This window comes from Neorhizobium sp. P12A, from assembly GCF_008365395.1.
GTDB lineage: Bacteria > Pseudomonadota > Alphaproteobacteria > Rhizobiales > Rhizobiaceae > Rhizobium.
The window spans coordinates 56,776-172,118 of record NZ_QOVX01000005.1 but is presented as its reverse complement, the minus strand read 5'-3'; the positions used below and the strand labels follow the sequence as shown (position 1 = coordinate 172,118).

Here is a 115,343-nt window from a genome sequence, read left to right as displayed (position 1 = left end):
CAGGTCGCGCAGCATGACATGATCGAAGGAGATCATGACGAGGTGGTCGGCGCCGCCGGTTTCAGAAAGCACCGCACCGAGACGCCGGACGAACCGGTCCATCTGGCGCGCCCCCTTGATCTCGACGACGAGGCCGAAATCATATGTCTTTGCAAATTCGATTGCCTCGGCAAGCGTCGGCACGCGCTCTCCGACAAATCGGCCGTCAAACCAGCTGCCGGCGTCCAGCTTGCGGATGTCGGCGAGGCTTTGAGACGAGACGAGGCCGGTGCCATTAGTGGTCCGGTCCAATGTCTGGTCGTGCATAAGGACGATCTCGTCGTCCTCAGTCAACACGCAGTCGATCTCAGCTGAATTGCCGCCATGTTCCCGGGTCGCGACCAAGGCGGCAATAGTGTTTTCGGGTGCGCCGATCGAATGGCCGCGGTGGCCGCAGACATGAACTCCGGCAGCGTTCTCAGCGAGAAGTTTGAGCATTGAAGTCTCCTTGGGAATGGTGGGATCGGAGCTCGGACGCAATTCCCTGAAATGGGTGAGGACGGGAACCATGCAGGGTCGTTGTGGCCTACGTGGTCGCGTCGGCTTCTGTGATGGTGTCTGGTAAAGGCGGGGCTCGCAATCCTTGGTGGTCACCGAGAGGGATAGCGTTTTCGAGGAAGCCGTCGCCGTGGTGGTGCGTTGCTGGCAAGCGGAATGGAGCGGATGGGTAAAGTGCTCAGACGAATTGCCGTTGACGGTTTGGTGACAATTTCGCGAACAACGAAAATCCATCTTCAGCATGGACATACCGGCGTTTCGACCTGGATATCGATGGACAATCTTGCGTCCACTTGCTCGAATTGTCCTCACGCGCGCCCAGAAACCCCTACCTTTGTTTGCGGCGAACCTGCGCGCAACTGCGGTAAGGGCGCTGGAAATGCGGAATATATGAACGCTTCCGAATGCCTCCGGGCAGACCTGCTTTCCATCCGCTTGGAGCACGCTTACGTGCGTTTACGTGTAGCAAATCAAATAGTCTTGACTAATTGATTAGTGTCCGCTATTTATTGTCCCATGATCGAAGCTGAAACCATAACCACTGTCATGCGCGCCCTCGCCGACCCAACGCGGCGGGCCGTGTTCGAGCGCATCGTCAATTCCGACGAGATCACCGTTGTCGAGTTGACGCGCGGCAGTAATGTCACGCAGGGCGCCATATCCCAGCATCTCAAGTCGCTGAAACAGGCTGGCCTTGTCAGTGAACGACCTGAGGGCCGCAATGTCTACTATCGTGCCCAGCCGGGCGGTCTGGAGCCGCTGGCCGACTGGATGAGCCATTATGGTGTCTTCTGGCCCGAACGCTTCGCCAATCTGAGAAACCTGCTGAAGGAAATAGACCCATGAACCAAGCTGTGAACCCGGACATGCGGGCCATCGTGGTCGACGAAGTCTTCCCGCATGCGCCCGACATCATCTGGAAAACCCTGACCAGCGGCGAGCTGATGAGCCGCTGGTTGATGCCGCCGACGGGCTTCGAGCCGGTGGCTGGCTGCCATTTCACCTTTCAGACGGTGGCGGCGGGCGAATGGGACGGCACCATTCATTGCCAGGTGCTGGAGGTCCTGCCAAATGAGAAATTGTCCTACGCATGGAAAGGCGGCCATGAGGCCAATGAGGGCTACGGCTCAAAACTGGAGACGGTGGTCACCTTTACCCTCTCCATGACCGAGGCAGGCACGCGCCTGCGCCTGGTCCATTCCGGCTTCGTGCTTCCAAAGAACGAGGCTGCCTACCGCAATATGGGCGAAGGCTGGAAGACGGTGGTCAAGAGGCTCGACACATTGGTCGCCGAAGAGGCGTCTCCGCAAACACAGCATTGAAGTAAGAGGGGAGCGACATGAACAAATCCTATACCGGCGGCTGCGCTTGCGGCGCGGTCCGCTACGAGATCTCAGCCGAACCGGCCGTCATGGTCGACTGTCAGTGCCGGCAATGTCAGCGTGACAGCGGCACCGGACACCAATCACACCTGACTTTCGTGGCGGCCGAGGTGAAACTTGAGGGAGAAGCATCGCATTGGCAGACCGTCGGCGATGGCGGAACCATCAAGCGGCGCGGCTTCTGCCCGACATGCGGTTCGTCCGTCTACATGACATTTCCCGATATGCCGGATGTTTTCATCGTAACGCCGGCAAGCCTTGATGACCCCAGTCGCTATAAGCCACAGCTGGTGTCCTGGACCGCAGCCGGACATGCCTGGGATCATCTCGATCCGGCAATCCCGAAATTCGACAGGATGCCAACGGCGACGTGAAAGAAATGTCCTGGTTTGGCGTGATGGATGGGGACGGAACAGCAACTGTTCCGTCCCCTGTTTTGCTGGACCCCAAAGAAAGTTGGCACTCTCGCGTCATTTTTTTGGTCGGTCTCAGATCCCAGGGAGTTCAGTTCGGCCTCAGTCCTGCTTTGCGAAGTCCGTCGATCCAGTGGTATCGTTCGGACGCACTGCCATAGGGATAGGCTGCCGACTTTGCCAATGTCCACTCTGGCTCAATGGCGCTGAAATCCTTCATGATCGTTTTCGCCTCGTCCAACAACGCCGTGTCCGGGTTCGCATCGTCCAGGGTCGCGAGCTGGGCTTTGCTTGCAGCCAATATCAGACGGACATCGTTAGGCTTTTTTTCGCTGGCGATTTGTTCGATCTCGTCTATTGCCTCCTGGTAGCGCGCCGCCTGGTAATAGGCCCTGGCCAAGATCCAGTGAAACCACCAGGCGTGCCCGGGAAAGCGCTTCTTGGCATCGAGAACAAGCTGAATTGCCCGCTTTGGATCGCCGTAATAGATCAAGGCTTCCGCCATATCTGCGTCCAGTTCGGCGGTGTTTTTGTCGAGAAATTCAGGATTGCTGATAAGGGCCCTGGCGGCCTCGTATTCCTGAAAAGCCTTGGGGAAGTCGTTCTGATGCCAAGTCACCATCGCGCGATACCATAGGGCCCTGAAGTCGTTGAACCAGCTTTTGTTTGCATCCTTGCTGAGTTCGACGGCCTTATCGGCCAGTCGGGCGGCCTCTTCAAGTGAATCGGAGTATCGGTCCCAGTCGTTCTCGCAGTCTCGCAGCAAGGCGTAGGCCTGTTCGGCGTAAGCGAGCATGAAATCGGAATCCTCATCGATTGCTGCCCGGAAGAGTCGTTTTGCCTCTCTGTTTCCTTCCAGAGTGAGCGGTTGTCGCCTCGCGAGGCGGTTAGTTACCCTGGCTTGTTCGGTAGTCATTTTTACCCCCTTTGTTTGTACTCCTGGTCAATTGTGAAGCGACCCACTCTCCCCCGGGGCGATCGAATTTTCCGCCAACATGACAGAGCTTTCGGGTGCGTTCGGCTCTACTCCTCCTTCAACCCGGCTTTCCGTAAACCATCCAGCCAGTGCTGCCTGTCACTGTCCTTTACATAGAAATAAGCGGCTGACTTCGCGATCGACCAGTCTGGATCAACCTTGCTGAACTCGGCCATGATTGCCCGAGCCGCCGGTATATCCCCGAGCTGCGCCTTGCTGGCGGCGGTGATCAAGCGAACATCGTTCGGTGGGGAGTTTATCCTGGCTATGGCGTCGATAGCCGCCTGATATTGGCCAGCCATATACCTGGCCTTGCCTTCGTTCCAATCGTACCAGAAAGGATAAAACGGGTTGCGGTTCTTGGCGGCTTCGATCTGTTCTATCGCCCTTTTGGGCTCGCCACCGTAGATCAGCGCCTCCGCCATGTCGGCAGCGAGGTCCGGATCATTGGGGTTTATTCGACGGGCGGTTTCGTATTCCCGGAAACTCTTGTCGAAATCGCCCTTGTTCCAGGCGACAATTGCCAGGTACCAGTGGCTGCTAAAATCATCGCTCAATTCCAGGGCTTTGTTCGCAAGCTCTTCGGCCTTTTGGAGGGCGGCTGCGCCATCGCCCCAGCCGCTCTGATAGGCCCGGACTTCCACGTAAGACAGTTCGGCATAGGCGGACGAATAGTTCGGGTCGAGCGCGATCGCCTTTTCAAAGAGCTGGCGGGCCTCTTCATTTCCCTCGGGCGTGACTTTGGTGGGATCGGCCCAAATCGCCTTGCCCTTCAGATAATAGTCATAGGCGCTCATGTTCTCGGTCGGCTTCTGGTTTGAGCGCTTCTCTTCGGCCGCCGTCACCTTTACCGCGAGCGCAGTCACGATGTTGCTGGTGATATCCTCTTGTACTGTGAACGTGTCTCCAAGCATCTCGTCGTAGCGGTTTGCCCATACGTGATAACCGGTCTCGGCATCGATAAGCTGGGCATTGATCCGCAACCGCTGGGGGGTCTTTTGAACCGTGCCTTCGAGCAGATAGCGGACGCTCAGCGCTTTCCCGATGTCCTGAACCTTTGTCGGCTTGTCCTTGAATGTTGACGCCGAGTTATAGGCGATGACCAAGAGACCGGAGAATTTGGAAAGATCACTGGTGATATCGTTGGTGATGCCATCGCTGAAATAATCTTGCCGCGGGTCATCACTGACATTGTCAAGCGGCAACACGGCTATCGAAGGCTGCGCAGCGACGAGGGGCTGCGGTGTGTTTTCTCCTTTGCCCACTATCTCGGGCTTGTATTTCCACCAGAGAGGTGCAGCAATCGATGCCAGAAGAACCATTGCTGCTGCAGCGAGTCCCCAGGCGGCAACGCGCCTGCGAGAGTGGCCCGGACTTATGCCTTTGAGCGAGTAAACATGGACCGGAACGGGGATATTCTTCAGTCTCTTTGAGCCAAGGTCCTGAAAGCCTAAGTCGGGTAAGTGTTTCACCTGCTCGTAAAGACTGCTCGAGACGCAAATTCCGCCCGGCTCGGACAATCCCTCCAGCCGTGCTGCTACATTCACCGCGTCGCCGAGCAGATTGTCCTGTTCGACAACAACATCCCCCAGATTGAGGCCTACGCGGAAAAGCATCCGCCAGTCTTCGGAAAATTTCTCATCCAGTCGCATAATATGGTGTTGAATTTCCACGGCGCAGCGCATGGCCTCGACAGGGCTGTGAAATGCTGCGATCACGCTATCGCCAGCGCCGCCAAACACGCGGCCGTTATGTGCCTGAACGCGTTCCTGGATAATTGTGGCGCAATCCTTGAACAGCGCGAGTGCGGCCTCCTCATCCTTCGCGACGAGGCGGCTGTACCCGACAGCGTCAGCTGCTAAAATCGTTACAAGGGTGCGCTGCAGCATCGTATCTTCCCCTATGCTAATATACCATAAATTTGAGGGGCGTGACCAACTGACGGCTCTAAAAAATGAGGTCCAAATCTCCGATATGCCGTGCATCTTGGAAATAAAGGAGAGCCGTTCAAAAACTATCTAGCTGCACGTGCCGATGCAGAAACTACAACCTCTTCGATCAGCGAGTGGTAAGACAGACCGACCATTCGGGCGATGAGCGGGAGATCTGAATCCTTGGGATGCATGCCGGCGAGTGGATTGGCTTCGATGAAATTGACGTCACCGGCATTGTCACAGCGCACATCGACACGACCTCCATCGCGCCCGCCGAGACACTTCCATGCCCTAAGCGCCAGTTCCTCGGCAGATTTGCTCACCGTGTCGTTCACCAGCCGCGGAGCAACCCTGTCATCGAAATATTTCTTGTTGTCGTAAGAGTATATTTCAGGCTCAGGCCCGTCCTTGAGGAGTATTTCCATTGTCCCAAGCACCCGGGCGGCCATTCCCGTTCCCAAAATGCCCACCGTGAATTCACGGCCGGGCAAATAGACCTCTGCAAGCACCGGCTGTCTGTATCGGGCAAGCAACCGCTCGCATCCCACTTCCAATTCTCCGCAATCGTGGATTTTCGATGCCCCGGAGATGCCCTTGCTGGTGCCCTCGGCAATGGGTTTTATGAACAAAGGAAACGGCAGAGCGACATTTGCAACATCGGCAAGGATCTCTACGACAGCAAAATCGGTCGTCCGGATACCGTTGTCGCGAACAACCCGTTTTGCGGTCGCCTTGTGCAAGGTGACGGCAAGGGTGAGCGGATCGGAAAACATGTAGGGAATCTCATAGGCATCCAGCAGGGCTGGTGCCAGCGCCTGGCGGCCGAAACCGTACATTCCCTCGGCGCTGTTAAAAACGAGGTCCCATCGATCGCCTTTACTCAGGCGCATTGCCAGCGCTTTCGCCGTACCGATGCGTTCCGTCGAGTGACCAAGTGTGTGTAACGCCGATTCAATTGCCTCGATCGTCTCCAGCCTGTCAAATTCGGCAATCTCTTCCTCGGTGTAGCCTTCCCTTGCGTAGTCTTCCCGGAGATCGAATGTAATGCCAATTTTCATCGCTTGGACCGCCTTCGCAATCTCACAATCTTCAGCGCGTCTTTCAGTCTACCATCTAACGGTCTTTCGAACATAAGAGTGTATGAAGTTACCACGTAGATGCGCTGCTACTCTCGCGCGATCCTGCTCCTGGCAGATGCCTGCCAAGCACCGGATGCGGCCATGGATGTTCGGGCACGCCGTTATGAAGCTTGCTAGGAGTACGTCAGGGTTGTATATAAATAATCGCTTTATTAGCTCTGCGAGCCGGTTTTCTTGGTTATTTTTGGGAGGGATTCTGACCACAAGCCTTTGGTCAGAATTATATTCGCGCTGGCAGCTCTCTCAACGGATAGGACGACTTCGACAGCATTTATCCTTCGCTAATGCGCTTCAATAGCTTCGACGAGATAGGCCCTGGCATCTACCAGGCTCCACGCGTCGGTATGAGATTGTGAAAGCCAATCAAGAGAGGGGAATAAGTCATGAAAAGACGCGAATTCCTTACCTGCGGAGCGACAGGTGTAGCAGCCTTGTCTGCCCAAACAGTGTTTGCTCAATCGCCGCCGGCGCCGGGTCAGCCGCTCGCGCCAACCGATATCGCCTCAGCCGCGGCGCGATATCGGGCCCAGTTCGCGAAGGAGTTTGAGCCGGACTATATCGAGAATGTCATTGTTCCCTACTTCCTTGTGAGCGTCTACCACGGTGAGCAACCAATGCTTCCGATGATCGGCGTCGAACTCACAAAAGAGAATGCCTTGCCAAACGACCTGTGGGGGCTTCTGAGCGAAAATTGGCGGCCCGCCCCTGAGGATGGAGTAACCGTATTTCTCCAGGGTCTTGAAAAGCGCGGTCCCGATAACCGCCGCAAGCGCATATACATGAGCGCAGTAACCCCCGATCTCTATGACGCCAACTACCGTGAAAAGGTTGAGCATTTTTTTGACGAGCTGATGTCCGAGGCCAATATGGGCAAGCCGCTAATGCGGCCCTATCTCAGTGGATACTGGGATATTTATTGGGATCTCCATCTCGGCGTGAAAGGCGACGACATTCCCGACCGCGTCCGCGAGATTGGTGAAAGCTTCAACACCGTTCTGGCCTATCGTGACCCGACGCAGAGGATCGTCCACGACAACTACATGATCGTCCGCTCTCATCTGGACTTTCTCAAATCCTGGATCGATGAAAAAATCACGGTGATCAAGGAAGGAAAAATGCCGGGCGGCGAAAAAACCTTCGTCTGGTTCTGGATCAAGAATGCCGGGGATGGCGAGTACTTTAGCCCGAAGGACGTTGTATTCGAGTGCTTCCATAACTTCGTTGCATTCAGCCAGTGGGGCAACACGCTCTACAACATCATGCAGACACTCGGCCGGGATACCGGCGACCCGGTTGCCAAGGACTGGTTCCGGAAGACGATGCAGGGTGATTTCGACAATGCCGACGGCGCTCCATTCACACCATTAGAGCGGTTTACGATGGAGCTGTTCCGTACGATATCCCCGAACGGGGGAAGCATATCCGCGTTGACCGAGACGCAAACGCCGCCCTTCGAGCGGTTCGGCTACATTGTCAGCCCACACACCTCTACAAGCCACAACCCTGTCCTTTGGAAAAACCCGAAGGTTTTTGATCCCTCGCGCTACGAAAAGGCACCCACCAGCCACGATGCGGACGAGGCCAAGGCGCTGTCGATGGGCTTTGCCAAGTGTCCATTCGACCCGACATCCTTCGACCTTCAGGACGGGCGCAAGGGCGCGATGCACAACAGTGCCTTCGGCACCGTCTTCGGCGTTGTCGATGGCAAGCCCCTTCCCGTTTGCGACTACGCAGGTTTTGCGCCATTCGGGTTCGGGTATCGTCGCTGTCCGGGGGAGCAGCTGACCATTCAAGTCTTCGAAACCTTCCTGCGCAAAACATGGAAGGATAAGTTAGAGTTCGTGAAACTCGATATCGTCAATCCGGTGCCATTGCCCATTGGGCCAACCACGGTAATTGGCGACGATATGGGCTTTGTGCGCGCATGAGCCGGGATTGTCGCCGAGCCGGTGCTTTTGCACAAAGCTGAGGCCTGGTCGGCGCCGATCTTGGGCGTAGCATCCCTAATGCGGAGAGCAATCGGCGTTAGTCATCGGCTGCACCGGGCGGCGAAGATATCCATCGCTGAAGGTTCTGCAGACTCCATAGGGGCCGGGGCATTTGCTGATCTCGTTGGTCGCCGATACAACGCGCGAGAACCATTACTCTGCTGCGATAGTTCCTCTAAGCTGCCACGATGCAAAGTTCGGGCCTCTGGCCTGCAACGAGTCAAGATATCTCACGTCATACAGCGAGGCGACGAATAACACCGCACAGCCACCGGCTATCAAAGTGCTCCTCGCGACTTCCCGAAATTTCGACATGTCGATTACTCTATGTTTCGAAAGGCGCGTGTAATTTCACCACCGCTCATGGATCGGTTTCGTTCCCGCGCAATCATAAGGGCCAATGTACAGGTCGAATGGCTACAAATTCATAAATAAGTCTGATCGGCAGGCATCGGCGGTTCACATCCTTTCAATCCGATTACCGCCAAGCAAACGGATTGATTGCGTTGAGCCTGCATGTTTCGATGAGCGAAGTAACGGACGCCCAGTTTGCGGCTTCGCCGTTGTGCCCGGCAAAAAGAGAAACTCCCAGCACCCTCTTAGGTGGAGGGGTTGAAAGAGTATTCTTGCAAATATTGTGGGCATTATGATGCCATAGGTTGTCGTCACCGATGATGGTTTAAAGTTCCTAAAGACCGCGGAATCGCCGACGGCCTTTCACCGCAAATTGGCACGCGGTTGCGCGAATTCGATACAACTTCGACCATATCAACGCTGGCATCCCTAGTTGCGTTCGTCCAAGGAGATATAGTCATGAGGTAGATGCTTCTTGTGCTGATCATTTTGACCGCGGTCCCAACCGTGGTTTCCGCGGAGGTTCCGTGCAACCCTGCACGGACCGGTTGTCGATAGACCCCAGCGATCTGGGGCAAAAGATGGAAGACGTCGCGGCCTTGTTCTTCGGGGCAATCATAATCATGTTCTTCTCATACGAGCGCTTCAATCGCGTGACATATGATGGCGGCCCGCAGTTGAAACGGCCACCATACTGTCACCCGACAGGCTACGAGCGCGCCGCGTCGTGGTGAATGCCTATCTGTTCTATGCGCTGGCACTTGAGGTCATTTATTTCTTCCTGTGTATTTATGCGAAGCCGCTGCCCGCCCTCGGGGGGGCCAAATCTGTTGTCCGCGGAGGTCGGCGCTAGCAAGCTCCCGACCGACTCCTCCGAGACGGCGAACAGTCTTGTCAACGGTTTCGACCAGGCGACGGAACTTTGGGTCCGTACATTATCGACCTCTGACGCCGCCTTGGCGGCCAATCCCGGGGCGGCACCGCACTGGACAAGTCGTCCCGCCAACAGGATCTTGCGCTGGAAAAATTAGAGGAAGTTCTCGGCCACCACGCGATGCCCGGGCAAATTCGTTCTTACACATTGGTGAGCGTAGGGTGGACAGGCAGGTGTGACGGTGTTGGTCCTGCTCCTCTGGAGCCTGTTCCTTGGCGGTTATCAATACGAATTGCAGTTCAACGCGGCGGGCGACGTATACTGGAGGTCGCTGAACTATATATTTGATGGGTCCATCAGTCTCTTCATCCCTGTCCTGTTGGCTCTTGCGCTGCGCGCTGCGGGCCTCCAATCACGAAGCTGGTACGGCAAAAAAGCGCATTGGACCATGCGCCTGCCGCAGATGGTTCTTGTTTTTCTTGTCTCCTGGGGGGGTGGCGTCGCTTTTTCGAATTGGGATTGCTGGTCATAGGAGTGCTGGATGCCAAGCTCGCCGCGGGCTCGAGGCCCGGTGCAGCGCGTGCGAGCTGGGGTCAAATGCCCGGCGGATCTCTCCAGTACCGGCAACGGGGATTATGAGCCATACGCGTTCGTTCTGTCGTCAAAGCACATTCCTGCTTTTCCGGAGAGGTTTACTCTGGCCCTTTATGGGATGTTCGAAGACGGCACTATAGAGAGACTTTTCAAAGGGCATTTTCCCGACGAGACGCAGAAATCGCAATATCTCACGATCCTCTTTGCCATCAATAGCATTCCGGCCGGCGTTCTACCTCCTATCAAAAGTCCCTCGGATGGCTCGAACTAACCGGGCTTTGTGCACAAGCCGCAAAAGGCGCCAAGCCTCAATCTCAGTTTCCACGTTACGAAAGAACAATTCAACGAAATAGATTCGCCGTTCAAGGACCGCTTGCTGAAATATCCTCGCTTCAAAGTCGGACTAGAGACCAAGAGACGCTACCACTCGAAAGCGAAAGCAATCGTCAGTGTCTGTTATTGAATAGAGCGTTGATTGACGATGTCCTCGGATAACAAAATGGTTCTGCAAAGACGTCGGTCGCCTTTTGACAGTTTTGCGGTGCCGTCAATTTTCGCCGCGGCGTCGGCCGTCTGAACTGGTGGTCTGATGACAGATTCGCCGAAAGTGCTTTCTGGATACACGCGTAAGGCTGTTCCGGTCCAAGGGTCGAACAAATCCTTTCGGAGCTTCGAACGCACCGCACGTCGCGTGACCCGTCGATCCCGGAGCCCCAAGCTATCTCCGGCAGCGCCCAATAACGCGCGGCCGGAGATCTAAACTGCGACCTGCTTTTAATTGCCGCCGAGATTGACCGTCCCCTTGCGGATGATCACGTTGCCGTAGAAGAGCGTTTCACCCGTGGAGATCACCGCAAAGGCTTCCTTGGTGCGTTCGTAAAAGGCGAAGCGTTCGATGCGCGTCAGTCTGACCGGTTGCCCGGGCAAGGCATCGAGCGCCTCCTGGATTGCGACATGTGCCGGAACAATCGTGTCCGGCTCGCCGATCACTTCCATGCCAATCACCGGATCAGGCTCCGATTCATCGACCGGCATGACGGAAAGGACGGCCTTCAGCATGCGGGGCAGATCCGCGGCCTCCATGCGGATGAGGCGTTTTGCGACAGTCTGGGCTGGAAAGCTGCCGTCGGCGATGACGATTTCGTCGCCATGGCCCATTGCGCGCAGTGCGTAGAGAATGTCGGCATTCAGGATCGGGTCGATACCTATCAGCATTATTCGTCCTCAGGTCAGGTCGTGAAGGTCTTTGGTGATCGCAGGGCCGATCTCGAATTCCGAGAAATGGACGGTCAGTCCACTGCGCTCCGGTGTGCAGGCGGTCGGGCCTACATCGTAACGATCAGCGACGGGGAAGGGTGCAAGCCGCAGCAGTGGCCAGAAGCTGCCGTTGCGCGAAGCCTGGATGCGCATCGCGCCCTTGGCAAGCGTGATGCGAATATAGAAATCCTCAAGCTCCTTGAAGGGCTGCGAGACGGACCAGTCGGAGGTGCCATCGGTAATGACGGTGCTGAGGAACAACTCGCCATCGGTAAATTCAACGCCTGTCTTGACCCAGCGCTTCTCGTCGATGCGCACCATGAGCCCGGCCTGGTCGTAAAGCGTGCGGAACTCGCCCCTGATGCGAATTTTCGCAGTGAAGCCGTCGGCGGTGGGAAATCCGAGGAAATGGCCCGTGTCACGCGTAAAGCCATAATAGGTTTGCCGCCAGAAATCGGTCTTCTCGTCGGTCGTCATCGTAAGACCAGAAGTAGAAGCGTCCCAGTTCGTCGGGGTATTCAGCCATTTGCCGTCTTTGAAATTGATGCTCATTTCGAAATTCCGTCCGTTGAAAGATGATAGGCGTCGATTGCATTGCGTTCGAAGAAACGGTCACTGATATCCGGCGCGACGGTATTCAAGCGCGAGGCGATCGCCTTGACGTCAGAATAGGAGGCCGCAAGCGTCGAGACCGGCCAGTCGGAACCGAAGATCAGCCTGTTGGGGCCAAAGCATTCGAAGGCAATCTTGATGTATGGGTCGAAATCGGTTGGTACTGCGCCGTTCCAGTCGGCTTCGGTGACGAGGCCCGAGACCTTGCACCAGACGTTGCCGCATCCTGCAAGTTCCCTGAACGCACTCTCCCAGGCGGCTAAGAAGCCGGCTGCAATTGGCGGCTTGGCCATGTGATCCAGTACGAAGCGTCCAGTCGGAAAGCGGCGCACGAGGTCGGTCGCGGCGGGCAGCTCACGCGTTCGCACCAGCAGATCGAAGCTCAGTCCCGCCTGCAAAACGGCGCTGACGCCATGATGGACAGCGGGCCGCCGGAGCCAATCGGCATCCGGTTCGTCGTGGACATTGTGGCGGATGCCCACGAGGCGCGGTCCACCGGGAAGCGTCCGCAGTGCCGCGATTTGCGCAGCGACATCATCAGCCTGGAGATCAACCCAGCCGACGACGCCGGCAACGAAGCTATGTGCATGGGCTATCGCCAGGAAGTCGCGCGTTTCGTCGAGATCGTGGCGACATTGCACGAGAATGGTCGCATCCACGCCTGATCCGGCCATGAGCGGCAGGAGGTCGGCGGGACCGAAATTGCGCCGCAACGGTAGCATCCCGTCGCCTTCCATCCAGGGATACGTTCCGGAGGTCAAATCCCAGAAATGCTGATGCGCGTCGATCACCCGGTTCACCATCTCGCGGCTCATGCGGTCGGCGCATCGGCAGCAATCAGGCCCTCTGCCTTCAACTCCTGCCAGAGAGCCGCTGGGATGGGCTGACGGAACCGGGCGACGTTCTCCCGTATCTCTTCGGGGCCGCGGGCGCCGGTGAGGATGCTGGAAACGGCCGGATGGGCCAGCGGAAACTGGATGGCAGCGGCTTTCAGCGGCACGTCGTGGCGAAGGCAGACCGTCTCCAGCCGGTGTGCGCGCTCGATCAAGGCCTGGTCGGCATCCTGATAGTTGAATTTCGCGCCGGCCCGCGGGTCGGCGAGAAGACCGCTATTATAGACCCCGCCGATGATAACGGAGATGTTCTTTTCGACGCAGAGCGGCAGGAAATCCGAAAGCGCTCCCTGTTCCAGCAGTGTGTAGCGGCCGGCAAGCAAAAAGCAGTCGAAATTTCCGTTGCGGGCAAATTCGGCGAGCATTTCGCTCTGGTTCATACCCGCGCCTACCGCGCCGATGGTCCCGTCGCTCCGAAGCCGGTCGAGCGCTTTGTAAGCGCCGTCGATCGCTTCGGCATAATGGTTGTCCGGATCGTGGATATGCAGCACGTCGATGCGATCGGTATTGAGGCGCTTTAGGCTTTCCTCGACGGAGGTCATCACACCATCATAGCTGAAATCAAAGACAGGCCGCTCGGGCGGAGTTCCCTTGTAGTACGCGTCTTCCCCTTCGGGTGTCTCCGGCAGACGGAGCAGGCGTCCGACCTTGGTGCAGAGAACATAGTCCTGACGAGGCTTGGTTTTCAGGAAGGCGCCGAGCCGCTGCTCGGCCATGCCGTTGCCATATTGCGGGGCGGTGTCGAAGAAACGTACGCCGAGTTCCCAGGCTGTCTCCATCGTCTTTTCGGCGACCGTTTCGCTGGTTGCCAAATAGAGACCACCAATTGCGGTCGTGCCAAAGCCCAGTATCGTCGCCGACAGGTCTGTAGCGCCAAGGCGGCGTTTCTCAAATTTTTCTTCCATGAAAATTCCATCCCGAAAAGTGCCGAAAACCAGGCTGCTTTTTAATTTTCATTCTCTTTCCGTTCTGTCAATAAATTTCTTTTGAGAAAATTTGCTTGCGTATCTGCAAAATTTTTGTCAGCTTCCGAATATCGGTTTCGAACATAGAAGTTCTCAAGCATGACCACCGACTTTTCCAAGGGCGCCGCATTTTGTGAGGGGAAATTCGTCCCGATCGCTGAAGCGGCAATTTCCGTTCTGGATTGGGGATTCACCCGGTCGGACGTGACCTATGATGTTGTCCATGTTCGCGATGGCGGGTTCTTTCGGCTGCAGGATCATCTGGACCGGTTCGAGCGCTCGCTGACCAGCCTGCGTCTCTCACCTCAGCATTTGATGGTCGAAATTGGCGAGATTGCCATGCGCTGTGTGGCTCTATCCGGCCTCCGTGATTCCTATGTCGCCATGATCTGCACCCGGGGGAAGCCCCGCATTTTCGGTTCGCGGCGGCCGCAGGACTGTGACAATAAATTGATCGTCTACGCGATCCCATGGATCGACGTGATCCCGCTCGACGTGCAGGAGAGGGGCGCGCATCTCCATATTGCGTCTATCCCCCGCATCGCTCCGGCTTCGATCGATCCGACGATCAAGAACTATCATTGGGGCGATCTCACCCGCGGCCTCTTCGAAGCCCATGATGCGGGCGCGGATACCGCGGTTCTGCTGGACGCCGAGGGCTTCGTAACAGAGGGGCCTGGATTCAACGTTTTCATCGTCAAGGACGGCGAGGCCCTGACGCCGGACCGTGGTGCCCTGGAAGGCATCACCCGTCGCTCCGTGCTCGAACTTTGCGGATTGCTGGGCATTCCTGCCCGCATCGCGCCTCTAAGGAGAGAGGATCTGGAATCGGCAGACGAAATGTTCTGCACGACGACAGCGGGCGGCGTCATGCCCGTATCGAGGATCGGCGACCATATCATGGGCAACGACAGGCCAGGTGCGGTCAGTCTCAGGCTCAAGTCGTCTTACTGGGAAAAACATAAGGCCGGCTGGCACCGCACGCCGGTCGACTATTCAATTTAAACAACCACGTTCTAAGGGGAACGACAATGAAAAGACGTGAATTTCTGACCGCTTCAGCAGCGGTTGCTGTCGGTACGCTTGCGGCTCCGGCGCTCGTGCGTCCGGCGCGCGCGGCCGGCAAGGAGCTGCGTATGTTGACCTGGGAGGGTTATGCCGACGATCAGTGGGTGAAGGCTTTCGAGGAAAAGACGGGCGCAACCGTCAGCGTCAGCTATACGGGCAGCGTCGATGAAATCTTTGCAAAAATGACAGCCTCCGAAGGCGCGGATTTCGACGTGATCGCGATAGAGACGTCATCCTACAAGCGCCTGACAGAGGAGAAGCTGATCCAGCCGCTGGATAGCGCCAAGCTGCCCAACATCAAGAACCTCGCCGGCGCCTTCAAGCGTGTTTCGGCCATCGTTTTCGACGGCAAGACCTATGCCACGCCCTTCGCATGGGGCTCGATCCCACTGATCTATAGTGCCGACACTTTCCAGACGCCTCCAGATAGCTGGGAAGTGCTTTGGGATGAGAAATACAAGGGCCGCATCATCGTCATGGACGACGCCAACAATGCGATCGTGACGGCGGCGCTGACACTTGGCATCCGCAATCCTTTCAATCTCACCGATGAGCAGTTCGATCAGGTGAAGAAGAAGCTCCTGGCGCAGAAGGCGAACGTTGCCAGCTACTATGCCGGTTTCGATGACGGCGTCAGTATCTTCGCCCAGGGCGGCATCGACCTGATGATGTCGATGGGCGAGCCGCAGGCACCGATGCTCAAGAAGCAGGGCGCCAATGTCGGCCTCGTCATTCCGAAGGAAGGCGCAATCGGCTGGATCGACTGCTGGGCAATCAGCGCCAAGGCGCGTGATCTCGACCTCGCGCACGCCTGGATCGACGCTATGCTTGAGCCCGCCGTCGGGACCTATATCAGCACGAAGACAGGTTACGGCAACACGACGAACCAGGCAGTCAATATCGACGCCGGCCTAACCTATGCCGACAAGCTGGTCTTCTTGCAGGCGCCCGAAGACTTTGCCAAGCGCATCGAGCTTTGGAACGAGATTAAGGCTACTCCGGTACAATAATGGTTGCGTTGGTTTCAGATAGTTCGGATTTGGCCGCCGGGAGACAGAACGTCATCCAGCTCGTTCGGGTGACCAAATCCTATAAGGCCGTCGACGTGCTGAAGCCCGTCGATCTCGATATCCGGGATGGTGAGTTTCTCACCATCCTCGGTCCTTCCGGCTCGGGCAAGACGACGATCCTGCGCATGATCGGCGGTTTCACACCGCCGACGTCAGGCAGGATATTGCTGCGCGGCGCTGACATCGCGCAGGTCCCGATCTATAAGCGGCCGTTCAATACCGTCTTCCAGGACTATGCGTTGTTTCCTCATATGACGGTTGCCCGGAATGTCGGCTACGGCTTGCGCATCCGAAAGACGCCGCCCGGCGAAATCAAGCGGCGGGTAGAGGCGGTTTTGGAAACGGTCAATCTCGCCGACAAGCCGGGTCGCTATCCGGCGGAGCTGTCCGGCGGTCAGCGGCAGAGGGTGGCGCTTGCACGCGCCATCGTCTGCGAGCCACAGGTGATCCTGCTGGACGAGCCGCTTGCGGCGCTCGATGCGGAACTTCGCCGCTCGATGCAGGAGTTCCTCAAGGATCTGCAGCGGCGCATCCGCACGACCTTCGTGTTCATCACGCACGATCAGGAAGAAGCCATCTCGATGTCGGACCGCATTGCGGTCATGGACCATGGCAACCTGGTGCAGGTCGGCACGCCCCAGGAGATCTATTACCAGCCGAAGAGTGAGTTCGTTGCGAAATTCTTCGGCGAGAACAATATCCTGCCGGCATCCGCCGGCCGCCACGTCCCCATGATCGAGAGCCCGCTCGGCAAGCATACGGCCTCTTCCGGTCAGCAGGGCGACCTGCTTCTGGCGATCCGTCCCGAGAGCTTTCGCCTTCATGACGGCAACAATTTGCGTGACGACGAACGCATGGCGAAAGCGCGGCTGGACTCCGTCACCTTCCTTGGCGCGACCACGCAGCTCTCGCTGTCTGTGGGCGCCGGCAGCGAACATCGGATCAAGGTGCGGATACCGACGGCGCTGTCGGTCCGCAATCTCGTGGCGGGAAGCGATGTTATGCTCAGATGGTCTGAGACCGATGTCAGCTTCCTATCGAAAGGGTGACGCCATGAGCATCGCGACAGCCCCCTCCGATATCGCAATCGAGCAGGCAGCCTCAAAGCCATCCCGCAGCCTCGGCAAACTCGTCGCGAGTGTGCTGGTTTACGGCCTGCCGACCGTGATGATCCTGTTGCCGCTCGTGTCCTTCCTTGCCTCCAGTTTTCTCGAGCAGGACAATGGCAAGCTGACGGGCGCACTGACTTTCGCCAACTATGCCGCCTTCTTCACGAGCGGGAGCTATCTCTACGTCTTCTTCAGCACGCTGAAGCTCGCCTTCGTCGTGGCGCTGATATCGCTCGTCTTCGGCTATATACTTTCGTACCTGATCTGGCGTCTGGACGGCTCCGTTCGCTACTTGCTTTTGCTCTTGAGCGCGCTTCCGCTGGTCATGAACTATGTCGTCAAGATCTATGCGATGCGCAGCATCCTCGGCTTCAATGGCTTCCTGAACTCCATACTGCTGTCCCTCGGCATTATCGACGTGCCCAGCAAGCTCTTCATATTCAACCAGACAGCGGTGATGATGACGATGGCAGTGATCTATCTGCCCTTCGGCATCCTGCCGATCTTTTTGGCGTTGGAGCGAATTCCGCAATCTCTGATCGCCGCGGCCGCGGATCTCGGTGCAAAGCCCGGGCAGATATTCCTGACGGTCGTCCTGCCGCTCAGCCTGCCCGGCTCGATTGCCGCGGCGCTCTTTGTCATGGTGATTGCTCTCGGCGATTATCTCACGCCTCAGATGGTCGGCGGCAGCGAAGGATTCACCTTCGGTCGCGCCGTCTGGAGCCAGTTCGGCATGGCCTTCAACTGGCCCTTCGGCGCGGCTCTCGCCGTTATGCTGCTGATTGCCGTCGTCGCGCTGATTGCGCTTGCATCTCTCATTTCACGCACCGCGAGGATCAAATGACCTTGCTCGAACGAATCACCATCACCCTGCTCTGGATAATAGGTGGCATCACCTTTGCGGTGCTCTATGCACCGGCGGCTATCGTCATCCTGCTTTCTTTCGTGGGCATCAAAGACCGCAAGCTGGACTGGTCGGACTTCAGCCTGCAATGGTACGGCAAATTCGCAAGCAATAGTCAGTTGATCGACGCTCTGTCCAATTCGCTGATCGTCGGCGTCTGCGCCGTTTTGATTGCCAGCGCGATTTCGCTCGGTCTCGCATACTACATGAAGACCGGCGCGCGCAGTGGTCGTTCCTATGTCGAATTCGTGATCTTCCTGCCTTTCGTCCTGCCTGCGATCATCACCGGCATCTCGCTGCTGGTTGCCTTCCGCGAGATCGGCATCGAACGCAGCCTGGTCACTGTCACCGCCGGCCACGTCGTTCTGATTCTGGCGGTGATCTACAGGATGGTCACGATCAGGCTCGACGCGATGGAAAATTCGCAGATCGAAGCCTCCCTCGATCTTGGGGCGAACGGCTGGGAAACCTTTGTATATGTTGTGTTTCCGCAGTTGCGCTCAGCCCTGGTCACCAGTTCCCTACTTGCTTTTGCCCTCTCCTTCGACGAAACATTGGTAACGTTTTTTCTCGTCGGAGGGGAAACAACACTCCCCATGCGGCTTTGGGCAATGATGCGAACTGGCTTCACCCCGGAAATCAATGCGCTTGTTTCCGTTGTGCTTTGTGTGACGTTTCTGTTTGCGGCTCTAGGCGCTATGTCTCTGCGCAAGAGCATCGAGCGGAAATCATGACTTCTGCAAGAGGCACCGGCAAGATTGGAAAACACGGCAAGACATGAATGAAAAAGTAAAAAACCTCGGAAAGCTACTGAAGGATCGTCGAGCCTACCATGGTTGGACGCTTGCTGAAGTCAGCTCTATGACGGGCATAGCCACCTCCACCCTGTCCAAAGTCGAGAACGGACATATCTCACCGAATTTCGATACGATCCTCAAGCTGTCGCATGGGCTTGGTGTCGAAATCGGCGATCTGCTGAACTCGTCGCCGAATGAGCCGACGCCGCCCCTTGTCGTCGCGCGCCGCAGCATCAATCGCAATCTCGAAGGACAGCAGCTCGACCGGGAGTACTATCGTTACAGTTACCTGTCTTCCGACGTCGCCCATAAACGCATTATCCCGATTCATATCGAGGTGCGCGCGCTGACGCCGGAGCAGATGGGGCCGCTGACTGCCCATGTCGGCGAGGAGTTCATTCTCGTCCTCAGCGGCAGAATCCGCCTCTTCAGCGAGTATTATGAGCCGACCGATCTCGAACAGGGCGACAGCGTCTATCTCGATAGCACCATGAAGCACGGCTACATGTCGCTTGAGGCGCCGAGCAGTTCTATCATGGTCTGCTGCTCCAGCGCCACGCCGAACCTTGCGCAGACGCTTCGAGAGGTGATCAAGGAGCAGATCATCTCCGAGCAGCAGGCGAAAGGGAAGGGCAGCTAAACGGTCCGATTCAGTCGAGCACATAGGATATCGGTGTAATATCTGACATGGCGAGATAGGCCTGTAGGCGTTCCTTGGCCTTGATGCTGGATTGTTCGAGGTGGGATGTCAGGGCCTGTTGGGCGAGCGGGTAGTTGTACGCGGCGACCGCGTCCATGATCGCCAGGTGTTCGTCCATAAAGGCATCGATCGGCAAAGTGCCCCGGACAGCGCGTTGGATGTGTTTTCCGGCAACAAGCACGCATCGCGTGCGCTTTAGGGCTTCGAGAATCTCGGGGTTGGCGCTGTATTGCAGCGTGGCGACGTGAAGGTCCTCTTCAAGCGTGTCGAGTTCGGCGCTCGCTACCGCCGGAAAATGTTCCGATGCCGCAACCAGACGCTTTCGCATCGTGCTTAAGGCTTCCGCAGGAATGCGTAGCATGGCGGTTCTGAGCGCTGCCGGCTCGAGGAGCATGCGGACCTCGTAGAGATCGTGAAAACGATCCTCGCTGAGGGGATTGATCCACCAGCGGGACTTCTCGTCGCGCGTAACGATGCCGTTTTTTACGGCGTGATTGAGGATGTCGCCGGCAACGGTGCGACCGACATTGTAATGGCGGGCCAAAGCGAGTTCGTTGATGCGAAAGCTGCCGAAGACGGCGCGCAGGATGACGGTATTTTCGAAGTCGTAGTAGAAATTCTGCCAGGCGAACGTCTTGGGGCTCGTTATGGTTTCGTCTTCCAGCTTCAGCATGTCAGGCGTTATCTTGAGGCGCTGCGGCTCGCCCGTCTTGCCCGCGAGCACGCCACGTCCGTCGAAACGGCGCACGAGGCCCTCGGCTTCCAGCGTCGCCAGCGCTTGCTTCACGGGCGAGCGGCTCGAATCGAAGAGCGCCGCGATCGGTCCCTCGAGAAGGACCGTGCCTTCCGGAAGGCTCCGCGACGTCACAGCCTTGCGCAGCGTGTCGGCGATGGCTTCGTAGGCGAGTGTTCGGTGCGCCATTTCGTCCTTTCCCGTCTCAGGTGACCGCACCTATTTGCCAAGGAACAAATTCGAGGTCACCATAATTGTATCCCTCGCTCAGCGTCCGCTCCCCGGAGGCGACGGCAATGATTCTCTCGAAAATGCGCTCGCCCGCCAGCTGGATGCTGTCGCTGCCGTCGACGATACCGCCACAATTGATATCCATGTCCTCGCTCATGTGCTCGTACATCTCGTTGTTTGTCGCAACCTTGATGCAGGGCGCAGGCTTAAAGCCGGAGACGGAACCGCGGCCGGTGGTGAAGACGACGAGGTTGCAGCCGCCGGCGACTTGCCCTGTGACGGCGACGGGATCGTAGCCTGGCGTATCCATGAAGACGAAACCGGGTTCGGTGATGGGTTCTGCATATTCGTAGACTTCCATCAGCGGCATTGAACCGCCCTTGGCAACCGCGCCAAGCGACTTTTCGAGGATGGTCGTGAGGCCGCCTTCCTTGTTGCCGTGCGAGGGATTGTTATTCAGCTCAGCACCATTTTTTGCCGTGTAATCGCGCCACCAATCGATGCGCGTCATCAGCTTTTCGGCGATGGCAGGCGTGGCGGCGCGCCGTGTCAGAAGGTGCTCGGCGCCATAGATTTCAGGGGTCTCACTGAGAACGGCCGTACCGCCGCTCTTCACCACGAGATCGGCGGCATAGCCGAGCGCCGGGTTGGCGGTAATTCCGGAATAGCCATCAGAGCCGCCACATTGCAGCGCGACCTTGAGACCGGACAATGGCTGCTCGGTCCGCTTCACGGCATCGATTTCCGGCAGAAGCTCCTGGATGATCGAAACGGCTTCCTCGATCGTCTTTCTCGTCCCGCCCATGCGCTGGATGGTCATCGTGCGCAAGAGAGGGCCTTCCTCCAGTTCGAAGGCCTTGACCAGATGACTGATCTGGTTCGTCTCGCATCCGAGCCCGATCATCAGGATGGCCGCGAAATTCGGGTTGCGGGCATAGCCGTTCAGCGTGCGCCGCAGATAGGCGTAGCCTTCGGTGTTGGTCGGGATGGCGCAACCGGTGCCATGCGTCAGCGCGACGACGCCGTCGACATTGGCATAGTTGCCGAAGCCGTTGATCTTGAAGTAGTCGGCAACCGCCCTGGCGACGGTGGCAGAGCAGTTCACCGAAGTGATGATGCCGACGTAATTGCGGGTGCCCACGAGGCCCGAGGGGCGCAGATAGCCTTTGAAGCTTCGTCTTTCGCTCTCGGGAAGAAGCGGCGTCGGCCGACCGTCGGCGGCGAATTCGTGCGAGACGGCGCTGTCGAGCATCGCAAGATTCTGCAGATGAACATGCTCACCGGGAGCGATGTCGCGGCTGGCGCGACCGATGACCTGCCCGTACTTAAGGACGACCTCACCTTGAGGGATCGTGCGCACGGCGATCTTGTGGCCGCTCGGGATCGCACTCAGCGCCGAGACCTCCCCGATCGCCTCGCCTGCCACGATAGGGCGCGTGGCGACGACCACGTTGTCCATGTCATGCAGGCGGATGACGGCGGGGCCGGATTGATGCTCGGGCATCGATATCTCCTGAAATTGACCATTGCGTGCAAAAATCATTCGTGATACCGGTTCAGAAGTCAAGTGCAGACTTGAGTTACACGAAAATTTGCGGGGCATTTTTAAAGATGGCGAGTGATCGACCCTATTCCGGACTCTACCCAGTGGCGCCGACACCTTTCACTGAAACGGGAGATGTCGATTTCGACGGCCAGCGCCGCGTGCTTGATTGCATGATCGACCAGGGTGTCGACGGTATCTGCATTCTGGCGAACTATTCCGAGCAGTTTCTTTTGTCCGACGAAGAACGCCTGCAGCTGACCGAGCTCAGCCTCGCTCATGTCGCAGGCCGCGTACCTGTCATGGTGACCTGCAGCCATTTCAGCACACAGATCGCCGCTGCCCGCGCCGAGCACGCCTCGAAGCACGGCGCCAAGCTCATCATGCTGATGCCGCCTTATCATGGCGCAGGCATCAAGCTCGATGAGACATCAATCCGCGAGCATTTCGCCCGGGTCGCCGATGCTGCCGGCGTTCCGATCGTGATCCAGGACGCCCCCTTGAGCGGCGTTACCCTTTCAGCCGATTTCATGGCGCGCATCGCGCGCGACCTGCCGCTCGTGCGCTACTTCAAGATCGAGGTCGCGGGGACGGCCGCTAAGCTCCGCAAGCTCATCGAACTCGGCGGCGAGGCGGTCGAGGGACCGTTCGATGGCGAAGAGGCAATCACCCTGATGGCGGATCTCGATGCTGGTGCGACCGGCGTCATGTCGAGCGCCATGCTGCCCGATCTGATCCGCCCTGTGATCCAATATCATCGCGCCGGCGACCGCCAGCAGGCCGCGAAGGCCTACGAGCGCATCCTGCCGCTGATCAATTATGAAAACCGGCAGTGCGGTCTTCGGGCTGCCAAGACTGTCATGATGGAGGGGGGCGTCATCAAGTCCGATCACGTCCGCCATCCGCTCGAGCCGCTTCATCCAGCAACGCGGGCTGGCCTCCTGGAACTCGCAGGCGGCGTCAATCCCCTGGCACTCTCCTGGGGCAAGTGAGGGCAGGGCAGCATGTCGATCATTGAAGAGCCCAAGATCGCTGAAATCCCCAAGGTCGTTGAAATCAGCGGCCGCACGCGCGTCCTCGGCATCCTTGCGCATCCGACCGAACACGTGAAGGCGCCTCCCGGCATCAATCGCATCGCGATGATGCGCGGCAAGGACGCGGTCATGGTGCCGCTCAATGTTGCGCCGGCCGATCTCGACGGTTTCGTCGCCAGCCTGCGTGTGCTGAAAAGCTTCGATGGCGCCATCGTCACCGTGCCGCACAAGCAGTCCATCATCCGGCTTTGCGACGAGGTGAGCCCGCAGGCGCTGGCTGTCGGCGCCGCAAATGTCGTGCGACGCGAAGCGGACGGCCGGCTCGTCGGCGACCAGCTCGATGGCATAGGTTTCGTCGAGGGCCTGCGCGGTCAGGGCATCGAGGTGCGCGGACGCTCCGTCTATCTCGTCGGGGCAGGCGGGGCGGCCAACGCCGTCGCCTTCGCGCTCGCCGAGGCTGGGATCACGAAGCTGACGCTGGCCAACCGCACGGTCGACAAGATCGAGACGCTGGCCGCCAAGCTGCGCACCGCCTATCCGGAAATCGACGTCGCAATCGGCTCTGTCGATCCGCGCGGGCACGATCTCGTCGTCAACGGTACCACTCTCGGCATGAACGTCACCGATCCCCTGCCGCTCGATGCTTCGCTGCTCGAACCGAACATGATTGTTGCCGAAGTCATCATGGAACCGGAAATCACGCCGCTGCTTCAGGCCGCCCGCGACGTCGGATGCCGCATACATCTCGGTCGCCACATGCTCGACCACCAGCTTCAGCTGATGGCCAATTTTCTCGGACTCTGAGCCTTTTTAGCCGGCTACGGCCTCACTTTTAGTTTTGGGAGACATCGGAATGCAGGATTTGGCAATCAACGGCGGCCCGCGCGCGATCGACGGCACCTTGCCGAGTTTTCGTGACGCCTCTGGCCGCACCTTCGGGCAGGAAGAACTCGATGCGCTGGCGGAGGTCATAAAGTCGGGGCGCCTGTCCTTCCTGACGGGGAAGAAGACCGCGGAATTCGAGCAGGCATTTGCCGAGAAATACGGTGTCAAACATGCGGTCGCCGTCGCAAACGGCACTGCGGCGCTTCACACCGCGGTGATCTATCTCAATCCCGAGCCGGGCGATGAGATCATCCTCTCGCCAGTCACTGACGTGGGCACCGTCATTCCCGTTGTCGCCCAGCTCGCAATTCCCGTCTTCGCCGACGTCGATCCGATTACCCAGAACATCGATCCGGCCTCAATCGAGCGCAACATCACGCCACGGACCCGCGCAATCATGGTGACGCATGTTTATGGCCACCCAGCCGACATGGACGCGATCATGGCGATTGCCCGCAAGCACGACCTCTTCGTCATCGAGGACTGCGCCCAGGCGCATCTCGCCTATTACAAGGGCAAGCTCTGCGGCACTTTCGGAGACGTCGCCTGCTTCAGCTTCCAGCAATCGAAGCACATGACGACCGGCGATGGCGGTATGGTCATCAGCAACAAGGACGAACAATTCGGTCGAGGCTTGCGTCATTGCAGCGACAAGGGCTGGCCGCGCGAGCGAGGCGGGCGCGATCACCTGTTTCTCGCGCCGAACTACCACATGACCGAACTTCAGGCTGCCGTCGGCCTCGAACAGCTGAAGAAGCTGGAACAGTTTGTCGACGCCCGCGTCGCGTCCGCGGACCGGCTGACGCAGCTTCTTGCCGGCGTCGATGTGCAGCCTGTGCTGCCGCTTGAAGGCACGACCGGCGTCTATTTCTTCTATTCGTTCCGGCTCGATCCGGCAAAGCTCGCCGTCCCCGTCACCGAGGTGATGAAGGCACTGACTGCCGAGGGCATCGACGGCTTCATCGGCTATCCCGGCCAGATCCCGCTCTACGCCTATCCGCTCATCCGTGAGCACAAGACCTTCGGCGCATCAGGATGGCCGTTCACGCTCGAGGGCGTGCGCAAGATCGACTATGCCGACGGACTTTGCCCGGAGGCGGAACGCGCCTGCAAGGAAACGATCTGCATGTGGTGGACGGACCGCCTGGAAGAACGCCATCTGCAGCAGATTGGCGCCGCGATCCGCAAGGTGGTCGCGGCCTACGCCAAGCCCGCCGTTGCAGCGTGAGGGAGCAGATATGTTTCAGAACCTGATTGCCGGCGAGTGGACCGGTTCGAACGGCGCGGAGAACATCAACCCGTCGAACACGAATGAAGTGGTCGGGCTTTATGCGAGCGCCGATGCCAAGGATGTGGCCAACGCGATCGCGGCTGCCAAGGCTGCTTTCCCGGCCTGGTCGCGCTCGGGCATCTGGGAACGCCATGTCATCCTGAAGAAGGCCGGCGACGAGATCATGGCGCGCAAGGACGAGCTTGGCGCGCTGCTTGCCCGCGAGGAAGGCAAGACCCTGCCGGAAGCGATCGGCGAGACGATCCGCGCCGCGCAGATCTTCGAATTCTTTGCCGGCGAGGCGCTGCGCTTGGCGGGCGAAGTGCTTCCCTCCGTGCGTCCCAATATCGGCGTCGAGATCACCCGCGAGCCGATCGGCGTCATCGGCATCATCACCCCCTGGAACTTCCCGATCGCCATCCCGACCTGGAAGATCGCCCCGGCGCTCTGCTACGGCAACACCGTCGTCTTCAAGCCGGCCGATCTCGTGCCCGGCTGTTCCTGGGCGATCGTCGATATCCTGCATCGCGCCGGCCTGCCGAAGGGCGTGCTGAACCTCGTCATGGGCAAGGGCTCGGTCGTCGGTCAGGCCATGCTCGACAGCCCGGAGCTGGCGGGCATCACCTTTACCGGCTCTGTCGGCACGGGCAAGCGCGTTGCGGTTTCGTCCGTCGAGCATAACCGCAAGTACCAGCTCGAAATGGGCGGCAAGAACCCGATGGTCATTCTCGACGATGCCGACCTTACCGTCGCCGTCGAGGCTGCCGCCAATTCGGCCTTCTTCTCGACCGGCCAGCGCTGCACGGCATCCTCGCGCCTGATCGTGACCGAAGGAATCCACGACCGCTTCGTCGCTGCCATGACCGAGAAGCTGAAGACGCTCAATGTCGACGACGCGATGAAGCCGGGCACCCATATCGGCCCCGTGGTCGACGAGAAGCAGCTGAAGACCGATACCGACTATATCGAGATCGGCAAACAGGAAGGCGCCAAGCTTGCCTTCGGCGGCGAGCTGATCAAGCGCGACACGCCCGGCTTCTACCTGCAGCCGACGCTGTTTACCGAAGCGACCAACCAGATGCGCATTTCCCGTGAAGAGATTTTCGGGCCGGTCGCATCGGTCATTCGCGTTAGGGATTACGAAGAGGCGCTGGCCGTCGCCAACGACACGCCGTTTGGCCTGTCGTCGGGCATCGCGACGACCAGCCTGAAGCATGCCACGCATTTCAAGCGCAATGCCGAGGCCGGCATGGTGATGGTCAACCTGCCGACGGCGGGCGTCGACTTCCACGTGCCCTTCGGCGGCCGCAAAGGATCGTCCTTCGGCTCGCGCGAGCAGGGCAAGTACGCCGCAGAATTCTTCACAACGGTCAAGACAGCATACACGCTGGCTTGACCACAACAAAATGTCTGACGACCTCCCAGGGAGGTCGTCGCAGTCATTGGGAACTCCAGGGCTAGCGTCGGACCTCCCGGCAGCCGCTCCCCCTTTGCAATCCATCATCGCCGATAGCGCAATGGACGTGTCCCATCCGTCGAGGAAAACATGAAAGTCATCGTACTGGGGGGGCGGCATCATCGACGTGACATTCGCTTATCAGCTTGCAAAAGCCGGTCACGATGTCACCGTGGTTGATAGGCAAAAGGCGCCTGCGCTCGAGACAAGCTATACAAATGCCGGCGAGGTTTCGTTTGGATATTGCTCTCCCTGGGCCGCCCCTGGGATCCCGCAAAAGGCGCTGAAGTGGATATTCATGCGGCACGCGCCGCTGATCCTGAGGCCGAAGCTTGATGCGGCCATGGTCTCATGGCTTTTCAAGATGCTTTCGAACTGTACCTCGGAGCGGTACCCGATAAACAAGAGCCGCATGTTACGGCTGGCCGACTACAGCCGGCAGACGCTAGCGGATGTTCGAAAAGAAACCGGCATTCGCTATGACGAGCGGATGAAGGGTACGCTGCAATTGTTCCGCACGCAGCAGCAACTCGATGCCTGCGCAAAGGATATGAAGGCACTCGCCGCGGACGGAATTCCCTACAGATTGTTGGGACGAGACGACTGCACTCACTTTGAACCGGCTCTCACGCACGTGCGCGAAAAATTCGTCGGAGGGCTGCTGACGCCCATGGACGAGACCGGCGACTGCTTCAAATTCGCCAATGCCTTGGCCGAGAAAGCCGGTAAATTTGGCGTCCGTTTCCTCTTCAACACGGTGATACAAGGCTTGAATGTTGAGGCTGGGCGTGTCCGTGGCATCACGACCGATCGTGGGCGTCTCGATGCGGACATCATCGTCGTCGCGCTTGGGAGCTTTTCACCGCTTTTGCTCAAGCCCATGGGAATCAAACTGCCGGTCTATCCTGTGAAGGGGTATTCGCTGACAATTCCAATCGCGGACGCCTCCAGAGCTCCGGAATCGACGATCATGGACGAGACTTACAAGATTGCGATCACGCGCCTCGGCGATCGTATCCGCGTCGGAGGCATGGCTGAAATCTCAGGCTATACCAACGATCTCGGCGAAGCGCGCCGTCGTACGCTGGAGCATTCGGTAACGGATCTCTTCCCCGGTGGGGACGTCTCAAAGGCACTGTTCTGGTCGGGACTTCGGCCGATGACGCCGGACGGAACCCCGGTCATCGGGGCGACCAGAATTGCAGGCCTGTTTCTCAACACCGGCCACGGAACCCTGGGTTGGACCATGAGCACCGGATCGGCGAAAGTCCTCAGCGACATCGTCAGCGGCAAAGCACCCGAAATCGACGTGCATGGACTTGCAATCAGCCGCTATGCTTGACGTGTGGTCGATTGCGGAAGTCTCGGATGCAGTGAAGAGCAAGGCATCGAAAGCCCGCCCGTAATCCGACGCCATCTTTCGGCGCGTATTTGACGCCGCTAAAAATGAATCTCCGGTGGTCAGAACAAGTTCGCCACAGCAACGCACCTGGAGTTGAGATCCGATGATCGGGTCTGCGAGATCAGCTAATCGAACGGCGATTCTATATAGACGCGGCTGACAAGCCTCAACGTCCGGTCCGGCTGGATGATGTACGTCTCACGAACTCTTTCACCCCACTGATCCGTGAAGATATGTGGCACCTGGCTTCCGATCGGAGACTTGGTAAGTTTCTGTGTCGGTTGGCCACCATAGGTGATACTGCCGGGGATAGGCTCCAGGGAGATGCCACCTGAAGCCTGGGCGCAGGCGGTCAGCAGCGTCGTGACGACGAAAAGGGCTGCAAAGGGCTTCATCTCTATCTCGATCTCCGGTGTTGTCGTTTGCCGAGCAAACCCTAGGCAATGAGGTAGGGTAGGAGCGATCGGTTGCAAGCGCTACTACTGAACTCCGAAGTGTGTGTCGACCGCTGCACGACTTCTGAACGGCGGGTTATTTCGCGCTCGGATAAGGTCATCCGGCTAATATTATTTGAGGTCGACCGAGCGGCGAATTTCAGTCCGGCCGCCGGACGGGATGTAGATTTCTCCACCATAGAAACGCCGTCAGAAGACAAAGCCCGCCGTGGTCTACTATGAGATTCTTATACAGTCTCGCTATTTCCGTAATGGAAATCCTACGTCCCTCGGGCCTACATCCACAAGCGAAAGAGTTCACAACTCACGCACCGTCCGCCGAGCGAAAGAGGGCCGGCGAATGGGCTCATGTCGCCTTGGCGCTCTCCCCTGCTTAAGGAGGCGTCAAAGGTAGTTGTGTCCGACATCCTTCCTGCGAGGAATTCATGAAGCCTGGCGCCAAGCCTTTTATCATCGAGATCAGGCCCTCTCGGCGGCTTGTCAAAATCCGGATGAAGCAGCGATTGCGAGAGCAGTCTGCGGCAGGGCCGATGACGATCTCCGACAACAGCGATGACAAGAACTCGGCCGACGCCGATGCGGAAGTTTCGGCGTCATCTCGCGAGCGAACGACGGTATCTCTTCATGGCGATTGAACTCGACAGCGTCTCACGGGCAACCGTCGGCAGATTTGTCGTCAAGGTCAATTTGTCTCTGTTGATCGCGCTGTTCTCAAAATCCAGCCTTCTTCTTTCCGCGTCGCGGTGTCTGCAACTCTACGCCCTGTTGATGGCCGCGATCGCAGTTCTCACCCGCCAGCGATACTCGCCGGATTCGTTCAATCACTGGAGCGAGGCTCTATGGCTCGCCTTCGTTGCTGCGGGACTTCAACTGCTTCAACGCGCTTCGTTGTAGTCCCGACCATCTCTGAAATTGAATCCCAATTCCATGGTAAGCCGAAACCTGCCTTTCGAGTATTTCATCCTCAGCAACGTCGAGCCGGATGGCCCGGTCGTTGGTTTTGTCGCCGACCGACCGGTCCGTGGCTCCGTTGTCGATGGGCACGGCCGACGATATCGATTTTCCGGCTTGGCGCGCCGGGATGGGAGCGGGCGGCTTGATGTCGAGGATCTGCGGACAGGCGAGTGGATCGTCCTGCCGGATTTGGTGTACACCAGAACGAAGACTTAGAACGAGACGCTTCGGACTATGGTCCCGATGAGCACCGATGCTCGTTCTCGCCACCGTGGGGGTCCCTCATCTGGCGCCCCTGACCATTTCAGAATTGCGAGAGGGACTTGACGAATTAGGCGCTGTCTGATTATTGATACGTATCACTAATACGTATAAGTGAGATTACGTTGACGGGCACGCGGGCGACGCAGAAGGATGTAGCAAAAGCAGCGGGCGTCTCGCAGGCGACCGTTTCGCTGGTCCTCAGCGGTGGCGCACCATCCATTCCGCCGGAGACTTGGGCGCGAATAACCAAGGCGGCAAAGGACCTCGGCTATGTGCCGAACCGCTTCGCTCAGGCATTGAAGACGAGCCGATCGATGACGATCGCCTGCATCGTGCCTGACATAACCAACCCGTTCTATCCGTCGCTGATCCGCGGCATACAGTCGGTCACCGATGGCCTGAGTTATGACGTGATCTCGGTCAACACCGACGGCTCGCCCGAACGCGAGCGGCATTTCCTGGACTGGGCGCGACAAGGGCGTGTGGATGGCGTGATCGGCGTGTTCTTCACGCTGCGTGCCCAGGATTTCAGTCCTCTGATCGAAGCCGGCGTGCCGGTCGTGCGTATCGAATCCTCGAAGAAGCAGGGCGGCGAGATTGCCGTCGATGATATCTTCGTCGACAGCCGTGCCGCGGCCTATGCGGTTACCGAATATCTGATCGCGCAGGGTCATCAACGCATCGCCATGGTGGCCGGTCGGGGTGGCCCGCAATCCACCCGGATCGAGGGATATCGCACCGCGCTCGCCGCGGCCGGCCATAAGGACCATGTCGTTGTCGACGAGGAATTCAGCGAGATCGGCGGCACGCGAGCGGCCGAAGCCATTCTCGCGAATGGCTTCGAGCCCACTGCGATCTTCGCAGCCAACGACTTGATGGCGATCGGAGTCATGCAGGCGCTTCGCGAGCGCGGCATAGAGATCCCCAGGGATATCGCCGTCGTCGGTTTCGACGACATTTCCGCTGCCAAGCTGGTCACGCCGTCGTTGACGACGGTTGCTCAGTTTCAATGGCAGATGGGTGAACGAGCGGCCCAGACGCTGATGGAACGGTTGCGAGGTGAAAAAACCGGTCCCGGAACCGCGGTCGAAATGCCGTTCAATCTAATCCAAAGGGGCTCGACGAAGGCCGCCTGAGGCAAGCTGGAGGAGGAAAACATGCAACGCCGTACTGTATTGAAAGCCGGGCTTGGTCTTGCGACCCTGCCGTTCATGGCCCGCTTCGGGTTCGCAGCCGACCCGAAGCCCGTCAGCTTCTGGTATGAGTCCGCATCGCCGGAAAATCAGGACAATCTCAAGAATATCCTGGTCGATTCGTTCAACGCCGCGCATCCCGAGGATATGCTGAGCATCGATTTCCGCGGTTCCGATCTCGACAAGCAACTGCGCATCGCCATGCTGTCGGGAACCGGTCCGGATGTCGTCTTCACCGCCGGTCCGAGCTATGTGGCTGCAATGGCCCAGGCCGGCCAGCTGCTGCCGCTCGATGACTATGCGAAGAAATACGGCTGGAACGACAACCTGCTGCCGCTCTTCCTTGAGCTCGGCAAGTATGACGGCAAGCTCTATGCGCTGGCCAAGACCTATGAAACGCTGGGGCTTTTCTACAACAAGACCCTGTTCAACACAAACAATTGGAAGGCGCCGACCACTATCGCGGAGTTCGAAAGCCTGGCCGATGAAATGAAAGCCAAGGGGCTTGTGCCTTTCGGTGCCGGCAACGCGGACTGGCGACCGGCCAACGAGCACTATGTCTCCATCGTTCTGAATTCCATTTCAGGACCGGAAAACGTCTACAAGGCGCTGACCGGCGCGATCCCGTGGACGGACCCGGCCTTCGTGGCTGCAATCGACAAGCTGGCGCAGTGGTGGGACAAGGGCTATTTCGGCGACAATTACTTTTCGCTGACGCTGGAACAGGCGTTTGCCCAGATCGCGACCGGCCAAGCCGGCATGGCGCCGACGGGCACCTGGAACTTCACCAATATCCCGACCTATTTCCCGCAAAACAACGCGGAACCCGGCTTCGTCGGCTTCCCGAGCATGAGTGGCGATCCGATCTATCCGCTCGGCATCGGCTCGACACTGTCGGTCAATGCCAAAGCCGGCAATGCCGACGGCGCGGCCGCCGTCCTCGACTACATCTTCAAGGACGATTTCTACAGCAAGATGAACTCGGTCTGGCAGGGCGAATGGAACCTGCCCCTGAAGGACCTCTCCAAGGTCAAGCTCGCCGATAATGTGCAGCCGCTCTACATCGAAGTGATGAAGAATCTGTCGTCCGCGGTCAACGCCGGCAAGTACGGCTACACGACCTGGACTTTCCTGCCCCCGGCGACCGACACCTATCTGGTCAGCGGCATGGAAGAGGTCTGGCTCAAGAAGCAATCTTCGGCCGATTTCCTGAAGAAACTCAATGAAACCTTCAAGCAGGAGAAGGACGCCGGCAAGGCTCCAGCCGTCCCCGCGCGCACCTGATCAACGTTAAGCAGCAGAGGAGCGGTGCCTGCCGCACCGCTCTTTTCCTGGAGAAGAACCCATGCATCGGCTTTATCTCGTCCCAACGATGATCATCAACGTGGTCGTCGTGCTGGTACCGGCACTCCTGACGGTCGTGCTCGCCTTCTATAATTGGGATGGCATTTCCACCCCGACCTTCGCCGGACTCGACAATTTCCGGGCACTGGCGGCCGATGGCGTATTCTGGTCGGCGCTGGGTAACAACATCATCTGGACGGTCATCTTCCTGACTGTCCCAATCGCGATGGGATTGCTCGCCGCCTCCATGCTGCTCGTCGTTCGTCGCGGCAGTAATGTCTTCCAGGTCATCTACTTTCTGCCCGTCGTCATCGCGACGCCGATCACCGCGCGCATCTGGCAGGGCATGATCTACAGCCCGGTCACCGGCATCTTCGGGGTTCTCAAGAAATACGGAATGCCTTTTCCCAATCCTTTGACGCAGCCCTCGATTTCCCTTTTCGGCGTCGCGACCGTCGACCTCTGGCACTGGTGGGGATTTCTCTGCGTCATCTTCTTCGCAGCACTTCGCCAGGTTCCGCAGGAGCAGATTGAGGCCGCTCGCCTCGAGGGCGCCACCTATTTTCAGATGATGCGCTATGTACTTCTGCCGGGGATCAAGCCGACGATTACCCTGCTGATGATCATGACGGTCATCTGGTCGTTCCTGGCTTTCGACTTCGTCTATATCCTGACACAAGGCGGTCCGGCCTATTCCAGCGAGATGCTGTCGACGCTCGCCTATCGTCACGCTTTCTACGACCTGAATGTCGGACAGGCAGCGGCGGCCGCGCTCGTCATCAGCGTCTTCGGTCTGGTCGGCACGTTCTTCTATGTTCGCATCCAGGGCAGGGAGGCCGAGCAATGAGATTGGTCGAAAGCCGTGCAACGCTGACGCTGTCCTATATCCTGCTTGCTCTCTTCGCATTCATCGCACTCTTTCCGATCGCGCTGCTCGTTCTGAATTCGCTGAAGCCGGCCGCCCAGATCGTGCAGAATCCGCTGGGCATGCCCAATCCCATCCGCTGGCAGAATTTTGCCAATGCCTGGAAGCACGCGAAGTTTTCCCAGACCTTCATCAATTCGGTCATGGTCAGCGGCACCACCATCGTCCTGGTGTGCAGCACGTCGTCGCTGACGGCCTATGTGCTCGCCCGCAGGAAGATCAAATCCTGGAAGATCTTCACCTTCTACCTGATGGCGACAACGACAGCGCCGATCCAGCTTTATATCTTCCCACTCTACTTCGGCTTTGCCAAACTCGGACTGATCAACAACGTCTTTGCTGTCGCCCTGATCTACACCGCGCTCTACAGCCCCTTTGCGGTCATGCTGCTGCGGACTTATTTTCTGGCCGTTCCGAAGGAGCTGGAGGAAGCCGCGATCGTCGACGGCGCGACCGCCTGGCAGGTCTTTTCCAAGGTGATGTTGCCGATCGTCTCGCCCGGCATTCTGACGGTCGCGCTGATCATCGGGCTCAATTCGTGGAACGAATTCCTGATTGCCACGACCTTCCTGCAGAAGGCCGAGAACGTCACAGCCGTCATCGCCTTTTATCTTCTTTCCGGCCAGTACAGCTCCGATTGGGGTGAGATCATGGCCGCCGCCCTCATCATCGTCATCCCGGTCGTCGCCCTCTTCGTCTTCATGCAGAGACGCTTCATCGAAGGCATGGCCGGTGGCTCGGTGAAGGGCTGACCTTTTGAAATATATGGAGGAAATTCGCATGCAACTTCCGAACGATTACCTGGAACGCGTCTATGCCGGCGTCATTGGCAAACTGGTTGGTGTCTATCTCGGCCGCCCATTCGAAGGCTGGACCTATCAGAAGATCATGGAGGAGTTGGGCCCGATCGAATATTACGTGCATGAGCGCCTGAACCAGCCGCTTGTGGTCACCGACGATGACGTTGCCGGCACTTTTACCTTCATTCGCGCGCTCGAAGATTATGGCATCAAGCCGGACCTTTCGGCCGAAGAGATCGGCAAGGCCTGGCTGAATTATATCGTCGAGGAGCGTTCCATCCTGTGGTGGGGTGGCAATGGCAATTCCACCGAACATACTGCGTGGCTTAACCTCAAGAAGGGTGTTGCCGCTCCGGCGTCCGGCTCGATTGCCACCAACGGACAGGCCGTTGCCGAGCAGATCGGCGCACAGATATTCATCGACGGCTGGGCGATGGTCGCTCCATGCCAGCCGGAACTTGCCGCCAGGCTTGCGGAGCAGGCCGGCAAGGTCAGCCATGACGGTGAATCCGTTTACGCCGCCATGCTCTGGGCGGCCATGGAAGCCGAGGCTTTCCGGTCCTCCGATATCGATCATCTGATCGACACCGGCCTTGCGCAAATCCCGCGCGACAGTCTCATCGCCAAGCTGATCACCGACATCAGGGGTTGGCACAAGGCCAATCCGGACTGGCGCGATACCCGCCAGAAGATCGAGGACGAGTATGGCTACGACAAATATCCGGGCAATTGCCACGTCGTGCCCAACCATGCGCTGATGGTGATGGCCGCACTCTACGCGCCGCACGACTTCCAGCAGGCGCAGATGATCGTCAATACATCAGGCTGGGATACCGACTGCAACGCCGGCAATGTCGGCTGCCTGCTTGGCATCATGAACGGTCTCGAAGGGCTGGAGGAAGGCCCGGACTGGCGCGGCCCGATCGCCGACCGCATGCTGATCTCGTCTGCAGATGGCGGTAACTCCATCAACGATGCCGTCCGCCAAGCCTATTTCCTGACCAATCTCGGCCTGCAGCTCAGCGGCGGCCAGAAGCTCGATGCGCCGAAGGACGGCGCACAGTTCCATTTCTCTTTGCCCGGCAGCCAGCAGGGTTTCCGCCCGCAGACCGGCCTGGATGTCAGCGATGCCATCCGTGTTCGCAATGCCGAATTTGAAGGTAGCCGGGCGCTCGCGATCGACTACGAGGCACTGGGTCCGGCACAGATCGCCGCAGCCACGACCCCAACCTTCTCGCCGCGCGAAATGCTCAACATGCGCACCTATGACCTTATGGCCACGCCTCTCGTCTATCCCGGCCAGATCGTAAAGGCGCGCGTTCGGGCCGGGGCGGAAAACCGCGGCATCGTGGACGTAAAACTCCGTGTCCGCGTCTATGATGAGCGCGATCAGCTGAGAAATATCGATGCGACCGCTGTCACCATCGAGCCCGGAAAGGAAGCGGTTCTGCAGTGGACGTTGCCGGATACCGGCGGCCAGCCGATCGCCGAGATCGGGATTACGATATCGGCAAAGGGCAAGCGCGCCGACGGTCGGCTGCTGGTCGATTATCTCAGGTGGGACGGCGCTCCGGCGCTTACACTGAAGCGTCCCTCCGGCGATTGCGACTTCTGGCGGATGTCCTGGGTGAACGGTGCCAGCTTCTTCTCGAAGCGCTTTCCGGCCGCATTCCGCATCGCGCAGAACAGCGGTGAAGGCATCATCATCCACGGGACGCGCCAGTGGACTGATTATCAGGCGGCCGGCAATGTCATGCTGCATCTCGGCAATTACGGCGGCCTTGCAATCCGCGCCCAAGGCTTGCGCCGCTATTACGGCGCTCGCGTCACCCGGGACGGCAGGATACAGATCGTGCGGGTTCGCGACGAGGACACAAAGGTGCTCGCCGAGACCGCCTTCAACACCGAGTTTGAGAAGCCGATTTCCATGCGTGTTTCGGCCAAGGGCGATAGCATCGTCTTCGAAGCCGATGGCGTATCGATCTCCGCGCGGGACAACAGTCCAGAAGCCTTTGGCGACGGCGGCGTCGGACTTCTCGTTCACGAGGGCGCACTGTCTTCAAATGAAATCCGCGTTGGAGCGGTTCAGTGACGATGCGTGACTGGAAAGGAAACTAGCAATGGCAACAGTCACGATCGACAAGGCCCGCAAGGTCTATGCCGCTCTGGAGGTGCTGCACGGGGTTTCGGTCGACATATCGGACGGCGAGTTCGTCGTTCTTGTCGGCCCCTCCGGCTGCGGCAAGTCCACGCTTCTGCGGATGATCGCCGGCCTTGAGGATATTTCGGGCGGTACGATCAGCATCGGCGGACGGGTGGTTAACAACCTGCCGCCGAAGGAGCGTGACATCTCCATGGTTTTCCAGAACTACGCGCTCTATCCGCATATGACTGTCGCCGAGAATATGGCCTTCTCGCTCACCCTCGCCGGTGCGCCGAAGGCGGAGAAGCAGAAACGGGTCGGTGAGGCTGCACAGATCCTCGGGCTTACGCCCTTGCTTGAACGCTATCCGCGTCAGCTCTCCGGCGGCCAGCGCCAGCGAGTGGCCATGGGGCGATCGATCGTCCGCAACCCGCAGGTCTTCCTGTTCGATGAGCCGCTGAGCAATCTCGACGCGAAGCTGCGCGTCGCCATGCGGGCGGAGATCAAGAACCTGCACCGGCGCCTTGCGACCACGACGGTCTATGTGACGCACGATCAGGTCGAGGCGATGACCATGGCCGATCGCATCGTCGTCATGAACGAGGGCAAGATAGAGCAGATCGGGGCTCCACTCGAACTCTACGACAATCCCGGCAGCGTCTTCGTCGCCGCCTTCATCGGCTCGCCATCGATGAATTTGCTCAATGGCAAAGTCGAAACGTCCGGTGGCAATCCGATTTTTCGGCTTGGTGCGGAGGCTTCGCTGCTGATGCCCAACGGCCAGGGCTCATCTCTCGACAAGGCCACGGTTTACGGTATACGACCGGAATATCTGCACCTCACCGAGCCCGGCAAGGGCGTTGCCGGCAAGGTCATTGTGGTCGAGCCGCTTGGTTCGGAAACGCAAGTGATGGTGTCGGTCGCCAATCAAACGGTCGTAGCAGTCTTTCGCGAGCGCGTCCGCGTTCAACCGGACGAGACCATCTGGCTCGCGCCGGAGGTCGACCGCGTTTGCCTGTTTGACGAAAGCGGCCATCGAGTCCGGGCTTAGGAAGCCGCTTCCCCGCCTGCTTCCTCGTTTAATATCCGTTTCTGGACGATCGCATTGTTGGTCGCGGCTGCCGCGGCCAGAGCAGCGACGCGCTCGTCATTGGCCACCTGAACGGTCGGCGAGGCAAATTCGATATTATTGGCGTCAAAGACTTCTCGGATCATCGCAAAGGCGCGCCGGCGAATGGTCGACTGCTCCCCTGGCTTCGTGGTCATCGCAAAGCTCAGATTGATGCCGTAGTCGCCGAATTGTTCGACGCCCTTCATCTTCACGGTTTCGATGATCATCGGGCCAAGCTCCGGATCCTCCAGAAGCGCGGCGCCGACGCCTTTCACCAGTTTCCTCACAAGCGCGATATCCGTCTTATAGCTCACCGAGATCAGGAATTTGTCGATCACCCAATCCCGCGACATGTTTTCGACTGCGCCCAGCGAGCCAAAGGGAACGGTGAAGATCGGTCCGCGGTGATGACGAAGTTTCACCGAGCGGATGCTGAAAGACTCGACCGTACCCTTGTAGTTTCCGCTCTGGATATATTCGCCGACGCGAAAAGCATCATCCAGCATGTAGAAGATGCCGCTGATGACATCCTTGACGAGGGTCTGCGATCCGAAGCCGATGGCGACACCGAAAATGCCGGCGCCGGCGATCAGCGGCCCCACCTCCACGCCGAGACCTGACAGCGCCATCATGATGGCGATGGCGGCGATCAATACGGCCAGGAAATTGCGCAGGATCGGCAATAGCGTCAAAAGGCGGCTGCTCCGGGCAGCGTCCGCGGCGCTTCCCTCTCCCAGCCGGGCGCGCTCCAACTGATGGGTAATCAGCGCCTTGACCGCCTGCCAGAGAATATCGGCGGCAAGCAGGATTGCGATACCGCTCAATATGCCTCGGGTGATGCGGCTTGCCGCGGCCTGCTGCATCATCTCGGCCGAGTGGGTTTGCAAAACCGCTGCAAGCCAGAGAACCGCAAGGCCGATGATGGCAGCACGCACACCGCGTTCGACCAGCACCTCATAGACGGCGCTGTCTGAGGACGTGGCCATTTCCTCTCTCCGGCAGGCCGTTCGAATGATGGAACTTGCAAGAGGCAATGCCGCCGGTATCAGGATGACATAGGCAGCGAGCCACATGGCGAACTTCAAGTCTGCCACCCAAAGCAACCAGATGACCGACAGCCAAAAGATCAGCATCCAATCTTTTGCGGTGCGTCGTGTTGGTTGCTCGACGCTGCGAGGCCGGTTCCAGACGGTTTCAACTGTTACGGCCCAAAGCAGGATACCGATTGCATAGCCCACCACGGCTGCGACGGTTGGCTGGAAGGTGAGCCCGCGCATGATGCCATCCGAGGCCCAGCCGATGAAGAAAATCAACGTGAAACGCACGACGCGCCAGAACCAGAAACGCGCGGCCTTGTCCTCGATAGGAACAAGCCGGATGAAGGTTTCACCCGATGCCGCTCGAAACGGCGCCAATATTACGCGGCTGAGCCGGATGACGAGACGGCCAGCGATCAACCCCAGAAGCGTCGGCACGATTAGCTGGCTTAGAAGCGGTGGCCAGCTCATCGTCAGAAACAGGCCGACCGTGGCAACGCCGAAGATGACGAGCGGCGCGAGCTCGATGAACACATGCCGCCCGATCGCGTAGAAACGATCAGTCACGCTTGCTTCAGTTTGGGCGTTGGCCCTTCGTGCCCGGATATGCCGGGCGACATGGCTAAAGGCCCATTCCGCGATAAGACCGATCGCAACCAGGCCGAAGAACAATAGCAACAGGCTGCCCGGGCTGCGGCCATTGAGGCTGGCCATGGTTTTTTGATCGATCCGCGCGAGCTCGCCCGGCACCAGCGGAATCGCTTGTCTTACGTTGAGCAGATGCGCCTGAACGGAATTGAGCCAAACCGTGAGATCGCTCGCGGACATGCCCTGCATGGCCATTTTCGGCAAAGCCTCGGGCTGCTGCTTTGCCTGTTCCTTTGTCTGTGTCGCCAGAAGGGTGCGGATGTCAGGATCGTCGAGCAGCTTGATGAGCTGATCGACCTTCTGCTGGGTGGCCACGTTCGCGTTGTCTGATTGGGCAGCGACGGAGCCAGCCATCCCAAGCAGCAAGGCGAGGAGAAGAAACAGTTTGCGTCCGCAATCAAGCTTTCCGATCGGTCTCATCTCTTTCCCCGAGAAGCGTGGTTGGTTTCCGGTCGTGACGACGGAAAGCCTCTTCAGAGACACGTTTAGGAGAGAAGCCTTTCTCTTGAAAGACCGATATTCCCATGATGCTTTCAAAAGACGCAAGCAGTCGATTTTGCGGAAGTGATCCCGTTGCGCGTCAGCAATCTATCAAGTTGACGGGGCTACTTGTGTCGCAGCCCCGTCAATCCAAGCGGTCAAGCTGGGAGCTGGAATACCCAGTTCGCGATCAGCACGATGGCGAGACCACCAGCGAGCGCGACATAGGGCAGGATACCCGCTTTTTTCACGCCGAGATCCTGTCCAACAAGGCCGAGATCGGCCATGGCACCTTCCGGAAATTTGCCGCCGTCGCGGACATAGTGACGATAGGCAAAGACAGGCAGGATCAGGGCCGCAAAGAAGAAGCCGATCCATAGCGCGTTGGCATAGCCCCACACCTTCGCACCGGCGCCGAGGAAGAGGGCGTTGACGAATGCAAGGATGGTGTTGAGGCCGATCAGCCAGCTCGGCGCCTTCCAGGGGCGCTCGACATGGCCTGAATCCATGCGGTGGATCCAGCCGGAATTCAGGTTGAGGAAATTGAAGATGATGTAACCGACGTTGGAAACCGCGAGCACGAAGAAGTAGCCGCTGACGTCGGAGGCGATTGCAAGCAGGGAGAGATTGAAGGCAAAGTCCGTCCACATGGCGCGGGTCGGGGCGCCGTTCTCGTTGACGTGTTCGAGATATTTCGGCAGCCAGCCGTCTTTGGAGCCCTGATAGAGCGTCCGCGACGAGCCTGCCATTGCCGTCATGATGGCAAGGAAGAGCGCCAGGATCATCAGGATGACGAGGAGCTGGGTGACGATGCGGCCGGCGCCGATCAGGCCGCCGAGTGCTTCGGCGACACCGGTGCCGTCGACGATGCCTGTTGCCAGCATACCCTCATGGCCGAGCACGCCCTGGAAGGCGAAGGGAACGAGGAAGAAGAACAGGCAGCAGACGAGGCCGGAATAGAAGATCGCCTTGAACGTATCCGTCTTCGGGTTCTTGAGTTCACGCGTGTAGCAAACGGCGGTTTCGAAGCCGTATGTCGACCAGGCGGCGATGTAGAGGCCGCCGAGGAACAGTGTCCAGCCGCCATTGCTCCAGCTGCCGTCGGTGACGGCATAGGCTGCCGTCGGCGGCACGAGACCCGTGACATTGGTGGAAACGATCTGGCCGCTGATGATCGGATAGATGCCGATGATCAGAAGCGGGACCAGAACGATGATTGCCAGCCATTTCTGCACGCTTGCCGTCTCGGAGATGCCGCGATGCTGGATCGCGAAGATGATCAGCATCAGGATGCCGCCGATGAAGAAGGTGGCGTTGATGTTGGCGGTCGCGAGAAGGGGAATGTTGAAGGTGAGCAGCGACCAGTTGCGAATGGCCGGCGTCAGGGCGGCAACGCCATCGGCACTCAGCAGCGCCTTTACCGCGTCCGGCGCCGATGTTCCTGCGTGAGCGGCGATGTATTCCGTAACCCGGGGGCTATCGGCCGCAATCGACGTGGCATGCGCGCTGATCCAATCGAGCACAGCATGCGAATCCGCGGCCGGGATGGGGAAAAAGGCATTGAGAATATAGCCGGCCGCAATAGCGCAGCCGAGGGAAAGCACCGGCGACCAGGCAAACCAGTTGCACCAGACGGAGAGCGGAGCGATGAACTTGGAATAACGCAGCCACGCCGTCGCGCCGTAGACCGAGGCGCCGCCCGACTTGTTGCCGAACATGCCGGCAATTTCAGCATAGGTGAAGGACTGCAGAAAGCCCATGACCATCGAGATGATCCAGACCAGGAAGGCGAGCTTGCCGGTGGTCCCTGCGATGCCGCCGATGGAGAAGAGAACAAGCGGCGGCACCCCGGCGGCTACCCAAAAGGCGCCTTTCCAGTCGAGTGCACGTATAAGTTTTCCTTCGCTGCCGGTCGTGACCCCGGCGTCGACTATATCCGTCATCGATGAATTCCCCATAAATTGTTCCGGACGTATCTATCGTACGTCTCCCTGAACGGTGCCTCCCATGGCATTTCGGGGCTGCCCGGTGCTTTGGTGATCCATGTTCCCGCATGGATTCCGGGTCTGAACCCTTGCTGCATAGTGAAGATATTTTCTTTATAGTCAACATGCCTTTACTTTACGGTCGCATTTTGTAACGTGCTTGTGGATGCTTTCGGGCAACTCAATCCGCAACGAGGGTCAAATGCGAGATCTCCATCCGGCGATGGCCATGGCGCGACCAGTTTTGCCAAGCATCGTCCGCTACCCCGGCATGCCGACACTGCCCAAGGACACAGAGCGCTACCGCTGCAAGGGCGGCGGATCGCTGGTCGTGCGCGTCGAGCCCGGCGACCATGTGACAGTGATTGATAGCGAGGGTGGCCAGCCCTGCGAGCTATCCTTTCTCGACGAAACCGGCCGCTTTCAATCCGCCGGTCTTGGTGCGGCCTTCACCAATGGTGCGGAGGGGTTGAAAGCCATCCTCGCGTCGAATGAAGAGAGTGCCGCGCGGGTTCGCACAGCACTCCAGCGCCGCGGCGCCGATCTTTCGAGCGCAGGAGCGCTGCGCATCTTTGGCGAGACATCCGCGCCGGGAGAAAAGGCCGAGTTCACGATTGCGATGAGGGGGCTGTTGATTGCTGTTGCGCCAGGAAGTGCCATGTCGCCGGAGACGCAGGATACCGCAACGCCTGTCGAAATCAGGATCAGGCGCAGCAAACTGATCCGTGACTATAGCTGGGCGTTGCCCGAACCGATCGCGGATCCGATCGAGGACATCAGGATCAAGGCAGCGACGGCATCCGCCTATTTCGTGCGCGCCGGCGAGTTCATCCAGATCATCGATGTCTACGGCCGGCAATGCACCGACTTCCAGGCCTTTGCCGCGCGCAAGGTCGACAAGGGTCTCGACCGCGCGCTGGATTCGACGGTGACGCGGACCCTCTTAAGTCGCAGCTACCCGACGCCCGGCCTGCCTTCCAAGGCGTTCGATCGGGATTTCGAACCGTTGATCGAGATCGTGCAAGACACCGTTGGTCGCCACGATGCTTTCGCGACCGCCTGCAACTCGCGCTATTACGACGACATGGGCTATCCCGGCCATGTGAACTGCACGGACAATTTCAACGGCGCGCTCGCACCCTATGGCATTGCCAGTCGCAAGGGTTGGGAAGCAATCAACTATTTCTACAACACCAATATCGACCACAACAATCAGCTCTATCTTGATGAGCCCTGGTCGCGGCCGGGCGATTATGTGCTGATGCGGGCACTGACCGATCTCGTCTGCGTGTCTTCCTCCTGTCCAGACGATATCGATGCGGCGAACGGCTGGGATCCGACGGATATCCATGTTCGCACCTTTTCCGGCAAAGAGAAATTCTCACGAGCGGTGGCCTATCGCATGACCCCTGAAGCAGACGCTGAACTGACGCGTGAAACCGCCTTCCATCCGCGCTTTTCGGCGCTGACGCGGGACTACACCGAATATCGCGGCTACTGGCTGCCGAACCGCTTTACCGCCGAAGGCCCGGTCGAGGAATATTGGGCCTGCCGGGAAAAGGCGGTCGTGATCGATCTCTCGCCTCTGCGCAAATTCGAGGTGACGGGCCCGGATGCCGAGGAGCTTCTGCAATATTGCCTGACGCGTGACGTCCGCAAGCTATCGACCGGCCAGGTCGTCTATTCCGCAATGTGTTACGAGCACGGCGGCATGATTGATGACGGAACCCTGTTTCGTCTCGGGACCACGAACTTCCGATGGATCGGCGGGGACGACTATAGCGGCATATGGCTGCGGGAGCAGGCGGAAAAGAAGGGGTTCAAGGCCTGGGTGCGCTCATCGACGGACCAGATGCACAATATTGCGCTACAGGGACCGAAGAGCCGCGACATCCTGAAGGAGATCATCTGGACCGCGCCGCGGCAGCCCGAGATCGGCGAGCTCGAATGGTTCCGTTTCGCCGTCGGCCGCATCGGCGGTTTCGAAGGGGCGCCCGTGGTCGTTTCGCGCACCGGCTATACCGGCGAACTCGGCTATGAAATCTTCTGTCACCCGAAGGATGCACTGATCGTCCTCGATGCTGTGTGGGCCGCCGGCGAGCCCCATGGGCTGAAGCCGATGGGGCTCGAAGCGCTGGACATGGTCCGCATCGAGGCCGGTCTCGTTTTCGCCCACCATGAATTTGACGACCAGACCGACCCCTTCGAGGCCGGTATCGGATTTACCGTTCCGCTGAAATCCAAGCAGGACGATTTTATCGGCCGCGAGGCGCTGATCCGCCGCAGGGAAAATCCGCGACACATTATGGTCGGCCTGGATGTCCAGGCAAACGAGGCGGTTGGCCATGGCGATTGCATCCATATCGGCCGCGCCCAGGTCGGCGTGATCACCAGCGCGACACGTTCTCCGATCCTCGGCAAGACGATTGCGCTTGCCCGCGTCGATGTCACCCATGCGGCAGTCGGCACGGCGGTGGAGATCGGCAAGCTCGACGGCCACCAGAAGCGCTTGCCGGCGGTGATCGTGCCGCTATCGCATTACGACCCGCAGAAAACACGGCCGCGATCCTGAGCCCTTTGATGGTCCAGACGCGCTAGGCTGCCTTTAGCTCTGCGGGCAATCTCTCCCAGGCCCTGATCAGCTCGCCGATCGAGCCGGCTTCCATCTTGCGCATGACATTGGCGCGATGCAGCTTGACCGTGACCTCGCTGATGCCGAGGTCGAAAGCGATCTGTTTGTTGAGGCGTCCGCGCGTCACCTCGCGGAGAACTTCACGCTCCCGATGGGTCAGCGTCTCGAGGCGCTCGATATTGCGCTTGACGACAAGCGCGTCTGCCCGCCGCGTTGCGTCGAGCTCGATCCCGGCGATGACAGCGTCGAGTAGCGTCTGGTCCCGTACCGGCTTGGTGAGAAAATCGACTGCGCCGGCCTTCATTGCCTGAACCGTCATCGGAATATCGCCGTGACCGGTCAGAAAGATGATGGGCTTGGCGATGCCGTTCTCAGCCAGATGGTGCTGCAGGTGGAGCCCGCTTGCTCCCGGCATACGCACATCCAGGATCAGGCAGCCCGGGCTGTCCAATAGATCGGCAGCGTCGAGCACTTCCCGCGTGGACGCAAAGCTGACGGGATGAAAACCTGCCGAGAGGATCAACTCCGACAAGGCCTCCCGCACGGCTGCATCATCATCGACAATGATGACGACGGGTTCGTTTGTATCGTTCTTATGCTGCGGTAACAGCTGCGCCGATTTTCGCAACGGCTGATCAACTCTCATGTCACCCTCCATCTCTCGATTTTTGCAAGGCTTCGCCTATGGCGATCAGCAGGGCAGGGGCATCGAACGGCTTGCGGAAAAAGCCGTTGATACCCTGAGCGCGGCCCTGGTCTGCGATTTCATGACGACCGGTAACCAGGAATACCGGCAATCCCGGTCGCGTCTTCTTCACCTCGTCACGAAGTTCGAAGCCATTCATACCGGGCATGCCGATGTCGGTGATGAGTAGGTCCAGATCCAAAAGTCCGTAGTCGAGCAGCCCCCTGGCCGAACCGAAACAGCAAGCCGCATATCCGGCGGATTCCAGAAGCTCTTCCAGCGACTCGAGCAGCCTCGGATCGTCATCAACAATCGCGACCATCGGCCTTGTCTTCTCCATGCTTAATTTCCTCCTGCCCGGCGCGAGTGGGTTATGGGTATTCCCAGTCGCTCCGCTATCCGCACCAGATCGGCGAGCGATGCCGCCGCCATTTTTTGCATCACATTCCTCCGATGGATCTGCAGTGTAACTTCGCTGATCCCCAGCTCGGACGCCGCCTGCTTGTTCAGAAGGCCGCTGATGACGAGTGGCAGCACCTCCCGCTCGCGCCGCGTCAGTTCGAGATATCGCTGTTTCAGCTCGCTCAGTTCGGCCCGCTCCGACCGCTTTTTCCGATCTTCGCAGATGGCCGCATGGACGGCTGCCATGAGATCCGCATCGCTGAACGGCTTCGTGAGGAAATCCACCGCGCCGCGCTTGATGGCACGCACAGAAGAGGGGATGTCACCATGTCCGGTAATGAAGACGATGGGCGGATGATCGCCCTCGGCGATCTGCCGCTGCAACTCGAGGCCGTTGATATCGGGCAACTCGACGTCAAGGATCAGGCAGGCGGGGATGTCCGGCTTCTCAGCGCCCACATACTCGCCTGCCGAGCCGTAGCCGATGGCGCGTATGTCGTGGGCTTCCAGGAGTTCGCCGAGCGCTTCCCGAACACGTCCGTCGTCATCGACAATGAAAACAACACGATCGTCTGTCATCATGGCGCGGCTTTCGCTGTTATTGGCAAGATGAAAATGAACCGAGCGCCGTTCGGTTCATTGTTTTCGGCCCACAGCCGCCCGCCATGTGACTCGACTATCGAGCGGCAGATGGCGAGCCCCATGCCCATTCCGGTTCCCTTGGTCGTGAAGAAAGGCTCGAATATCCTGTCGGGAAATTCGATGCCGCGTCCGTGATCGCTGATTTCCGTCTGAATTTCATTCCCGGCGCGATGCGCGCGCACTTCGAGAATTTTTTCGCCTGTTGTCGGATCCATAGCCTCCATGCCGTTGCGGATGAGATTGATGAGGACCTGCTGAATCTGGATGACATCGAGCGTGACGGGCGGAAGATTGCTCTCGATATAGATATCCATGCGAATGCGGCGGCGAGCGGCCTCTTCGGCCATGAGGCTACCTGCCTCGGCAATAACACCAGCAAGCGTCGTGCTGATCCTTGCCTCCACGGATTGCCTGAACAGCGCACGAACGCGGCCGACGACGTCTGCCGCCGCATTGGCGTCCCGGATGATGCGCTCGGCGACGATTTTAGCGCGCGCGACATTCGGAGGATCGACCGAGAGCCAGCGATGGCAGGCATGCGAATTGGCAACGATCGCAGCCAGCGGCTGGTTCACTTCATGCGCGATCGATGCCGACAGTTCTGCAAGGCTTGCCGCCTGCGAGGCGACAGCCAGCCTCTCCTGCGTGCGCCGCAATTCCTCCTGGGTGCGCACGTCGTCATCGATGTCAAAGCTCACGCCGTACCACTGCAGCACATAGCCGCTCGCGTCGCGCAAGGGTTCGGCGCGGCCGTTGATCCAGCGATAGACACCATCGGCCCGCCGCTGCCGATATTTCATCGCGAAGGTCTCGCCTGTAGCAAACGAGTGAACGAGCGCGTGTCCGACGGACGCCGCATCGTCGGGATGGACGGAATTCTGGATGGCCATCTGCAACCGGCTGGCATCGGGCGAATTGAGATCGGCCAATGTCAGCCCGACATACTCTGCCAGGCGTCTGTTGAGATAGGAGGGCTCTCCGTCAGGCTCGGCCGCCCAGATCAGTGTCGGTAGCGCGTCCACAAGTCTTCTCAGCTGCTTCTCGCTCTCCCTGAGCGTCTCCTCGGCGCGCAGCTGGTCGTCCACATCGTGCGAAAGACCGTACCATTGGACGATGCGCCCGCTTTCATCGCGCAGCGGCTCTGCGCTTCCCTCGACCCAGCGGTAGGCGCCATCGGCTCGCCGCAGGCGGTAGCGTCGCGAAAAGCGCTCACCGGTATTGACACTGTATTTAAGCGCCTCCGCCCATCCGGCCGCATCGTCCGGATGGATTGCTGCCTCGATGATGGCGGCCATCTGGTGCGCGTCGAGCTCGTCTGCCTTCGCCATACCCACGCCGAAAAAATCCATCAGGCGCTTGTTGAAGAAGGTCGGTTCACCGTCCGGACTAAGCCGCCAGAGAAGGCTCGGCACCATGGCCACAAGCTGCGAAAACTCCCGTTCACGGTTGCGCAGCGCCTCCTGCGCATTCATCTCATCCTCGATGTCGATCGAGGCGATGTACCATTGTACGACCGCGCCATTTGCATCACGCAGCGGCTGCGCACGCGCTTCGATCCAGCGATAACCCCCATTCATGAGGCGTCTGCGAAACCGGTTGACGAAGGGTTGGCCGGTCGCAAAGCCATTTTTTGCCTTCGCAAACATTGCCGGAAAGTCTTGCGGATGCGCTACGTCTCGGGCCAGCATGTCGAAGTCCTCGATCTGCGCCATCGGCGTACCAGCTTGCTCCTGATATCGCTTGCTGACATAGGTCATCCTGCCTGAAGGGGCGAAGCTCAGAATACTGAAGGGCACGGCGTCGATCATTTGCTCCAGCTGCTGCTTGCTGTTCCGTAGCGCTTCTTCAGCCTGCACAAGGTCGTCGATATCGTGTGAAAGCCCGTACCATTGGACGATGCGGCCGTCGTCATCCAGCATCGGCTCTGCGCTGCCTTCCACCCAGCGGTAGACACCATCTGCGCGTCGCAGGCGATATTTCATGGAGAAGCGTTCGCCGGTTCCTACGCTGTGAAACAGCGCCTGGGTCATGCGTGTTGAGTCGTCCGGATGTACGGCGGCCTGAATGATAGCCGCCAAGGGATGGACGCCTTCAACATCGACGTCGCCCAAATCCAGACCCAGAAAATCGATGAGTCGTTGGTTGAAGAAGTTAGGCACGCCGTCGGGCGTCAGCCGCCAGAGGTAGCTGGGCACCATGTTCACGAGCTGCGAGAATTCCCGCTCCCGCGTGCGCAATGCCTCCTCGGCCTTCACCTCGTCATCGATGTCGATAGAGATTGCAAACCATTCCACTATGGTGCCGTCATCATCCCGCGATGGTTCCCATCGACCGTCAACCCAGCGATAGACGCCATCTGCTCGAAGCATACGATATTTCATCGCATTGGGTTTGCCGGTCGCAACCGAGTGGCGGACTGCGTCCAGTAGCCTGGTCGAATCCTCGGGGTGCACGTAGGTGTGCATGGCGGTTGCCAAACGACTGCGGTCCGGATTGTCCAGTTGCGTGAGACTGTCGACGCCGAAAAAATCGAGCAGGCGTTTGTTGAAGAAAGTCGGCTGGCCCTCGGGGGTCAGACGCCTGATCTGGGCGGGAACCATGTTGATGAGCTGTGAAAGCTCCCGCTCCCGGTCCCGCAATGCCTCTTGTGCGATCACCAAGTCGTGGATGTCGAAGTTTATACCGTTCCATCGCGTAATCTCGCCATTGGCGCCACGCATGGCGGTGGCATGTGTCTGTACCCACCGATAAGTGCCATCGAACAGCCGTTGGCGATGCCTAACCATATAAGGCTCACCGGTGGCCAAGCTCTTGGCGAACAATGTTCCCGCGACCTCAAGGTCATCCGGGTGAATGGTCGCGGCTAGGATGTTGGAGAGCCGAGCGTGGTCAGCCTGATCCTTTTCGTCCATGTTGAAGCCGTAGAACTCACGCAACTGCTTGCTGAAGTAGAATGGCTCGCCGGTTGGTGTCGTGCACCAGATACGCGCCGGGAGTGTTTCAACAAGCTCACGTAGCGAGCGCTCGCTTTCGCGCAGGGTAGATAACGCCAACTGATGTTGACGGGATATGGCGGCGACGATGAGTGCCGAAAACGCAGAGATCACCAGAAAGAGCTGCAGCATGATCTGCCTATGGCGCTGAGTCTCGGGATCGCCAACAAACTGGCCGGCGCCTGATATCGTGAAGACCGCTGCAAGCAGCGCCAACAAAGCCAGCGTCACAACCGCTCCCTTGAACTCGAAGCGTACTGCTGCCCATAACAGGGGAGGCATGATGATGTAAGCGAAGGGCAGGTAGCCGCTGAGCGAGAGGACGGCAATGCCGAGGAAGATCAGCCCGAGAACCGAGGCTTCCGCCCATCGCGCCGGCGAGAATTCGGTTTTGTCACGCCAGTCCTGAAACACGAGCAATGCCAGCGGCGCGACGATCAGGACACCGGTGGCGTCCCCGATCCAAAAGAGGGGCCAGGCGCCCGTGAAGGTCTGCGAATATATGCCGAACCAGGCCAGCGTCGCACTGCCGATCGTCGCGCTCACAACAGGTGCAATTCCTGCGCACAGCACGATGAAGGTGATGACTTCGTGCAAGGTTTCCAATCGCACGGATCGGTTTAAGGCCCAGTTCACCAGCCATGCGCCAAGCATCGCTTCAAGGGCATTCCCGGCATAGATGAGAACGGCCGCAGGGAATGGACTATGGAACCACAGGACGTTGCTGAGTAGCTCGGCAAAACAGCCCGCCAGCACCCACCATGGCCAGCTCCGCATGGGAGCGAGGATCAGCGTTGCGATAAAAAGCCCGCTCGGAGGCCAGATGGAAATACCCGTTCCGGGAACGATTGCAAGCGCTTGAGCGAAACCGCAACCCAGGACATAAGCGATAAAAAAGAGACCCAGATGCCGAAGGTTGGGACGGTACGGCCAGGCGGGCGTCATCGGCTGCTCCTGCAGGACAAAGAAAGCCTGGGATCGCCAGCGTTTCGAATGGTTTAGTCTCGACATTGACGCTGATGAGCCCACGCTGCAGCCTAGTCTGGCCACCGCGCCGCCGCAACTTATGGAAATCCATGTATTGGCGACCACGTGATCGCTTCGTCGCTTTGATAGAAGGCCGACGAGCCTCCATGATGTCCGACGTCCGCTCGCAGCCTGTCGTGATATCGCCGGCGGGACGAAGAGGTATGCACGTTGATGACCGGCAACGGGGCCGGCGTTCCAATAAGAATGAACTGCATGCTCGGTGTCGGGATCAGCAGAAACATGCTGATCCCGACTGAGGCGTAGCGGAGCAGGAGCACGGGGCGGCGATCCGTTCCGTAGGCGCTAGGCGCTGCTAGCCCTTGATGAAGGCGAGCAGATCGGCGTTGACCTGGTCCTGATGCGTCGCGGTGATGCCATGCGGCGCGCCCGGATAATAAATATCCTTCGCACCCTTGATCAGCCGGGCAGACTTGACGGCGGAATCCTTGACCGGAACGATCTGATCGTCCTCGCCGTGCAGGACGAGCGTCGGCACATCAAATTTCTTGAGGTCTTCCGTGAAGTCGGTTTCCGAGAATGCCTTGACGCTTGCATGGGCGTTCAGGAGCCCGGCCTGCATGCTCCAGAGCCAGAATTGGTCGAGGGTGCCCTGGGAGACAACAGCGCTCGGCCGATTGGCCCCGTAGAATTGCGGAGCCAGATCGCGGTAAAACTGCGAGCGGTCCTTGACCAGGCCGGCGCGTATCGCGTCGAAGACCTCGATCGGCAGGCCTTCTGGATTGGTCGCCGACTTCACCATGATCGGCGGTACCGCGGCGATCAGTACGGCCTTGGCAACGCGGCTCGTGCCGTGCCGGCCGATATAGCGAGCGACTTCGCCGCCGCCGGTCGAATGGCCAACCAGCGTCACGTCGTTGAGATCGAGCGCCTCGATAACGGCCGCCAGATCGTCGGCATAACCGTTCATGTCGTTGCCGGACTTTGCCTGGCTGGAGCGGCCATGGCCGCGTCGGTCATGCGCCACGACGCGAAAGCCCTGCTGGGCAAGGAACAGCATCTGCCCGTCCCATGCATCGGAGTTCAGCGGCCAGCCGTGGGAGAATGTGATGACCGGACCGGTACCCCAGTCCTTGTAGTAAATCTCTGTGCCGTCCGCGGTGATAATGGTGCTCCCGGCTTGCTTTATGGGGCCGCCGGCGGGCGAGGGGGCATTTTGCTTCGACGCGGCCTTGGCTGCTGCCGCAGCGGGCACGCCGATCGCAACACTCGCGGCAATACTGCCCAGCAGGAGCCCTCGGCGGGAAGCGCTTGCGGTCGACAGATCTGAAAAATCTCGCATTCTCTATCCTTTGCTATGGAGATGACTAGGGAAGGAGGATGCCGACCGCGGCTGCGGAAAACTATCGGACCGAAGCATTTCCCGGCTGTGCGAAAGGTTAGGCCACCAGGTCGAATGATTAGGGGGCGTTGCTCTTGGGAATTGGTGTCGGGCGTCACTCCCGGACGGCAAACGCATCGCGCTTAAGCCCAAAACAAAACACTGTCACATAAGCTCCCTATGCCTGCTGTTGACGCTCCCGGCGTCGCGAACAAGCTTTTGAGATCGGGTTGGAGATGGGCGTTAAGAACTATTTGATCGAGGGTGTTTCTGGGACCGGAAAGACATCGGTTGCCACCGAACTGCATCGACGCGGCTACCACGTTATCCATGGCGACCGCGAGCTGGCTTATAAAGGCAATTCAGAAACGGGTGAGCCAATGGACGGTTCGGTGCTTGAGCAGTCCATTCTGGATGTAGGCTTTGGCCATAAGCACCACCTTTGGGATGTCGACAAAGTCAGATCCCTGGTCGCTGACCGAAGCCACGCGATCTCCTTCTTCTGCGGAGGCTCCAGGAATTTCAATCGCTTCATTGATCTGTTCGATGGGGTTTTCGTTCTCGATGTCGATCTGGACACGCTGGACAGACGGCTTGCCAGTAGACCGGAAGACGAATTTGGCGGAAAGCCGGCCGAACGAGAATTCATTCGGCGGCTGCACGCAACGCAGGAGGATGTTCCGAAGAACGCGACGAGGATTGACGCCAATGCTCCGCTCGCCAGCGTTGTCGATGATATTCTCTCTAAATGCTGAGATTAGGTGGGTCTGCTGATCGCACGTTGAGGGAAGCTCTTTCCGGCTGGCCGACATCTCTTCGGCTATCGATAGCCGACCCCGCGATATAGTCGGCCAGCATGCTCCTCGAACTCTTCCTGCTCGAAAAGCGTCGTGGCCGCGCCATTTCAGCTGCGGCCACGCCGAGCAATTACTTTCTCGGTTGGTAGTGGCTGAACCAGCCTTCGAAGCCGATATGGCCGAGCCGAGCATTGCCAATGGGCACAAGCGAACCGTCAAGCAGCTTCGTGCCGAAATAGAGCGTGTTAGGATCGGCCACGACCTTGCGGGTATCGTTGGTCGCCTTCATGAAACGCGCCGCGATCTCGTTCAGGCGAATTTTTTCGGGACCGGCAATCTCGATCGTGCCGTTGATCGGCGCGCTGGTTGCCACGTCGGCCATCGCGTCGGCCACGTCCTCCGAAGAAATCGGCTGCACATAGGCCGACGACAGATGGACCGTGTCGCCGACCGTACCGGACTGGACGATGCCGGGGAGAAATTCGAAGAACTGCGTCGAATGTACGATCGTGTAGGGGATCCGAGAACCCTTGATCAAATCTTCCTGCACCAGCTTGGCGCGCATGTAGCCACTATCCTGCAGCCGCTCCACGCCGACGATGGAAAGGGCGATATGATGTTGAACGCCTGCCGCTGCTTCCGCCTTCAGCAGGTTGTGTCCGGCGGTCTGGAAGAAATCCATCACGGCCTTGTCTTCGAAGGAGGGCGAATTGGCGAGGTCGATCACGACATTTGCGCCAGCCAGCGCTTCGTCCAGCCCCTTGCCGGTCAGCGTATCGACGCCGGAATTCGGGGAGGCGGCGAGAACGTCGTGTCCTTTTTTTCTGAGCCGCTCGACTGTCTTCGAGCCGATGAGCCCAGTGCCACCAATGACGACGATCTTCATGTCCAGTCTCCTTCTCGTGGTTGATTGAAGGCTCGATTGCCCCACGGGAGAATGCGCCGGATCGCGATGCCGGACCATTCTACGGGGGGAGCGGTCATCTAATCCGGAAGTATAGGAATAGCTGTCCCAAACGATGGGAAGCTCGACCGCTCACGAGGATTCCACTCCGTTCAGCATTAGCCGAACGCACCGTCTGGCCAGATGGATGGGCAGGAGCAGCACGTTACTTTCCGTCGCGGGTGAGAGCCCTGTGGCATCAAGCCCGATCAAACCACTTCTCGGAGATTGCAATGATTAAGCGCCTAAACATATTCGCCAGGAAAAACGACGGCATCGAAGGCCTCGCTGCCGTCGAGGGATGGATCGCCAAGAGCTTCGATCCCAAGTTGATGGAACTGATTAAAGTACGGGTGTCCCAGATCAACGGATGTACCCATTGCCTGCACATGCATCGTCAGGACGCACTCAAAATGGGCGGAGGCTGTCGGGCTTGCCGATGGGATGGAATGGGTAGCCCAGACACAAGAGGCCGCGGATCTTTCCGGAATCATAAAGGTCATCGGCGATCATGCTGGCAACGCGCCCGCCCATCGACTTGCCGCCGATGACTAGGGCATGCGACGCCGGGACATCGTCGATCGCTGCCCTGTACTCCTGCTGCAATATTTCCATACGGGGCGGAGGCGCCCGCTTTCCCGAAGAACGCCTTGCGGCCATGTAGCCGAATTCGAAACGCAGAAGTCTGATGCCGTTAGTCGCAAAACTGAGTGCAATCGCCTGCATCCACGGAGTGTCCATCGCGCCGCCAGCTCCGTGCGCAAGCAAGATCGTAACGTCGGCATCGTCCGGGCCTGTCGCGAGAATGTCGAGGGGCATATGCGGCACTCCAAAGCTTCGGATGACGCGTTGTACATGCATTGATGATGCCGTCAAAGGTTGGGAAAGGCGGCTTTGCTCGCCGGACTGTATCGGAGGTCGACGCCGGATCAGGCGAGCGGCGACAGGGACTCTCTGAATGCGACGAGCATTGCTTTCGTCTCCGGTGAACCACCGATATTGAAACCGACTCGGTCCAGTACGGCGGCGGCCCGTTCCACCAGACCGTAGCCGGTCTCCGTTAGCTTGACAATTTTGGCGCGGCGATCGTCGGGAAGAAACTGCTGTTCGATCAGACCTTGGCTCCTCAATCGGCCCGTCAAAGCGCTCAGCGTACTCTTGTTGAGGAAGAGATTCGTGAGCAGATCCGCGTGCCTCACCGTCCCTTGATCAGCGACGGCCAACAGCAGGCGATATTCGGTGAAGGTGATGTCCAGCTCCGCCTGACGCATGGCGTCGTAAAATTGCTCGCGAACAAGCCGCGATGTGTCGACCAGAAGATGCATCAGGTCAAAATGGCCGCTGGGTTCGATAGATCGGGCGTCGTCATTTGCGCTCAGAGGGATGACCACCGGCCGTAATGCCGTCTTCACTCCGCGCTCGGATTCGGTGAAGGTTAGTGACAGTTCGTCGTCAGGCCGCGCACGCTTCAGCATGGCGGCGACCGGTCCGTATGAAGGCGCGAACGGTGTCGTGCCGCCAATAACTCCGGGCGGGCTTGTTCGGTCAGCCGGTCGCGGAGCCCAATCATGCGCCCCTCCCCGCCATCAGAAGGGAAGTGGATTTCCATGAGATTTCGCTATATAAAACTGTCATGATTGACACTCGTTTTACAACGGCCCTTCAAATTGTTGTGAATGTCGCTGTCGACGGGCAGCGCGGAGTGCGCAGCACGAGCCTGACTTTGGCCGAGCGGTTGAACACGAACGCGAGTTTTATTCGGAAGCTTCTATCGCCGATGACCACCAACGGGCTGTTGAACAGCGCAGCCGGAAATGGCGGCGGTATCAAGCTTGCCCGGCAGGCGGCCGATATTCGATTGAGCGAGATCTATCGATCGATCAACGCCGATAGTCCCCTTTGGAACGCAAGGGACGATGTGCCCGGTATTTGTTTCGTTTCCAACAATATTGAGCGTCTTTCTAATTCATTGTCCAAGCAGGCAGAGCACGCCGTTCTGGAGACCCTCGACAATGTAACAGTCGCGGACGCAATCGTTGAGTTGCAGCGTCTGGATGAGGAAAGGGAGGCATCAATCGAGCCTCCGCACCCCTAAATCGCATAAACCGAATTGATGAATGGCAAGGGGAGGCCGGTAGGGAACTCCAGCCTCCCCCCTATCTGATCGGAGGTCAAATCGGATCAGATGGTTACGCTGTCGCCGCGGGATTTGCGGCCAATTGTATTTTGTAAGCGATGCGCTTGAACCGGGCGCTGCTTTCGGCTGATGCACCGACGACGGTATAAAATTCCGTCTCATCAACATCGCGTCCGTCGCACTCATCCTGAAAATCCACGTATGGACGAAGCGCCTTGCAGCGCCCGCCAACTTCGTTTGATGGCGGGACTATATAGATTGCGCTAAATGTATCAATAGTGGGTACGATAAAAAATATGCTTTACTTAGTAATTGGTATGCGGCAAGCGATGGCTGGTACTCGGTAGTGCCTGACCGAGGGTGCGAGACTCGTTACGACATGATCGGAATCGCAAGCGATAGCGACCATGCACCGACGCTTCGGATCGAGTTCCGCGTTCGATGATTTGCGAATGCGGGCCGGCTGCGAGGGACAATCCGATCCTGTTTGGCAGCTGTGATCTTTAGGCAACATCACCGACGCAAGCGGATAATTAGTAAGTCCATAAATGTATTTTTTATTGATACATTTCGACCGCAGTGCGATGACTACGCTGCGGCGCTCGCCGTATCGCCCGTAAGGGCTCGTTAACAAGGAAGGCAAGCTCAAAACGTCGATTCACGGCGCGGATAGCTGTGCCCGCTTGATAGAGGAATAACAATGAATCTCAAAATGCTACTCCTAGGTACCGCGGCGGCTCTCGCGTCCGCTTCAGCGTCCTACGCCGCCGATGCAGTGGTGGCAGCAGAGCCGGAACCCGTGGAATATGTCCGCGTTTGCGATGCCTACGGCGCCGGCTACTTTTTCATTCCAGGCACGGAAACCTGCCTGAAGGTCGGCGGCATGGTCCGCACCGAAGGTTATTGGGGCGACGCGTACCAGCCTGACCACCGGATCGGAACGCTCTGGCATACCCGTTCTGAACTCGACATCGATACGGCGACCGACACCGAATGGGGCCCGCTGAAGACAGATACGGTCTTCCGTTGGGACTTCCAGGAAGGCACAAACAGCACCAAGCTGCTTTGGTCCAACATCAGCCTCGGTGGCTTCCTGGTCGGTAAGGCCGACTCGCAGTTCTCGTCCTTCCTCGGCTACGCCGGCGACATCATCCAGGACGACGTTGTCTCCTACGGCCCTGGCCCGACCAACACTGAACTCAATCAGCTGACCTACACCTACGACGCCGGCAACGGTTTCCAGGCCATGGTCTCGTTGGAAGACACCGATTCAGGATCCGATACCTTCTATGACAGCTCCTTCGTCCAGAAGAACGGCAAGAGCTGGCAGACCGGCAAGGAAAATCACTACGCTCCCGATGCAGTCGTCGGTGTCCTCTACAAGACTGGCATCTGGCAGTTCGGCGTCGTCGGCGGTTATGATTCCATCGTCGAAGAAGGTGCCATCAAGGCACGTGTCGACGCCGATCTCGGTGCTCTCTCCCTCTTCCTCATGGGCGGCTGGAACACGGATGGCGACAAGCTCAACAAGTTTGCATCCGGCTACGTCGTCGACGGCGCTTGCCCGGCTGACCGCGAAGAGCTTTGCGGCTGGGGTGACTGGGCTCTCTGGGGCGGTGGTGCCTACAAGATCAACGACAAGCTGAAGGCCGATTTCCAGGTCGCCTACACCGACTCGAAGATCCTGGCTGCTTCCGCAAACCTGAAGTACAACCCGGTCAAGGGTCTGACCGTGGAGCCTGAAGTCAACTACACGCGCTGGGATTCTACCGACAACGACCAGTGGGCTGGTATTCTCCGCTTCCAGCGCAACTTCTAAGCAGTATCAGGTGCGAATTGCTTCGCCCCTGATGCCAAATCCGGAGCGCCGCCAGTCGTGCGGCGCTCCATGCCATCCGCGACATGCCTCCTAAGACATATCCGCCAAGGCCGCATGGAGGGCATCGATGAAGGTGTCTGCATTCGCCCGCGAAAAGACGAGGGGCGGTCGAATCTTCAGAACATTTGCCTGCGGTCCGCTCGCGCTGATGAGCACGTGGCGTTCGCGAAGCCCATTGACGATCCGCGCTGCTGCCTGTGCGGAAGGCTTGCCGTCTTCGACAATGTCCATTCCGATGAAAAGGCCGGCGCCGCGCACGGAGGCAATCAACGGCGAGCGGTTTACATATTCTGCCAACTTCTCTCTGAGATAAGTCCCGACGGTTCGGGCATTTGCGATCAGCCCTTGTTCTGAGATGACGTCGAGCACGGCCTGGCCCGCTGCCGCCGCGACGGGGTTACCGCCGAATGTGTTGAAATAGCGGGCGTTTCGGCCGAAGTCAGCGATGATCTCAGGCCGCGCGATCAGGCCGGCCATGGGATAGCCGTTGCCCATCGGCTTGCCTATGGTCACCAGGTCCGGAACGATGCCGTGCCGCAAAAAGCCCCACATGGCATCCCCTGTCCGCCCGAACCCGGGCTGGACCTCATCGGCGACAAAGATGCCGCCAGCCTCGCGAATAGCGGCAACGGCGGATTTGAGGAAGCCGGGCGGCTCGGCGATCACGCCATCGCTTGAAAAGATCGTGTCGACGATGAGCATAGCGGGTTTCAAGCCGTGCCTTTTGAGATCGGCAATGGCAGCTTCCACCCCTTGCGCGAAATCCGCTTCGATTGCGTCAGCAGGCAGATTCGGGTTCGCCGCTGCTACCGTTCTGACATGGACGCCGAGATCAACGCTTGGCCCGAGCGACGGGGAAAACTCGGCAACCGTGCTGGTGACGCCGTGATAGGCATGCGACGTGACGATGATGCCGGTTCCACCCGTGTAGGATCGTGCAATACGGACTGCCAGATCGTTTGCCTCGCTCCCGGTGCAGGTGAACATGGCCTGGCTGAGTTCGGCCGGGCAGGTCGCCGTCAACGATTCGGCATAGGTCAGGATGCCGTCGTGAAGATAGCGGGTGTGGGTGTTGAGGGTCGCCGCCTGACGGCTTATAGCGTCGAGGACCTTCGGGTTGCCATGGCCGACGGATGCAACATTATTATAGGCGTCGAGATAGGCCTGGCCGTGGCTGTCATAGAGCCAGACTCCCTCGCCACGGACGAAATGCACCGGTCTCTCGTAAAACAGGCGGTAGGCAGGCCCGAGCACCCGTTCCCGCCGCGCGATCATCGCCTGCTCCTCCTCGCTCAGCCTGGCAAAATCCGCGGCGCCGAATGCATTGGCCATCGTCATGACAAGTCTCCAATTTTTTGCTGAAACAAGGTGCCAAGATCCTTATCGGAATAATCGGCAAGCCGCGTCAGCCCTGAAAGAGCGATCGGGTGGTTCCGAAGAATATAGTCTCGATTCTCCGGATAGAGGCTGGCTCGCCATTCGGTGATGACGACGGTCATGGCAAGCCTCGTACGCAAGAGAGTCGGCAGGCAGGCGATCTCGAATTGATCGAGCCGTCTTATGCGATGATACGCGGAAAGCATGGCAATGGCGTCCTCAAAGCCTGTTTCAGCGCCGATCTGATAGGAGAGAGCAACCGCAAGATCATTGATCAGGGGCGCTTCCACCATATCGCCGAAGTCGATCACGCCCGTGACGACCTCCGGGTCGGCTTGGGAAACGAGAACATTGTGCGGGTTGAAGTCATTGTGGATGACCTGTCGGGGAAGGGCATTGATTCCCCGATCCGCAAGTCTGCCGAAGCCATCGAGCGCATGCCGAACCATCAACTGCCGCGAAGGCTCGACCTCGGTAACGAATTCGGACAATGCCGTGGCGTTGCAGATATCCCAAAGCAGATCCTGCTGCGGTACCTGCGGTTTGAAATCGGCCAGACCCTTTCCGAGAAGGGCAAGTGCCTCGCCAAGCGCCCGCATCTGGCCGCTGGACCGTGGTGCCTTGTAGAGCTGTTGGCCATCGAGGAAGGTCAGCATGCGCCCTATGCGCTGCTCATTTCCGAAAGGCAGGAGAACGAGCGTTTCTCCCTTCCTTGTCGGGACAGCGTTTGGAAGCGGCAAGGGCAGCCCCTTTGCCTCGAGATGAACCAGGGCCTGCGTCTGGAATTCGAGCACATCGAGCCGTTCGGCCGGATTGGCGATCTTGAGAATATAGTCGCGGCAGCTGTCTGCGCGGATGAGAAAGGTCTCGTCTCGCTCGCTCGATAGCGTGACGGCGCTGCCGGCGACGCCGAAATGCTCCCAGGCGATCGCTTCCACTGTCGCCAGCGGCGTTTTTGCAACCGCGGCATTGAGCGTATTCTGATTTTGCTGAATTGGCTCTGATGTCGACGACATGGAATCACACCTTTATTGACACCGGGCTGTGGAGAATGATTGAAACTGCCGGATGTGATTTGCATTTTGTGGCGAAGAACCGCCGGTTTTCCATCGAAAAGAGCCAGGATGCCCCTCAGTTCCATTCCCTCCCTGACGGAAAGCTCGCGCCAGGTCTTGCGTGTGGTTGCGTCCTCGGGGCCGATTACCCGCCCGCGGCTCGGGGCAATTCTCAATCTGTCCAAGCCGACGATGACCGCCGTCATGAACGAGCTCGGCGCGCTTGGTCTGGTTGCGCCGATCGGTTCGCAGCAGGGCGCCATGGGCCGCTCGGCGGCGGTCTATGCGCTCGGCCCTGCCGCCGGCTATGTCATCGGTATCGATGTCGGTGTGGCGCAGGTGCGTGCGGTCGCGCAAGGGCTTGACGGAAGTCCGCTTGCCGCCGTCGAACTGAAGATCGGCAAGCAGCAGCGTGCCACCATCGAAGAGATAGCCTCTATCGTCGATGAAGCGGCCAAAGCGGCCATCCTTGCCGTCGGCAGTCGCGGCCAGGTTCTCCGCAGCATCGCGGTTGCGGTTCCGCGTATCGTCTCGAAAAGCCGGCTCGGCCAGAACAAGCGCCGCTCCCCCGAAGCGGTGCTGCAGCGGCTGCGCCACTCGGTCGATGCACCGATCCTGCTTGAAAACAACGTCAATTGCGCGGCCTTTGGCGAACTCCACAATGGCGTCGCGAAAGGCCGCGATATCTTCATATTCCTTCAGGTCGGCGTTCGCATCGGTCTCGGCATCGTGATCGGCGGCAAATTGTTTCGCGGTTTCAACGGTGCGGCCGGCGAGGCTGGCCGCATACCTTTCCCCTGGTCTGCAAACGAGGTCCCGGAACGCGAAGGCATTGAACATTACCTCGGCTCCGATGCTTTGATGGAGCGCTGCATCGCCGGCTGGTCGACGAACGAACCTCCGGCATCGGCAAGGGAGCTCTTCGACCGGGCCGAGCAGGGCGAAAAGGAAGCCCTGGTCTGGGTCAATAAGCACGCTGCCGATATTGGACGAATGGTGGCTGGTTGCATCGGTTTGTTCGATCCGGGTCTGGTGGTGCTCGGTGGCGGTGTTGGGCAGAATCCATTCATCCTGGAGGAGGTCCGGCATGTTTCGCGTGAGCTGACCTGGGCAACGGAAATTGCCAGCAGCACCCTTGGCGCGAATGGTACGGTTATCGGCGCGACACGGCTGGCGGCCCACTATGCCCTGGCAACAATTCTCGGAGAAACGCCGGATGCGACCGTTGTTCTCTCCTCGAACGAGGCTGTGGGCGACGAGCCGCAGCCGTCGTTCGGCTAAATCTTAGACCTCCGTCGGCGACCACGCCTTTAGTTTCGTGTCGGTCTGTCTGTAGCGAAACGTGATGTCGGTCAGTCCCGCCGAATCCTGCATGTCGCCGACAATCATCTGGAGCGCGACGATCTGGATGATCGCGTCGGCCACGGGATTGTCGAACCCCGGAACGGTGATGACCGTAAGGTTCGGGCGGTGAGGCACGTCGGATCGATCGGTGATCAAAACGGATGGGCAGCCGAAGCCTGCCATATCTTCTGCGATTTTCACCTCGCGGCCGTTGCCGAAAGCGATCACACCGGTACGGCTGTCCTGCGACTCCATCGGCCCGTGAAGATAGTTCATCGTATCCCAGCCGGCCGCGGGAATGCGCACAGCTTCCCGGATCAGCATGGCGCCTTCGCCGGCAGTCGCAAATCCGGCGCGGGCACCGACCAGATCGATCGAGCTGCAGGCTTGCAGGCTTGCCGCGGCGGCGTTGGCCATATTGCGCGTTGATTGCAGCATTTGGCCAACAGCCGCCGGCAGATCGGCCCATCCGCTGAAGGTCTTGCCCGCAAGGGCATCGCAGAGAAGTCCGATCGCAAGCACCATGCCGGTATAGCCCGTCGAGCTTGCTCCGTTGTCCGCTCCCGAACCGCTCGGAATGACGGCGCCGGTCAGTTCCGCAAGCGGGTTTTCGGCGCTCCTGCAAATCGCAATGCGGGGCATAAGAGCCCGCAGCGCCATGACATCGGAAATCTCCTTGCTCTGGCCCGAGGCCGAGAGCGCCACGAAAGCCTGCGCAGCGCTGTCCACGGCTTCATAGAGGTCCGTCGGGCAATAGGCAAAAGACGGAATACCGAGCAGCCGCAGGTAACTGGCGCCGACCATGGCCGCCTGATAGCTCGCCCCGATTCCCGCAAAACCGATCGACTTGCCCCGGAACGGCCGGATATCGATCGTCTCCAATGCGGCCGTCACGATCTTGAGACCGTGCGCAAGGCTCTCGGGCTGGCGGGCAACCGCGCTGCGATAGCCTATCCGTTCATTTGCCATTGAATTTCTCCATTTCACGAATCTCGGCGCGAAGGCGTTCAGCTATGGCGAGCGCTCCGTTGACAGGCGGCGCCCGCAGCAGCGTGATCTCGCTCGCCGGCGATACTTTCGACATGGCGGCGACGAATGCGTCGAAGAGCAGGGGTTGTTCGACGACAACGCCGCCGCCGATCACCACGTGGCTCGCATCCGCTCCACGGCTGATCAGGACCCCGATAAGACCGGCGAGCGCATCCGCGCCCTCGCGGATCACCCGATTTGCGAGTGCCGACCCTTGCCGCGCGGCATCGAACACCGCATCTGCATATCCGCCCCAGATGGCAGCGCTTCGGGTAGCGTTCAAAAGCCGGCCGATTTTGGTTGCATCTTCTGTCTCAAGCTTTGCCATCAATTCCGCTATCAGAGGGTCGTCCATCTGGCCGAGATCGATCGCGCCGCGAATGGCACGGGCTGCCTCCCTGACGAGGGCTGCGGCACCACCTTCATCTCCGAGGATCCAACCCCATCCGCCGGCCACAAGCATTTCATCGTTTGCCGTGCGGGCAACCGCGATCGAACCGGTCCCGGAGACGACGCCGATACCGGAGACGAAACCCGCTGCCGGAACGAGCAGTTCAGAATCGTTGACGACCTTTATTCTTCCCTCAAGGCCGGAAGCGAGGTCGGCTTCCAGTTGCTTGCAGTGCTCATCAGTGTCGCAACCATGCGCGCCGATTGCCGTTGCACAGAGTTTGCCGCCGGCAATCTCCTTGATGAGCGCGGCAAGCGCCACGGCATCCTTTTCGCGCTCCCATACGCGCCAGTCGGAAGAGGGGACCACCTTGTCCGCGATAACGCGGTTCGCGTCCTTGATGAGGACGTGCGTTTTTGTCCCGCCGATATCGATCCCTGCAATGAGGTCAGCTTGCTTCATATGGTCTGGCGCCTGTGAATAAAAATATAGTTCGGCAAATTTACAAACTATCTAGCCAGAACGCAAGAACTATGATTTGTTAATGATCGTGGACATGCTCTAGAACGAAAAAAGGGGAGCACAATGAAACTGACATCGATCGCAGGGCTGCTGACCGCAGCGACAATCGCCTGGGGTGTTTCGGCGCCCCTTACCTACGCGACTGACATCTCTTTCTGGACATGGCGCCAGGAAGACAAGGCTGCTTACAACGAGCTGTTTTCCGATTTCACAAAGGAAAATCCGGACATCCACGTGAAGTTCGAATCCTTCCCGGACGAGAATTATCCGACGATCGTCTCCACTGCGCTTGCGGGCGGCAAGGGCGGCGACGTCATTCACACCCACGCTTATGGCTGGCTGGAGCAATTCGTAAAATCCGGCTACTTCGTCAAGCAAGACAGCTCGAACATGCCCTCGCTCGCCAATATGTCGGCCGACGCGTTGCTTGCCGGCACCTACCGTGGCGACGGCCAGGTTTATTCTCTCCCCTTCGCATCTCAGACCCTCGGCCTGTTCATCAACAAGGACGTTTTCCAGAAGGCCGGCCTGACGCCGCCGACCACCTGGGATGAGTTCATCACCGTATCCAAGGCGCTGAAGGAAAAGGGCATCACTCCGCTGGCAAACGGCCTCGGCACCAGCTGGTTCAACGAAATGTTCGTCGCCGCTTTCACCGGCCCGTTCCTCGGACAGGATTTCGTCTCGGATCTGAAGACCGGCAAGGCAACCTTCAAGGACCCGCGCTATATCGCGGCGCTCAACAAACTGCTTGAGCTGCGCGACTACATGCCGACCGGCTTCGAAGGCGTTGATTACGATACCGCGGGTCAGCTTTTCGTCAGCGGGCGCGCGGCCATGCTTGCCGGCGGCAGCTTCGACATCGCCACCTACAAGAGCCAGAATCCGCAGCTCGACATGGATTTTGTCGCCCCGCCAGCCGCCAAGGCCGGTGATATTCCGCAGGCGACGAAGTTCTTCGATGGTGGCTACGCCGTCAATGCCGCCTCACCGAACAAGGAAGCTGCCCTGAAATTGGTGGCCTGGATGGGTACCAAGGAATTCGGCGACAAGTTCACCGCTCTTCTCGGGAATATCTCGCCGATCAAGGGCGTCGAAGTGAAGGACCCGCTGCTTGCCGAGGTTGCCAAGCTCAACGAGACGGCCATGCCGCATATCAACGTGGTCTACTTCCGTTTCGAAAAGCCGACCGGTTCCGAGTTGCTGCAGACCGACATTACGAAGATGATGAGTGGATCGATTACGCCGGACCAGCTCGGCGCCGACCTCACCAACGGTCTCGCCAAGTGGTACAAGCCTTTCCAGGGGAAGTAAGATGAGCAACGACCGCCGCCGCTCCAGATCCTTTTGGCCGCGGCGCCGGTCGTTGTGGATTCTCTTCCTGCTGCTGCCGGCCCTGACCGTCATGACGCTCTTTGTCGTATGGCCGCTCTTGTCGGCCCTGCGCTTCGCGTTCTACGACTTCAATGGTCTGTTGCCGTCGCATTTCATCGGTCTCGAAAACTTCCGAAAGGTGCTGTTCGAAGAGCCCTATAGCGGTTGGACCTACAATGCCTTCTGGCATAACGTCATCGTTTTCGTCTCGCTGATGATTTTTGAAAATGGCACGGCCTTTCTCGTTGCCTTCGCACTGCTGAAGGGCCTGCCGGGACATCGCATTCACCAGGTGATCGTCTTCCTGCCGGTCGTTCTGTCTTCGGTCATTGTCGGCTTTCTCTGGAAGCTTTTCCTGAACCCGATCTTCGGTCTGGTGAACGGCGCACTGGCACTTGTTCACATTCAGGGGCCAGCCTGGCTTGGCAATGAAAACACGGCGCTCGGCAGCATCATATTTGCCAATATCTGGCACTGGCTCGGTTTCCCGACGCTCGTCCTTCTTGCCGGCATGCAGCGGATTTCCGCGGAAGTGATCGAGGCCGCCCGTCTGGACGGCGCCGGCGACTATGTTCTCTTGCGACGCATCATCTGGCCGCTGATCGCGCCGAGCGTCACGATCGTCTGCATCCTGACCTTCATTGGCAGCTTCAACTGGTTTGAAATCCCTTATGTCATGGCCGGCCTCACCGGTTCGCCTGGCGGTTCGACCGACGTTCTGGGTCTCTATTTCTACCGCACGGCATTCGGCAGCGTGACGAACGGGATCCAGGATTTCGGGCAGGGTAGCGCCCTCGCGGTCCTGATGTTCATCTTCGTGGCCGGCTTTTCGTTCGTTGCCTTGCGTTTCCTTCGCCGCCGCGAAATTCAGCTCTAGAGATCGGGCCTTGCTGTCGTCCCTTTCAACCCTGCGAGACAAGACATGAACAATTCCAACGAGTGGGTGAAGAACGGCTTCATTCAGGCGCTGCTCGCGCTGAATGCGCTGATCATGCTCTATCCGCTCTTTGTCATGGTGCTTTCGGCTTTCAAGACAAATGCGGAGATCTTCAGTTCGCCCTTCGCATTGCCGAACAGCCTTTCCTTCGCAAACCTGCAGAAGGTCTGGGACCAGACGAATTTCCTTCGCTACATGCTGAATTCCTTTGGCGTTACATTTGCTTCGATCGCGCTGATCCTGATCTTCGGCACGATGGCGGCCTATGCGATTGCGCGCTACGAGTTCCGGCTTGGAGGCGCCGTGCTGATGTTCTTCATCAGCGGCATGACGGTGCCTCTGAAGCTTGCGATCATTCCGCTCTTCATCCAGCTCAACGCCTTGCATCTGATCGACACCTATGCCGGTCTCGTCCTTGTCTATGTTGCAATGGGACTGCCGTCGGCCGTCTTCATCCTCACCGGCTTTCTGCGGACCTTGCCGCGCGAACTGGAAGAATCCGCCCGCATGGACGGTGCGAGCGAATTGTTGATCATGCTTCGCATCATGCTGCCTCTGGCAAAGCCCGCGATGGTCATCGTGATGATCCAGAACGCCGTCCCGATCTGGAATGACTTCTTCTTCCCGCTGATCCTGATCACCTCCGATGACCTGAAGACATTGCCGCAGGGGCTTACCGTCTTCATCGGCGAATTCACCACCGATTGGGGCGTCATGTTCACGGGCTTGACGCTCGCGGCGCTGCCGATCACGCTGCTTTATATCGTCCTCTCCAAGCAATTCATCGCCGGCATCACGCAAGGCGCGGTGAAGTAGGTTGCCCAACAAGGAAGTTCCATGAGCTCTGTCCAAATTCGCAATGTCAGCAAGAGCTATGCCCAGACCAGCATCATCAAGGACATTTCGGTCGATATTCCCGATGGCGAGTTCGTCGTTCTCGTCGGCCCTTCCGGTTGCGGAAAATCGACGCTTCTAAGGATGATCGCGGGTCTGGAAGAGATCACCGGCGGCGAAATCGAAATAGCGGGAAAGGTGATCAACGACGTCGCGCCAAAATCGCGCGATATCGCCATGGTATTCCAAAACTACGCTCTCTATCCGCATATGACTATCCGGCAGAACATGGAGTTCGCCCTCTCGCTGAAGAAAGTGCCGAAGCCGGAGATCGACGCCAAGGTGAAACGGGCCGCCGCAATCCTTGGCCTCGGCGACCTGCTGGAACGCTATCCGAGGCAGCTTTCCGGCGGCCAGCGCCAGCGCGTTGCCATGGGGAGGGCGATCGTGCGCGACCCCAAGGTATTTCTGTTCGACGAGCCGCTGTCCAACCTCGATGCGAAACTGCGCGTCCAGATGCGGGCGGAGATCAAGGCCCTGCATCAGCGGCTGAAGACCACGACGGTCTATGTCACGCATGATCAGGTCGAAGCGATGACCATGGCGGATCGGATCGTCGTCATGCGTTCCGGTGTCGTCGAGCAGGCCGGTGTCCCTCTCGAGCTCTATGACGATCCGGCGAATATCTTCGTCGCACAATTCATCGGCTCGCCCGCCATGAACCTCATTGAAGGGAAGATCAGTGCCGGGGCATTCGAAACGGAGGACGGCGTGAGACTTGCTCTGCCCGTCTCTGATGTCGTCGACGGCCAGAAAGTGTCCTACGGCATCCGGCCGGAACACATTCGGCTTTCGGATGAGGGCGTTCCCGGCACGATCTACATCATCGAGCCGACCGGCGCTTCGACTGAAGTGATCGTCCAGGCAGGCGCCCAGCAGATTGCCCTTACCGCGCACGAACGCCTGCACCTTCAACCCGGACAACAGGTCTGCCTGGCGATCGACACTGCCAAGGTGTGTCTGTTTGACAGCGACGGCCGGCGGATCAGGTCTTGAGGAGATAACCCATGGCGGATAGCCAGAGAAAATGCGCGGTTATCACCGGCGGGGGGTCCGGCATCGGGGCGGCGACGTCCCGCGCCCTTGCCCGCGCGGGCTATGACGTCGTCATCAATTATAGCCGCAATCGCGATGGCGCCGAGGCCGTTGCCGAGCAATGCAGGGCAGAAGGCGGCGAAGCGATCACCGCTGTCGGCGATATTGCCGATGATGAAGCGTGCCGGGCGATCGTCGATGCTGCCCTCGGGCGCTTCGGCCGCATCGATGCCTTGGTCAACAATGCCGGTGTGACGCGCCATGCCCCGGCGGCTGATCTCGCCGCATCGAACGCCGTGGATTTCCAACATATCTTCAGCGTCAATGTGACCGGCACCTATCAGATGATCCGCGCTGCCGTCCCCTTTCTCAAGCAGACCGACAGCGGTTCCATCGTGAACGTGTCTTCGGATTCGGCCTTCTCCGGCGATGGCTCGTCGCTTGCCTATGCCGCCTCAAAGGGTGCGGTCAACACCATGACGATCGGATTGGCGCGGACGCTGGCGCCGGCAATCCGCGTCAATGCGGTCTGCCCCGGCTTCGTCGATACGACATGGGCGCTCGCCTGGCACGACGAGGAATCCTACAGGGTTTTCAAAGAGGGCTTGATCGCAGCCGCGCCGCTCCACAGCATTCCAGATGCGCTAGACATCGCCGACGCCATTCTCTGGTTGACCGACCGGGCGACAAGAGTGACCGGTCAGTGCCTTGTCATCGACAGCGGAATGCATCTCACAGCTGGATAGCAAGAGATATCGGGCCAGTTTCGGCAAGGTATTGGACAACGCCGCCCGACCCTAAGCCCGAATGATCACGGATCCTCCCGAAAGGCCCGCGCCGGCAGCGGTCAAAAGCAAAGTTTCACCCTCGGCGAATCTCGTTTCGCGGTTGGCAAGAGACAGGGACAGCGGGATGGTTGCCGCGGATGAATTGCCGTAGGTTTCGATCGTCCTGACGATCGTGGCTTTCTCGATGCCGAGATTGTCGCAAACTGCGTCGAACATTCGCGCATTGGCTTGATGGGGTATGAAGCAGTCGATATCCCCCGCGGACACGCCTGCCTGTTCCATCGCCTTCCGCGACGTCCTAGTCATCAGATCGACCGCGCGAGAAAAAACCTCGCGCCCGTTCCGCATCGTCATCAGAAATTCGACCGCACCGATCTCCGCGGAAAAAGGCCGATTGCTGCCGCCGGCTGGTATCTGGATCAGATCATAGCCACTGCCATCCGACGAAAGATCCGCAGAGAGAAGGCCGCGCTTGATATCTCGATCCGGCACGAGCACGACTGCGCCTGCCGCATCGGCGAAAAGTACGGCGCTTGCCCTTTCGGCAGGATTGATGCGGCGGCTGAGGATATTGGCAGCCACCACCAGCACCGGGCAGCCATGTGCTTTTACGAAGCCATCTGCCAGCGTGAGTGCATAAAGAAACCCGGAGCAGGCACCCGCAAGATCGATCGCACCGGATTTTTCAAGACCCAGCTTGTGCGCGAGCAGCGGCGCCGATGGCGGCAGAAGATGGTCGGGCGTTGAGGTAGCGAGTAGCGTCAGTGCGACGTCCGACCGGGTGAGCGCCGCATCATCGAGCGCCATCTGCCCGGCTGCCGCAGCAAGGCCGCTCAACGTTTCGCCGTCCTCGGCCCAATAGCGCGTGCGGATACCGGTCCGGCGCTCGATCCACCCTGTCTCAAGCCCGAGGCGGGCTTCGATTTCCTCATTGTCGACGCATCTTGTCGGCACCGCGTGTCCGAAGCCGGCCATATGGGAAGAAGGGCTCGGGACCATCAGACGCTATTCCCGATGATTGACGCCACCTCGTCGATGGCCTCATAGGCGCGCGCAAGCTCATCGTCGGTAACGCAATAAGGCGGCATGAGGTAAAGGACGTTGCCGAGCGGACGGATGAGCAGGCCGCGCTCGCGGAACAATCTGCGCATACGCGGACCAACATCGGCCAGATAGCCGGACGATGGTACTGACAAATCGAGTGCTGCAATCGTCCCTATTTGCCGAACGTTGTCGAACCTCGCATCCTCGGCATATCGCGCCAGGATCTGCCGATGCGCGACTTCAAGATTCCGAACGCGATCCAGAACCGGCTCACTACGCCAGATCTCGAGATTGGCGACCGCCGCAGCGCAGGCGATCGGATTGGCGGTGTAAGAACTCGAATGAAAGAAGGTCTTCCGTCTGTCCGTCGACAGATGGGCGTCAAAGATATCGGCGGTGCAGAGCGTGGCCGCGAGCGGTATCGCGCCGCCGGTCAGTCCCTTGGATGTACACAGGATGTCAGGGACGATCTCTGCCTGCTCACAGGCGAACATCGTGCCGGTCCGGCCCCAGCCAGTCATCACTTCGTCGGCAATGAAAAGGCATCCATATCGCGCGGCGATATGCTTCAATCCTGCAAGGACGGCCGGGCTGTATGTCCTCATCCCGCCGGCCCCGAGAACCAGGGGCTCGATCAGCAAGGCCGCGACGCGTCCCTTGCGGCAGAACGCCTCGAACCGATCGAGCGTGTCTTGCTCATGTCCCCTTTCTGGAAAGGGAATCCGATCCACGTCAAACAATAGCGGCTCGTAGGCGGCGTTGAAAACACCGCGCTCCCCAGCCGACATCGTACCGATCGTATCACCGTGATAGCTGTTCTCCATCACCACGATGCGATTGCGCGGTTCGCCCTGATTGTGGAAGTAGCCGAGCGCCATTTTGATAGCCACCTCGACCGAGGTGGAGCCGCTGTCGGAATAAAACACATGCTTCAGTCCGGGCGGAGCAATCTCGATCAAACCGCTGGCGAGCCGCTCGGCCGGCTCGTGCGAGAACTCGGCGAAAATGATCTGGTCGAAACTCTCGGTCGCAGCGCGAATTGCCTCCATGATTACAGGATGCCGGTGGCCATGCGTAATGACCCACCATGACGAAATGGCATCGAGAATGCGCTTGCCCTCCTCGTCGACGAGATAGGCGCCTTTCGTCGATACGATGCGTTTCATCGGCGGTTCGAGTGCGTGTTGTGTGAAGGGGTGCCAGACCGCTGATCGGTTCATTGCGATGCCTCGACAAAGGTCGCCAGATCGAAATTCTGCAGGAATGCCTGACGAAGCGTGAGATGATTTATGACCGGAAGCGGCGGCAGGCGACCAAGTGAACGAATCCCGCTCATTTCCATGATGATGCGTTGTGTCTCGTGGTTTTCGTCGCCGATGAACGCAATGCCGAATATCGGAATAGCGCGGCGCTTCATCGCTTCGAGCGACAGAAGCGTATGGTTGATCGTACCCAGTGATGTTCGGGCACACAGGATGGCTGGGAGCTGCCATCGGGCGAAAATATCGGCGAAGACCATCTTGTCTGAGAGCGGCACCAGAAGTCCGCCCGCCCCTTCGATAACCAGTGGGCCACTGGTTTGCGGTGGAGTAAGACTGTCGGCATCAATCGAGATACCGTCGATGCGGGCGGAGAGGTGCGGCGAAGCGGGTGTCGCAAGCCGGTAGGCCTCCGGCAGGATACGTCCTCTGGGCGCGCCTGAGAGCCGCAGCACGGCCTCGCTATCGGTCTCCTCATCGAGACCCGACTGCACGGGCTTCCAATAAAAAGCATCCAGGGCGACCGTCAGCGCGGCCGAGAAGATCGTCTTGCCGATGCCGGTATCCGTGCCGGTGATGACATACCTCGGGATCACGATTTCACTCCCTCGAACGCGTCGGCAAGTCGCTCGACCATGCTAGCAATCTGGTCCTCATCAACGTTGAGAGTGATGGAAATTCTCAGACGCGCGGTTCCATCAGGCACGGTCGGCGGCCGAATGGCTCTTACGTCGAAACCGTCAGCCCGCATGCGCTCGGCAATTCGGAGCGCGCGGTCATTGTCGCCAACGATGACCGGCATGATTTGCGAACCGCTGGGATCGATGCCGAGCTGCGATTTCAATTGTTCGCCGGCAAAGTCGATCAAGTTTTTGAGGCGCAAGCGGCGCTCAGGCTCAGTGTCGATGATCCGCAACGCCTCGCGCACGCCGGCTGCGATTAACGGAGACGGCGCGGTCGAATAGATGAAGTTGCGCGCGCGATTGATCATATAGTCGGCGAGAACCGCCGGCAGCTCCAAAAGCGCGCCGGACATTCCCATAGCCTTGCCGCAAGTGTGCAACACCAGCACGTTGCCGCGGCTTTCCAAGCCTGATGCAAGGCCGCGACCTCCGGGACCGAATACGCCCGTGGCGTGTGCCTCATCGACGACCAGAAATCCCTCGTACCTATCGGCGAGCTCCGCAAGCTCGGATACCTTCGCTCGGTCCCCGTCCATCGAATAAAGGCTTTCGACGGCGATCCAGGGAGAACCTCTACCGCCGCGTGCCCGCCAATTCCGGATCGCTACATCGAAGGCCCCCACATCATTGTGCGGGACGGCCAAAGCCTCGGCTTTGCTTGCGGAAATGCCATCTCGGGCGCTCGCATGGATCAGCGTGTCGTAGACGATGAGGTCGTCGCGCTGCGGCAAGGTTGAAAAGAGCGAGACGTTCGCCGCAAATCCATTGCTGAAATAAAGGGCCTTCTCCACTCCGAAGAACGCTGCAGCCTCCGCCTCGAGTTCTTCATGTTCGGGATGATTGCCCCGCAGCAACCGGGATCCGCCCGCGCCCACTGGAACCCCGCGATCGATTGCGGCCGCTGTCGCCGCCTTGAGACGCGGGGCATTGGCTAGCCCGAGATAATCGTTGGAGGTGAAATCTACGCCTTGCTGCGAGGCGAGAGTGCGAAACCGCGATCTACGCGTTAAACCGGCAAGCTTAGCCTCGTAGCGGGCGAGTGCCGGAGAATTCATCGTGATCTCTTCAGTTCCATCGGCTTCAAGCCGAGCCGGCGGAAAAGAGCCGTATCGTGATCCTCGCCAGGATTATCCGCAGTCAGGAGCGTATCTCCGACAAAGATAGAATTCGCCCCGGCAAAGAAACAGAGCGCCTGCAACTCGTCACTCATATCGGTGCGGCCGGCAGACAGGCGCACATGCGAGGTCGGCATCAGGATTCGCGCGAGCGCGATGGTGCGGACGAATTCGATCGGGTCGATCGGCTCGGCATTCGCCAGCTTGGAGCCGGGGATCGGAATCAGCATGTTGATCGGCACGCTCTCCGGTGCCGCAGGCAAGTTGGCAAGCGTAACCAGCATCGAAACGCGATCCTCTGCCGTTTCTCCCATCCCAAGTATCCCGCCTGCGCAGACCTTGATGCCCGCATCCCGGACATTGGCAAGTGTTTCCAGCCGGTCCTCAAAAGTGCGCGTGGTGATGATCTCCGAATAGAAGCGCTCGGAGGTATCGAGATTGTGATTGTAGTAATCGAGGCCGGCATCGGCGAGCCGTGCGGATTGTTCTGATGTCAGCATGCCGAGGGTCATGCAGGTTTCCATGCCGAGCGCCCTGACGCCCTCGACCATGGCGACGAGACTATCCATGTCGCGGTCCTTGGGATTGCGCCAGGCTGCGCCCATGCAATAGCGCGTCGCCCCGCTCTCCTTTGCCTTTCGTGCCTCTGTCAGCACGCGCTCGACCTCCATGAGCTTCGAGGCCTTCAGCCCGGTCGGATAGTGCGCAGACTGGCTGCAATAGCCGCAGTCCTCGGCGCAGCCACCGGTTTTGATCGACAGAAGCCGGCTCATCTGGATGGCGTTCGGGTCGAAATTGTCGCGGTGAACGGTCTGGGCTCGATAAAGCAGATCGTTGAATGGCAAATTATAGATAAAATTCGCTTCTTGAATGGAGGTGGTGCGAGAATCGGGCTTCGAATGCTGTCCCTGATGTACTGGCTTGTCGAAAGATTGATCCAAAACGTTCCCCTGCCCTGAGTCTGTAGATAATTATCGTTTTTATCTATAATTTTCTCGGAAGGGAAGCCTCTTTGCAGGTGGAGCCTGAGAAGCGAGATTTCTCCAGGAATCAAAAGACCTGTCGAGTGGCCTCACACGACAGGTCTTTGCTTTGCTTCGTGGTGTGACTGCCCCTCTCTAATGAGCAGCCATGGTTCGCGATGGTACGCGCTAAACGCGTTGTGTCCTCGACTTCAAAGCTTCCCCTTCCAGGGGATCAGGCGCTGCTCCAGGAAGCGCATAGCCATCGTGAAGGCGCAGGCGAAAACCGCGATCACAATCAGGCCGACAAAGACGACATCCGTGGCGAGGAAATTGGCGGCCGACATGATCATGTAGCCGACACCGGATTGTGCCGCGATCAGCTCAGCGGCCACCAATGTGGACAACACCGCGCCGATCGCGATGCGAGTTCCGGTCAGCACTTCGGGAAGCGCCGACGGTAATACGATCGTTGTGAAGATCTGCCTTGCGTTCGCTCCGAGAGAGCGAGCGGCGTTGATGCGCTCCTGCGGCACGGAGCGGACGCCGGCTTGGGCAGCGTAGCATATGGGTGCGAAGGCAGCGAGGCTCAGAAGCAGGATCTTCGATGACTCGCCGATGCCGAGCCAGATGATGAGGAGCGGAAGATAGGCAAGCGGCGGCAGCCCCCAATAGATATCGATGGGAACGCTCAGGATGCCCCTGGCCCAACGATTGAGCCCCATGAGCAACCCCACGGGTACGCCGAGACCGATACCGAAGGCCAGGGCCACGCTGACGCGACCGAGGCTGGCAAGGACGTGGTCGAGAAGCGTCCCATTCGCATAGCCGTCGGAAGCGATCGCCAGGGTCTGCGTGAGGACCTCCTTCGGCGAGGGTAGAAACAGCGGGGAGGCGAGGTGATATCTGGTCGCCGCGACCCAAGCCACGAGCAGCGCGACAAGGGTCGCTGCGCTTATGGCCAACGTGCCACCAGGTTTGCCGAAGGAGCGGACCGGCGAGCGCTTTTGTTTTTCTTCCGCGGTCGGCAGGCCGGTGTCTGTTGCGACGGTCATTTCAAAATCCTTTGTCTCGATGATATCGGCCGGTTCGTGGTGCCATCAGGCCACTTCGAACTGGGACCGCGCGGGCTTATGGATCAGCGAGCGGATTTCCTCCCGCAGCGCGACGAATTCGGGATTTGCCAGCACGGGGCCAATGTCTCCAGTCACCGCGAATTCACGAACAAAATTGGCCTGATATCGGGCAACGATCCGGCCCGGCCTTGGCGACATGACCAGGATATGCGTGCCGAGCGTCAGCGCTTCCTCGATCGAATGCGTAATGAAGAAGATCTGTTTTCCGGTCTTTGCCCAGATGGAGGCGAGCAGCTGCTGCATGTTCTCCCGCGTCAGGCTGTCGAGAGCGCCGAAGGGCTCGTCCATCAGCAGCACCTTGGGGTCGGTGGCGAGCGCCCGCGCGATGCCGACGCGCTGCCGCATGCCGCCCGACAATTCATATGGCGGCTTTTTCTCGAAATCGGCGAGGCCGACGAGATCGAGCAGCGCGCGCGCCTGGCGATGTCGTTCCACCTTCGCGACGCCGCGATAGCGCAGGCCAAGCGCGACATTGTCGAGGACATTGGCCCAGGGCAGCAGCGTGTCCTTCTGGAATACGACGCCGCGATCCCCGCCCGGGCCTTCCACAGATCTTCCGTCAATGAGAATTTCGCCATCCGTCAGCGGCTGAAACCCGGCGATAGCGCTGAGCAAGGTCGATTTCCCGCAACCCGATGCCCCGAGCGCAACGACGATCGAAGCCGGCGGAATGTCGAATGAGACATTATCCAGCGCATGGACTTCCGTTCCGTCCGTAGCCTGGAATTTTACGGTGGCGTTTCTGATTGAAAGCATGGCCTGTCCTCGCCCGAATACGGCGGCTCAGGTTTGAGCCGCCGTCCTGTGCTTGTGGGTTACGTCAGTTGGACGCGAGTGCTGCCGCGGCGAATTGCGGGTCGACAAAGGAGGCGTAGCTGTCCTTGACGGCAGTGATCTTCTTCTGCTCCTTGAGGAATTGCGCCGTGTCCTTGAGTGTCTTGGCGATGTTTCCCTTGTCTCCACCGCCGAGCCATGCATCCGTTACCTGCTCCTGAAGCGGAACGACGACCGTCGTCTTCAGCCAGCCGGCATTCTCCTCGGGCGTTCCGCCCTGGAGTTTGGCGATCAGCTTGATGTTGTCGGAGGTCGGTCCCCAGGCGTCCGGATGCTTGGCAAAGTCGACATAATATTTGTCAATAAGGCTCACATATTTCGTCAGGAATTCCGGGTTCTTCTTAGCGAAATCGGAGGTCGCGACGAGGGAGCTGAAAACGGGGGCGCCGGCCTTGGAGACTTCGCCCGAGGTGACCAGCACCTTGCCGTCCTTTTTGAGTTCCGTCAGTGCCGGATCCCAGACGAAAGCGCCGTCGATGTCGCCGCGTTTCCACGCCGCGACGATCTGTGGCTGCGGCATTGCAATGACCTGCGCATCCTTCTCCGTCAGCCCTTGCTGTTTCAGATAGGCGAGCAACTGATAATGGTCGGTGGAAACGGGAGCGGCCGAGAACTTCTTGCCCTTCAAGTCAGCAGCCGATTTGATCTCGGGCCGCACGACCAGCGCTTCGCTGTCGCCGGCGCCGGCGGTGATGTAAATGCCCTTGACATCGAGATCGCGGCTAACTGAGGCCGCATAGGGGCTGGAGCCGACATCGCCAAGCTGCACGTCGCCGGAGGCAATGGCCGCGAAAATATCGGCTCCGGAGTTGAAGCGGCGGAATTCGATATTCCAACCGGTCTGCTTGGCGAGCTCGCCGTTTGCGATCCCGACCAGATAGGGAACCGCACCGGTCTGATAGGCGATGACCACCTTCTTGGCGTCTTCCGCGTGAGCGGATGTGAGGAGCGAGGCAAGCAAGCCGACGGCCCCGAGAAATCTCTTGATATGCATGGTTCTACCCTCTCGAAATCATCCATCGGCCGGTGTGGCGAGGAACGACCGATAGGTTTCCATATTGTCTATGTTATTTGTAGATTATTAATTCTAAATTTTGTGTCCACCGGGAAACAGGCGTTTCGCGTTTGAACGGAACCGAGCAGCAATGCGCTGATGGCCACGCCGTCTTGTCGCCGCAGGCGTTTGGCCACAGAGTGGGGACGCTTTGCCTCTCGGCGGAGTTGAACAGGGGAAACAGTATCGCCGGAGATGATTGTTGTTGACGACAAAACGTTGACGATTTATCGATATTTTGTCTCGATAAAAATAAGCATCCTGGCGGAGGTTGGGCGTTGAGCGGTAGTGAAATGAAGCGCTGGGATTTCTGGATCGATCGCGGGGGCACGTTCACCGACATCGTCGGCCGCGACCCCGATGGCGCGCTACACGCCCGCAAGGTGCTCTCCGAAAATCCCGCCGCCTATTCCGACGCCGCCGTCCAGGGCATCCGCCTTCACCTCGGCCTCACCAATGGCGAGCCGATCCCTGCCGGTCTCATCGGCGAAGTCCGCATGGGCACGACGGTTGCCACCAACGCGCTGCTCGAGCGCAAGGGCGAGCGGCTCGCACTCGTGACGACCAAGGGCTTCCGCGACGCGTTGCGCATCGGCTATCAGGAACGCAAGAAGATCTTCGCGACCGAGATCGTCAAGCCGGAAGCGCTCTACGATACTGTCACCGAGATCGACGAGCGCGTGCTCGCCGACGGCACCGTCGAGCAGGTGCTGGACGAGGATGCGGCGCGAAAGGCGCTCCAGCAGCTGCGCGACGAAGGCTATCGCGCCGTCGCCATCGTCTTCATGCATGCCTACAAGTTTCCCCCCCATGAGGCTGCTGTTGCCCGGATCGCTCGCGAGATCGGCTTCGAGCAGGTCTCCGTCAGCCATGAAGTCTCGCCGCTGATCAAGCTGGTCGGCCGTGGCGATACGACCGTCGTCGATGCCTATCTCTCCCCCGTCCTCGGCCGCTATGTCCAGCAGGTCTCGCAGGAACTCGATGTCGCCCGCACCGGCGCCCGCGTCATGTTCATGATGTCGTCGGGCGGTTTGACGGCGGCCGACATGTTCCAGGGCAAGGATGCGATCCTGTCGGGTCCGGCTGGCGGCGTCGTCGGCCTCGCCAAAACAGGCGAACAGGCGGGCTTTAACCGCGTCATCGGCTTCGACATGGGCGGCACCTCCACCGACGTCGCGCATTTCGACGGCGAATATGAACGCGCCTTCGAGACCGAAGTTGCTGGCGTGCGCGTCCGCGCCCCGATGATGCTGATCCACACCGTCGCTGCCGGCGGCGGTTCGATCCTGCATTTCGACGGCGAGCGCTTTCGCGTCGGCCCGGACTCAGCCGGCGCCCATCCCGGTCCCGCCTGCTATCGCAATGGCGGACCGCTCGCCGTCACCGACGCCAATGTCATGACCGGCAAGCTGCTGCCGGAATTCTTCCCCGCCATCTTCGGCCCCCATCAGGACCAGCCGCTGGACGTCGAGACGGTTCGCAGCAAGTTCTCGGAGCTTGCGACCCGCATCGGCGACGGTCGCAGCCCGGAAGAAGTCGCCGACGGCTTCATCCGCATCGCCGTTGCCAACATGGTCGAGGCGATCAAGAAGATCTCGGTCCAGCGCGGCTATGACGTGACCCGCTATGCGCTGAACTGCTTCGGCGGCGCCGGCGGCCAGCATGCCTGTCTCGTGGCCGACGCGCTCGGCATGAAGAGCATCCTGCTGCATCCGATGTCCGGCCTGCTCTCGGCCTACGGCATGGGTCTGGCGGACATCCGTGCCACCCGCCAGAAGGCGCTCGGCGTGCCGCTCGACGATGCCGCCCCATCGGCAATCCTTTCGCTCGGCAAGGCGCTCGAAAGCGGATGCAAGCCGGAACTGGAAGCGCAGGGCGTCGCATCTGCCGAGATCCAGACGGTGCTTCGCGCCCATATCCGCTATGCCGGCACCGACACGCTGCTCTCGGTCGAAGCGACCTTCCCCGCGGTCGATGACGCTGTCCGCCTGCGTCGGGAATTCGAGGAACTGCACAAGCGCCGCTTCGGCTTCGTCGCCGAGGACAAGCCGCTCGTTGTCGAGGCCGTCGAGGTCGAGACCATCGGCGGCGCCACGGCCGAGATCGAAGTCGAGACGGCGGCAAACGGCAAGGGCGAGGCAACGCCCGCCCGCCGCACCCGCTTCCATTCGCAGGGCGAGAGCCACGACGCCGCCGTGGTGCTGCGCGAAAAGATCCTGCCCGGTCAGACCGTAACTGGCCCGGCGATCGTCATCGAGAAGAACCAGACCATCGTCGTCGAGGACGGCTGGCAGGCGACGCTGACAGCCAAGGACCATGTCGTCATGAGCCGCATCAAGGCCCTACCGGATCGCACTGCGATCGGCACCAAGGCCGATCCGGTCATGCTGGAGATCTTCAACAACCTCTTCATGTCGATCGCCGAGCAGATGGGCGTGACGCTGCAGAACACCGCCTATTCGGTCAACATCAAGGAACGGCTGGATTTCTCCTGCGCGGTCTTCGATGCGGAAGGCAATCTCGTCGCCAATGCGCCGCATATGCCGGTGCATCTCGGCTCTATGGATGCCTCGGTCGCGACCGCGATCCGCGAAAATCTCGTCATCCATCCCGGCGACGTCTTCCTGATCAACGCGCCCTACAACGGCGGCACGCACCTTCCCGACCTCACGGTCTGCACGCCTGTTTTCGACGAGACCGGCAGCCGCATTCGCTTCTGGGTCGCGAGCCGCGGCCATCACGCCGACATCGGCGGCATCTCGCCGGGCTCCATGTCGCCGCTCGCAACCCATATCGAGGAAGAAGGCGTCTATATCGACAATTTCAAGCTCCTCGATCGCGGCCATTTTCGAGAAGACGCGCTCGCCGATCTCCTCACCGGCGCCCGCTACCCCGTCCGGCAGCTCGCCCAGAACGTCAACGACCTGAAGGCGCAGGTCGCCGCCAATGAAAAGGGCGTCGCCGAACTCAAGAAGATGATCGCCCTCTTCGGCGAAGACGTGGTCGATGCCTATATGGGCCACGTCCAGGACAATGCCGCCGAAAGCGTGCGCCGCGTCCTCGACCGCCTACCCGGCGGCGAGTTCAGCTATGAAATGGACCAGGGCTGCAAGATCGTCGTTAAGGTGACGATCGACAAGGAGAAGCGCGAGGCGACGGTCGATTTCACCGGCACCTCGGAACAGCGTGCTGACAATTTCAACGCGCCGCAGCCTGTGACCCGCGCCGCCGTTCTCTATGTCTTCCGCGTGCTCGTCGAGGCCGACATTCCGATGAATGCCGGCTGCCTCCGACCGATCCGCATCGTCATGCCCGAGGGCACCATGCTGACGCCGAAATATCCGGCAGCTGTGGTCGCCGGCAATGTCGAGGTCAGCCAGGCCGTGACGAACTGCCTGTTCGGCGCGGTCGGCGCGATGGCAGCGGCGCAAGGGACGATGAACAACCTGACCTTCGGCAACGACCAGTATCAATATTACGAAACCATCTGCTCAGGCGCGCCGGCCGGCCCCGGCTTCAACGGCGCCGATGCGGTTCATACGCACATGACCAATTCGCGCTTGACCGACCCCGAAATCCTCGAAACCCGCTTCCCCGTCGTCTTGGAGGACTTCCACATTAGGCCGAACTCGGGCGGGCGAGGAAAATGGTCGGCCGGTAACGGCACCAAGCGCACCATCCGAACTCTTGAAAAGCTGGAATTCGCTGTTCTGTCCGGTCATCGCCGCGTCGCGCCCTTCGGCCTCGAAGGCGGGGAAGCTGGGCAGACCGGCCGCAATCTCGTGCGTCGCAATGACGGCACCGTCGATGAACTCATCGGCAGCGCCCATACGGTTCTCGATTCCGGCGAGGCCTTCATCGTCGTCACCCCGACGGGCGGTGGGTACGGAAAAGCGGAAAATTGAGAGAGGTCTTTGGAGCGCTGGAGCCGCCTCGGGTGCGGCTCTCGCGGACCAAAGGTTAACAATTGAATCTTAGCGATAATTTGTTGACAAAATGTCGCTGTTCGATAACCTGCCCATTACCCCGAGGGGCTAGCGTGAGAGGGCTCATTGGATAAGCCGAAGGACAAGAAACCGCGCGAATTGATCGTATCGTCCGCCCATCTGGCGGTCGGCAGTTCTCCCGCCCTTTCCGAGCTGGAATACGGGTTGATCCTCTTCTCCCACGCTTTCAATCGCTGGATGGTCCGCTGCATGTCGGCGGCCGGCGCGCCTGGTCTCTCCCCGATCGAAATCCTGATCATTCACTCGGTGCGTCACCGCGACCGGCCGAAGACGCTGTCCGATCTCTGCCTCGTGCTCGATATCGAAGACACGCATATCGCCAATTATGCCGTGAAGAAGCTGGAGAGCGCCGGCCTCGTGAAGACGGGCAAGTCCGGCAAGGAAAAGGTGATCCAGACCACCGAAAAGGGTCTGGAGGCGCTGAAGCGCTACTCCGAAATCCGCGAACGGCTGTTGGTCGAGGCGACGAAGGTTTCCGGTCTCTCCCAGGACGACCTGTCCGACATCGCCTCGCATCTCAGGGCGTTGTCGGGCTACTACGAGCAGGCAGCGAGGTCGGCAGCAACCCTATGAGCGTGACACCGGAGAAGCCCACCTTGCCACCAGTCCTCTCTGTACGCTCACTGTCGGTCGATTTTCCCTCCCGAGGTCAGGTCTTCCAGGCCGTCAAGTCGATCAGCTTCGACGTCCAGCCCGGCAAGACGCTCGCCATCGTCGGCGAATCCGGCTCCGGCAAGTCAGTGACATCGAGAGCGATCATGCGCCTGACGGATTATTCCGGCGGCACGATCAGCGGCGGACAGGTGCTCTTCCAGAGCCGCAACGGCCCGCTCGATCTCATGCAGGCGTCACCCGAGCGCATGCGACAGATTCGTGGCGGCGAGATCGCCATGATCTTTCAGGAGCCGATGACCTCGCTTGATCCGGTCTTCTCGATCGGCGACCAGATCACCGAGGCAATCCTCCTGCACCAGAAGACCTCCCGCGAGGACGCGAACCGCATCGCCCGCGAGATGCTGGAAAAGGTGCGCATCCCCGACGCTGAGACCATGCTGAAGCGCTATCCGCACGAGCTGTCCGGCGGCATGCGCCAGCGCGTGATGATCGCCATGGCGCTCTCCTGCCGGCCGCAACTGCTGATCGCCGACGAGCCGACGACGGCGCTCGACGTGACGATCCAGGCGCAGATCCTGAATACGATCCGCGAGCTTCAACGAGAGCTCGGCATGGCCGTCATCTTCATCACTCACGACATGGGCGTGGTCGCCGAAATGGCCGACGACGTCATCGTCCTGCGCAATGGCGAAAAGCTCGAGGACGCGCCCGTCCGCCAGCTCTATGCCAATCCGCGGCATCCCTATACCAAGACGCTGCTCGCAGCCGTCCCCCGCCTCGGCAGCATGACCGGCAAGCCCTCGCCCAACAGCGCCGCGATTTCGGCCGAGCGCACACAGGCCGTGCAGCCGCTGCTGCAGATCGACGGGCTGACCGCGCATTTTTCGGCCCGCAAGACCATGTTCGGCCGCGTTACCCATCGCGTCCATGCCGTCGAGCAGGTCTCTTTTGATATCCGTCCGGGCGAAACGCTGGCGCTGGTCGGCGAATCCGGCTCGGGCAAATCCACCACCGGACGTATGCTGCAGCAAATCATGCAGCCGACCGGCGGCAAGATCCGCTATCGCGGCCGCGACGTCGCCGAAATGAGCGCGGGCGACCGGCATTCCCTGCTGCAGAAGATCCAGTATATCTTCCAGGATCCTTTCGCCGCGCTCGATCCGCGGCAACGCGTCGGTTCCAGCATCGCCGAGCCGATGATCGTGCATAAGCTCCTGCCGACCAAGGCCGCGATCTCGGCGCGCGTCGATGAACTGCTGGACCGCGTCGGCTTGCCGCGCGACTATCGCACCCGTTTCCCGCATGAGCTTTCCGGTGGCCAGCGCCAGCGCGTCTGCATCGCCAGAGCCCTGGCGTGCGATCCGGAACTGATCATCGCCGACGAATCCGTCTCAGCGCTCGACGTCTCCATCCAGGCGCAGATCCTCGACCTCCTGCTCGAATTGCAGAGGGAAAGGGGTCTTTCCTACCTCTTCATCACCCATGACATGGCGGTCGTCGAGAAGATCGGCCATCGTGTCGCGGTCATGTATCTCGGCCAGATCGTCGAGATCGGAACGCGGCAGGAGATCTTCGAGAACCCGCAGCATCCCTATACGCGCAAGCTGCTCTCGGCGATCCCGGTGCCGGACCCGGATCGCGTCATCGACACCTCGCTTTTGACCGGGACGATACCGAGCCCGATCCGCAAAATCGGCGACGAGCCAGCGCTCGTGGAATATCGCCGTTTTTCGCCATCCCACTTCGTTGCGGCCAATCCGCAGAAGTTGTCCGAAACCCTCCCATAGGACAAATGCAGACCCGAACGCCAATCTTTAAAAAACACTGGGGAACCAAAGAAATGAAAGCCAACCGATATCGACATCTTCTCCTGGCAGCCGCCGTGTCGCTGCTTCCGCTCGCAACCACGGCGAACCTCGCCCATGCCGCCGGTACCCTGACTGTCGCCCTGGAGCGGGATGACGGAAGCTGGGATCCGATCGATACCTTTACCCTTACTTGGGGCCGCATCGGCAGCAATCTCTATGATGGCCTCGTCATGCGCACGCCCGATCTCAAGCTCCAGCCCGGCCTGGCGACGAGCTGGGATTTCCTCGACGACAACAAGCGCATCCGCTTCCACCTGCGCCAGGGCGTGAAATTCCACGACGGCGAGGATTTCAACGCCGCGGCCGTGAAGTTCACTTTCGACCGCCTTCTCGGACCGGAAGGCGCCAAGGGCCCGCAGCAGGCAAACTATACCTCGATCGGCTCCGTGACTGTCGTCGACGACTATACGGTCGACTTCACACTGAAGTCGCCCGATCCAGTGCTGATCACCAAGCTTGCCGGCTATGGCGCGATGATCGTTCCGCCGAAATACATCCAGGAAAAGGGCGACGAATATTTCAACCTGCATCCGGTTGGAACGGGCCCGTTCAAGTTCGTCGATTACAAGCCGAAAGTCAGCCTGACGCTCGAAGCCAATCCGGACTATTGGGGCGGTGCGCCGAAGCTCAGTGGCCTGGTCTACCGTTTCATCCCTGAAGCCGCGACCCAGGTCTCGGAGCTGCAGTCCGGCGGCGTCGATATCGCCACGCTCGTGCCGATCAGCCTGGTCAAAACCATCGCCGACGATCCGAAGCTTGCTATCGAAAGCATCGTCGGCCCCACGGTGACCATGCTGCGCTTCAACACCGCCGACGGCATTACCAAGGATCCGGCCGTGCGCAAGGCCTTGATCGAGGCGATCGATCGCGACGCAATCATCGACCAGATTCTGCAGGGCAACGGCAAGCCCATCGCCAGCCTGCAAAGCTCCCTCTCATTCGGCTATGATCCGGCCCTCAAGCCTCTGCCTTTTGACCCCGCCGCCGCCAAGGCGGCGCTGAACAAAGCGGGCGTTAAGCCCGGCACGACAGTCGAACTGTCCTATGTCGGCGCCGACGCCACGTTCCGAGAAGTTGCACAGACAGTCGCCGCCTACCTTCAAGGCGTTGGAATCACGGCGACATTGAAATCATACGAGGCGAGCGTCTTCTATTCGGACGTCATCCCCCACGCAAAGACCGGATCATTGTTCCAGTACAACTGGGGCGGCTGGACATTTGATTTCGACAATACGGCCTATCTCCTCTACCACAGCGGCCAATTCTGGAATCCGTACATCAAGGATGTCAAGATGGACCAGCTGCTGGAGGCTCAGCGCGCGACGTATAACGTCGACGAGCGCAAGAAGATCCTAGCTGAAGTCGCCGCCTATGCTGCCGATCAAGCCTACGAAATTCCGCTCTACAACAACAACACGCTCTACGGCGTAAGCAAGCGCATCCACAACCTACCGCCGACACCGGATATCCGCTTCCGCTTCGTCGATACCACTGTCGAGTAAACAACGCCAGGTGACTGTCTGCCTGGTGGCGGGCAGTCATTCCTTCGGCAGAGGTCAATCATGCCAGTCTATATATTGAGACGTCTGTTTCAGGCGCTCTTCGTTGTGATCGTCGTGACATTGCTTGTCTCCTACGCCATCAGGCTATCGGGGGACCCGACCAGCATGTTGATGAGCGGCGGCGGCGCCATCAGCGAAGACGATCTGCAGCATATCCGCGACGGCCTCGGGCTAAACCAGCCGTTTCACATGCAATATATCCATTTCCTCGAAGGCATCCTGACGGGCGACTTCGGCAGGAGCTTCTTTGGCGGGGGCTCCGTCTGGAGCATGATCGCACAGGCGCTTCCCGCGACCCTGCTGCTCGCCTTCCTGTCGCTCATCCTCTCCTTTCTGATCTCGATCCCGCTCGGCATTCACGCGGCGGTCAAGGCAGGCTCCCTCTCGGATCAGTTGATCCGCATCCTGTCGCTGGTCGGCCTTTCCTTCCCGAATTTCTGGCTGGCGATCATGCTGGTCCTGATCTTCTCGATCAAACTCAACCTGCTGCCGGCAAGCGGCTTCCTCGAATATACCGGCCTCGTCATGCCGGTGGTGACGCTCGCCCTCATCCTTTCGGCGGTCAACGTGCGCATCGTGCGCTCGGCGATGCTGGAAACGCTGTCGACGCAATATATCCTCGTCTCCCGCGCCAAGGGCCTGAAAGACCGGGTCGTGCTCTACAAGCATGCGCTGCGCAACTGCCTGATCCCGCTGCTCACCTTCGTCGGCCTGCAGTTCGGCGATCTGCTCGGCGGCGTCGTCATCGTCGAGCGGGTCTTCAACTGGCCCGGCATGGGCAGCCTCGCCTTCGATGCCATCTCGTCGCGCGACTATCCTGTCCTGCAGGGCGTCATCACGGTCATGGCGCTGCTGATCGTCATCACCAACCTTTTGATCGACGTCGCCTACGGCATCATCGACCCTCGCATCGGGAGAGGCTGAGCATGGCGACCTCGACGACCAAGACCGCTTCCGTCTTCCGCCACACCCCGCTCGAACTCATCCTCGGCCTGATCTTCACGATCGGCATGGTGCTGCTCGTCGTCTTCTCGGACGTCATTTTTGGCAGCAAGGCCGACATGATGGACCTGCGCGCGCGCCTGCTGCCGCCCTTCGTCAGCCTTAACCACATCCTCGGCACTGATCCTCTCGGACGTGACGTGCTTGCCCGCATCGCCGCCGGCGGCAAGATTTCGCTGATCGTCGGCCTGGTATCCGTCGCAGGAGCCACTGTGATCGGCACCATCGCTGGCCTGATCGCCGGCTATTTCCGCGGCATAGCCGACATGATCCTGATGCGCATTGCCGACATCCAGCTGGCCATGCCCTTCATCCTGATGGCAATCACCTTCATCGCCATCGTCGGCCCCGGCCTGTCGATCCTGATCCTGCTTATGATCGTGGCGCAATGGGTGCAATATGCCCGCCTTGTGCGCGGTCTTGTGCTCTCGCTCAGGGATCGGGAATTCATCCAGTCGGCTCGCGCCATCGGCGTTGGCAATCTGCGCATCATCGTCCACCACATCGTGCCGAATATCATCGGCCCGGTGATCGTGCTGATGACGCTGAATATCGCGACCAACATCCTTCTTGAAAGCAGCCTGACCTTCGTCGGCCTCGGCGTCGATGCGACGATCCCGAGCTGGGGCGGAATGCTCGCCGACGGGCGCACCTATGTGCAGTCCGCCTGGTGGGTCACCGTCTTCCCCGGCTTCGCCATCATGTTCACCGTGCTCGGCCTCAACCTTCTCGGCGACTGGCTGCGCGACTATCTCGATCCTACGAGGGAAAAATGACCAAGCTTCTCGATCTCGCCGTTCCGCGCACGCTCGACGTGCTCGTTTCCGATCTGCTGCAGCAGAAGCCCGTCGCTCCGGTCGAGGCCTGGCTCTTCGATGACGGTCCGTCCCGCAGGGCAGCAGAGGAAAAGCTGGCCGCATCAGGCCTCAAGGCCCGCATTCGCAGCGCCTACAAGCCGCTCGTCTATTTCTTCCTGGAAGAGGTGGACATCGCTTCGCTCGCCCGCATCGAGATCGGCTATCCCGTTCATGCTGCCGCAGCACCCTCGCGCTCCCTGATCGAGGCCTATCCGCTGGCGGCACTCGTCGGCGATGCGGAAATCTCCTTTTACACGAACGATCTCGACCTCACCTACGACGTCAAGCTCGTCACTAAGAGCGGCGAAACGGCGACGCATCATGTCTTCGCCCCGAATGTCGTCGAGGACGATCATGTCGGCACGACGGTACTGCGCTGCTGCGGCTGGCGGCGGACGGAAGGCGAGATAGGCGAGCGTCTGAAGTCGGATTTCGAGACGCTGTTTCTGGCGGCCATCGATGCCATCAAGACGCATGAATGGCAGCGCAAGGAACCCTATTTCGATCGCCTGCGCATCGTGGTGGAGCTCCCTGCCAAGGATTTGACGCTTGATTTCTGCAGCGAAGTCATCAGCCTGCGCGAAGCCATGCATGAAGACCTTTTCTTCAGCGTGCGCGAATGCCTGAACGCGACCATGGGCGCCATGGCCGGCCGCGGCGGTGCTCGCCCGGGACAGGTCGTGCCCGATATCAAGGGCACCGACGGCACGCCGCGCATTGTCATGACGGTGGAGGATTTCGGCGAGCATGGCGAGACCGAAGGTGCTGCCATTCCGATGGAAACCGCCGACCGCCCCCTGAAGATCAGCCAGATCAGGCAGGAAGTCTCCCGTATCGATGGCGAGGAAATCCATGCTGTCTCCCGCGAAGGCCGGAATGTCGTCGGACTCTACAAGAAGGGTTCCGGCCCCGCGGTGCTGATCTCCTCCGGCCAGCACGCCAACGAGACCAGCGGCCCTGTCGGCGCACTTCGCGCGACGCAGAAGCTCGCCGCCGATCCGGAAGCCCATTTCGCCATCATCCCTGTCGAGAATGTCGACGGCTACGAGCTGCACCAGCGCCTGATCGTGGAGAACCCCTTCCATATGCACCATGCCGCCCGCTACACGGCAATGGGCGACGATCTCTCCTTCACCGTGCCGGATCCGAACTCGATCTACGAGCGTGCGGCACGCAACAAGGCTTTGGCCCTTTCCGGGGCAAAACTGCATCTTAACCTGCATGGCTATCCCTCGCATGAGTGGACGCGTCCCATGTCTGGCTATCTGCCGCGCGGCTTCGAAATGTGGACGATCCCCAAGGGCTTCTTCCTCATCCTTTGCGCCCATCCGGGCTGGGAAGAAATCGGCGAAGCCCTCATGGACGAGGTGGCGCTCAAGCTTTCCGCCGACAAGAACCTCGTCGCATTCAATGCCAAGCAACTGGCATGTGTGAAAGTTCACATGCCGGAAGCGCCGTTCGAAGTGCGCTACGGCATTCCCTGCATCCGTCAGGTGAGCGAATATTATCAGGCGCCGCTGACGATCATCACTGAGGCAACCGACGAAACCGTCTATGGACAGGATTTCATCGATACACACGATGCACAAATGAACACGGTTCTACACGCGGTCGAAGTCTATCGGCGCCTCGCCAAGGAAAGTGATTTGCCGATAAGCTGATTTTCTCTATTTGCAGAGGCGCCCCTGAAAGCGAATCCTAGTCCGTGTTCGTCTTGTCAAAGCAGGGCGCTAAGAGTTTTCCCTTGAGCCAAGGAGAAAGTCATGAACGTTCAGCAGATGTCTGCCCAGATGTCCGGCAAGCCGGGTTTCGTTGCAGCCCTTGACCAAAGCGGCGGATCGACGCCGGACGCGTTGCGTCTCTATGGTATCCCGGACACGGCCTATCATAGCGATGCCGAAATGTTCGAGCTCATTCATCAGATGCGCTTGCGCATCATTACAGCTCCGTCCTTTTCCGGCGAAAAGGTCATTGGGGCAATCCTCTTCGAACGGACGATGGACAGCGATATCGGCGGCAAGCCGATCCCTTCCTATCTCTGGGAGGATCGCGGTGTTGTGCCCCTGCTCAAGGTTGACAGCGGTCGTGAGCCAGAGAGCGACGGCGTATTGATGATGAAGCCGATGCCGCGGCTCGATGCGCTGCTTGAGCGTGCCGTGAACAAGGGCATCTATGGCACGAAGATGCGATCGGTGGTGAGACTTCCGTCCGCCAGCGGGATTGCTTCCGTCGTGGCTCAGCAATTTGAAGTCGCCCGCCAGATTTCGAGTTACGGCCTGACGCCGATCGTCGAACCCGAAGTGTTGATCAGCAGCCCCGACAAGGCCGGCGCCGAGGCGATCCTTTGCGAGGAGATAAGCAAACAGCTCGCGCTCCTGCCTGCCGACGTCAAGGTGATCCTCAAGCTGACGATCCCGACGGTCGCCGATCTCTACAAGGGGCTGGTCGAGCATCCGAATGTCGTACGCGTGCTTGCGCTTTCCGGCGGTTATAGCCGTCACGAGGCGTGCGCGCTGCTCAGTCAGAACAAGGGCATGATCGCGAGTTTTTCGCGCGCACTGATCGAAGAACTCCGCCATGACATGACGGATGCGGCGGTCGATGAAGCGCTCGTTCGCAGCATTGACGAGAGCTATAAAGCAAGCGTGACGAAGGCTTGACGTTAATATCCCACGTATCATCGATCGCGGCTTTTCGATGCGGCGATCGATGATTTTGTATTTCGCGGTCCGCTGTATTGTCACTATGGCCTTTCGATAAGATCATTGTTGGTTGCGAACTTTGCCGCTGCTGTTGGCGAAGCGCTGCGGCTGTGTCAAAAGATTTGCGGTCAGTTCATCCAAGGGAATCAATGTGACGATCGGGCTTGCCCATGCCGAACTCATGGCCGTCGTGACGGCGGTGACTAAGGATGAGCCGCGCATCATGACTGTCCGATCCGGAGAAGCGCTGCCATCCGGTCCCTTCGAACTCGGTCACCGAACCCTGCAGAGCGGTCTGCGCGAATGGATCCAGGAGCAGACCGGCCATCCGATCGGTTATCTAGAGCAGCTCTACACATTCGCCGACCGCGACAGGAACAACGAGATCCTCGGTGGCAGGACGATTTCGATCAGTTATCTCGGTCTCGTTCGCGAGCAGGACGCACCCGGCACCGGACGGCCGGCCTGGCATGGATGGTACGAATACCTGCCCTGGGAAGACCAACGGCAGGGGCCGCCCGAAGTGCTGGCAAGCCTCATCGACAAGCTGCGACTCTGGGCTGACGCGGATCCCGCGCGGCGTGGAGACCGGCACAAGCGGGCCGACTTCATCTTCGGGCTTGATGGCGGCGGCTGGAACGAAGATCTCACCTTACAGCGCTATGAGCTGCTTTACGAAGCCGGGCTTGTCGCGGAGGCCGGCGGCGAGGGCGGCAATTTCGGCCGGCCGATGTTTGCCGATCACCGGCGCATTCTTGCGACCGGCGTGGCGCGTCTACGCGCAAAGATCAAATACCGCCCGGTCGTTTTCGAGCTCATGCCGGAAACATTTACGCTGCTGCAACTCCAGCACACCGTAGAGGCGCTCGCGGGGCTGGGTCTCCATAAGCAGAACTTCCGCCGCCTTATCGAGCAGCAAGACCTAGTCGAGGAAACCGGCGGAATGACCGGTGAAACCGGCGGCCGCCCGGCCAAGCTTTTCCGCTTCCGGCCGACGGTCGTCGAAGAGCGCGCGCTCTCTGGAACAAAACTGCCTCTCTCCCGCAATTGACATATGCTCACAATGAGAATATCTCTGCGTTCGTGATATGCTCAAACTGAGTATAAAGGAGATTGCTGTGAACCTCCCCCTTTCCACTTCCTCTCTCTATGAACGGGTCAGCCGGGTCATTCCAAAAGCAGAATGGATGATGTTCGAAGACGACGTTCAGGCAATTCTTGAACTCAAGCGCAAGCGTAACGCCGTCATCCTCGCGCATAACTATCAGACGCCGGAAATCTTCCATGGTGTGGCTGACATCGTCGGCGACAGCTTGGCGCTTGCCCGCAAGGCGATCGATGTCGACGCCGACGTCATCGTTCTTGCCGGAGTGCATTTCATGGCGGAGACGGCAAAGCTTCTCAATCCGGCAAAGACTGTGCTGATCCCCGACATGGCCGCGGGGTGCTCTCTCGCCGAGTCGATCACACCCGAGGATATCGCGCTGTTGCGACAGGCCCATCCCGGCGTTCCCGTGGTGACCTATGTGAACACGTCAGCTGCGGTGAAGGCTGCCTCCGATATCTGCTGCACGTCAGGCAACGCAAGACAGGTCGTGGAGGCTCTTGGAGTGCCGAAAGTCCTGATGATCCCGGACGAATATCTGGCGCGCAACATTGCGAGGGAAACCAAGGTGGAGATCATCGCATGGCACGGGCATTGCGAGGTGCACGAACTTTTCAGTGCCGATGATGTCCGCCAACTTCGCGAAAACCATCCCGGCGTAACCGTGCTCGCGCATCCGGAATGTCCGCCCGATGTCGTGGCGGAGGCGGACTTTGCCGGCTCGACGGCCGCGATGTCAGACTATGTCGGCGCAAGCAAGCCGGCGCGGGTGGTGCTTCTGACCGAGTGCTCGATGAGCGATAATGTTGCCGTCCATTATCCGGATGTCGAGTTCATCCGCCCTTGCAATCTCTGCCCGCACATGAAGCGCATCACGCTTGCGAATATCCGCACGGCGTTGGAGGAGAACCGTCACGAAGTGACAGTGGATGCGGGGATTGCTGCGGCGGCGCGCCGGGCTGTCGAAAGGATGTTGGCGATATGACCGAGATCCTGCATCAGTTTAAGGGCCGCCCGGTCGTTGTCGGCAGCGGGCTTGCGGGTTTGATCGCGGCGCTTACGCTTGCGCCGGAACCGACCGTGATCGTCACGCGCGGTGCGCTTGGCGCTGAAACCTCGAGCGCGTGGGCTCAGGGCGGTATTGCCGCCAGCCTTGGCGCCGATGACAATCCGGGCTTGCATCTCGCCGATACGCTTGCGGCCGGCGACGGCCTTTGCGATCCCGGTGTCGCCGGCGGCATCATCGGCGAAGCGCAGGACGCCATTGCCCTCCTGCAGCGCTACGGTGTCCGCTTTGACCAGAACCCCAGCGGCGAATTCGCACTCGGCCTGGAGGCCGCCCATTCGCGCCGCCGCATCGTCCATGCCGGGGGCGATGGATCGGGCGCCGCGATCATCCGGGCTCTGATTGCAGCTGTTGCCAAGAGGTCTTCGATTGCCGTGCTTGAAGGCTTTGAAGCACGGCGGATACTGACAGCGGATGGCAGCGTCTGCGGTCTGCTTTGCTCTGGCCCCACCGGCGATATCGTCCTGCCGTCATCGCGCGTGCTTCTGGCAACCGGCGGCCTCGGCGGCCTCTATGAGGCCACGACCAATCCCGCCTCGAATTTTGGTCAGGGCATCGCGCTTGCAGCGCGAGCCGGCGCCGTGCTTGCGGATATGGAATTCGTGCAGTTTCACCCGACGGCGCTCGATAGTCGCCGCCGGCCGCTGGCACTTGTGAGTGAAGCGGTGCGTGGCGAAGGCGCCGAACTCGTCAATGAAAGGGGCGAGCGCTTCATGGCGGATACTCCCGGCGAGGAACTCGCGCCGCGGGATGTGGTCGCCCGTGCCATCAGCGCCGAGATCGCCCGGGGCGGTCGCGTCTTTCTCGACGCACGCAGGGCTCTTGGTCCTCGCTTTGGTGTCCGGTTTCCGGCGATCGCGGCGCTCTGCCATGAGGCAGGTATCGATCCCGGTAGCGCACTGATCCCCGTCCGTCCGGCCGTCCACTATCACATGGGCGGCGTTGCGACGGACGAAGAGGGGCAAAGCAGCGTAGCCGGCCTGTGGGTCGCAGGTGAGGTTGCGTCGACCGGCTTGCATGGCGCCAACCGGCTTGCCAGCAATTCCTTGCTTGAAGCGACCGTTATGGGCGCACGTGCCGCCCGCAATATGAGCTTGTTCCGCTCGCAGCCGGCACTCGGCGACATTCCATCGACGCCTCCGATAGCCGACAGCGCGTCTATTCGAACCGTAGTCTCACGTCATCTCGGCGTGCTGCGCAATGCAGGCGCCATGCATGGCGCGATTGCCTCGCTTTTGCCGCTGGCAGAAGGAGATGGCGCGTCGTCCGATCCGGCGATCGTGGCGTTGCTGATCGCCGTCTTCGCAAGCCTGCGTACGGAGTCGCGCGGCGCCCATGCGCGCACCGATTTTCCGCTGAAACAGCTCGTAGCCCGGCGCCGCAAAATGGCGCTCGACGAGGCGCTGGCAATAGCCCGTGCCGCGACATCCCAAGACTTTGCAAGGAGCGCATGACATGAGCCTCGTCCCCCTTCCACGTGTGGTCATCGAACCGATAGTGCGGACTGCACTCATCGAGGATCTCGGCCTTTCCGGCGACATAACCTCCGCTGCCGTCATTCCGGAAGACCACCGGTCCACCGTCGTCTTGGCTGCACGCCAGCCGGGCGTGATTGCTGGGCTCGATGCCGCGGACCTCGCCTTTCAACTCGTCGACCCCACCATCGTCATGACGCGCAACCTGAAAGACGGTATGGCGGTCAGGCCGGGCGACGTCGTCGCAACCATCTCCGGACCTTCGCGTGGCTTGCTGACGGCAGAGCGCACGGCGCTCAATTTCCTGGGCCATCTCTCGGGCATCGCCAGCGTTACCGCGTCGATCGCCGCGGCAATCGCAGGAACGAAGGCTGCTGTGGCCTGCACCCGCAAGACGACGCCTGGCTTGCGCGCGCTTGAAAAATATGCGGTTAGGGCAGGCGGCGGCATGAACCATCGCTTTGCCCTGCACGACGCCATGCTGATTAAGGACAATCATGTTGCGATTGCAGGTGGTGTCCGTGAAGCTCTTCGTCGCGCCAAGACCTCGGTAGGGCACATGGTGAAAATAGAAATCGAGGTCGATACGCTGGACCAGTTGGTCGAGGTCATGGAGGATGGCGTCGATGCGGTCCTGCTCGACAACATGCAGCCTGGCGAATTGCGGGAGGCCGTTCGCATCGTCGACGGACGGGCAATCACAGAAGCCTCAGGACGCATCACTCCGGAAACCGCAGCCGCGATAGCTGCCTCGGGCGTAGACCTTATCTCCGTCGGCTGGATTACCCACAGCGCTCCTGTCCTCGATATCGGCCTTGATTTCGATAGCTGATATAAAAGCTTTGAAGGTGTTCCGATGGACGGGCATCTCCAGCACGTCCATCGGTCATCTAATCGTTTTTATCAGCCGCAGCTCATTGACGTTGCGCGCTCGTTGCAATTTCTATGCGCCCGAGGTGGAGTGATGGAGGAAGAATGCGCGTTTTCTCGAACATACGCGAGTTGCGCAGAGCGCTCGATGCGTTGAGACGGCACGGGCGCGCGGTCGGGCTTGTTCCGACCATGGGCTACCTGCATGCCGGACACATGGAACTCGTCTCGCGCGCACGGGCCGAAAACGACATTGTCGTCGCCTCGATTTTCGTCAATCCGTTGCAGTTCGGGCCAGCGGAGGATCTCAGCAAGTATCCCCGCGATCTGGAACGCGACACCGCCATGCTAAGAGAGGCAGGCGTCAACATGCTCTTTGCCCCTGGTGTCGAAGACATGTACCCGCAGCCGATGCTGACGGTGGTCGATGTCCCTGAGATCGGCAGCGAACTTGAAGGCGCCGTGCGGCCGGGGCATTTCGCCGGAGTCGCGACCGTTGTCTCCAAGCTTTTCAACATCGTACAGCCGCAGCGGGCCTATTTTGGCGAGAAGGATTATCAGCAGGTCGTCGTCATCAAGCGCATGGTCGAGGATTTGACGATGCCGGTGCGGATTATCGCCGTGCCAACGGTGAGGGACAAGGACGGCCTCGCGCTCTCCTCGCGCAACGTTTATCTCAGCGAGACGGAGCGCCGTGCCGCCATTATCGTCCCGCAGACGCTTGACGAGGCGGAGCGACTGGTCGCGGACGGGATGACGGATCCGCAAGATCTCGAGGACAGGTTGACGGCTTTCCTCGGCCGCGAACCTCTGGCCAATGCGGAGGTCGTTGCCGTCAGGGATGCCTCGACTTTGCGCCCTGTTACTGAGATCAAGGACCCGGTCGTCGTTGCCCTGTTCGTGCGGATCGGCACGACACGGCTTCTCGATAACCGCGTTCTCGGCGGACAGGGCATGGTAAGGAAAGGAGCTAGTCGATGAGTGCAACCGGGATCCAAAAGCGCCTGACGCCATCGCGCATTACGGCCATGAAGGGAACCACGCCAATCGTCTGCCTGACTGCATATACGACGCCGATCGCGCGTCTGCTCGATGAGCATTGCGATCTGCTCTTGGTCGGCGACTCGCTCGGCATGGTGCTCTACGGCATGGAAACCACCACGGCCGTGACGGTCGACATGATGATCGCGCACGGCCAGGCGGTCATGCGCGGCGTCGGCCACGCATGCGTCGTTGTCGACATGCCGTTCGGAAGCTATCAGGAATCGAAAGAGGTCGCCTTTCGCAATGCCGTTCGCATCCTGCAGGAAACCGGCTGCGATGCGGTCAAGCTCGAAGGCGGCGAAGAGATGGTTGAGACCATCGCCTTCCTGACGGCGCGGGGCATTCCGGTTCTCGGACATATCGGCCTGATGCCGCAGCTGGTTCATACGGCCGGCGGCTATCGCTCGGTCGGCCATTCGGAACAGGAGGCTGCAAAAATCCGCCGTGACGCGAACGCGATCGGGAATTCCGGTGCCTTTGCAGTCGTGGTCGAGGGTACGGTGGAGCCCCTGGCCCGCGAAATCACAGCCGCAATGCATGTGCCGACGATCGGTATCGGCGCGTCGGTGGCCTGCGATGGCCAGGTTCTGGTTTCGGACGACATGCTCGGGCTTTTCAATGAATTCACGCCGCGCTTCGTCAAGCGCTACGACGAACTTGGAAAACGGGTTGCCGCTGCTGTCGCGGAATATGCCGGGGATGTCCGGGGACGTCGATTTCCGGCGCTGGAAAACACGTTCAAGCGGCGGCCTTGAAGAGAGCGAGCGTTCAGGCGGCGCGTTGGTGTCGCCTGATCATAGATCATTCTTTAGGCGTGACTAATCCCCAAGCCAGCCCCCGGTAAATCCGGCCCGGCGCAGGCCGACCACAACCGGTTTGCAGTGGCGCATGATATTCCACAGCAGCCCCGTCCTGTAGTTTTCGATCATCAGGACGACCGGGCCCTGGTCGATGCCGAAATGATAGGGGCTGACCCACCATCCGGTTTCGCTGCTTTCCAGCGGGTAAGTCTGATTGAACGACGGTTTGAAACCGTATAGACGCGCCATGCCGAGGCGCATTTTTGAAAAGCTCCGGATGGTCGGAATGACGATCTCGGGGGCGAAGGGCAGGGAGGCGACCGCTACCCACGGCGAGACGGTTCCGTCGTCCGGTCCGAAAGGTGCGCCCCTTGCGACATAGTCGAAGAATTCCCGCTCCACGCTGTCGATCGTCTTTTTGATCCAACCAGGTCCGTCGCTTGCCGTGAATCCCCAGCAGTGCTTTCCATAACCAACGAATTTCTTCGGATTACGGATGGCGTATTCCTGATGGACATAGGTCGCGTGACGGCTGTTCTGGAAGTAGTCGCTATCGTGATCCCGCATGAATTCGTCGCGGATGCCGCGGAAGTCGATCCACATATGCGAGAGCTGGTGCGTGAACAGCGGCCCGGAATAGAGCAGCTCGCGCCCGTAGATGTTTCTCCAATCGTAACTTTCGGTATAGGCGGCATATGCTTCGGGCGGCAAGGGATGGGTCGGCGACCCCAGGCCGAGAAAATAGAGCAGCAGCCCTTCGTCATATCCCCGCCAACGATAGGGAATGAACCCGTTTTCCGGTCGCCAGCCGTGCGTGAGGGTCAGTCCGTTATCGCAAGCCCAATTCCAGTCGACTCGTTCGTAGAGTTCATTGGCGATCCGCCGGATTTCGATCTCATCCGGGGTGTCGCCGTCGAAATAGGCGGCCACCGTGAGTGCTCCGGCAAACAGGATGGCCGAGTCGATAGTGGACAATTCGCACTGCCAGACCCGACGACCGGTTTCTATGTCGAGGAAATGATAGAAGAAGCCCTTGTAGCCCGATGCATCCGGCTCCGGACCCTGAGGGCATGACAGCAGGAATGCTAGGCGCCTTCGGGCAATCTTGGCAGCGAACGGCCGGATGATGATGCCGCGCTCCACCACGACAGGAAGCGTCGCCAAAGCCATTCCGATAGCGGCGATGCTGGCCGGCGCATCGATTTGCGTCTTGTCGCGCACCAGCCCGTTGTCCGGGTTGGTGCATTGCAGATAGTAGAGGATCGTCGTGAACTGAAGCCTACCGAGGTCCTCCTCGGTAGGCATGCGATCAAGATCGGAATTGGTCGAGAGCCTTTGGGTCATAGGTGGCCGGCAATCGCTAGGACGCCGCGTGAGGGCCGCCATTCTGCGTCTTTCATACGTTGTCCCCCTCCGTAGATGTCGTGCGGGACGATTCCGCGGGGCTCTTCAGACCCCATTTCCATCCGCTGATCGCCGGCATGTCATCGCCATATTGCTCGATGTACTCGCGATGCTCGATCAGCTTGGCATGGAGTGCCTGCTTGAAATAGGCGGCACGAGCACCGAGCTGCGGCAACCGGTCAATGACGTCCTCGACCAGATGGAACCGATCGAGCTCATTCATAACCACCATGTCGAAGGGCGTGCTTGTCGTGCCTTCTTCCTTGTAGCCGCGCACATGGAGATTGTGGTGGTTGTGCCTGCGATAGGTGAGCCGGTGGATCAGCCACGGATAGCCATGGAAAGCGAAGATGATCGGCTTGTCCTTGGTGAACAGGGCGTCGAAATCAGCGTCCGACAGTCCGTGAGGGTGCTCTTCTTTTGGTTGCAATTTCATCAAGTTCACAACATTGATGACGCGCACCTTCAGCTCGGGCAGATGTTCACGGATGAGTTGGACTGCGGCGAGTGTTTCGAGGGTTGGAACATCGCCGCAGCATGCCATGACCACATCCGGCTCGCTGCCCTTGTCGTTGCTCGCCCACTCCCAGATGCCAAGGCCCATGGTGCAATGCTTGACGGCTTCCTCCATGGTCAGCCATTGCGGCGCGGGCTGCTTGCCGGCAACGACCACGTTGACGTAGTTGCGGCTGCGCAGGCAGTGGTCGGTGACAGACAGGAGCGTATTGGCATCCGCCGGCAGGTAGACACGGACGACGTCAGCCTTCTTGTTGACGACGTGGTCGATGAAGCCTGGGTCCTGGTGGCTGAAGCCGTTGTGATCCTGTCGCCAGACGTGGGAACTCAGGAAATAGTTCAGCGAGCCGATCGGCCGCCGCCACGGGATCTCGTTGCAGACTTTCAGCCACTTGGCATGCTGGTTGAACATCGAGTCGATGATGTGGATGAAGGCTTCGTAGCAGGAGAAGAAGCCGTGGCGACCCGTCAGGAGGTAGCCTTCCAGCCACCCCTGGCATTGGTGTTCGCTGAGAACTTCCATGATGCGGCCATCGGGCGAAAGATGGTCGTCCTCCGGATAGATCTCGGCCATGTAGCAGCGATCGGTGACTTCGAGCACATCCTGCCAGCGGTTGGAGTTGTTCTCGTCAGGACTGAACAGGCGGAAGTTCTTGCTTTTAAGGTTTGCCTTCATCACGTCGCGCAGGAATTTCCCCATCACGCGTGCCGATTCAACCATCGTTGCGCCGGGGCTCGGGACCTCCACCGCATAGTCGCGGAAATCAGGCATCTTGAGATCACGCAGCAGCAACCCGCCATTGGAGTGGGGATTGTCGCTCATCCGGCGATGGCCCGTGGGCGCCAGCGCAGCCAATTTCGGCTTGAAGCTACCATCCTCCTCGAAGAGCTCTTCGGGCCGGTAGCTCTTCATCCATTGCTCGAGGATGTGAATGTGCTCCGGCTTGTCCATCTCGCCCATGGGCACCTGATGCGACCGCCAGTAATCCTCGCATTTCTTCCCGTCGATCTCCTTTGGGCAAGTCCATCCCTTTGGGGTTCTGAATACGATCATCGGCCAGGCGGGACGCTTGACGTTGCCCTTCGTACGGGCCTCGGCCCAAATCGATCGGATTTCGGCGATGACCGTGTCGAGAGTTCCGGCGAGTTGCTGGTGAACCTTGTCGGGATCATGCCCCTCGACGAAATAGGGCTTGTATCCCATGCCCTCGAAGAATTTCTGCAACTCCTCCTTCGGGATGCGGGCGAGGAAGCATGGATTGGCGATCTTGTATCCGTTGAGATGAAGGATCGGCAGAACGCAGCCGTCGCGGGCCGGGTTGAGGAATTTATTGCCGTGCCATCCGGTCGCGAGTGGCCCTGTCTCGGCCTCGCCGTCGCCGACAATGCAGGCAACGATCAGGTCCGGATTGTCGAAGGCTGCGCCATAGGCGTGGCTTAAGGCATATCCAAGCTCTCCACCCTCGTGAATGCTGCCGGGCGTTTCCGGCGCGACATGGCTCGGTATGCCGCCTGGAAAGCTGAACTGCTTGAACAGTCTCTTCATGCCTTCCTTGTCTTGGCCGATATTCGGATAAACCTCGCTATAGGTGCCTTCCAGGTAGGCGTGAGCCACCAGCGACGGTCCGCCGTGGCCGGGGCCGATCACGTAGACCATGTTGAGGTCGTCACGCTTGATGACCCGGTTTAGATGCGTGTAGAGCATGTTCAGGCCCGGGGATGTTCCCCAGTGCCCGAGCAGGCGCGGCTTTACGTGTCCGCGTTTCAAAGGTTTCTTTAGGAGTGGATTGTCGAGCAGGTATATCTGGCCGACCGAAAGATAGTTGGAAGCTCTCCAATAGGCATCGACCAAGTGAAGTTCGTCGGTCGATAGGGGTTTTTCTGTTCGGGTACCGTCTGCTGCAGATTGCCTGCTAACTGCCGTCTCAAGCGAAGCCATCGAAGTCTCCCTGATGATGTCGGACTGTTATTGAGAACGATTTTCAAAGATTGCAGATGCGATGCTCAACGAAATGGAAGCTACGTTGTAGCGCCTGGTGCATGCAGGCTAAGGATAATGGGTGGTAGCTATGCCCCTGGAGAGATTTCCAGCAGGCAACGCCTCGCCCTACATGCAAATCTTGTATTTTAGTATTGCATAAAATTCAGGCCGAGTCACAAAAAATAACCCGAAGGGGTCGGACGAACGCCACTTCTCCGTGTGGTTTTCTCATTGCTTGTGCCGTCCCCTCACGGAACGGGACATGGCGTAGCATTCCAGATTTCACTCGCATATTCCGATATTGTGCGATCACTGGAAAATCTCCCTGAACTCGCGATGTTTAAGACTGCCTTCCTGGTCCATGCTTCCGGCTTGGCGTAGAGTGATTGAAGCTTGCGGTCTGCTTCCATGTAGGACGTGAGATCCGCCAAATGCCTGTATGTGTCACCGCCGACGAGCAATATGTTGCGGATTGCATCGGTGAGCTGAGGCTCATGGCGAGAGAAATGACCTGACAAAATCAGGTCAAGAACGGAGCGAATCTCCGGCTCGTTCTCGTAGTGCCACCAGGGACTGTACCAGCCCTGGCTCTCGGCGACTTGCTGGGCGGTCAGCCCGAAGAGAAAGAAATTCTCCTCGCCCGCTGCCTCGGCCATTTCGATCGTTGCGCCGTCTCGGGTGCCGAGGGTCAAGGCGCCGTTCATCATGAATTTCATGTTGCTGGTACCACTGGCTTCAAATCCGGCGGTCGAGATCTGGTTCGAGACGTCGCTTGCTGGAACCAGGCGTTCGGCCACAGAGACGCAATATTCCGGCAGGAACACGACCCGGAGACGGCCACGCACCGCAGGGTCGCCATCTATCGTATCGGCAAGATTGTTCAGAAACTTGATGATGAGCTTGGCCACGTGATAGGCGGGCGCTGCCTTTCCGGCAAAGAAGAAAGTGCGTGCTGGCATGTTGATATCCGGGTTCTCTCGAAGCCGGTTGTAGAGCGCGACAATCCTCAGCCCGTTCAACAGTTGCCGTTTGTATTCGTGTATGCGCTTGATCTGGCAGTCGAAGATCGTATCCGGATCGACCTGGATGCCTGCTTGCGATTTCAGCCATTCGGCGAAACGCGACTTCGCCTGGCGCTTCGCCGCACGCACCGCAGCAATGAATTCGCCGTCATCGGCAAGCGGCTTCAGCCTTTCGAGATCCTCTGCCTTCGTGATCCAGCGATCACCAATGGCATCGGTTATGCAGCTGGCGAGATCGGGATTCGACAATAACAACCAGCGCCGCGGCGTAATGCCATTCGTCTTGTTGTTGAAACGATCGGGATAGAGTTCGGCTAAATCTTTTACCGTCACCTCTCGCAATAGTTTTGAGTGTATCGCAGCGACGCCATTGATGCTGTGGGAGCCCGTGATCGCAAGGTTCGCCATCCGGACCAGAGGATTGTTGCCGGATTCGACGATGCCCACCCGTGCGACACGATCGTTGTCGTCAGGCCAGCGTGCTGTCGCCTCCTGCCTCAGCCGGCGGTCGATCTCCAGTATGATCTCCATATGACGCGGCACCATGAGTTCGAACCAGCGGAGCGGCCATTTTTCCAATGCCTCGGGAAGAAGAGTGTGGTTCGTGTAGGCGAGCGTGCGCTTGGTGATATCCCAGGCCTCGTCCCAGCCCAGAGCAGCATCGTCCAGCAGGATGCGCATCAGTTCAGCAATGGCCAGACTCGGATGCGTGTCGTTAAGCTGGATCGCGGCCTTGTCGGGCAAGCAATTCCAGTCGCTATTATTCGCGCGGAAGCGACGAATGAGATCCGCCAGGGAGCATGCGACCAGGAAATATTCCTGAACAAAGCGCAGGCCTTGACCCATGCTTGTGGAATCGTCCGGGTAGAGCACGCGGGTGACGGTCTCTGCGGTCAAACGCTCGGCCAATGCGCCGACGAACTCCCCGGAGCTGAATTCCTGAAAATCGAAACTGTCGGGGGCCGCGGAAGCCCAGAGCCGCAGCGTGTTGATGGTCTTGCCGCCATACCCGACCACCGGCCTGTCATAGGGAATGCCGAGCAGCTTCGATGGCCTGCCGGTGATCGCCTTCAGGTTTCCGCTTCGCACCTCGAAGGAACAGCCGAGATCGATCGTCACTGCAAATTGCGGGCGCGCCACCTCCCAGGGGTCAGGTCGGCGCAGCCAGTTGTCGGGCTGCTCCTGCTGCCAGCCGTCCACGATCGTCTGCTTGAAGATGCCGTATTCATAGCGCAATCCATATCCCATGCCCGGCAATTGCATGGTTGCCATCGAATCCAGGAAGCATGCCGCCAGCCGCCCGAGCCCACCATTGCCGAGGCCTGCATCGGGTTCCTCCGCGAGGATCGCCAGTTCATCCAACTGGTTATCCTTGAAGAACTGACGGACCAGTGGGTCGAGGCGCAGGTTGAGGATGTTGTTGCTCAGCGACCGGCCGATCAGGAATTCCATCGAGAGATAATAGATGCGTTTGGGATTTTCCCGACCATAGACCTGTTCGGTCTGCTGCCAGCGTTGAGAAAGGATATCCCGAACGGAGCGGGCGGCCGCCTCGTATCGCTCCCGGTTTCCAACTTCGGACGGGATGAGCGCGTTGTCGAAAAGCAGATGTCGTTCATAGAGGGCGTTGTTGCCGCCGTTGAATTTGATCGGCCCGCAGCCGTATTGCAGCAGCAGGTCTTCCAGGGGACCGGGCTGCGGAAGGTCGCCCGGAAGGGCTGTGTGCTTGCTGGTCATGCCCCTTGCCCCCGTTGCTCGTTTTACCCTAGCGCTTTGAGACACCGCATCTTTGTGAAAGGACCTATGCTGGCTTGTTGCAATCCGCCCATCGGACTTGCGACGATCCCATGCTGAGCCGCCACTATCGAACCGCCTGAGATGATAGGTCTCGATAGTGTCTCGAGAACAGCGATCCTCGCCAGCGACGTAATCCAGAGACTTCAGAATGTTCTGTGAAGGAATAGGTGGTTATGTCGGTAGTCGGACGACTGCGTATTCAGGAAGAAGACTATGAGAAGTGCTCGACAACGCCTCTGACGCCATTGACACTTTCGGAAACAACACGTGCGGCTTTCTTGCACTCTTCCGTGTCGACATTTCCCCAGAGATGCACAATTCCGTCTGTAACGGTAACCTTCAACTCAAATCCCTCCAGTCCCGTATTTTCTCCCAGGCGGGTCGAGATGATGCGTTGAATGGCGTCGTCGCCGATCATTGTTCTATCCTGCCGAGCCACAAGAAATGCCTGGAGCAGGTCGGCGCGACTGACGATACCGATCAATTGTCCGTCCTTTACGACGGGAATGCGTTTGATGCCGTGCTCCGCCATCATCTGCGCGGCTTTGGCAAGAGAGGCATCCGCATGGATGGTTACGGGATTGCCGGTCATCGCATCGCCCACGCGCCAGGAATGACGCTTGATGTAGTCGTGGGCTCTGTCTTCGTGGGAAACTTTGGTGCCGGCAAGCGGGGCGAGTTCGCCTGCTCCCACTTCCGTTCTACGGATCAAGTCGCCTTCGCTGATAATGCCGACGAGCTGGCCCATATCATCAGCGACCGGAAGGCCACTTACGCTATTTTCCAGCATAGTTCGAGCCGCGTGCTCGACACTATTGTCAGGTGATATTTTGACGAGCGTAGCCGTCATTACATCTTTGACCAGCATCTCGGTTTCACTCCGAAGTGGCTCTGGTGGAAATGATAAACCTCTTACAACTCTTCCGCAACGGCCCCGTAAGCATTATGACACGGGATAATTGTGTCGATGAGCATCCCCGAAGTCGAGAATATCTATCGCACCATGCTATCAACTGGCTTTCAGGGCTTGCCTCGTTGATCGATCCACGCCCAGCTTCCGTCCTTGTGATATTCCAGAACGATGTCATACCGGCCGCGCGGCGTGCCGGGCTCTCCGAAATTGAGGCAGGCGATTGATCTCTCGGCGAAAAGTCCGAGGATCCGGTCCATCAGTTCATGACCAAAAGTCACTTCGCCCTTCTCCACGACGACATATCGGGGTGAGGCAACAATCGCATTGGCGACTATCAGGAGTTGCTGTTCCCGCGGCGACAGGACAGTTCCCCAGTCTTGTTCCCTGTCCGGATTCTCCGGGTCGATCAGATGGCCAAGCCCGAGTTCATCCAACAACCCGAGAATTTGCTCATCGGATATGCCGGGCGGCTTATCGACCGGTACGAGTGCTTGGCGCAGTGTTCCGGGAATGAGGTAGGGGCGCTGGGGGATGAAGCGGATCTGATCCTGCTGCGGACGAGTGATGCGTCCGCTGCCGGAAATGCTGATACCGGCCGCGGCCCGGAATAGCTCGACGCCGGCGACTTCGTCGTCTCCGACCACAAGCATTCTGACGTCGGTTGGGACGGATGCCGATAGATCCGCCAACAAGCGGCCTTTTGCGGGTGACGTCAACGTCACTTGATCGAAGGCAAGTTGCCCATCTGTTTCAAGGAGTTCGACATTGGATGTTCCTGATGGTTGCCTCTCCTCCATAACTTCCACCAGCGAGCTTAGGCGGGCAACGACGGCTGCGAAGTTGGAGAGCGACTTAAACTGACTGACGATAAAGGAAAATGCGGCCACAAGTATCGCAAACGCTGCAGCGGACTGGGTGACCACCCCGAACTCCATGTCGCCGTGAATGAAGGCCGGAGCGATGATGATGACAGGGATGATCTGTATCATCCAGTTATAGCCCGTGGTGAAGAAGCCGACATTGCGGTTGAGTGATATGATCCGTCTGAAATTGCCGGCAGCTTCATCGAACCGCTTCAGCAAAAGGTTCGCGTGGCGTTGCTCCCCTCCCTCGAACAGGATCGATTCAGCATTCTCTCGCACCCGGATCAGACTGGAGCGAAAGGCCGCCTCGGCGTCGAGTTGATTATATTGTAGGCTGATCAACGGTCGGCCCAACGCAATGGTCATGTAGGATCCGAATGCCGCGTAAAGGACGGCGGCGATGAAAAGCAGCGGACTGATCAGCCACAGCACTCCCGAGAAGGTCAAAATTGCCAGCACGCTATTGAGCAGCATCAGGACGAACGAAAGCGTTGTGACTGTAAACGCGTTGATATCGTCGGCAATTCTCTGGTCGGGATACGAGAGCTTACCTCCGACGCTCACTCTATAGAAGGTGCCGCCACTCATATAGGAGCCGACGACCCGATGGGTCAGGAACTCCCGCCAGAGCAAGGCGAGACGTTCCTCCGCAAAGCGGGCAATCACGGAAACGATGGTCGAGGCAGCGAATACGCCGGTGTAGAGAAATGCCTGGCGCGTGAACTCGGCGGTTCGCCTTTCGGCAATGGCCGTCATGAAGTTTCGACCGACGAAACTATTGACGACGTTGAGCGCGCTGATGCCGCAAAAGAGTGCGACCAGGGCAAAGAGAAGCAGCCTTGCCCTTCCGCCTACATGGGAAGTCAGGAAGACCTTGACCGCGCGGACAAACCTGGCGGCAGTCGTTTTGAGCGGAATGGGTTGCTGGCTCATACTTTCCCCCCGGGAGCTTTGCTTTAGCGAGGAGGAATATAGCCGCAGGCCGACAGTAAAGGGAGGAGGGGTTCGATGCCTGGCACGAAAATGCTTGGCAGGGTGACGGTGAGACGGGTAGGGTGAGATCTCTCAGTTCGCAAGGATGGCTGGACGAGGCATTCCGCGGCGCCAGCCTGTTAGTGTTTCGACATCGCATCCTTGCGACCTGCTGCGGTCGCCTTTTCCAGAACGGCCGAGGCTGCCTCCTTCGCCACGAGGAATGGTGATGTCTCGCCCGACGTGTGCGAAAGCACCAGGGCGCCCTGAAAGATCAGGCTGAGCTGCTTTGCGACCGAAGCAGGCTCGACAAGACCCGCCTGCCGACATAGTTCGAGAAACTTGGCTTCGCCGCGAGTGTTTGCCTCTATTCCGAGCTCGACAATGCGGCGATGCTTGCCCGTAAATTCCTGCGCCGCCTTCATCCCCAGGCAGCCGCGGGTGAGCATGCGGCCGGGTATCCTGCTGACATCGAAGAATGCGACGATCTGCTCGCGGGGGTCGCTGATGATATCCGCCACCGGACCGAAGAGGTCATCCACGATAACCTGGCTATAACGCTGCAGCACCGCCTCGATCAGGTCTTCCTTGGACGGAAAATACTTATAGATCGTCCGCTTGGATATGCCGCTGCCAGCCAATGCGGCTTCCATTCCCGTCGCATGAAATCCGCCTTCGTAGAACCGATCGAAAGCGTATTTCACGATCTCAAGCTTCTTGCCTTCGATCTCGATGTTCTGGACCATCGCATCATCCTCATGAATGTCCGCCTCTGATCTATAGCGGTCCCCGTTGACGAAGTAAACGACTTCGTTTACATCCGCTTCAGGTAAACGGAAGCGTTTACTTTATCGGATGAGCGCGGCGATCCAATGCTCGCTCGAACCCGTGGTCCATTTGTAAACCGTCGGCTCCGAGCCGAGCGGTCTTCCGCATCCCAACAGCAAGTGATCAGACTCAGGAGAAGACTATGACCCTTTCTAACAAAGTTGCCCTGGTGACCGGCGCCAATCGCGGCATCGGCGCAGCCATAGTGCGGGAAATGCTTAAGGCCGGAGTGGCGAAAATATACGCCACCGCTCGCGATCCGGAGACCCTGCCGGCGTTTGGAGATCAGCGGGTTGTCCCGTTGCGGCTCGACATCACGAACGATGCGTCGGTGAATGCGGCAGCCGAAGCCGCCGGGGATGTCGATGTTCTCGTCAACAATGCAGGAACCTTGGCCTTCGGCGATTATCTCGACAGCAATTGGGAGACCTTCGAAGACGATATGCGGACTAATTTCTTCGGCACCCTTCGGGTTCTCAGAGCCTTCACGCCGCAGTTTGTCGCCCGTAAATCCGGCACGATCGCGAATGTGAGCAGCGTCGTCGGCCTCTCGGCCGTTCCCATGATGGCCGGGTATTCAGCATCCAAGGCCGCCGTACATTCCATCACGCAGTCCCTCCGCGGGACGCTGGAAAAGCACAACATCACCGTCATCGGCATTTATCCGGGACCGATCGAAACGGATCTGGCAAAGGAAGTGCCTTATCCGGAAAAGGCAACCCCCGAATATGCCGCCGCCAATATAGTAGATGGCATCGCCCAAGGGCAGACTTACATCTTCCCTGATCCCATGGCGCAGCAGGTCGAGCATCTCTGGTCGACCGACAACCGGCAGCTTGAATACGTCGCGCTGCATCTCGGCGGCTGAAGAATACCAGCAGCCTCATCGTGTGCATTTCCTGACGCCGGCCCGGTCCAACACGGGCCGGCGTCAACGCGATCGTGATTACCGTACTATGGCGTAGCTTTGCATATGGCGCGGTGTCGACGCGCCGTAGAGCAATCCATTGCTGCGCTCAACCGCGCAGACGCGCCCAAGCGACCAGCTGTCCTGAACGGATAGCCTATGGCTTCTTTCCCGGAGCGAAGCGAGTGTGGAAGCCGAGTAACGATCTTCGATTAGCAGACGGCCAAGCTCGTATTCGCGCGGATAGAATGATCCTGGCCAGTGCTTGCTGTGGAACATTGGTGCATCGATCGCGCTTTGAAGTCCCTGTCGATGCAGGATATGGCGCAGGAAGACCGTCAGCGGCCATTGATCCTGCTGGTCGCCTCCTGGCGTTCCGATGGCAAGATAACCTTCGCCGTCGCGAGTGACGAGCGTCGGCGTCAATGTCGTGCGTGGCCTTGTTCCTGGACGTAGAGTGGATGGCAAACCTTCGTCCAGCCAGAACATCTGGGCGCGCGTCGAGATCGGAAAACCGAGCCCGGGAACGACGGGCGAGCTCTGCAGCCAGCCGCCGCTCGGGGTCGCCGAAATCATGTTGCCGAACCGGTCGACGATATCGAGATGCACGGTATCGCCTTCGATCTCGGGGACAGCCGCGAAGGTAACCTCGCCTCCGCCTGGCCCCTGAGGAACTTCGCTGCCGGCGCGGGCTGCGATCCGCGCAAGACGCTCCGCCGCTCCGGGCAGATGGCTGGCAATCAGTTGTTGCGACGCCTCGGGGCCGACGAGTTTTGCGCGCTCGCGGACGTAATCATCGGACAGAAGGATATCGATCGGAATGTCCGACGTGTTCGGATCACCGTAAAATGCTTCGCGATCCGCAAAGCAAAGCTTGGCGCTTTCGACGACGGTGTGGACAAAATCTGGGCCATAGGGATCGAAGCTGCCGATATCGAGCTGCGACAACAGGGCAAGCTGCTGCAAGAAAACCGGTCCCTGTCCCCACGGACCCGTCTTGTGGACCGTCAACCCGTGAAAGTCGCGCGACAGCGTCTTTTCCTTGGTCGCTGACCAATTGGAAAGGTCCTCGCCTCGAAGAAGCCCGGGGTTGCGGCGGCCCGTCGTGTCGAACAGTTCTGCCGTTCGGTAAAAGCGGTCGATCGCATCGGCAACGAACCCTTGGTAGAAGGCGCGCCGCGCCGCCTCGATCTGAACGACGCGATCCGATCCGGCTGCCTTGGCTTCGGCCAATATCCGCCGATAGGTCGCTGCGATGGCAGGCATGTGCATGACAGCACCCGGTTTCGGCACGCGATTATGCGGCAGCCAGACCTCTGCCGAACTCGGCCATTCGTTTCGAAACAGGTCCTCTACCGGGATGATCGAGGCGACCGCGCGTGGCAGAAGCGGAAAGCCGCTTTCGGCATAGGCGATTGCATAGGAGAGAATATCTTCCAGCGGCAGGGTGCCGTAATCGCGCAGGAGCAGCATCCAGGCGTCAAAGGAACCCGGTACCACGGCGGGCAGAAGGCCCGTACCCGGCACCATCTCAAGCCCCAGCGATCGGAAGGCTTCCAGGCTTGCCAGCGCCGGAGACACACCCTGACCGCATATGACCACCGGCTCATCCTCCTTGACGCTCTTGAGGATGATGGGCACTTCGCCACCCGGACCATTCAGATGGGGCTCTACGATCTGAAGCGTGAAGCCGCAGGCGGCGGCCGCATCAAACGCATTCCCTCCGCGTTCGAGCACCGACATGCCGACCGAGGTGCCAAGCCAATGAGTGGAGCTGACCGCACCGAAAGTGCCGCTCAGTTCGGGACGCGTGGTAAAACTCACCATATCTGTCTGCCTATCTCTGGACGATCTGTTTCGCTCCGACCAACCTCTCGGCCAAGGCCAAAACGACAAGGATGATCAGGATCTGCAATGAGGACGCCGCGGCGACGACGAGCTGATTGCCCTGGAACTGGAGGTAGCTGAAGATCTCGATCGGCAGCGTCACCACCCCCGGGCCGGTCAGGAAGAGCGCAGTATTCAGCTCGCCAAAGGATACGACGAATGCGAAGAGCCAGCCGGACAGGACGCCTGGCCAGATGATCGGCAGCGTGATGAGCATGAACGAACGCACCGGACCGGCGCCGAGGCTCTGGCCGGCCTCTTCGAGCGTCGTGTCGAAACTTTGAAGCGATGTCAGCACCGCACGGAATGCGTAGGGAAGACAAACGACGACATGCGCAATGAAGAGGCCCGGCAAGACGCTCATGTTGACCGTCTTGTAGATCAGCAGCAAGGCAAGCCCGAGGATCAGTGCCGGGAACACCAGCGGCGCGATGATGAGCATTTGCAGGAAAGTCGAAAGCCCGTTGCGATTGCGCGAGACATAGATCGCGCCCAAGAGCCCCAACAGGACCGAGGCGCAGGCCGAGGTCAGCGCGAGCAAGATGCTGAGCACAAAGGCGTCTCGCATTTCGACAATGCCGAAGAACTCGACGAACCAGCGCAGCGAGAAGCCCGGCGGTGGGAAGACCAGCGCGTCCCCCGAGCTGAACGAAACGATCAGCACCACGAGGATCGGCCCCATGATCAGGGCAAGCGCAATGCCGACGACGAGGCGAAGAAGGAAGCCACCCATGCTTCAACCCTTTCCCTGTACGCGTTGCGGCCGAATGAGAAGCTGGATGAGCACCGCAATAATCAGCGCGATAATCAGCAATGCAAAGGAGAGGGCAGCGGCCCGCGGCCACCGGAAGGTGGTGACGCTGTCGAAGACCAGGCTGACCAGAAGCTTGTAGCGTGGCCCACCCAGGAGGGCGATCGTCACATAGGCGCTCAGCGTCAGGAATGTCACCAGCATGAGGCCCGATGCAATGCCGGGGCTTGAGAGCGGCAGCGTAACCCGCAGGAACGAGCGCCACGGACCGGCGCCAAGCGAATGGGCGGCTTCCGTGTATCGCTGATCGATGGTGCTCAGCGAGTTGGTTAGCGATACGATCATGAAGGGCAGGAGGATCGTCAGCAGGCCGAGCGTCACAGCCTGGAACGAATAGAGATATTGCACCGGTCGCTCGATGAGGCCGACGCCCGTGAGGGCGCTGCTGACCACGCCGCGCCGCCCGAGGATGGCGACCCAGCCATAGGCCCTGACGACATTGCTCACCATCAGCGGCACCATCATCACCATCAGCATGAGCATGCGGCCGCGCGGAGAAAGCCGGGCCGCATAGAATGCGACGGGATACCCGATCAGCAGGCATAGAATGAGGACGATGGCCGTCGACAGCAGCGTCCGCTCGATGATCAGCAGGTAGAAGGAGTCCGTGAATATTTCGGTGTAGTTGAGGAGCGTCGGCTTCAGGTCGAAGAGCGACGTTCCCGAATTCGTCATGAAGCTGACGAAGAGCAGATAGCAAAGCGGAACGACAAAAAACAGGCCAAGGATTATGAGCGGCGGCAAGGCAACGGCGTAGAACAGGGCGGAACTCGGCAAGAGTTTGCTCATGCCGCTTCCTCCAGCGCAACCGCACTTGCCGTTTCCCATGAGAGCCCAACCGAAGCCCCTGCTTCTATTTCCGCAGGCACGGCTGCGGTATTCTGCAGGACCGCGTTCAGAGCTATTCCGCCCATATCGAGGTAGAGGAATGTCTGAGCCCCTCGATAGATGACGTCCTTCACCACCGCGCGAATGCCGCTTTGCGGATCGAGCACGATTTTCTCGGGGCGGAGAGCAAAACGCAGCTTTCCTCCGCTTGCCGCCGTGCCCGCAATGTGTACGAGATTGCCGGCAAGATCGACCACGGCCGCATTTCCCTCGCGCCCGCGTACTTGCCCTTCGAGAATATTGCTGGCGCCGAGAAAGGTTGCGACGAATTCGGTGCGTGGCCGGTCGTAGATGTCTTTGGGCGCGCCTGCCTGCTGGATGCGGCCATGGTTCATGACAGCAACCCGGTCCGACATGGTCAGCGCCTCTTCCTGATCATGGGTAACGAAGACAGTGGTCATGCCAAGGCGCCGCTGTAGCTGACGGATCTCCACCTGCATCTGCTCGCGCAGCATCTTGTCGAGCGCGCTGAGCGGTTCGTCGAGCAACAGGACGTCAGGCTCGAACACCACGGCGCGCGCTAGCGCGACGCGCTGCTGCTGACCGCCGGATAGCTGACGCGGATAACGGTCGGCAAATTTGCCGAGCGCGACGAGATCAAGCGCAGCGCCGACCTTCCGGCGGATCTCGTCCTTAGCGACGTGCCGCATCTGTAAGCCGAACGCTACGTTCTCAGCCACGCTTAGATGGGGAAAGAGGGCAAAGTTCTGGAAAACCATGCCGAAGCTTCGCTTGTAGGCCGGGATTCCCGTCACATCCTTGCCGCGGATGAATACGTGTCCCCCAGTCGGCTGTTCGAAGCCTGCAATAAGGCGGAGCGTGGTCGTCTTGCCGCATCCGCTTGGTCCCAGCAGTGCAAACAGCGTTCCGCGTTCGATTTCGAGATCCAGTGAGTGCAGCGCGGTTATTGTCGCGAAAGACTTCTCGACTGAAACGAACCGGACGTCGAATGCGTTTGCCTGCGCCAGATTATCGGGTTTCATGGCATGTTCTCCAAGGCATTGTCACACCGCATGACACGCAGTCCCGCAGCGCACAGCCTGACCGGCAATTCAGTCAATACAAGGGTTTCGGTAAGTTTCGACCGGATATCCAGCGAGGCGATCGACGCCTGCAGGACGCCGATAAGGGCATGGGCCAACTGCGCATCGATGGCGCCGCCGGCACATTCGTCGCGGACAGCTGCCAGCACGTCCTGCCATTCCTGCTTCAGCCTGTCGAATTCGGCCGAGAGCAGAATAGTCATCTCATCCGTTTCCGCGAGCGAGAGAGCCTCCAGCGCACCAAAGGACGTTTTCAGTACTGCATCCAGCCCGTCGAGCAGCTGCAGAAGTTCGTCCGGCGACGTCGTCTCGACCGTTGCAGGGGCGGTGCCATCATGCCTTGCGAACAGGCCGAGATAGACAAGCGCATTATAGATCAGCCGAAAACCCGCACAGTCTTCCTTCATGAAGAAGCGCAGCGTCTCGTCCATCACCTTGAAGCCGCGTATGGGCAGGAACCGCCGGACATAGGCTTCCAGCACGATGCCCTTGCGCAGGAATTCGCCCATTTCGGGATGTGGCGAAAACACGAGGACTTTGCCTTTGCCGAGATCGCCGGACAGGATTGCGGGCGAGTTCTTCATCTCGCGGTCGAATAGCGATGCCGCCAGCGGATTGTCGATGAAGAGCCGGCTTTCGGAAATGAAGTTTCTAAAATGCCCGAGTGAGACGGCCGACCGCTTCGAGTTCGAATAGACGGGTCCGTGATAATAGGGCAGTTCGACTGCCTCCGGCAGGCCGCGCCCCAGCACTGGATCGGTAATGGAGATGCCGAGGATCGCAGCGCCGGTGGAAAGATATTCCTGCGTATAGTTCGGCGTTGCGTCGATCGCGCCCAGCCAGCCAGGCCGACCGTCGGAGGCATAGAAACCGCCACCACAGGAGCCGATAAAGGCTCCGCCCTCGGAAATGAAGGCACGAATTGCCGCATCGATACCGGGGAGACTTTCTGCCCGGTCGAGTCCCCAGGTTGCAAAACCGCCCGGCATGATGAGCAGATCAAACTCGGATAACGCTTCCTCGACAATCTGCCTGCCGTCAAGGGCAGAGAAGGTCAGCCCGAGACTGAGCAACGCGTGGGCATAATAGGCCCAATAGGGATAACCGATGGCCTCGCCGCTATAGATCGCGATGCGTGGCGGCGCATGGGTTGCGAGCGCGCCATCACCGGCTACGCCAGTCAAGCCGAGCTTCCCGGCGGCCTCTGCCGCTCTTCCACCGACAGCGAAGCCGCCGGCGTCATCATCTGCCGGAAGCTGATGCGCTCGACACCGATTGAGAAATACCAAGGGGATACCGGTGAACGCGCCGCGGTCAGCCAGCCTGAAAATCGTCATGAGATTAGTATTCCTGCTGTTCGGCGCGGCGGCCGCCAAGCCGCCGCGTATGGGGTTCTCAGCCGCCGGAAACGATGCGATTCCAGCGATCGGTCCACTGACCGCGGTTGGCGGACATGAATTCCTGATCAAGGTCGATGATGCGTGCCGTCTCCTCCGGAGAGAACTGCACCTTCTGCTGTAGCTCGACCGGGAGCTTGGACAGCGTATCCGGATGTGTGCCGCCGTAGTTGAACACCTGGGCGACCCAGCCCTGTGTGGACGGATCGATCGTCATGTTCACATACTGCTCGGCAAGCGCCTTGTTCTTGGCGTTCTTGGCAATGCTCGTGCCGGACATGTATGAGATCGCGCCTTCCTTCGGGAAGACCCATTCCACTTTGCCACCCTGTTGAAGCACGGTGTAGGTCTGGGACTTGTAGAGCAGGCCGACGGCGGCTTCCCCGTTTACCAACGCGCTCATGATCGTGTCCGTATCCTTGGCCCAGATCGGGTCAAGAGCAGCCATCTTGCTCAGCATGTCGAAGCCGGCATCTGCATCCTTCGCATCCTTTCCGGCGGCCAGCGCGCCGATCGGAATGACGTAGGGACCGATGGAATGCGTGATTTCCGGAAGGACGATCGAACCGCGGTAGTCTTCGCTCCACAAATCGGCAAAGCTTGTCGGCGGCTTTTTCACGAGGTCCGGATTATAGGCGATGCCGAGCGCAGAGTAGATCATCGCCACCCAGCCCTTGCGCTTGAAGCGATCCGGCACCCCGGCAAGGAACGAAAGATTCGGTGAATTCGGATCCAGATCTTCCAGGACGCCCTGCGCCTCTGCCAGCGGAACTACGCCGTCATGCAGTTGCACGAGATCGTAGACCTGGTTGTCGAGACTGATCTTCAGCTTGGTGATGCGCTCGACCGGGCTTGACCCACGATCCTGTGTGATCTTGACGCCCGTTTTCGCGGCAAAAGGCGCGTCGACATATTTGGCCATGCCGTCGCCCCACAGTCCGCCCCAAGTCATCATGGCGAGCGATTCAGGCTTCGTTTGCGCAAAAGCGAGGCTGGCTGAGCCCAAAACCGGCGCGGCAAATGCGGCCGAAGCCGTAAGTTTCATGAAAGTACGTCTGTCCATTTCGTTCCCTTTTTAGCGAACCAATTTAAATTGGTTCATGAAATTTTTGGCGATCTCGTTAAGTCTTGAGACTGCGATTGAAGTATTTGTTGGTCATGGATGTGGGTTAGTCAAGCGGTTTTGGGCGAAGTTTGCCGAATAAAGAAGGCATGGATACTGAATTGCCCCAAAAATTGGCACCGTGCTTATCTTGCGGATTGGTTTGTAATGGTTCAGGATGCGGGCCCCAATATGAGGAATGATTGTGCCCGTGAAAGCCAAGCAAAATCTGCTCGATGAACTGCGCGCGGCGATCGCGACGACGGACGAGCGTTTCATTACGGATGAGAGGCTGCTGCCGGAGCGGGAGCTCAGTGAGCACTTCGGAATCGGGCGGCGCGCTGTCCGAGAAGCCCTGAACGAGCTCGAGGGAGAGGGGCTGCTGTTTCGAAAGCAGGGACTGGGCACCTTCGTCCGCGAAGTCGGCCCGAAGTCCACCAGCCTGAAGTCATTGACCAACCGCACCAGTCCGCATGACCTCATTGAGGTCAGACTGGAAATCGAGCCTGTGCTTGCCCGTTTTGCGGCAACACGCGCCACGCCAAATGACATCGATCAGATGAGGCTCTTCATTCGAAAGGCCGCGCAGGCCACAAGCCCGCGAGAATACGAGCAATGGGACAGCGCGTTCCATACGAAGATTGCCGAGAGCGTTCGAAACACCATGTTCTGGGGCGTATTCCGGCTGATCAATTCGGTGCGAAAGGAGCATCATTGGGTCAGCTCAAGAACGCGGGTTTTCACCAAAGGCGTCAGCGAAGAAATGGTCCGCCAGCACGAAGCGATCGTCGCTGCGATTGCGGCCCGAGATCCCCACGCTGCGGAGCAGGCCATGCATGTTCACATTGCGACGGCGGGTGTGCGCATCAGCCAGTCTATCGGCGACGCTCCCTAGGCACGTCTCGTCTGTTTATGGGGAGCGTCGCATTGGTTATTTGGAACGAGGATCAAGCGCGTCGCGCAGGCCGTCGCCGAGCAGATTGAACGATAGCACCGTCATGAAAATCGCCAGACCCGGCCACATCGCCATCCATGGTGCGTTGCTGAGGAAGCGCTGTGCGGAGTTCAGCATTGATCCCCAGGAGGGAGCCGGCGGCTGCAGGCCGAGACCAAGGAAGGACATGCTGGCCTCGGCGATGATTGCGGAAGCAATGGTCAGCGTTGCCTGAACGATCAACTGCGGCAGGATGTTCGGCAGGATATGCCGGACTGCGATGCGCCATTGCGGGTTGCCCACGGCACTTGCCGCCTCCACATATTCCTCGGCCTTGATGGACAGAACCTGGCCACGCGTCAGGCGGATGAAGAGCGGCGTGGCGGTAATGCCGATCGCCAGCATTGCGTTGGTCAGGCTCGGACCAAGGAAGGCGGCGAAGGCGATCGCCAGGATCAGGAACGGGCAGGCGAGCATCGCATCGGTAAATCGGCTGATGAAACCATCGACGATGCCGCCAAGGAAGCCGGCGGCAAGCCCGAGCGGCACGCCGATCGCCATGGCAATGCCGACGGATGTCAGGCCCGCCAACAGTGAAGCGCGCGTGCCCCAGACGATGCGGGAAAGAATGTCGCGACCTGCCTCGTCCGTTCCCATCCAGTGAAGAGCGGACGGCGCCTTGCGCACGGCGGTCCAGCTCTGTGCCGCCGGGTCATAGGGGGAAAGAAGCGGTGCCAAGACCGCGACGGATACCATGAACAGCACGACGACGAGGCCGAGAAGCGCGCTGCGCCGCCTGGCAAGCCGCCGCCACAGGCGGCTCTGGAAGAAACGTGTCACCGAATTGGTCGAGGCCTTGGATTGCGTAACCGTCAGCATGATCAGCCTCTCAATCGCGGGTTGACGAGAATATATCCTATATCCGCCAGCAGATTGAGGATGATGTAGAAGAGCGAGGTGACGAGGACGACGCCCTGCACGACCGGATAATCGCGCGTGAAGACCGCATCGACGATCAGCTTGCCGAAGCCTGGGATCGTGAAGATCTGCTCCGTCAGGACCGCGCCGGATAGAAGTGCGCCGAATTCAAGCGCTCCGAGCGTGATGATCGGCGTCAGCGCGTTGCGCATCGCGTGCTTGAAGACCACGACCCACTCGCTCAGGCCCTTTGCACGCGCGGTGCGCACGTAATCGCTCTCGAGCGCCTGCAACATTGCTCCTCTCGTATGGCGCATGATGACGCCGGCGATCGCCATGCCAAGCATGAAGGCGGGCATGATCGTCGTCGCGAGGCTCATCCGCCAGTCTTCCCATGGGCTGACAAAGCCCGATGCC

At 59.3% G+C, this 115,343-nt stretch carries 95 protein-coding genes and 3 pseudogenes (2 of these 98 only partly in view); 51 read left to right on the top strand and 47 right to left on the bottom strand.

Annotated elements, in window-relative coordinates:
• Positions 1-477: the 5' portion of a glycerophosphodiester phosphodiesterase family protein gene (locus DTW90_RS17075; RefSeq protein ID WP_149339729.1), read on the bottom strand. Its footprint begins 327 nt before the window's first position; only the first 477 of its 804 coding nucleotides appear in the window; its start codon is at positions 475-477; the stop codon falls past the left edge of the window.
• Positions 478-1,053: 576 nt separating this feature from the next.
• Between DTW90_RS17075 and DTW90_RS17070 the strand changes: the two genes are divergently transcribed.
• From DTW90_RS17070 to DTW90_RS17060, 3 genes are read left to right on the top strand one after another with little or no spacing between them, the layout of a single operon-like run.
• Positions 1,054-1,383, top strand: a complete 330-nt coding sequence (locus tag DTW90_RS17070) for a metalloregulator ArsR/SmtB family transcription factor (protein ID WP_132523009.1) — start codon at positions 1,054-1,056, stop codon at positions 1,381-1,383.
• Positions 1,380-1,859: an SRPBCC domain-containing protein gene (locus DTW90_RS17065; protein WP_132523011.1), complete on the top strand. Its 480-nt coding sequence runs from the start codon at positions 1,380-1,382 to the stop codon at positions 1,857-1,859. The genes DTW90_RS17070 and DTW90_RS17065 overlap by 4 nt, the downstream gene beginning before the upstream one ends.
• Before the next feature lie 17 nt (positions 1,860-1,876).
• A complete protein-coding gene (locus DTW90_RS17060; protein ID WP_132523013.1) occupies positions 1,877-2,293 on the top strand; it encodes a GFA family protein in 417 nt (138 codons plus the stop codon).
• Positions 2,294-2,423: 130 nt separating this feature from the next.
• On the opposite strand, the gene DTW90_RS17055 is transcribed toward DTW90_RS17060, so the two are convergent.
• The 3 genes from DTW90_RS17055 to DTW90_RS17045 form a co-directional block, all read right to left on the bottom strand.
• Complete coding sequence (locus DTW90_RS17055) at positions 2,424-3,248, bottom strand: tetratricopeptide repeat protein (RefSeq protein ID WP_132523015.1); 825 nt, start codon at positions 3,246-3,248, stop codon at positions 2,424-2,426.
• Positions 3,249-3,355: 107 nt separating this feature from the next.
• On the bottom strand, positions 3,356-5,197 hold the full coding sequence (locus tag DTW90_RS17050; protein WP_165927816.1) for an adenylate/guanylate cyclase domain-containing protein: 1,842 nt from the start codon (positions 5,195-5,197) through the stop codon (positions 3,356-3,358).
• Between the two features lie 125 nt (positions 5,198-5,322).
• Positions 5,323-6,300 carry a D-alanine--D-alanine ligase gene (locus DTW90_RS17045; RefSeq protein ID WP_132523019.1) on the bottom strand — a complete coding sequence of 326 codons (978 nt, stop codon included), beginning with the start codon at positions 6,298-6,300 and terminating at the stop codon, positions 5,323-5,325.
• Between the two features lie 464 nt (positions 6,301-6,764).
• On the opposite strand from DTW90_RS17045, the gene DTW90_RS17040 reads away from it, so the two are divergent.
• Positions 6,765-8,309 carry a hypothetical protein gene (locus tag DTW90_RS17040; RefSeq protein ID WP_132523021.1) on the top strand — a complete coding sequence of 515 codons (1,545 nt, stop codon included), beginning with the start codon at positions 6,765-6,767 and terminating at the stop codon, positions 8,307-8,309.
• A gap of 1,523 nt (positions 8,310-9,832) precedes the next feature.
• Positions 9,833-10,129, top strand: coding sequence for a hypothetical protein (locus DTW90_RS17035; protein WP_149339727.1), 297 nt, complete (start codon positions 9,833-9,835; stop codon positions 10,127-10,129).
• An 836-nt stretch (positions 10,130-10,965) separates the two neighbouring features.
• Here DTW90_RS17035 and DTW90_RS17030 read toward each other — a convergent pair.
• Genes DTW90_RS17030 through DTW90_RS17015 form a run of 4 tightly spaced genes read right to left on the bottom strand, consistent with a single transcriptional unit; the run spans position 10,966 to position 13,858 of the window.
• Entirely contained in the window at positions 10,966-11,406 is a 441-nt protein-coding gene (locus DTW90_RS17030) for an RbsD/FucU domain-containing protein (protein WP_132523027.1), read from the bottom strand.
• A 9-nt stretch (positions 11,407-11,415) separates the two neighbouring features.
• Positions 11,416-12,000: a DUF1349 domain-containing protein gene (locus tag DTW90_RS17025; RefSeq protein WP_132523029.1), complete on the bottom strand. Its 585-nt coding sequence runs from the start codon at positions 11,998-12,000 to the stop codon at positions 11,416-11,418.
• On the bottom strand, positions 11,997-12,875 hold the full coding sequence (locus tag DTW90_RS17020) for an amidohydrolase family protein (protein ID WP_245512682.1): 879 nt from the start codon (positions 12,873-12,875) through the stop codon (positions 11,997-11,999). Before DTW90_RS17020 ends, DTW90_RS17025 begins: the two co-directional genes overlap by 4 nt.
• Complete coding sequence (locus DTW90_RS17015) at positions 12,872-13,858, bottom strand: aldo/keto reductase (RefSeq protein ID WP_149339725.1); 987 nt, start codon at positions 13,856-13,858, stop codon at positions 12,872-12,874. Before DTW90_RS17015 ends, DTW90_RS17020 begins: the two co-directional genes overlap by 4 nt.
• A gap of 159 nt (positions 13,859-14,017) precedes the next feature.
• Here DTW90_RS17015 and DTW90_RS17010 point away from each other — a divergent pair, with 159 nt between their 5' ends.
• Genes DTW90_RS17010 through DTW90_RS16985 form a run of 6 tightly spaced genes read left to right on the top strand, consistent with a single transcriptional unit; the run spans position 14,018 to position 19,506 of the window.
• Entirely contained in the window at positions 14,018-14,923 is a 906-nt protein-coding gene (locus DTW90_RS17010) for an aminotransferase class IV (protein ID WP_132523033.1), read from the top strand.
• 26 nt (positions 14,924-14,949) lie between these two features.
• On the top strand, positions 14,950-15,996 hold the full coding sequence (locus tag DTW90_RS17005; RefSeq protein WP_132523035.1) for an ABC transporter substrate-binding protein: 1,047 nt from the start codon (positions 14,950-14,952) through the stop codon (positions 15,994-15,996).
• A 29-nt stretch (positions 15,997-16,025) separates the two neighbouring features.
• On the top strand, positions 16,026-17,105 hold the full coding sequence (locus DTW90_RS17000; RefSeq protein WP_246664961.1) for an ABC transporter ATP-binding protein: 1,080 nt from the start codon (positions 16,026-16,028) through the stop codon (positions 17,103-17,105).
• A gap of 4 nt (positions 17,106-17,109) precedes the next feature.
• On the top strand, positions 17,110-18,009 hold the full coding sequence (locus DTW90_RS16995; RefSeq protein ID WP_149339721.1) for an ABC transporter permease: 900 nt from the start codon (positions 17,110-17,112) through the stop codon (positions 18,007-18,009).
• Positions 18,006-18,803 (top strand): ABC transporter permease, encoded by a 798-nt coding sequence (locus tag DTW90_RS16990; protein WP_132523041.1) that lies wholly within the window; start codon positions 18,006-18,008, stop codon positions 18,801-18,803. Before DTW90_RS16995 ends, DTW90_RS16990 begins: the two co-directional genes overlap by 4 nt.
• A 43-nt stretch (positions 18,804-18,846) precedes the next feature.
• Positions 18,847-19,506 carry an XRE family transcriptional regulator gene (locus tag DTW90_RS16985; protein WP_149339719.1) on the top strand — a complete coding sequence of 220 codons (660 nt, stop codon included), beginning with the start codon at positions 18,847-18,849 and terminating at the stop codon, positions 19,504-19,506.
• Positions 19,507-19,516: 10 nt separating this feature from the next.
• Here DTW90_RS16985 and DTW90_RS16980 read toward each other — a convergent pair whose 3' ends face one another.
• Entirely contained in the window at positions 19,517-20,488 is a 972-nt protein-coding gene (locus DTW90_RS16980) for a GntR family transcriptional regulator (protein ID WP_149339717.1), read from the bottom strand.
• A gap of 16 nt (positions 20,489-20,504) precedes the next feature.
• Positions 20,505-22,034, bottom strand: coding sequence for an altronate dehydratase family protein (locus DTW90_RS16975; protein WP_132523047.1), 1,530 nt, complete (start codon positions 22,032-22,034; stop codon positions 20,505-20,507).
• A gap of 107 nt (positions 22,035-22,141) precedes the next feature.
• On the opposite strand from DTW90_RS16975, the gene DTW90_RS16970 reads away from it, so the two are divergent.
• The 5 genes and pseudogenes from DTW90_RS16970 (at position 22,142) to DTW90_RS16950 (ending at position 28,060) form a co-directional block, all read left to right on the top strand.
• Complete coding sequence (locus DTW90_RS16970; RefSeq protein ID WP_149339715.1) at positions 22,142-23,065, top strand: dihydrodipicolinate synthase family protein; 924 nt, start codon at positions 22,142-22,144, stop codon at positions 23,063-23,065.
• A 12-nt stretch (positions 23,066-23,077) separates the two neighbouring features.
• Positions 23,078-23,911, top strand: coding sequence for a shikimate dehydrogenase (locus DTW90_RS16965; protein WP_149339713.1), 834 nt, complete (start codon positions 23,078-23,080; stop codon positions 23,909-23,911).
• Between the two features lie 49 nt (positions 23,912-23,960).
• Positions 23,961-25,220: a DegT/DnrJ/EryC1/StrS family aminotransferase gene (locus tag DTW90_RS16960; protein WP_149339711.1), complete on the top strand. Its 1,260-nt coding sequence runs from the start codon at positions 23,961-23,963 to the stop codon at positions 25,218-25,220.
• A 10-nt stretch (positions 25,221-25,230) separates the two neighbouring features.
• Complete coding sequence (locus tag DTW90_RS16955; protein WP_149339710.1) at positions 25,231-26,658, top strand: aldehyde dehydrogenase family protein; 1,428 nt, start codon at positions 25,231-25,233, stop codon at positions 26,656-26,658.
• A gap of 150 nt (positions 26,659-26,808) precedes the next feature.
• Positions 26,809-28,060, top strand: a pseudogene (locus tag DTW90_RS16950) (D-amino acid dehydrogenase).
• A gap of 185 nt (positions 28,061-28,245) precedes the next feature.
• Here the strand turns inward: DTW90_RS16950 and DTW90_RS16945 are convergent.
• Positions 28,246-28,515 (bottom strand): hypothetical protein, encoded by a 270-nt coding sequence (locus DTW90_RS16945; RefSeq protein ID WP_132523057.1) that lies wholly within the window; start codon positions 28,513-28,515, stop codon positions 28,246-28,248.
• A 684-nt stretch (positions 28,516-29,199) separates the two neighbouring features.
• Between DTW90_RS16945 and DTW90_RS16940 the strand changes: the two genes are divergently transcribed.
• The 8 genes from DTW90_RS16940 (at position 29,200) to ugpC (DTW90_RS16905) (ending at position 37,249) form a co-directional block, all read left to right on the top strand.
• Positions 29,200-29,469, top strand: coding sequence for a hypothetical protein (locus DTW90_RS16940; protein ID WP_132523059.1), 270 nt, complete (start codon positions 29,200-29,202; stop codon positions 29,467-29,469).
• A gap of 33 nt (positions 29,470-29,502) precedes the next feature.
• A complete protein-coding gene (locus DTW90_RS16935; RefSeq protein WP_132523061.1) occupies positions 29,503-29,745 on the top strand; it encodes a hypothetical protein in 243 nt (80 codons plus the stop codon).
• A 170-nt stretch (positions 29,746-29,915) separates the two neighbouring features.
• Positions 29,916-30,929: a LacI family DNA-binding transcriptional regulator gene (locus tag DTW90_RS16930; protein WP_132523063.1), complete on the top strand. Its 1,014-nt coding sequence runs from the start codon at positions 29,916-29,918 to the stop codon at positions 30,927-30,929.
• A 21-nt stretch (positions 30,930-30,950) separates the two neighbouring features.
• Positions 30,951-32,270, top strand: a complete 1,320-nt coding sequence (locus DTW90_RS16925) for an extracellular solute-binding protein (RefSeq protein ID WP_149339708.1) — start codon at positions 30,951-30,953, stop codon at positions 32,268-32,270.
• A gap of 61 nt (positions 32,271-32,331) precedes the next feature.
• Entirely contained in the window at positions 32,332-33,177 is an 846-nt protein-coding gene (locus tag DTW90_RS16920) for a sugar ABC transporter permease (protein ID WP_132523065.1), read from the top strand.
• Positions 33,174-34,007 carry a carbohydrate ABC transporter permease gene (locus DTW90_RS16915; protein WP_132523067.1) on the top strand — a complete coding sequence of 278 codons (834 nt, stop codon included), beginning with the start codon at positions 33,174-33,176 and terminating at the stop codon, positions 34,005-34,007. The genes DTW90_RS16920 and DTW90_RS16915 overlap by 4 nt, the downstream gene beginning before the upstream one ends.
• A gap of 28 nt (positions 34,008-34,035) precedes the next feature.
• Positions 34,036-36,147: an ADP-ribosylglycohydrolase family protein gene (locus tag DTW90_RS16910; protein ID WP_149339706.1), complete on the top strand. Its 2,112-nt coding sequence runs from the start codon at positions 34,036-34,038 to the stop codon at positions 36,145-36,147.
• 28 nt (positions 36,148-36,175) lie between these two features.
• Entirely contained in the window at positions 36,176-37,249 is a 1,074-nt protein-coding gene (gene ugpC / locus DTW90_RS16905; protein ID WP_132523071.1) for a sn-glycerol-3-phosphate ABC transporter ATP-binding protein UgpC, read from the top strand.
• On the opposite strand, the gene DTW90_RS16900 is transcribed toward ugpC (DTW90_RS16905), so the two are convergent.
• Positions 37,246-39,414, bottom strand: coding sequence for a mechanosensitive ion channel family protein (locus DTW90_RS16900; RefSeq protein WP_149339704.1), 2,169 nt, complete (start codon positions 39,412-39,414; stop codon positions 37,246-37,248). The genes ugpC (DTW90_RS16905) and DTW90_RS16900 overlap by 4 nt on opposite strands.
• Positions 39,415-39,632: 218 nt before the next feature.
• On the bottom strand, positions 39,633-41,417 hold the full coding sequence (locus DTW90_RS16895; RefSeq protein ID WP_132523075.1) for an APC family permease: 1,785 nt from the start codon (positions 41,415-41,417) through the stop codon (positions 39,633-39,635).
• A gap of 244 nt (positions 41,418-41,661) precedes the next feature.
• Between DTW90_RS16895 and DTW90_RS16890 the strand changes: the two genes are divergently transcribed.
• Complete coding sequence (locus DTW90_RS16890; RefSeq protein WP_132523077.1) at positions 41,662-44,031, top strand: DUF1989 domain-containing protein; 2,370 nt, start codon at positions 41,662-41,664, stop codon at positions 44,029-44,031.
• 22 nt (positions 44,032-44,053) lie between these two features.
• On the opposite strand, the gene DTW90_RS16885 is transcribed toward DTW90_RS16890, so the two are convergent.
• The 5 genes from DTW90_RS16885 to DTW90_RS16865 all read right to left on the bottom strand — a co-directional run bounded on the left by DTW90_RS16885 (position 44,054) and on the right by DTW90_RS16865 (position 51,142).
• Positions 44,054-44,737 carry a response regulator transcription factor gene (locus DTW90_RS16885; RefSeq protein ID WP_132523079.1) on the bottom strand — a complete coding sequence of 228 codons (684 nt, stop codon included), beginning with the start codon at positions 44,735-44,737 and terminating at the stop codon, positions 44,054-44,056.
• Between the two features lies 1 nt (position 44,738).
• The gene (locus DTW90_RS16880; protein WP_132523081.1) at positions 44,739-45,116 is read right to left on the bottom strand and encodes a response regulator; all 378 of its coding nucleotides are present in this window, start codon (positions 45,114-45,116) and stop codon (positions 44,739-44,741) included.
• A 2-nt stretch (positions 45,117-45,118) separates the two neighbouring features.
• Positions 45,119-45,760, bottom strand: coding sequence for a response regulator (locus tag DTW90_RS16875; protein WP_132523083.1), 642 nt, complete (start codon positions 45,758-45,760; stop codon positions 45,119-45,121).
• Positions 45,757-49,758, bottom strand: coding sequence for a PAS domain-containing protein (locus DTW90_RS16870; RefSeq protein WP_132523085.1), 4,002 nt, complete (start codon positions 49,756-49,758; stop codon positions 45,757-45,759). The genes DTW90_RS16875 and DTW90_RS16870 overlap by 4 nt, the downstream gene beginning before the upstream one ends.
• A gap of 397 nt (positions 49,759-50,155) precedes the next feature.
• Positions 50,156-51,142: an alpha/beta hydrolase gene (locus tag DTW90_RS16865; RefSeq protein WP_149339703.1), complete on the bottom strand. Its 987-nt coding sequence runs from the start codon at positions 51,140-51,142 to the stop codon at positions 50,156-50,158.
• Between the two features lie 275 nt (positions 51,143-51,417).
• On the opposite strand from DTW90_RS16865, the gene DTW90_RS16860 reads away from it, so the two are divergent.
• Entirely contained in the window at positions 51,418-51,936 is a 519-nt protein-coding gene (locus tag DTW90_RS16860; protein ID WP_132523089.1) for an AAA family ATPase, read from the top strand.
• Positions 51,937-52,108: 172 nt separating this feature from the next.
• Here DTW90_RS16860 and DTW90_RS16855 read toward each other — a convergent pair whose 3' ends face one another.
• A complete protein-coding gene (locus DTW90_RS16855; protein ID WP_149339701.1) occupies positions 52,109-52,864 on the bottom strand; it encodes an SDR family oxidoreductase in 756 nt (251 codons plus the stop codon).
• Between the two features lie 290 nt (positions 52,865-53,154).
• Here DTW90_RS16855 and DTW90_RS16850 point away from each other — a divergent pair.
• Positions 53,155-53,340 (top strand): annotated as a pseudogene (locus DTW90_RS16850) (carboxymuconolactone decarboxylase family protein); the annotation flags it as partial.
• On the opposite strand, the pseudogene DTW90_RS37140 reads toward DTW90_RS16850, so the two are convergent.
• Positions 53,339-53,740, bottom strand: a pseudogene (locus DTW90_RS37140) (alpha/beta family hydrolase); the annotation flags it as partial. The pseudogenes DTW90_RS16850 and DTW90_RS37140 sit on opposite strands and share 2 nt — an antisense overlap.
• A 110-nt stretch (positions 53,741-53,850) precedes the next feature.
• A complete protein-coding gene (locus DTW90_RS16845) occupies positions 53,851-54,396 on the bottom strand; it encodes a MarR family transcriptional regulator (RefSeq protein ID WP_132523097.1) in 546 nt (181 codons plus the stop codon).
• A gap of 158 nt (positions 54,397-54,554) precedes the next feature.
• On the opposite strand from DTW90_RS16845, the gene DTW90_RS16840 reads away from it, so the two are divergent.
• Positions 54,555-55,016: an Rrf2 family transcriptional regulator gene (locus DTW90_RS16840; protein WP_132523099.1), complete on the top strand. Its 462-nt coding sequence runs from the start codon at positions 54,555-54,557 to the stop codon at positions 55,014-55,016.
• A 742-nt stretch (positions 55,017-55,758) separates the two neighbouring features.
• Positions 55,759-56,877, top strand: a complete 1,119-nt coding sequence (locus DTW90_RS16835) for a porin (protein ID WP_132523101.1) — start codon at positions 55,759-55,761, stop codon at positions 56,875-56,877.
• A gap of 90 nt (positions 56,878-56,967) precedes the next feature.
• On the opposite strand, the gene DTW90_RS16830 is transcribed toward DTW90_RS16835, so the two are convergent.
• Both DTW90_RS16830 and DTW90_RS16825 read right to left on the bottom strand, forming a co-directional pair.
• Positions 56,968-58,275, bottom strand: a complete 1,308-nt coding sequence (locus DTW90_RS16830; protein WP_149339699.1) for an aspartate aminotransferase family protein — start codon at positions 58,273-58,275, stop codon at positions 56,968-56,970.
• Complete coding sequence (locus DTW90_RS16825) at positions 58,272-59,330, bottom strand: phosphotransferase (protein ID WP_149339697.1); 1,059 nt, start codon at positions 59,328-59,330, stop codon at positions 58,272-58,274. The genes DTW90_RS16830 and DTW90_RS16825 overlap by 4 nt, the downstream gene beginning before the upstream one ends.
• 108 nt (positions 59,331-59,438) lie before the next feature.
• Here DTW90_RS16825 and DTW90_RS16820 point away from each other — a divergent pair, with 108 nt between their 5' ends.
• On the top strand, positions 59,439-60,650 hold the full coding sequence (locus DTW90_RS16820; protein ID WP_149339695.1) for an ROK family transcriptional regulator: 1,212 nt from the start codon (positions 59,439-59,441) through the stop codon (positions 60,648-60,650).
• A 3-nt stretch (positions 60,651-60,653) separates the two neighbouring features.
• On the opposite strand, the gene DTW90_RS16815 is transcribed toward DTW90_RS16820, so the two are convergent.
• On the bottom strand, positions 60,654-61,682 hold the full coding sequence (locus DTW90_RS16815; RefSeq protein ID WP_149339693.1) for a sugar isomerase: 1,029 nt from the start codon (positions 61,680-61,682) through the stop codon (positions 60,654-60,656).
• Entirely contained in the window at positions 61,672-62,595 is a 924-nt protein-coding gene (locus DTW90_RS16810; protein ID WP_132523111.1) for a BadF/BadG/BcrA/BcrD ATPase family protein, read from the bottom strand. The genes DTW90_RS16815 and DTW90_RS16810 overlap by 11 nt, the downstream gene beginning before the upstream one ends.
• Before the next feature lie 123 nt (positions 62,596-62,718).
• On the opposite strand from DTW90_RS16810, the gene DTW90_RS16805 reads away from it, so the two are divergent.
• Genes DTW90_RS16805 through DTW90_RS16785 form a run of 5 tightly spaced genes read left to right on the top strand, consistent with a single transcriptional unit; the run spans position 62,719 to position 67,641 of the window.
• Positions 62,719-63,969 carry an extracellular solute-binding protein gene (locus tag DTW90_RS16805; protein ID WP_132523113.1) on the top strand — a complete coding sequence of 417 codons (1,251 nt, stop codon included), beginning with the start codon at positions 62,719-62,721 and terminating at the stop codon, positions 63,967-63,969.
• 1 nt (position 63,970) lies between these two features.
• Positions 63,971-64,906 carry a sugar ABC transporter permease gene (locus tag DTW90_RS16800; RefSeq protein WP_132523115.1) on the top strand — a complete coding sequence of 312 codons (936 nt, stop codon included), beginning with the start codon at positions 63,971-63,973 and terminating at the stop codon, positions 64,904-64,906.
• 45 nt (positions 64,907-64,951) lie between these two features.
• Positions 64,952-65,782 (top strand): carbohydrate ABC transporter permease, encoded by an 831-nt coding sequence (locus tag DTW90_RS16795; protein ID WP_132523117.1) that lies wholly within the window; start codon positions 64,952-64,954, stop codon positions 65,780-65,782.
• A 21-nt stretch (positions 65,783-65,803) separates the two neighbouring features.
• Positions 65,804-66,856 (top strand): sn-glycerol-3-phosphate ABC transporter ATP-binding protein UgpC, encoded by a 1,053-nt coding sequence (ugpC, locus tag DTW90_RS16790; protein ID WP_132523119.1) that lies wholly within the window; start codon positions 65,804-65,806, stop codon positions 66,854-66,856.
• A gap of 11 nt (positions 66,857-66,867) precedes the next feature.
• The gene (locus DTW90_RS16785) at positions 66,868-67,641 is read left to right on the top strand and encodes an SDR family oxidoreductase (RefSeq protein ID WP_132523121.1); all 774 of its coding nucleotides are present in this window, start codon (positions 66,868-66,870) and stop codon (positions 67,639-67,641) included.
• Positions 67,642-67,692: 51 nt separating this feature from the next.
• On the opposite strand, the gene DTW90_RS16780 is transcribed toward DTW90_RS16785, so the two are convergent.
• From DTW90_RS16780 to tauA, 8 genes are all read right to left on the bottom strand, one after another.
• Entirely contained in the window at positions 67,693-68,682 is a 990-nt protein-coding gene (locus tag DTW90_RS16780; RefSeq protein ID WP_245512684.1) for a beta-ketoacyl-ACP synthase III, read from the bottom strand.
• Positions 68,682-69,947: an adenosylmethionine--8-amino-7-oxononanoate transaminase gene (locus DTW90_RS16775; protein WP_132523123.1), complete on the bottom strand. Its 1,266-nt coding sequence runs from the start codon at positions 69,945-69,947 to the stop codon at positions 68,682-68,684. Before DTW90_RS16775 ends, DTW90_RS16780 begins: the two co-directional genes overlap by 1 nt.
• The gene (gene bioD / locus DTW90_RS16770; protein ID WP_132523125.1) at positions 69,944-70,582 is read right to left on the bottom strand and encodes a dethiobiotin synthase; all 639 of its coding nucleotides are present in this window, start codon (positions 70,580-70,582) and stop codon (positions 69,944-69,946) included. Before bioD ends, DTW90_RS16775 begins: the two co-directional genes overlap by 4 nt.
• The gene (locus DTW90_RS16765; RefSeq protein ID WP_149339691.1) at positions 70,579-71,724 is read right to left on the bottom strand and encodes an 8-amino-7-oxononanoate synthase; all 1,146 of its coding nucleotides are present in this window, start codon (positions 71,722-71,724) and stop codon (positions 70,579-70,581) included. The genes bioD and DTW90_RS16765 overlap by 4 nt, the downstream gene beginning before the upstream one ends.
• A complete protein-coding gene (gene bioB / locus DTW90_RS16760) occupies positions 71,721-72,656 on the bottom strand; it encodes a biotin synthase BioB (RefSeq protein ID WP_246664968.1) in 936 nt (311 codons plus the stop codon). The genes DTW90_RS16765 and bioB overlap by 4 nt, the downstream gene beginning before the upstream one ends.
• A gap of 302 nt (positions 72,657-72,958) precedes the next feature.
• Positions 72,959-73,801, bottom strand: a complete 843-nt coding sequence (locus DTW90_RS16755; protein WP_132523131.1) for an ABC transporter permease subunit — start codon at positions 73,799-73,801, stop codon at positions 72,959-72,961.
• A 45-nt stretch (positions 73,802-73,846) separates the two neighbouring features.
• A complete protein-coding gene (locus DTW90_RS16750) occupies positions 73,847-74,638 on the bottom strand; it encodes an ABC transporter ATP-binding protein (RefSeq protein WP_149339687.1) in 792 nt (263 codons plus the stop codon).
• Positions 74,639-74,702: 64 nt separating this feature from the next.
• A complete protein-coding gene (gene tauA, locus DTW90_RS16745; protein ID WP_132523135.1) occupies positions 74,703-75,710 on the bottom strand; it encodes a taurine ABC transporter substrate-binding protein in 1,008 nt (335 codons plus the stop codon).
• Positions 75,711-76,063: 353 nt separating this feature from the next.
• On the opposite strand from tauA, the gene DTW90_RS16740 reads away from it, so the two are divergent.
• The 14 genes from DTW90_RS16740 (at position 76,064) to panB (ending at position 94,698) form a co-directional block, all read left to right on the top strand.
• Positions 76,064-79,675 (top strand): hydantoinase B/oxoprolinase family protein, encoded by a 3,612-nt coding sequence (locus DTW90_RS16740; RefSeq protein WP_132523339.1) that lies wholly within the window; start codon positions 76,064-76,066, stop codon positions 79,673-79,675.
• 147 nt (positions 79,676-79,822) lie between these two features.
• The gene (locus tag DTW90_RS16735; protein WP_132523137.1) at positions 79,823-80,350 is read left to right on the top strand and encodes a winged helix DNA-binding protein; all 528 of its coding nucleotides are present in this window, start codon (positions 79,823-79,825) and stop codon (positions 80,348-80,350) included.
• A complete protein-coding gene (locus DTW90_RS16730; RefSeq protein WP_149339685.1) occupies positions 80,347-82,179 on the top strand; it encodes an ABC transporter ATP-binding protein in 1,833 nt (610 codons plus the stop codon). The genes DTW90_RS16735 and DTW90_RS16730 overlap by 4 nt, the downstream gene beginning before the upstream one ends.
• Before the next feature lie 53 nt (positions 82,180-82,232).
• A complete protein-coding gene (locus DTW90_RS16725) occupies positions 82,233-83,762 on the top strand; it encodes an ABC transporter substrate-binding protein (protein WP_132523141.1) in 1,530 nt (509 codons plus the stop codon).
• Between the two features lie 60 nt (positions 83,763-83,822).
• Positions 83,823-84,746: an ABC transporter permease gene (locus DTW90_RS16720; RefSeq protein ID WP_132523143.1), complete on the top strand. Its 924-nt coding sequence runs from the start codon at positions 83,823-83,825 to the stop codon at positions 84,744-84,746.
• Between the two features lie 2 nt (positions 84,747-84,748).
• Complete coding sequence (locus DTW90_RS16715) at positions 84,749-85,600, top strand: ABC transporter permease (protein ID WP_132523145.1); 852 nt, start codon at positions 84,749-84,751, stop codon at positions 85,598-85,600.
• A complete protein-coding gene (locus DTW90_RS16710; protein ID WP_149339683.1) occupies positions 85,597-87,342 on the top strand; it encodes a M14 family zinc carboxypeptidase in 1,746 nt (581 codons plus the stop codon). Before DTW90_RS16715 ends, DTW90_RS16710 begins: the two co-directional genes overlap by 4 nt.
• A gap of 102 nt (positions 87,343-87,444) precedes the next feature.
• A complete protein-coding gene (locus DTW90_RS16705) occupies positions 87,445-88,341 on the top strand; it encodes a fructose bisphosphate aldolase (protein WP_149339682.1) in 897 nt (298 codons plus the stop codon).
• A 193-nt stretch (positions 88,342-88,534) separates the two neighbouring features.
• Positions 88,535-89,434 (top strand): hypothetical protein, encoded by a 900-nt coding sequence (locus DTW90_RS16700; protein WP_132523151.1) that lies wholly within the window; start codon positions 88,535-88,537, stop codon positions 89,432-89,434.
• A gap of 67 nt (positions 89,435-89,501) precedes the next feature.
• The gene (gene nadA, locus DTW90_RS16695) at positions 89,502-90,473 is read left to right on the top strand and encodes a quinolinate synthase NadA (RefSeq protein WP_132523153.1); all 972 of its coding nucleotides are present in this window, start codon (positions 89,502-89,504) and stop codon (positions 90,471-90,473) included.
• A complete protein-coding gene (locus DTW90_RS16690; RefSeq protein ID WP_132523155.1) occupies positions 90,470-92,008 on the top strand; it encodes an L-aspartate oxidase in 1,539 nt (512 codons plus the stop codon). The genes nadA and DTW90_RS16690 overlap by 4 nt, the downstream gene beginning before the upstream one ends.
• 1 nt (position 92,009) lies before the next feature.
• Entirely contained in the window at positions 92,010-92,861 is an 852-nt protein-coding gene (gene nadC / locus DTW90_RS16685) for a carboxylating nicotinate-nucleotide diphosphorylase (RefSeq protein WP_132523157.1), read from the top strand.
• Positions 92,862-93,004: 143 nt separating this feature from the next.
• Complete coding sequence (gene panC / locus DTW90_RS16680; protein WP_132523159.1) at positions 93,005-93,880, top strand: pantoate--beta-alanine ligase; 876 nt, start codon at positions 93,005-93,007, stop codon at positions 93,878-93,880.
• Positions 93,877-94,698, top strand: a complete 822-nt coding sequence (gene panB, locus DTW90_RS16675) for a 3-methyl-2-oxobutanoate hydroxymethyltransferase (RefSeq protein ID WP_132523161.1) — start codon at positions 93,877-93,879, stop codon at positions 94,696-94,698. The genes panC and panB overlap by 4 nt, the downstream gene beginning before the upstream one ends.
• Positions 94,699-94,761: 63 nt before the next feature.
• Here the strand turns inward: panB and DTW90_RS16670 are convergent, their stop codons facing one another.
• The 6 genes from DTW90_RS16670 to DTW90_RS16645 form a co-directional block, all read right to left on the bottom strand.
• Complete coding sequence (locus DTW90_RS16670; RefSeq protein ID WP_149339680.1) at positions 94,762-96,087, bottom strand: glucoamylase family protein; 1,326 nt, start codon at positions 96,085-96,087, stop codon at positions 94,762-94,764.
• Positions 96,088-96,139: 52 nt separating this feature from the next.
• Complete coding sequence (locus tag DTW90_RS16665) at positions 96,140-98,602, bottom strand: phosphoketolase family protein (protein ID WP_132523165.1); 2,463 nt, start codon at positions 98,600-98,602, stop codon at positions 96,140-96,142.
• A 290-nt stretch (positions 98,603-98,892) separates the two neighbouring features.
• A complete protein-coding gene (locus tag DTW90_RS16660) occupies positions 98,893-101,403 on the bottom strand; it encodes a glycogen/starch/alpha-glucan phosphorylase (protein ID WP_132523167.1) in 2,511 nt (836 codons plus the stop codon).
• Positions 101,404-101,674: 271 nt separating this feature from the next.
• The gene (locus DTW90_RS16655) at positions 101,675-102,331 is read right to left on the bottom strand and encodes a CBS domain-containing protein (RefSeq protein WP_132523169.1); all 657 of its coding nucleotides are present in this window, start codon (positions 102,329-102,331) and stop codon (positions 101,675-101,677) included.
• Positions 102,332-102,483: 152 nt separating this feature from the next.
• Positions 102,484-104,172, bottom strand: coding sequence for an SbmA/BacA-like family transporter (locus DTW90_RS16650; protein WP_132523171.1), 1,689 nt, complete (start codon positions 104,170-104,172; stop codon positions 102,484-102,486).
• 179 nt (positions 104,173-104,351) lie between these two features.
• Positions 104,352-104,957: a TetR/AcrR family transcriptional regulator gene (locus tag DTW90_RS16645; protein WP_149339678.1), complete on the bottom strand. Its 606-nt coding sequence runs from the start codon at positions 104,955-104,957 to the stop codon at positions 104,352-104,354.
• A 224-nt stretch (positions 104,958-105,181) separates the two neighbouring features.
• Between DTW90_RS16645 and DTW90_RS16640 the strand changes: the two genes are divergently transcribed.
• Entirely contained in the window at positions 105,182-105,907 is a 726-nt protein-coding gene (locus DTW90_RS16640) for an SDR family oxidoreductase (RefSeq protein WP_149339676.1), read from the top strand.
• Positions 105,908-105,985: 78 nt separating this feature from the next.
• On the opposite strand, the gene DTW90_RS16635 is transcribed toward DTW90_RS16640, so the two are convergent.
• From DTW90_RS16635 to DTW90_RS16610, 6 genes are read right to left on the bottom strand one after another with little or no spacing between them, the layout of a single operon-like run.
• Positions 105,986-107,773: a gamma-glutamyltransferase gene (locus DTW90_RS16635; RefSeq protein ID WP_132523177.1), complete on the bottom strand. Its 1,788-nt coding sequence runs from the start codon at positions 107,771-107,773 to the stop codon at positions 105,986-105,988.
• Positions 107,774-107,783: 10 nt separating this feature from the next.
• Positions 107,784-108,566, bottom strand: a complete 783-nt coding sequence (locus DTW90_RS16630) for an ABC transporter permease (protein WP_132523179.1) — start codon at positions 108,564-108,566, stop codon at positions 107,784-107,786.
• Positions 108,567-108,569: 3 nt separating this feature from the next.
• Positions 108,570-109,433: an ABC transporter permease gene (locus tag DTW90_RS16625; RefSeq protein ID WP_165927818.1), complete on the bottom strand. Its 864-nt coding sequence runs from the start codon at positions 109,431-109,433 to the stop codon at positions 108,570-108,572.
• Positions 109,430-110,515, bottom strand: coding sequence for an ABC transporter ATP-binding protein (locus tag DTW90_RS16620; RefSeq protein WP_132523183.1), 1,086 nt, complete (start codon positions 110,513-110,515; stop codon positions 109,430-109,432). Before DTW90_RS16620 ends, DTW90_RS16625 begins: the two co-directional genes overlap by 4 nt.
• A complete protein-coding gene (locus DTW90_RS16615; RefSeq protein ID WP_132523185.1) occupies positions 110,512-111,912 on the bottom strand; it encodes a BPL-N domain-containing protein in 1,401 nt (466 codons plus the stop codon). Before DTW90_RS16615 ends, DTW90_RS16620 begins: the two co-directional genes overlap by 4 nt.
• Before the next feature lie 58 nt (positions 111,913-111,970).
• Entirely contained in the window at positions 111,971-113,035 is a 1,065-nt protein-coding gene (locus DTW90_RS16610) for an extracellular solute-binding protein (RefSeq protein WP_149339675.1), read from the bottom strand.
• 250 nt (positions 113,036-113,285) lie between these two features.
• Between DTW90_RS16610 and DTW90_RS16605 the strand changes: the two genes are divergently transcribed.
• Complete coding sequence (locus DTW90_RS16605; protein WP_165927819.1) at positions 113,286-113,969, top strand: FadR/GntR family transcriptional regulator; 684 nt, start codon at positions 113,286-113,288, stop codon at positions 113,967-113,969.
• A gap of 36 nt (positions 113,970-114,005) precedes the next feature.
• Here the strand turns inward: DTW90_RS16605 and DTW90_RS16600 are convergent, their stop codons facing one another.
• Both DTW90_RS16600 and DTW90_RS16595 read right to left on the bottom strand, forming a co-directional pair.
• The gene (locus DTW90_RS16600; RefSeq protein WP_132523191.1) at positions 114,006-114,887 is read right to left on the bottom strand and encodes an ABC transporter permease; all 882 of its coding nucleotides are present in this window, start codon (positions 114,885-114,887) and stop codon (positions 114,006-114,008) included.
• A gap of 2 nt (positions 114,888-114,889) precedes the next feature.
• A protein-coding gene (locus DTW90_RS16595; protein ID WP_149339673.1) for an ABC transporter permease crosses the window boundary here: on the bottom strand, positions 114,890-115,343 show its end. The gene runs 488 nt beyond the window's last position; 454 of the gene's 942 nt are visible here — the last part of the coding sequence; the start codon falls outside the window, past its right edge — the gene reads right to left on this strand; its stop codon occupies positions 114,890-114,892.

What these genes read in the sequence shown, in the direction of transcription:
- DTW90_RS17025 (WP_132523029.1), bottom strand. Translation starts at nt 12,000, where the DNA reads ATGAGCATCAATTTCAAAGACGGCAAATGGCTGAATACCCCGACGAAC.
- DTW90_RS16845 (WP_132523097.1), bottom strand. Translation starts at nt 54,396, where the DNA reads ATGCTGAAGCGTGCGCGGCCTGACGACGAACTGTCACTAACCTTCACC.
- DTW90_RS16765 (WP_149339691.1), bottom strand. Translation starts at nt 71,724, where the DNA reads ATGAATTCTCCGGCACTCGCCCGCTACGAGGCTAAGCTTGCCGGTTTA.
- ugpC (WP_132523071.1), top strand. Translation starts at nt 36,176, where the DNA reads ATGGCAACAGTCACGATCGACAAGGCCCGCAAGGTCTATGCCGCTCTG.
- DTW90_RS16990 (WP_132523041.1), top strand. Translation starts at nt 18,006, where the DNA reads ATGACCTTGCTCGAACGAATCACCATCACCCTGCTCTGGATAATAGGT.
- DTW90_RS16940 (WP_132523059.1), top strand. Translation starts at nt 29,200, where the DNA reads ATGGCGATTGAACTCGACAGCGTCTCACGGGCAACCGTCGGCAGATTT.
- DTW90_RS16875 (WP_132523083.1), bottom strand. Translation starts at nt 45,760, where the DNA reads ATGATGACAGACGATCGTGTTGTTTTCATTGTCGATGACGACGGACGT.
- DTW90_RS16780 (WP_245512684.1), bottom strand. Translation starts at nt 68,682, where the DNA reads ATGGTCCCGAGCCCTTCTTCCCATATGGCCGGCTTCGGACACGCGGTG.
- DTW90_RS16620 (WP_132523183.1), bottom strand. Translation starts at nt 110,515, where the DNA reads ATGAAACCCGATAATCTGGCGCAGGCAAACGCATTCGACGTCCGGTTC.
- DTW90_RS16615 (WP_132523185.1), bottom strand. Translation starts at nt 111,912, where the DNA reads ATGACGATTTTCAGGCTGGCTGACCGCGGCGCGTTCACCGGTATCCCC.
- DTW90_RS16945 (WP_132523057.1), bottom strand. Translation starts at nt 28,515, where the DNA reads ATGAAGCCCTTTGCAGCCCTTTTCGTCGTCACGACGCTGCTGACCGCC.
- DTW90_RS16755 (WP_132523131.1), bottom strand. Translation starts at nt 73,801, where the DNA reads ATGACCGTCGCAACAGACACCGGCCTGCCGACCGCGGAAGAAAAACAA.
- DTW90_RS16935 (WP_132523061.1), top strand. Translation starts at nt 29,503, where the DNA reads ATGGTAAGCCGAAACCTGCCTTTCGAGTATTTCATCCTCAGCAACGTC.
- DTW90_RS16885 (WP_132523079.1), bottom strand. Translation starts at nt 44,737, where the DNA reads ATGAGAGTTGATCAGCCGTTGCGAAAATCGGCGCAGCTGTTACCGCAG.
- DTW90_RS17020 (WP_245512682.1), bottom strand. Translation starts at nt 12,875, where the DNA reads ATGAGCCGCGAGATGGTGAACCGGGTGATCGACGCGCATCAGCATTTC.
- DTW90_RS16775 (WP_132523123.1), bottom strand. Translation starts at nt 69,947, where the DNA reads ATGAACCGATCAGCGGTCTGGCACCCCTTCACACAACACGCACTCGAA.
- DTW90_RS17045 (WP_132523019.1), bottom strand. Translation starts at nt 6,300, where the DNA reads ATGAAAATTGGCATTACATTCGATCTCCGGGAAGACTACGCAAGGGAA.
- DTW90_RS16635 (WP_132523177.1), bottom strand. Translation starts at nt 107,773, where the DNA reads ATGGTGAGTTTTACCACGCGTCCCGAACTGAGCGGCACTTTCGGTGCG.
- DTW90_RS16600 (WP_132523191.1), bottom strand. Translation starts at nt 114,887, where the DNA reads ATGCTGACGGTTACGCAATCCAAGGCCTCGACCAATTCGGTGACACGT.
- DTW90_RS16960 (WP_149339711.1), top strand. Translation starts at nt 23,961, where the DNA reads ATGCAGGATTTGGCAATCAACGGCGGCCCGCGCGCGATCGACGGCACC.
- DTW90_RS16710 (WP_149339683.1), top strand. Translation starts at nt 85,597, where the DNA reads ATGACCAAGCTTCTCGATCTCGCCGTTCCGCGCACGCTCGACGTGCTC.
- DTW90_RS16725 (WP_132523141.1), top strand. Translation starts at nt 82,233, where the DNA reads ATGAAAGCCAACCGATATCGACATCTTCTCCTGGCAGCCGCCGTGTCG.
- DTW90_RS16925 (WP_149339708.1), top strand. Translation starts at nt 30,951, where the DNA reads ATGCAACGCCGTACTGTATTGAAAGCCGGGCTTGGTCTTGCGACCCTG.
- DTW90_RS16840 (WP_132523099.1), top strand. Translation starts at nt 54,555, where the DNA reads ATGATTGACACTCGTTTTACAACGGCCCTTCAAATTGTTGTGAATGTC.
- DTW90_RS16805 (WP_132523113.1), top strand. Translation starts at nt 62,719, where the DNA reads ATGAAACTGACATCGATCGCAGGGCTGCTGACCGCAGCGACAATCGCC.
- DTW90_RS16970 (WP_149339715.1), top strand. Translation starts at nt 22,142, where the DNA reads ATGGCGAGTGATCGACCCTATTCCGGACTCTACCCAGTGGCGCCGACA.
- DTW90_RS16750 (WP_149339687.1), bottom strand. Translation starts at nt 74,638, where the DNA reads ATGCTTTCAATCAGAAACGCCACCGTAAAATTCCAGGCTACGGACGGA.
- DTW90_RS16610 (WP_149339675.1), bottom strand. Translation starts at nt 113,035, where the DNA reads ATGGACAGACGTACTTTCATGAAACTTACGGCTTCGGCCGCATTTGCC.
- DTW90_RS17070 (WP_132523009.1), top strand. Translation starts at nt 1,054, where the DNA reads ATGATCGAAGCTGAAACCATAACCACTGTCATGCGCGCCCTCGCCGAC.
- DTW90_RS16995 (WP_149339721.1), top strand. Translation starts at nt 17,110, where the DNA reads ATGAGCATCGCGACAGCCCCCTCCGATATCGCAATCGAGCAGGCAGCC.
- DTW90_RS16965 (WP_149339713.1), top strand. Translation starts at nt 23,078, where the DNA reads ATGTCGATCATTGAAGAGCCCAAGATCGCTGAAATCCCCAAGGTCGTT.
- DTW90_RS16900 (WP_149339704.1), bottom strand. Translation starts at nt 39,414, where the DNA reads ATGAGACCGATCGGAAAGCTTGATTGCGGACGCAAACTGTTTCTTCTC.
- DTW90_RS16865 (WP_149339703.1), bottom strand. Translation starts at nt 51,142, where the DNA reads ATGCGAGATTTTTCAGATCTGTCGACCGCAAGCGCTTCCCGCCGAGGG.
- DTW90_RS17010 (WP_132523033.1), top strand. Translation starts at nt 14,018, where the DNA reads ATGACCACCGACTTTTCCAAGGGCGCCGCATTTTGTGAGGGGAAATTC.
- DTW90_RS16655 (WP_132523169.1), bottom strand. Translation starts at nt 102,331, where the DNA reads ATGCTGGTCAAAGATGTAATGACGGCTACGCTCGTCAAAATATCACCT.
- DTW90_RS16890 (WP_132523077.1), top strand. Translation starts at nt 41,662, where the DNA reads ATGCGAGATCTCCATCCGGCGATGGCCATGGCGCGACCAGTTTTGCCA.
- DTW90_RS16955 (WP_149339710.1), top strand. Translation starts at nt 25,231, where the DNA reads ATGTTTCAGAACCTGATTGCCGGCGAGTGGACCGGTTCGAACGGCGCG.
- DTW90_RS16715 (WP_132523145.1), top strand. Translation starts at nt 84,749, where the DNA reads ATGGCGACCTCGACGACCAAGACCGCTTCCGTCTTCCGCCACACCCCG.
- DTW90_RS16795 (WP_132523117.1), top strand. Translation starts at nt 64,952, where the DNA reads ATGAACAATTCCAACGAGTGGGTGAAGAACGGCTTCATTCAGGCGCTG.
- DTW90_RS16985 (WP_149339719.1), top strand. Translation starts at nt 18,847, where the DNA reads ATGAATGAAAAAGTAAAAAACCTCGGAAAGCTACTGAAGGATCGTCGA.
- DTW90_RS16855 (WP_149339701.1), bottom strand. Translation starts at nt 52,864, where the DNA reads ATGAAGATCGTCGTCATTGGTGGCACTGGGCTCATCGGCTCGAAGACA.
- DTW90_RS16800 (WP_132523115.1), top strand. Translation starts at nt 63,971, where the DNA reads ATGAGCAACGACCGCCGCCGCTCCAGATCCTTTTGGCCGCGGCGCCGG.
- ugpC (WP_132523119.1), top strand. Translation starts at nt 65,804, where the DNA reads ATGAGCTCTGTCCAAATTCGCAATGTCAGCAAGAGCTATGCCCAGACC.
- DTW90_RS16915 (WP_132523067.1), top strand. Translation starts at nt 33,174, where the DNA reads ATGAGATTGGTCGAAAGCCGTGCAACGCTGACGCTGTCCTATATCCTG.
- DTW90_RS17065 (WP_132523011.1), top strand. Translation starts at nt 1,380, where the DNA reads ATGAACCAAGCTGTGAACCCGGACATGCGGGCCATCGTGGTCGACGAA.
- DTW90_RS17055 (WP_132523015.1), bottom strand. Translation starts at nt 3,248, where the DNA reads ATGACTACCGAACAAGCCAGGGTAACTAACCGCCTCGCGAGGCGACAA.
- DTW90_RS16625 (WP_165927818.1), bottom strand. Translation starts at nt 109,433, where the DNA reads ATGAGCAAACTCTTGCCGAGTTCCGCCCTGTTCTACGCCGTTGCCTTG.
- DTW90_RS16825 (WP_149339697.1), bottom strand. Translation starts at nt 59,330, where the DNA reads ATGTCGTCGACATCAGAGCCAATTCAGCAAAATCAGAATACGCTCAAT.
- DTW90_RS16920 (WP_132523065.1), top strand. Translation starts at nt 32,332, where the DNA reads ATGCATCGGCTTTATCTCGTCCCAACGATGATCATCAACGTGGTCGTC.
- DTW90_RS16660 (WP_132523167.1), bottom strand. Translation starts at nt 101,403, where the DNA reads ATGACCAGCAAGCACACAGCCCTTCCGGGCGACCTTCCGCAGCCCGGT.
- DTW90_RS16690 (WP_132523155.1), top strand. Translation starts at nt 90,470, where the DNA reads ATGACCGAGATCCTGCATCAGTTTAAGGGCCGCCCGGTCGTTGTCGGC.
- DTW90_RS16880 (WP_132523081.1), bottom strand. Translation starts at nt 45,116, where the DNA reads ATGGAGAAGACAAGGCCGATGGTCGCGATTGTTGATGACGATCCGAGG.
- DTW90_RS16815 (WP_149339693.1), bottom strand. Translation starts at nt 61,682, where the DNA reads ATGGCAAATGAACGGATAGGCTATCGCAGCGCGGTTGCCCGCCAGCCC.
- panB (WP_132523161.1), top strand. Translation starts at nt 93,877, where the DNA reads ATGAGTGCAACCGGGATCCAAAAGCGCCTGACGCCATCGCGCATTACG.
- DTW90_RS16665 (WP_132523165.1), bottom strand. Translation starts at nt 98,602, where the DNA reads ATGGCTTCGCTTGAGACGGCAGTTAGCAGGCAATCTGCAGCAGACGGT.
- DTW90_RS16730 (WP_149339685.1), top strand. Translation starts at nt 80,347, where the DNA reads ATGAGCGTGACACCGGAGAAGCCCACCTTGCCACCAGTCCTCTCTGTA.
- DTW90_RS17030 (WP_132523027.1), bottom strand. Translation starts at nt 11,406, where the DNA reads ATGCTGATAGGTATCGACCCGATCCTGAATGCCGACATTCTCTACGCA.
- DTW90_RS17050 (WP_165927816.1), bottom strand. Translation starts at nt 5,197, where the DNA reads ATGCTGCAGCGCACCCTTGTAACGATTTTAGCAGCTGACGCTGTCGGG.
- DTW90_RS16630 (WP_132523179.1), bottom strand. Translation starts at nt 108,566, where the DNA reads ATGGGTGGCTTCCTTCTTCGCCTCGTCGTCGGCATTGCGCTTGCCCTG.
- DTW90_RS16895 (WP_132523075.1), bottom strand. Translation starts at nt 41,417, where the DNA reads ATGACGGATATAGTCGACGCCGGGGTCACGACCGGCAGCGAAGGAAAA.
- DTW90_RS16645 (WP_149339678.1), bottom strand. Translation starts at nt 104,957, where the DNA reads ATGGTCCAGAACATCGAGATCGAAGGCAAGAAGCTTGAGATCGTGAAA.
- panC (WP_132523159.1), top strand. Translation starts at nt 93,005, where the DNA reads ATGCGCGTTTTCTCGAACATACGCGAGTTGCGCAGAGCGCTCGATGCG.
- DTW90_RS16860 (WP_132523089.1), top strand. Translation starts at nt 51,418, where the DNA reads ATGGGCGTTAAGAACTATTTGATCGAGGGTGTTTCTGGGACCGGAAAG.
- DTW90_RS17015 (WP_149339725.1), bottom strand. Translation starts at nt 13,858, where the DNA reads ATGGAAGAAAAATTTGAGAAACGCCGCCTTGGCGCTACAGACCTGTCG.
- DTW90_RS16740 (WP_132523339.1), top strand. Translation starts at nt 76,064, where the DNA reads ATGAAGCGCTGGGATTTCTGGATCGATCGCGGGGGCACGTTCACCGAC.
- DTW90_RS16820 (WP_149339695.1), top strand. Translation starts at nt 59,439, where the DNA reads ATGCCCCTCAGTTCCATTCCCTCCCTGACGGAAAGCTCGCGCCAGGTC.
- DTW90_RS16980 (WP_149339717.1), bottom strand. Translation starts at nt 20,488, where the DNA reads ATGGCGCACCGAACACTCGCCTACGAAGCCATCGCCGACACGCTGCGC.
- DTW90_RS16870 (WP_132523085.1), bottom strand. Translation starts at nt 49,758, where the DNA reads ATGACGCCCGCCTGGCCGTACCGTCCCAACCTTCGGCATCTGGGTCTC.
- nadC (WP_132523157.1), top strand. Translation starts at nt 92,010, where the DNA reads ATGAGCCTCGTCCCCCTTCCACGTGTGGTCATCGAACCGATAGTGCGG.
- DTW90_RS16810 (WP_132523111.1), bottom strand. Translation starts at nt 62,595, where the DNA reads ATGAAGCAAGCTGACCTCATTGCAGGGATCGATATCGGCGGGACAAAA.
- DTW90_RS17040 (WP_132523021.1), top strand. Translation starts at nt 6,765, where the DNA reads ATGAAAAGACGCGAATTCCTTACCTGCGGAGCGACAGGTGTAGCAGCC.
- DTW90_RS16910 (WP_149339706.1), top strand. Translation starts at nt 34,036, where the DNA reads ATGCAACTTCCGAACGATTACCTGGAACGCGTCTATGCCGGCGTCATT.
- DTW90_RS17005 (WP_132523035.1), top strand. Translation starts at nt 14,950, where the DNA reads ATGAAAAGACGTGAATTTCTGACCGCTTCAGCAGCGGTTGCTGTCGGT.
- DTW90_RS16650 (WP_132523171.1), bottom strand. Translation starts at nt 104,172, where the DNA reads ATGAGCCAGCAACCCATTCCGCTCAAAACGACTGCCGCCAGGTTTGTC.
- tauA (WP_132523135.1), bottom strand. Translation starts at nt 75,710, where the DNA reads ATGCATATCAAGAGATTTCTCGGGGCCGTCGGCTTGCTTGCCTCGCTC.
- DTW90_RS16975 (WP_132523047.1), bottom strand. Translation starts at nt 22,034, where the DNA reads ATGCCCGAGCATCAATCCGGCCCCGCCGTCATCCGCCTGCATGACATG.
- DTW90_RS16670 (WP_149339680.1), bottom strand. Translation starts at nt 96,087, where the DNA reads ATGACCCAAAGGCTCTCGACCAATTCCGATCTTGATCGCATGCCTACC.
- DTW90_RS16705 (WP_149339682.1), top strand. Translation starts at nt 87,445, where the DNA reads ATGAACGTTCAGCAGATGTCTGCCCAGATGTCCGGCAAGCCGGGTTTC.
- DTW90_RS16785 (WP_132523121.1), top strand. Translation starts at nt 66,868, where the DNA reads ATGGCGGATAGCCAGAGAAAATGCGCGGTTATCACCGGCGGGGGGTCC.
- DTW90_RS16835 (WP_132523101.1), top strand. Translation starts at nt 55,759, where the DNA reads ATGAATCTCAAAATGCTACTCCTAGGTACCGCGGCGGCTCTCGCGTCC.
- DTW90_RS16640 (WP_149339676.1), top strand. Translation starts at nt 105,182, where the DNA reads ATGACCCTTTCTAACAAAGTTGCCCTGGTGACCGGCGCCAATCGCGGC.
- DTW90_RS17060 (WP_132523013.1), top strand. Translation starts at nt 1,877, where the DNA reads ATGAACAAATCCTATACCGGCGGCTGCGCTTGCGGCGCGGTCCGCTAC.
- DTW90_RS16830 (WP_149339699.1), bottom strand. Translation starts at nt 58,275, where the DNA reads ATGACGATGGCCAATGCATTCGGCGCCGCGGATTTTGCCAGGCTGAGC.
- DTW90_RS16720 (WP_132523143.1), top strand. Translation starts at nt 83,823, where the DNA reads ATGCCAGTCTATATATTGAGACGTCTGTTTCAGGCGCTCTTCGTTGTG.